This window comes from Bacteroides sp. K03 (assembly GCF_019734355.1).
Classification (GTDB): domain Bacteria; phylum Bacteroidota; class Bacteroidia; order Bacteroidales; family Bacteroidaceae; genus Bacteroides; species Bacteroides nordii.
Genome location: NZ_JAASHC010000016.1, coordinates 1 through 115,343, shown reverse-complemented (window position 1 = coordinate 115,343; position 115,343 = coordinate 1). Strand labels below are relative to the sequence as shown.

Below are 115,343 nucleotides of genomic sequence, written 5' to 3'. Positions count from 1 at the left end.
GGCTAATCCGAAGCAGAATTTCAACTCTGGTATCAGCTTAAAAAAAGGAAGATATAAGTCACAGCCAAGGCCGACTTCGATATAACAATCAAAAGGCTTCACCAACAGCGGACGGGCATTTTTTACACTCAAATCAAAGGTAGGACTAAGGCCAAGCATCGCATAAGGACGATAGTTATTGAAGCGTTCGGCGCTGAATTTCATATCAATAGGGAATGCAAGGTAAGCCGATTTTACATTTTGAGAAACCGTTTCACCACTTGTCTGCTCACGGAATACCACTCTCTTATCACCAAAATGAAGCGTGGGAATCAGGCGGAGCGCCATGTATTTATTCAAATATAATTCTCCTAACACACCGACCGAAAATCCCGGAGAGTATTCGGGTACATCAGCAAACCAGACCTGCCCGTCCTCGGTGACATAACCATTGTTTACAAACTTAAGATCCTGCATATGGATACCTGCCAGAAAACCATAATGCCAGATCCGCTGGTCAATATACGGGCGGTTCTGTACCTTACGCTTTTGGGCAGAGGCACCTGCCACCAACAGCGAAACTATGAGAAGTAACACGATTCGTTTCACAATAATAAAAACGATTTTATAGTTAAATTATTGTTTCGCTTATTTAGAAGCGGTACAAATTAAAGGATTTTAATCAAGATTGAGATCAACTAATGAATAAAACGTGTATTTTTGCCCAATAAATTAGTACTAATAATTTAAATTTTAAAGAAAATGGCTTACGTAATTAGTGACGATTGTATTGCTTGCGGAACTTGTATTGACGAGTGTCCGGTAGAAGCTATCTCTGAAGGCGATATCTACTCTATTAACCCGGATGTATGTACAGACTGTGGCACTTGTGCTGATGTTTGTCCTTCTGAAGCAATTCACCCGGCTGAATAATACAATCAGACAAAAGAACTGTGAAAGCTGCTTTTCCATTTCAGGGAAGCAGCTTTTTTTATTGATACGCACATCCGCAGAAGAAAAAAAATCACCAGCTAAGTGTTTTCCTCCCATCCGTTGTTTTATCTATATAAAAAACCTTTTATTACCTAATAACATCAATATCATGAGAAAATTACTACTACTCTCATTACTCTTTTCTTCTTCTATTTCTGTCTGTGCCCAACGGGCAGACAATTACAAGCCCGATAATAAAAATGTGGTTTTCACTGAGACAAATCTTCCTATCGTGTTTATCAATACACAAGGACAAATAATTGATCGGGACAACCGGATTACTGCCAAAATGAAAATAATAGATAACGGTGAAGGTGAACTGAATTACATGGATACCATTGCCCACCCCAACCAGAAAGCAGACTATACCGGGTATATAGATTTAAAATATCGTGGCAACTCTTCTTTTACCAACTCCGATAAGAAACCGTATGCCATCCGCGCATTAGACAAACCATTGGAAGATGGTGGCAAAAAGCAAAAAGTATCTATGCTTGGCATGGGCAAAGACAATGACTGGGCACTATTGGCGCCATATGCAGACAAAAGTATGATCAGAGACGTATTCGCCTTCACGTTAGCAAGACCTTTCTTTGAATATGTACCTACCGGAAAATACTGTGAAATGATCATGGACGGTACTTATTACGGAGTGTTTATTTTATCTGAAAGAGTAAGGAAAGGTAAATTTCGTTTAGATCTGCCGGATCCGGGTGATAGTGATGATGCTCTGACAGGAGGCTACCACATGGAAGTAGACAGGGATGACGAACCGGTTTATTACTCTAAGCATACTCCGGTCAATTCAAAAGGAACTCCTATTTATGGAAAGAAAATCTCTTTCCAATATAAAAACATGGATCAGGATGAGTTTAGTAAAGCACAATTAAACTATATCCATGGATACATTGACGCTTTTGAAAACAGTCTGGCTGCCACCGATTATAAGAATCCGGAAACCGGATACAGAAAATATATCGACGTCACATCTTTTATAGATTATATGTTGTCAACAGAATTTTGCCACAACGTAGATGGTTATCGCCTGAGTACTAACCTATATAAATACAGAGACAGCAAAGACCCTAAATTCAAAACATCTTTATGGGATATGAATTTAGGGTTTGGTAATGCAGACTATAGTGAAGGCTGGAGATCGGATACATGGGCATACAACTTCAATGATGTATCACCGGGTGACAATCAGTTAGTCCCGTTCTGGTGGTATAAGTTACTCAAAGACGATTCTTTTATGAAAGAGGTAAAAGAACGCTGGGAGCTGTATCGTGAAACGAGCTATTCCGACGAACACATCGAACAAACCATTGATTCATTGACTGCATTATTAAATGCCAAAGGAGCACAAGGACGTAATTCACAAGCCTGGCCAAGATGGGGAAGATACGTATGGCCCAACAAGTACGTAGCAAAATCTTATGATGATGAAATATCTTATCTGAAAAGCTGGATAAACGAACGGCTGATTTTCATGGACAGAGCTTTTCTTGGAAAAGAACCCGAAACGCCGGAATATACTCAGCTGGTCGTTAGTTCAGGATTCAATGAAGATGTTATAGCAGAAGCACTTCCTGCCGTCAGTTATTCTACAACCTCTCTCGATAATCAAGGCTGGATTTATTATTCTTCGGCAGTTCAGGAACAAGGATCATTGCCTGCTGACGGTACTATTATTTCCAATACCGGTGTCAAATACCAGCTTGCTGCATATGACAAGAAAAATGCCGCCGTATTAAAAGAAGAGGCTGCAATAACCCTGCATTTTGAGGGTACTCCACAAACTGAAGCTCTGCATCTCCTATCAACCTGTACAGACGGTAGTTCCTTAATAGACGTAACCGTATATTATACAGATGCTACTCATTCCAATACCCAGACTGTTTCGGTAGGTGACTGGTTCAGTGATGATCCCACAGGCAAGGCAGTATACAATCTGGACAGGATTGCCCTGACCGGTGACAAGCTGGACGGACGCCGCAAATTCTGTATGTTTGAACAGAAAATAGCTACTAACAAAAATAAAGTAATAGCATCTCTGAAAATCGAAAATGCAGGAAACGGGCATCCAAGTATATTTGCCGTCACAAAAGAAGGAAAAGAGTCAGGTGGAACTGTGGGAATCGGCAATACCGTTTGCAGCAATACAGCAAGTGTATACCCCAACCCTATTACCAACGGTGAGGCATTAACCATTGAAACAATCTCAGGTTCATCTATCCGATTGACTACAATGCAAGGAGCTACCCTAATACAGTTAAAAGCAACAGATAATGTTATAAAATTGCCAGTCAATAACCTTTCTCAAGGTATATATCTATTAACCATCACCAATAATGCAGGTAAACAGATCTTCAAAATAATAATGAAATAAAGTCAGCCCCTCCTGAGTGATAAAATAAAAACAACCTGTATCAATCCAGAACCCAATGTTCTGTACCGATACAGGTTACTCTATCTTTTGTACTTATCAACCGAATGATAAACATCCGGAATCACCTATTATTTCAGTTTTGCCAATGCTTCCTTAATACGACGAATAGATTCAACAATATTTTCGTCACTTGTAGCATAGCTCATACGAATACACTCAGGAGCACCAAAAGAAGCACCACCTACGCAAGCTACATGAGCAACTTCCAATAAGTACATAGCCAGGTCGTCAGAATCAGCAATAGTACGTTCGCCATCTGATTTACCAAAAAAGTAGTCACATTTCGGGAACAAGTAGAAAGCACCTTCAGGAACATTCACTTCAAAGCCCGGAACTTCCTTCGCTAACTTCACAATAAGGTCGCGACGACGTTCGAATGCTTTACGCATCTCTTCTACCGGAGCCTGAGAACCTGTATAAGCAGCTTCAGCAGCTTTCTGAGATACAGAACAAGGTCCTGACGTATATTGTCCCTGCAGTTTATTGCAAGCTTTCACAAGCCATTCCGGTCCGGCTATAAAACCGATTCTCCATCCTGTCATTGCATAAGCTTTTGATACACCATTTACGATTACGGTACGTTCCTTCATTTCAGGGAACTGAGCAATACTCTGATGTTTGCCAATATAATTGATATGTTCGTAGATTTCGTCAGCAATAACAATTACCTGCGGATGTTTAGCCAATACAGCAGCCAATCCGGCAAGTTCTTCCTTGCTATAAACCGAACCTGTAGGGTTAGACGGTGAGCAAAGAATCAAAGCTTTGGTCTTCGGAGTAATAGCCGCTTCAAGCTGTGCAGGAGTAATCTTGAAATCCTGCTCTATACCGGCAGTAACGATAACCGGAGTACCTTCAGCCAACTTCACCATCTCAGGATAGCTAACCCAATAAGGAGCAGGTACAATCACCTCATCACCCGGATTTACCAATACGAGAACTGCATTACACACAGATTGTTTTGCACCATTAGCACAAGATATCTGAGCGGCTGTATATTCCAGACCATTCTCTTTCTTCAACTTCTCTACAATAGCGTTACGCAATGCCGGATAACCCGGAACAGGAGAATAACGTGAGAAATTATCATCTACAGCTTTCTTTGCAGCTTCTTTGATATGATCGGGAGTATTGAAATCGGGTTCTCCCACACTCAGATTAATTACATCAACGCCTTGTGCTTTGAGTTCGTTACTCTTCTGCGACATAGCAAGTGTTGCCGACGGCGACAAGCTGTTCAAACGGTCTGATAACTGATTCATTTTGTATCTATTTTATTATTGTTGATTGAAAATCGCTGCAAAATAAGCTAAAATATTTGATATATGAAAGCAAATCCCCATTTTACTTGTTAAAATGCAGCGTATGCCCCATACGTTCTTTCTTTGTTTTCAGATATCGTTCATTGTAAGGATTAGGAACTGTTTCAATAGGTACATTTTCTACAATTTCAAGCCCATACGCTTCAAGCCCCACACGCTTAATGGGATTATTGGTCATCAGACGCATTTTATGAACACCCAGTTCACGCAAAATATGCGCACCCACACCATAATCACGTTCATCGGGATCAAAGCCAAGATGGATATTAGCGTCTACCGTATCATACCCTTCTTCCTGAAGTTTGTAAGCTTCCATCTTATGCATCAATCCAATGCCTCTCCCTTCCTGATTCATATAAACAACCACTCCTTTGCCGGCAGCATCAATCATCTCCAGAGCTTTATGCAACTGTTCTCCACAGTCACAGCGACAAGAGCCAAAAATATCTCCTGTCATACAAGATGAATGCACGCGTACAAGAATAGGTTCATCTTCACTCCAGGTGCCTTTAAAGATGGCAACGTGTTCCATTCCGTTTGATTTCTGTCGGAAAGGAATCAGGCGGAAATTTCCATATTGAGTAGGCATATTAACTTCTACCCCTTTCTCCACAAGCGATTCCATGTGCACACGATAAGCTATCAGATCCTTAATAGATATGATTTTGAGTCCGAATCGTTTAGCCACTTCCATCAACTGCGGCAAGCGTGCCATAGTGCCGTCTTCATTGATAATCTCAATCAGAGCAGCAGCAGGATAAAGCCCTGCCAACTTAGCAAGATCCACACTTGCTTCCGTATGTCCGGCACGGCGAAGCACACCACGCGAACGGGCACGCAACGGATTGACATGTCCCGGACGACCAAGATCGGTAGGCTTGGTATTAGGATCGGCCAACGCACGAATCGTAGCAGCACGATCATGCATAGACACTCCCGTAGTACAACCCGGCAACAAATCAACAGTTACAGTGAAAGGAGTCTCATAAATAGAAGTATTAGCAGCCACCTGCATATCCAACTCCAGTTCTGCACAACGCTCTTCTGTTATAGGTGCACATAACACACCACGTCCGTGTGTCATCATGAAATTCACTTTCTCCGGAGTTATCTTTTCAGCTGCGATGATAAAATCACCCTCATTTTCACGATCCTCATCGTCTACTACGATTACGAAATTACCTTCTTTAAAGTCGGCAATAGCCTCATCAATCGTATTCAATCTTATTTCTTCCATACTATATCATGCTATAAATTATTATTCTCATTAATTATAAACTGAACACTTTCATTGTTCTTTATAATCCGTTCTATATCCCGGGCAAGGCGTATACGGAAAATCCAGATACGGAAATAGAAAAACAATCCTATCGGAACAATGATTCCTGCCAACAGATTCAACCAGTAAACATGAAACGGACGTACGTGCGCCGTTACAGGTATCACCGGATAGTTATTCAAAGCGGTCAGCAAAGTGAAGGACTTAGAATTTGATAATTCTTCAACTAACGTTTCAAGGTGTTCATTGATAACTTTTATATCATCATCGTCACCAGTAGTCATCCAAAGCTTAAAATAATTAGGTGCCTTTTTCAACTGACGTTTACTTATATAGGTACGACACTCTGCCGTAAGAGCTGTCAACTCAGATGAAATCCGCGTATAATCCGGGTCGTGAATGATCACCTCCTTCTTGAATAAGTGCCGTACGCTACGAATTCCCACAATACGCTTGAACCACGCAACGTAAGCATCGCCATTCAGCACAACAGAGTCATTATTGGATTTGTAGGTAAGAAAAGCCCCAAGCGGAGCCAAAATAGAGGAACTGAGCCACATCCCCATCCATACAACCCACTTCCCGTCACGTGCCATCTTGAACCCGCTATTATCTATCACATAATAAATAATAAACACCAATACGGATACAATGACAGGCATACCCAGTCCACCTTTACGAATGATACCTCCAAGTGGTGCACCGATGAAAAAGAACAGCAGGCAAGAGAGAGAAATTGTGATCTTCTTATGCCATTCGGTCCTGTGTCTGCGTATCTGGTAATCATTCCCATCCATCGTATAGGTCTTAAAGCTGTAATCTCCCTGCAAGCTTTCAGCACGGCTTGTAGCCGAAGAAAGGATTTTCTGCTTCTGCATCAAAGTAGCAGCTTCAAAGAGGCTGTCCACATTGTATAAGCTCATATTAGCCCTTTCTATTTTAAGTGTATCCTCTTTGGAAAGTCCTGTCGGCCGACTGTAAACGCCCCCGATAGCTTCCTTATAATACTGCCGCCCGATGCTGTCGCCCACATATTTCATGGAGTCAATAGAAGCCTGCAATGTCTGCATACTTTTGGTGGTCGCCTGATTGCTCATGATACTTGCGTCGGCCATATTAAAATCCGAGTCAAATTCAATAATCGTATGTTTTTCCCGGAAAGATTCACGCCGGTAAGGTACATTTTGTGCCTTTACATTCTGACTCTTCAGATTTTCAAACAGTTCTCCACTATAAAGATGCAGGTGCAGATGTTGCTTGTCGGCAGTCATTTCCATACGTCCCGAATCTGCATAAATGATATGTGCATTCTCTGCGCCATCTTTAAAATTATAGATCAACACATCATACAACATACCGGTTTTGCGATCCTTCTTACCTACTTTAAGGTTATAATCGGGAATTTCCGAATAGAAGACACCCTCCGGAATATCCAGTTCCGGTGACTTCTGTTTCATCGAAATCAACAACGTCCCCAGCTTTCCCTGGGCAATAGGACCAATAACATTCTGAAAATAAAAGGAGATAGCGCAAATAATACAGACAAGTATAATGAGAGGACGCATAATCTTAAGCAAAGAAATGCCCGCCGCTTTCATGGCGAGCAATTCATAACGTTCTCCAAAATTTCCGAAAGTAATAAGTGATGCCAATAGTACGGCCAATGGAAGTGACAAAGGCACCAGAGTCAATGCCGAATAAAAGAAGAACTGAGCCATCACGCTCATCTCCAACCCTTTTCCGACAAGCTCATCCACATATCTCCACAGAAACTGCATCATGAAGATGAAGAGACAAATGAAGAATGTGCCGACAAAGAGTAGCAAAAAACTCTTTACAATAAATATATCTAATCTTTTTATGCGTAGCATCTTACTATTCGTTTCGTACGATTGAGATGCAAAATTAGCACAAAAAAAGGAGTGCAGAAAGTTTTTAGTTGAAAGTTAACTAAAAACCACAAGTTCTTCTCAATTTATTTACCTGAGACTCCCACAGTTCCTTCATATCATCTACCTCATCAGGTTCGGCAAAATCAACGATCTCCAACACAAAATCTCCTGTGAGTTCATTATAATTCATCTTTATTTCAAAATAATCCCGCTCGTTTTCGTCGTCCAACCAGCGGAAACGTATAAAAGAATAAGCACGTATAGCTATAATTTCAGCGTCTCGTTGTTCTGTTTTTCCCCAATGAAACTCCACGATTTTATCATTTGACACAACTTTGTCCGCAAACCAGTCCTCCAGACCGGTCGGTGTGCTGATTGCCGACCAAAGAATATTTTTAGAGGTCGCATTCAAAAGATATTCTAAACGAATTTTCTCTCTTTTCATAGTTACATTTACTTAATTTGTGTGTGCCAAGATAAATACTTTTTTCTAATTACACAGTATAAATCAAACACTTTATTTCTTTATGCTTTCATTTCTCAGTCCCAATGTACCAATTTATCGCAGATTACATATGGGTTTCTAATAGAAAAAACAGAAAAAAACGACAAATGTTTTGGAGTTTTAAAAAAAGTATCTATCTTTGCACCCGCAATCGAGAAACGATGGCGGGATAGCTCAGCTGGTTAGAGCGCATGATTCATAATCATGAGGTCCCCGGTTCAATCCCGGGTCCCGCTACTACAGAAAATAGCGTTTGGGAGGCTTCCACTCTTGGGCGCTTTTTTATTTCACTACATTCCTCTTCTTTTTTTTCATTATTAATCCACAGAGTTATTAACAAGGTTATCAACAGGTGTACTATAAAGTTATCAACAGGGTAACGAATTTATATACAACAAATTAACTTCACGCCACATACTGCCCGTAATTATTAACTCACAATATATAAACAACCAACTTCAGATAACACCGACACACAAACGAAACATATTTGTTACCGCATCTTCAATATCCAGCAAAGAAAATGAAATATGATCCCCCTACTTTTGCGGCATATTATTAACGCATACTAACAAATATGAAACGACTCGTTAAATTAGTCTCATTGATTCTCTTATTTTTAAACATGAGCAGCAATACTTTCGCCGAAGAGAAAGTAAATGTAGTCAAGCAAGGAACAATCCGCGGACGAATCATCGATGCTTCCAAACAAACACTCCCCGGAGCATCTATCTATATTGAAAACTTACGCACGGGAGTAACAAGTGACGTCAATGGATATTACACATTTTCCAATCTGAATCCAGGCACCTACACCATAAAAATCAGTTACGTCGGCTACTCACCGGTAGAGATGAAAATTACGATTCCTGCCGGAAGGACTTTGGAAAAAGATGTTGTACTCAACGAAGGATTAGAGCTACAAGAGGTAGTAGTAGGAGGCGCTTTTCAAGGGCAACGCCGGGCTATTAACTCACAAAAAAACAGCCTGGGTATCACCAACGTTGTTTCTGCCGATCAGGTGGGGAAATTCCCCGACTCAAACATCGGAGACGCACTTAAACGTATCTCAGGTATTAATGTACAATATGATCAGGGCGAAGCTCGTTTCGGACAAGTTCGCGGAACCTCTGCTGATTTAAGCTCGGTCACGATCAATGGTAATCGTATTCCTTCCGCCGAAGGCGATACACGTAATGTACAGTTAGACCTTATCCCGGCGGATATGATACAAACCATTGAAGTAAATAAAGTAGTAACCCCGGATATGGATGGAGATGCCATTGGCGGATCGATCAACCTGGTTACCAAGAACTCTCCTTACAAACGTACAATCACTGCTACTGCCGGAAGCGGATATAACCGGATCAGTGAAAAAGCCCAACTCAACCTGGGCTTCACCTATGGTGATCGTTTTTTCAATGATAAACTGGGCGTCATGCTTTCTGCTTCCTATCAAAATGCTCCCTCAGGATCTGATGATGTAGAATTTGTTTGGGATACAGATTCAAAAGGAACAATCTGCCTGACTGATTACCAGATTCGCCAATACTACGTAACCCGTGAGCGCCAAAGTTACTCAGCAGCATTGGACTGGGATATAAACGCAAATCATAAGTTATTCTTCAAAGGAATATTCAACAATCGCAATGACTGGGAAAACCGGTATCGCCTTACTCTGAAAGATTTGAACAAAGATGTTAATAAGAAGAAAGAAGGCGCAGTTGCCGACAACAAGGCCTCTGTACGCCTACAGACAAAGGCTGGAAGTCCAAACAACCGTAATGCCCGCCTCGAGCGTCAGCGTACGATGGATTTCACTCTCGGTGGCGAACATCTTTTCGGCAAGTTATCCATGGACTGGAATGCCTCTTATGCCCGTGCCTCAGAAGAGCGTCCCAACGAACGCTACCTGGGATATGAACTAAAGAAACAGAATTTCGACATAGACCTGAGCGATATAAGAAGACCCTATGCTTCAGCACAAGCCGGATCGACGCTTATACTTAATAATGATTTCTCCCTGCAAGAACTTACAGAGCAGCAGGAAGATATTGTAGAGAAAGATCTTAAGTTTTCAATGAATTTCAAACTACCATTAGTGAAAGGATTCTATAGTAATCAGTTGCGATTCGGAGCCAAAGTAGTAGACAAGAGTAAAGACAAAGATCTGGAGTTTTATGATTATGAGCCAGTGGACGAAAAGGCTTTTAATTCAAATAGTTTTTCCAATACCAGCGAACAAAACAGAAATGGATATATGCCCGGAGAAAAATACAAAGCAGGGACATTTATCAGCAAAGAATATGTGGGAGGGCTCGACCTGAACAACAACAGCCTGTTTAATAAGACAGAAAATCTGGAAGAGTTGGCAGGCGAATACAAAGCACGTGAAACAGTTACTGCCGGCTACCTTCGTTTCGACCAGAACTTCGGTAAGAAACTTAGTGCAATGGTAGGTTTGCGTCTGGAAAATACCCATTTGAAATACAACGGACGCAAACTGACACTGAACGACGATGGCGATCCGGAATCATTGACTGTTACCCCGGATGTAAAAGACAGCTACCTGAACGTTTTACCTTCCGTCTTATTGAAGTACAACGTCAATGAAGATTTCAAGATTCGCGGTTCATTCACTGAAACACTTTCACGCCCTAAATACTCAGCATTGATACCGAATGTAAATATCAACAACAAAGACAACGAATTGACACTTGGTAACCCGGAATTAAAACCGACCACTTCGTTCAACTTCGATCTGAGTGCAGATTATTATTTCAAAAGTGTAGGACTTGTCAGTATTGGTATATATTACAAAGACATCAATGACTTCATCGTAACCCAGACAGTCAGAGGATATGAATATGAAGGCAATTCTTATGATAAATTCATGCAACCCCGCAATGCAGGAGATGCCAATTTATTGGGTGTAGAAGTAGGCTACCAACGGGATTTCGGTTTCATCGCTCCCGCCTTAAAGTGTGTTGGATTCTACGGAACCTATACCTATACACATAGCAAGGTGAACAACTTCAACTTCACCGGACGTGAAAACGAAAAAGACCTGAAACTGCCCGGATCACCGGAACATACAGCCAATGCGTCTCTCTACTTTGAAAAAGGAGGACTCAACGTACGCTTATCTTACAATTTCGCATCCGATTTTATTGATGAAATGGGTGAAAGCGCTTTCTACGACCGTTATTATGATAAAGTAAACTACATGGATGTAAACGCCAGTTATACTTTTGGTAAAAAACTGAGAACAACTTTTTATGCCGAGGCTAACAATCTGCTAAACCAACCTCTGCGTTATTACCAGGGAATATCAGAACGCACCATGCAATCAGAACATTATGGTGTAAAGGTAAATGCAGGAGTCAAAATCAATTTCTAAATCCCTATAAAAAGACGCAAAGCAAGTATCTATTAATAATCAATAAGAAACAATTTATAAAATGAAAACAAAAAGCCTTCTCGTTCTTCTGTTTATCACAATCTGTACAATAGGATATGCACAAAAGAGCGACTATTCCATCTTCGATAAAAAATTCAATTTCTATATTGCCAACGATCTGGGACGAAACGGATATTATGACCAAAAGCCAATTGCCGAACTAATGGGAACGATGGCAGAAGAAATCGGTCCTGAGTTCGTTGTTGCCACCGGAGATATTCACCATTTCGAAGGTGTACGCAGCGTCAATGACCCTCTATGGATGACAAATTACGAATTAATCTACTCGCATCCGGAGTTAATGATCGACTGGTTTCCTGTATTGGGAAATCATGAATATCGCGGTAATACCCAAGCCGTACTTGACTATAGTAATATAAGCCGCCGCTGGTCCATGCCTGCCCGCTACTACACCAAGGTATTCAATGAAGAAGGTACAACCGTCCGCGTCGTTTGGTTGGATACTGCCCCCATCATTAATAAATACCGCAATGAAAAAGAGACTTATCCGGATGCCTGCAAGCAAAACAGAGAAAAACAGCTCGCCTGGGTAGACTCAGTACTGACCGCAACCAAAGAAGACTGGGTAGTTGTAGTAGGACACCATCCTATCTACGCCGAAACTCCCAAAGATGCCAGTGAACGAGACGACCTGCAGAAATACCTGGATCCCATCCTGAGAAAACATCATGTAGATATGTATATCTGCGGACACATTCATAACTTCCAGCATATCCGCGTATCAGGAAGCGATATTGACTACGTTGTCAATTCAGCCGGCTCACTGGCACGTAAAGTAAAACCGATCGAAGGAACACTGTTCTGTAGCCCGGAACCTGGTTTTTCTGTCTGTTCTATTGATAAAAAAGAATTCAACCTGCGTATGATCGATAAAAAGGGGAACGTACTTCATACAATAACCCGAAAGAAATAAATTCTACTCTTATAAAAACACACAACTCAAGGGTACTCCATTCGTGATGAAAGGAGTACTCTTTTTATTTAAACTCAATTATAGGAAATTCAAAAATAACCGTTATCTTTGCACCCCCAAAACAAGAGAATCCTTCTTTTTTCTCCCTACCCCCATTCTTTATCCACAAAGTTATGAACAATGTTATCAACAGGGGGATACTAAAGTTATCAACAAGTTAATATACTTATTATCAGAGAATTTACATCTTGATACACCGTTTATCATAATTATATATTCACAGACTTACAAACATATTCACATCACTGCCCCTTCAGATACTTGATAGTCTTAAAAGGAATACCCTCTTTATTGCATAGCTGAAGTATATAAATCTCTTGATTAAGTTCTTTCAAATCATCCCAATTGGTTATTTGCATCATATATTTTCCTTCTTTCGTATATATGTTTATAACAGAAGCATTTACAAAATCGCTATGTATTGTTTGTACCCCTGTTATATCACTCTCCAAGGTTATAATAACCTCATCTTCGCCATACTCATTGTAAACATGAAGCCAAACCCATGCACAATCAAATGTATTAATACCACTTCGGCGCACATGGGCAACAAGGGGTTCTTCAATCGTTTGTATTTCCAAGAAAGGTGAATATTCCTCTCTAACTCCAACTTCCAAAAAATCAGAACCAACATAGCGAACCGTAAAATCAATGCTGTATGCAGTATTCGTTTCATTTACCGTTTTTATGATTTCACTATAAGATATAATGTGAGGTTTCAAATCCAACATTATATTATATGAAGCTACTGACTCTTCCCCATCAATGAAACAACTAAATACAATCTTCCCACTAATGCAATGATCTGTATCTATATCATAGAGATCTTTACTCTCAACTATAGGGATTGTAAATATATCATTTTGGGATGTAGCAATGATGGTCTCTCCACCACTTTTCAAAGACAAAGTATAAGTCCACTGCGGCTCACTAATAGAATGATTCGTGTTATTCTCAATGCTAAAGTTATAACTTTCATAAGCAGAAGCAAATCCATCCTCTTCAATTCTTCCACATACAATCTTTAAACCCGATTGTTCTTGAATCTCTCTTCCAACAAGCGATATCTCTGAAAACCGGCTATTAATCGGCAAAGATTCTGTATCGTTCTTTTGTGCAAAGAGAGTACAACTAAGACTAATTAACAGCAACATGATAATTCGTGTTTTCATACACTATTTCCTCTTTTAAAAATTTAGTACTGGAAAAAAACGGTCGATTCCCCCACATCCATTCACTTTTTGTCATCATCTTCCATGTATCACAAAAGTAGTAGTTTTTTCTCATTCTTTCACCTTTTTAGCTCAAAACGTATAGCTGTATGTACTATTCTTTCTAAAATGACATCTGCAAACATTTAATACATTGATTGAAAACATTTATAATTAAAGAGTCACTGAAAAGAATATTCTTCTTCCAATGACTCTCCGTTCATATAAATCCTCCCTCAAGAACTTTATAAGAACTTATTTTATGAATTTCGTATTATAGGATTTACCATCTTCGTCTGCAACCTGCAAGCCGTAAACACCTTTACCTAATGAGTTAATATCAATATTATTATCAAGAACTTTACCTTCTTGTACTATCATCGAGGAATTCAAATCCAGGACTTTATAATCTGTTATCAACTTATTGATATTTCTCTTACGGCTATTTCTCAATTCTAAAGATATAACATTTTTATCTACGCGTGAGCTTAAAGTATACGTTGCCGGCACTAATGGGGACACAAGCAATTGTTCACTAATAGTTTCTCCATTCTTGTTCATCGCACGCAATCTAAAAGTTGTACTATACTCTTTATCAACTGATGCTATGAAATAGCCAGCTCTTATATCCTCAACATAGAAAGTAAATGGCACTGGAGATCCTTCTTCCAACTGTTCTACCAAGATACTTTCAGTCCCTTCCACATTCTTAAATGCAATTTTCACATCAGCATAATATTCATAATCCGAAGCTCTGGTTTGTGGCATTACTTTAGAGAATGCCAACTGAGGCTTCTGAGGAAGATAGTCTAAGAGGAAATAACGAGCAAACGTATATATGCCGGGAGGTGTGGGAAGAGATTGGTCATAATAATAGTCTTCGTCCAGATGAGCTAACTTACAACGCAAATATCCATCACTTGACCGAATATAATCTAATGCTTTTACAGGATCTATTTCGGAAGTAGAAAACTTTATTTCAGGAAGCATCACATTTGCTGTTTTCACGATGTCCCATGTTCCATCTTTACGCAAGATAGAAATACTCCATCCCAGCAATGTATATGGGAAACTCATATTTAGTTCAGGGTAGGTCATAAATTGGCGTACATAGTCATAGACTTCGTCACTAGATGATCGCTTCATCTCATTTAGATAGTTATAGGAAACTGTTGAATTTACACTTCTATTTTTCGAGCTTTTATTAAAAGACAACTCTTTTCCGTATGCTTTTACTTTATCTGTAGAAGTAGAGGTTGCATTGCCCTGTCCACCACCTCCGCCTCCAACAGCAATATCAGTATACCAACCCATAGCTTTCAGAAAAGGTCTAAACCATTTACCAATATTACGTATAGAAGTTCCTCGCGGTAAATCCGGTTGCATCAATCGTGTTTCAGTATTTGCTTCATCAGCTTTGAAAAAAGACAAAGAACGTCCATTCTCAAATATAGAGGGAGAATACAAGCCATATGAGTCTCCGTAAGAATATTCGATGATTGCATTACCTGAAGTAGCGCGATTATATGCACTTATCGGATTATATTCTTGTGAAAAGATATCAAAATCTGGCGACAATACTTTTTCATCATATAAAAGAAGGGTTTGTTTTTTAAAATCAAGAATTTTATTTGTATTATCACCATGAGGACCAAAATAAAAACCGAATGTTTTACAAATTTCACGTAATACAATCGTTACAAAATCATATTTATCTTCTTCTACAGAGTCTAAAGAATAAGAAAAAATATCATTATCACTAAAAGTTATTATTCCATCAGGTTCATCAAAATAATCCAATGAAATTTTAATTCCATCAAGCCCATTATCTCTAAATCTATACTTTATTGTAGGTTTTACAACTCGTTCAAGAAGAGCAGCACCACCTGGAGACATATTACAAGTATCAGTACGAAGAGCCGTTTTAGCTATCACATTATTTCCTCTCAATTTACCAAATTTAGCCATTATTTTAAGCGGCAATACAGTAGGCATTTGCTCCTCTAAAAGCCGACAAGCGTATTCAAAAGCACTTTTTCTTTCCAAGTTTTGTTCCCATTCTTCACCTTCATACTGAACTTGAATAACCGTTCCACCTACAACTTCACGTACTATTGGTTTAGGAAAAGTTTCCTTACGAAAAAAATCAGCACCAAAGCTAATTGACTCAATCTCATCTTCTTGTGCATAAGAAAGGGTTGCTAATCCAAACACAAAAAATAATAGTAATAGTCTGTTCATAATCCATGTTTTTTATAATTAATACATCATCTTTTTTTTACCATTTTGAATGTTAACCTCTTTTTAGAGTAACTATCTTTATATGAAACAAAATAAATACCTTCCACCAGATTTGAAACATCAATATTCCTCATTGGCATCCCAACATATTTTACAAGTCGTCCTTTAGAATCATAGATAGATACAGGGAAGATAGCATCCATACCCTCTTGTACGTATAATATATCCTTTGCTGGATTTGGATAAAATGGTACATTCTCCATTTTAATAGTCGGAATGGATGTAGCTACTTTGGAATTCCACAAAGTATCTTTGCATTCAACCATTCCACTATAGTTAACTGCCCAAAATCTAAAACAGCGATCTCCATCATAAAACTCCAGAAGCCCCACTCCCTTCTCAGCGTCAATATTAGGCTCAAAATAAGAGGACAACATATTCCCCGTAAAAGAAGCATCTTGCTCAACTATATATACATACTTAGTTCTACAGGAATTAATCTGTATTGTTATATACCCATCTTCATAAATATTCCATTGTTCATCATAATCACTCCAAGTAATATCCAGTACTTTTATTTTAGGTACAGAAGGAAGCACATTTATATAAAAGATCTTATCAAGTTGTATCTTTCGTCCCTGATATTCCCCCTCAAAAGTTATTTTCCCTTGAAAATAAACAGAGCTATCATTCTCTACAGTATATCTTTTATATTCAGGTCCAGAATATTCATATGCCGACGAATCTATAATAATTCCATAATCTATAGAAGTAGCGTTCTTTATAATTACATAATTTCCTTGCTGTGCTTCAACACCAAAGCTCCATTTACAAACATCAGGAACTATATTCTCCCCGAACTTATCCACTACATGAAAAGCACAACTATCATCAAGTAATAAAGCACCGTATTTATCCAAAGATACATTATCCAACTTTACCACTGTACCTGAAAGGGCATAATCAGTTTGGGCATAGATATTAAGAGAACAAACAAAAGCCAACGTTAAAACAGAAAGTATTCTCATCGATATATCTTTTTAGTTACTACCTCTCCATCTGCATATGTAATCATCATGATATATATCCCTTTCGATAAATGATTAACATCCTCATAGTCTTTTGTTTGAAGAATAATTCTCCCTTGTATATCTCGTACTTCCATATATACAATATTTGAGTTAGCTATAGGATCTCTTATCTGAGTAGAATTATTCATTAAATTCAATTGACTTGGAATTTCAACAGTATAATATGCTTTTCCTATTTTATTACTTATCCTCAAATCAACCCAAGACGTTCCTATCATATAAATGTATTCAAAACGAAGATGGACGATATACGGAATATAAAAAAAATGAGTATCAACTATATCACTATACTCTTCAGATTTTTCCACATAAAGATAATCTGCTCCAGTATAGATAACTGTTAAATCAAGATTATAAAACTTTGATCCAGGAATTGGAGTTATAGCATCCACTTTCACCGATATAAAAGTTGGTTTAGTAGCAAGGTAAACATAAAACACTTTAAACATTTTCGTCCCATTAACTGTAGCACTCAAACTTATCCTACCTTTAATATCACCATTAATATTTCTATAATATTTTGTTAAATCATCGACTTTATCTATACTAAATTCTGAAGATTTTCCTACTTTAATAGAATCAAACATCATCTCATTATTCAGCAATTCATACTTCCACGAATAATCTGTAATATTTCCGGAAGTTGTTTCTGCATGAAAGCCATAACTTTGAAAAGCAGAAGCCATTCCTGTAGCATCTATATTTGCTGCTATAATTTTCAGACTATTTTCCGGTTCTCTCCAACCAATCGTTTTAAGAACTTCTAATGTCTTTTCATCTATTTGTTGATTTTTATCTCCGATTCGCACATCATATGACATCAAATCACCTTCCGTATCAAAATAGCTCAAATAATTATAGCCTTGAAACTCAGGTGAAGCATATAATTTTAAATTATTATTATCAGGAGTTTTATAATAGACATTATCACCTTTTACAAACGAAATAAGCTCCTGGCTCGTACGTCCATTATTGGGCATCTCATTTAAACGTACATTATTAGAATTAACAACCAAATTATCAAAGGGAGAGAAATATTTTCTCGTGGAAAAAACAATTCCTTTTGTAGAGTTATTAACAACAGAAGATCCAAATCCCAACGACATAGCAATAGCGCGCAACATTGCCGTTGTCAGATTTTTCTTATTCGTAACTTCTCCACTAAAACTATAATCCCAATCTACATCATCATTGATTTGAATTATGGCATCTTCCTCTCCAGTCCGTTTTCCATCAATTAAGAAATTTATAAAATAACTTTGAGGATATGCCTCATTGGTCCCCGACAATAAAGTGTATTTTACCTGAGCAGCAAAATCAGCAGCTTCCACTCCCATCCTTTCTCTCTCAAACCTTAGAATTATCTTTTTAGGAATATATAGTTTCTCCTCCCACAGTTGTGCGGCAGCCCTTATGCAACATTGCATTTCCTCACTCATTCCACCTCCGAACTGCACTTCAATAACTCCTCCAAAATCACTACTCAAGCGTTCTGTACGTAATAAACAAGGTTTTATTGTCTGCGCACTTACAGGAGAAGTATCCAGACGTCCTTCAAATACAAGAATTGTATCTTGTTGAGCCATCACTAAGCCTATGCCTTGCAGAGTCAAAAGGCTGACTAAAATCAATAAATATCTTTTCATCGCGTCAAGTATTAGCAGAAATCATTTTTTATTGTAATCAAAATAGGAGCTATTTATTTTACTTCAAACACACCGTAAATATATCCTCCATACGAATTTGTTAGTTCTAACAAATAGACTCCAGGAGAGTAATCCTCAACAGAAATGCTATATTTCTCAGGATTATTAATCAGAAGAGAATAAGAATATACAACCTGATTAGTTTTGGAAATAGTTATCGAGACATCACCTGCAAATTCCTGAAACTCGAGAGAAATAATAGAATTTTCGAGAGATGCTGTTATAGGTATAAAAGGAATGGAACGATGACCTTTATCTTCACTATCATCACCTTTCCAATGACCAGTAAAAGAAATTTGCCCCCATGGCGAAATAAAATCATCGCCATTCTCATGTGCAACAACTGTGCAACTAAGACAAACTAACAATAGTAGGACAATCCGTGCTTTCATTTTCTGTTGTTTTTATGTTTCTGTTACACAAAAGTAGAGCATTGAGTTCAATGAACAAAAAATAAGGCATGGACTAAAATTTAGTACATATATATCTACAAATCAACAAAATAAAAATCAAACAACTTAAAATAAGTGGACTATTTGAGTTTATCACTCTGACATTTGTGCAAAAAATCTTCTACAGATTCATCTTTTGCTAACTCTAAACGCTCCTTTAAGCGCATCTTAGCTTTAAATATTGTATGATTATCTTTACTATCAAAGAGAATCTTCAATTCTTTTGTAGTAAATCCTAAAAACAGAAATGTTAAAAGTTTAATATCATGCTTTGTTAATTGAGTACATTCACTCTTCAACTTGATTAGAGAGTTGCTATAAAGACAATTCACTAAATCAAATATTTTATCCCACTCTTCAGGAGTTAGTTTTTCTACAAGTACCTCCCCATTCTTTAGCATCTTGATCAATGTACTGACATCAATTTTACTACGCAATTTCTCATTTTCTGTGATCAATACTTTCATTTTTCGGGACAACTCTTCTACCTTACACTGTACACTTGTTTCATTCTTCTGTTGTTTATACGCTCCGATTTCATTCTGATAAGAGGCTATTTGCTTATTATTTTTTTCAATAACCTTTCTGGTTTGTATAACTTCTAATTTTGCACGCCCATATCTCGCATAGAAAAAATATACTATCCCAGAAAACAAAATCACAACAATCAGATAAAGAATATGTAAGCCCCTCTTCTCTAATTTGCCCTGCAACAATTCTGTTTCAAATTCTTCCTTTTGGTATTTAACCTGAAGCTGTACCAATGCTTCTCGTTTTCTATCATTTTCAGCTATATATAATAAGGAGTCCGATCGTCCTTTCAAAATGAGAGCTTGCTCATAATCATGATCAGCTTTAGCCAATTTTGCCAAGCATTCATAAGCTTCAGAACTGGTGAATAGATTATCACTATCCAAACAAAGTTTCAAGTACTTCTCTGCATCTTGTTTTCGCCCCATCATCTGATACAAACGTCCTAATGACATATAATGAAGCACAAACATATCTTTATCAGGCTCTTCATCGAGAATCCTCAGAAAAACCTTTTCAGCCTTTAAATATTGCTTTTCAAAACAATACATCTTTCCCAATATCTTGGAACCATTGATTTTTAACCGGACAGGATTATTCGTAAGTAATTGTAAACTTGTCATAACACACTGGTAGACACTATCCATCTCTTGCTTTAAGAAAAAAGAAGTTCCCATTGTCTGATAGGCGTAGGCCACGCCCAATGTGTCTTTCGCCTGATAATAATAGGAAATGGCTTGGTGGCAGCAGTGAATAGCTTCATCATAAAGTGATTGATCGCGATAAAAAAACGACATATCTGCAAGCATCAACCCCATTATCTTATACTCTTTCGTATCCTTCAAAACTCGCCGGGCTTCCCAATAGACTTTCATTGCCCGCGTTGTCTCTCGCTTTCCATGAAGCACACGCCCGTAATAATATAAAGCCTTACCATATTTACTTTTATCATTCTTCTTCCTGAAATAATCGATAGCAAAAGTAATAGAAGAGTCAGCAGACATATCCATATAATTCTTATCGCATGCCTGAGTCAGTAACAACACATAATCTGCACGTTCCTGACCTGACAACTTATCGGGACAAGATATTTTCCTTAATAGATTTAATGCACTATCAGGATATGCTTCCATACACTGCTCCGCTTGCCGAAGAGTTACTATGACCTCTTCTGGTGTAGAGGAACAAGCAACGAAAACTGCAATGAGAAAAGAAAAAAAGAAAATGCGATTATATTTCATATTTCATTCACAAAAAGGATTAAAAGTGAAGGTCTTACGGACAGATCTTCTTCGTTACTACTTTTCCATCTGAATAGGTAACCGTCATGATATAGACTCCTCTCAATAGATGATTAACAGCCTCATAATTTTCTGTTTGAAGGAGAAGCCTTCCTTGTATATCCCTTACTTCAACTTGTGAAATGCTTGATTCTGCTGTGACCTCTATGATCGGATCGGGATTCATCTGGCTTGGAATTTCTACCGTATAATATGCTTTTCCTATTTTATTTTTTAATTCTATCTCAACCCAAGCCATTCCTATCATATAAACACCTTCAAAATGCAATTTAGTAAGATAAGGTTCATAGACATAAGCACTTTCTCCAAGACTACTATTTTCCTCTGTTTTAAAAGCATAAAGAAAATCAGTACCTGTATATATTAGCGCTATATCAAGATTATAAAATCTTTTTTGGGGAATTGGAGTTATAGCTACTTTTACCGATACAAAAGTAGGTTCGGTAGCAAAATACACATAGAATGTTTCAGACTTCTTTTTCCCATCGGCAGTAGTAGCAGTCAAACTGATCTTACCCTTAATATCTGCATTAATATTCTTATTATACTTCGTTACATCATCTATCTCATCTATACTGAAATCAGAAGAATCTCCTGTTTTGATAGTGACAAAATTCATTTCGTTATCCAACAGTTCATACTTCCATGAATAATTCGCTATACTGCCTAAAGTGGTTTCGGCATGAAAATTATAGCTTTGAGAAGAAGAAGCAATACCCGTATCATCAATACCTTCTGCTATTATCCTTAAATTACTTTCAGGTTCCTCCCAGCCAATTGTTCTGAGAACTCCCAATACTATCTCATCTATTTGCTGAATTTTATCTCCTGTCCTGGTATTGTATGACATCAAGTCACCATCAAAATATAGATAATTCAAGTAATTATAACCTTGGAACCTGCGAGAAGTATACAACCTGAAGCTTTCATTAGCAGACGTTTTACAATAAACACGCTCTTCCGACACAAATGAAGAAAGTTCCTGGCTTGCAGCTCCATTATTCGGCATTTCATTCAGACGGACATTATTGGAGTCAACAATCAGATTATCAAAAGGAGAGAAACATCCCTCTATAGAGAAAATAATGCCATGTGACACATCATTTACAACCGATGAACCAAAGCCTAACGAGATGGCAATGGCACGTAACATGGCTGTTGTGAAATTCTTCTTATCCACAACCTTTCCGTTAAAACTATACTCCCAATCCGCGTCTTCATTAATCAGGATAATAGCATCCTCGTCATATACACGTTCGTCATCAGTTAAGAAATTCTGGTAGTAACTATTGGGATATGTTGTTTTCGCATCGGGGAATGAAGTATATCTCACCTGAGCCTGAAAATCGGCAGCTTCTGTTCCCAACTTTTTTTTCTCAAACTTCAAAACTACATTTTCAGGAATATATAACTTTTCTTCCCAAAGTAGTGCGGCGGCCTTTATACAATGCTGCATTTCATCATCTATTCCGGCTCCACATATTACTTTAATCACTCCTCCAAAATCACTACTCAAACGTTCTATTCGAGGCAAACAAGGTTTCATGATTTGCGATCCCCATGGAGTAGTATTCATATGTCCTTCGAATACTAAAATTGTATCTTGCTGAGCCATAGTTAAACCTATGCTCTGTAGTGTCAACAAACCAACCAAAACTAACAAACATTTTTTCATAGTTTTAAATATTAGAAGAAACAAACAATATTCAATACCAGAACAATAAATGTCCTCATCGACAAATCTTCCTCGTTACTACTTTTCCATCCGAATAGGTAATCGTTACGATATACATTCCTCTCGATAGACGATTAATATTCTCATAATTTTCAGTGTGAAGAACAAGCCTTCCTTGCATATCCCTTACTTCAACCTGTGAAATACTTGATTCCATTGTTACTTCTTCTATGGAATCAGGTTTCATCTGATTGGGAATTTCAACTGTATAAGACGTTGTTCCCACATTGTTCTTTAATTCTAAAACGACCCAGACTCTTCCACCCTTGTAAATATTTTCAAAGTGAAGATGAACGATGTACGGTTCTTGATAAGAACGCGATCTAATTACAATGCTGAACTCTTCATAGAGTTCTGCATAAAGAGATTCAGCACCACGAAATTCGGCTGTTAGGTCAAGATTATAAAAATTTGATCCGGGAATTGGAGTGATGGCATCTACAGTCACGGAGATAAAGACTGGTTTATCTGTCTCTTCCAAAGCAGTTGACCGAAATTCCTCTAATGTATTTAAATCACCTTTCATGTCACGGGACATCACAAAGCTTGTGCCCTGCAGTGTCAACAAACAAACCAAAATCAATAAATATTTTTTCATAGCTTTAAATATTAGTAAATAAGGAAACTCTATCACAACGATAACAGAAGCAGTTTGCTTCACTCCCAGACATCAATCATAAGTATATCCTCCTAATATTCCTATGATACAGAATAGCATAACATGAAAGTTACAACATAAGGCAATCCTATAATTATGCCTCACTCGTAACTAAGTAAGATATCAAACTTTACAAAAGTAATAAAAATTAAAGGGAACGAGTCTTTTATCTTTGAATAATATGTAATTTTTTAAGTCAGAACAAACAGAATAGTATAAGTTTCAAAGAGTTTCAAGCCGTTGAGAAAAAATTCTCAATGCATTGAAACTATTTTCTCAATACATTGAAACAAACTGTATCATGCTTTCAACCGAATAACAAACCGGCTACCTTTGCCCAACTCGCTCTCTACAGTCAACGTGCCGCCATGTGCTTCTACGAAATCTTTAGAGATGGAGAGTCCCAGGCCACTGCCTTGCACTTTAGTGCCGGGTACACGAAAATAGCGGTCAAAAATGCTCTGATGATAACGAGGATCGATACCTTTACCAAAATCCTGTACATAAAGCTCTATCTGGTCACCTTCTTGCTGAGCACCAATAACCACACGTCCGTTCTCTCTTGAATAACGGATGGCATTACTTAGCAGATTGGTAAGTACCCAGGCTATTTTTTCACTATCTACAAACAATTTGCCGATCTTCTCTTCCGGGTATTCCACTTCAATCTGTATATTGAACTTATCGGCCTGAACCTGATTGGCCTTGATAGCATATTCAATCAACTCAATGGGCTTCGTGATCTTAGGCATCATCTGGAGTTTCCCGGCTTCTACCTGAGTCATATTCAGTAGTTCGCCGGTAATCTCCAACAGGCGCTGGCTACTGTCTTTAATGCTCTTAGACAGCTGTTCCTGCTCTTCATTCAACGTACCCACACGTTTATCTTCCAGTAGTTGAAGGCTCATCATGATAGCAGAAATAGGAGTCTTCAACTCATGGGAAATGGTAGAGATAAATGTGGTTTTAGCTGAATCCAGCTCTTTAAATTCGGTGATATTCTTCAGAAGGATAACATCTCCCAACTTATGAGGTTCGTCTTTATCGGCATTGGTATTGTTGATAGGAATATAGGCAGCCTTGAAATAGCTCTCTTTATTATCTGCATAAATTTTCAATGGTTCTTTCTTATCGCCGGGGCTAACGAGTTCGCGAATCAAGCGACGGAGAAGGTCATTCTTCAAAGAAAGCTCTTCGGCAGATTGGCGGATCACGTTTTCTCTTTTCAAATTGAGCACATTCAGTGCCTCGTTGTTGATGAAAAGAATTTCACGCTCGGTATTCAATCCGATAATAGGCTCATTGATACTATTGACAATGGCTTCCAGAAACTTTTTGGCTGAAAGGATATCGGCAAGCGTACTGGCCCGATACTCGGTGAGACGTTCTGCCATACGATTAAAACTGTCAGCAACTTCCCTGAATTCTTCACTGCTTTTCATATCAAGGCGCTTTTCGTAGTTATGATTGGCAATTTCAAGAATACCTTGTTTAAGCTCAAGAATAGGTCTACTAATGGAACGCGGTAACCAAAAAAGCAGAACCAGACCTGTGAGTACACAAATACCTCCTGTAACAGAGATCCATAATAAAGCCCGTTCGAGGGCAGGCAGTGCAGCAGGACTGTCGGGGTCCGTAGCAGTCAGTAGCTGTAGGTTGACAACAGATAGAGTTACCAATAAAATAATCATTCCGGCCAGTATCCCGATTCCGAAAAGCAATTTCGTTTTTATATTCATGATTTAAAGAAGTTTTTTAGTTTGTGAGTTCGTGAGTTCTTTAGTTTACTTACAAACTCATTCCACTGCAAGTATAATCAAATCTACGTTTGCTTGTGCCAGATTTGCCAAAAACTTTTTATAGGCGAACACTGCACAAAGGGCATTCGAGACACGTAAGCGGGGGCTTCCCATACAGATAGTTGTTATCTGCCTCTCACGACACGTCCGGACAATGCTTCCAAGTACATCCTTCGACTGTACCTGAACAACTTCTCCCCCCAACTCAGCTACCAATTTAAAATGATTTAATAAATGACGTTGGCTGGCAAGATCTATCCGGTCCATACTCTCACGGGGCGTCTGCACATAAAGGGCAACAAAGGTGGTATTGTAACGGGTGGCCAGACGGGCTGCTTTACGGATAATACGCCGGGGCGTCTTTTCATGGCTGCTAATACAAGCCATAAACTTTTCATGCCGGACACCCATACTCATTACAACTTCGTTCTCTACTTTTTTTTCTACACGCAACGCTACCTCTTTCAGAGCGAGTTCGCGTAACTGAAGGATATTCTCCGTTTTAAAGAAGTTATTCAAAGCTACCTGAATTTTATCCGGACGATATATCTTTCCGGCTTTCAAACGGGTTATCAGTTCCTCGGCGGTAAGGTCGATATTCACCACTTCATCTGCCTCTTGTAACACACTATCGGGAACACGTTCTTTTATTTCGATGCCGCAAATGTCCTGCACTTCTTCGTTTACACTCTCGATATGCTGAATGTTGATGGCAGAGATTACATTAATGCCCTCATCAAGCAGTGTCAGTACATCCTGCCAACGTTTCTCGTTCAAACTACCTTCAACATTGGTATGTGCCAACTCATCTACAATCACGATTTCCGGGTGGATACGGATGATGGTTTCAAGGTCCATCTCTTCCAGTTCTTTCCCTTTATAAAAAATCTTCCGCCGCGGAATCAGCGGCAAGCCCTCTATGAGTGCCTCTGTCCCGGCACGCCCATGTGTTTCGATGTATCCTATCTGCACATCTACCCCGTTATCGAGTAAATCATGTGCTTCCTGAAGCATACGATAGCTCTTACCTACACCGGCAATCATCCCGATATAGACTTTAAATTTTCCCCGGCGTGACTTCTTTATCAGATCCAGGAAATGCTGTACACTCTCTTCTCTATCCATACTTCTATATATCTATTTTTCAACCCCATAAAGCTGTGTCAAAAGTCTAAAAAAGCTATCAAGCTGCAATTCAATAACGCGGATTAACGCAAATTATCGCAGATTTAATTTAATCTTTGCGTTAATTTGCGTTTTAATAATAACGAGTTTTACTTTTTACACATCCTCAAGATACTAATTAGTTATGCCAGAGTTTAGTTAGGGTTTTAAAGTAATGCCGAAAACCAAATGGGCATCTTCCATACGTGGATTCCAGATGGCTTGTGCAAAAACCAGCAGGGAAAACCGATCACTAAACCGGATGGCAGTTGTTCCTTTCAAAGCAATATTGGTCACTGCAAAACCATTGCAATTGTACTGAGGAGCAGTGTAGGGAACAATGCCACACGTTACATTCAGATCTACTGTCTTCACACTGAACGGATAGTTGAGTTCCATATAAGAGGAATAATTCTGTTTCATTTCTCCCCGGTCATTCTCCTTTTTATCCTGTCCGGCAAACATCGTGTACCAGGCAATTGAAAGCGGAAACTTTTCAACCGGCAGCGTATAAGCCAATCCTGCTTCAAAGTGATGTGCTGTTTCATGGCTTTTGAATTTAAAATAATTACCCGTCCCTTGCCCGGGCCACCAAAGGTCTGCCACTGAAAGGGTCAGTCCTGTACTTCCAAAAGCATAAGCAGCGGTCAGGTCTATTTCTTTATTCGCTTTTCCTTCTGAGGCCTGACAACCATCGAAATCGGTTGATCCCCAGGCCGTCAATGAAAAGCCACCGATAGTAAAGCCTAAGGTTGGCTGGATACTGGCTCCGGTCTGATACATTCCACGCCATACATATGAACTGACTAAGTCGCCCTGTACGGTAAATTCCTGTGCCTGTGTGTTGGTGGTTGCCATTAAGCAACCAACTACAGCTACCAATGAACCTAAAAATACTTTCTTACTAAAAACCTTCATATACTACAATGTTTATTTTGCTTTTTCCAAAGCAATGTTCAGTTTCAATACATTCACTTTCTCTGTTCCAAAAAGTCCTAATAAGGGCTTTTCTATCGTTTTGTCGACAATCTCTTTTACCTGTTCCTCATGCATCCCACGTGCCTGTGCCACTCTTTTCACCTGTACATAAGCACAAGTAGGGGTGATATCCGGATCGAGTCCCGATCCACTGGCAGTTACCATCTCGGCAGGAACCTCACTACGGTTCAAGTAGGGATGATGAACGAGGAAGGTGTCAATGCGGGCTTCCAGTTCAGCCAGATATTCGGGATTCGTAGGCCCTTTGTTACTACCGGAAGAACTCGTAGCGTCATAGCCATCTCCGGCACAGGAAGGACGACCCCAGAAATAAATATCTTTTGTGAAATTCTGCCCCACATTGGCAGCACCTACCACCTTACCATCCAATGTTGCCACTTCGGCATTTCCTTTATTCGGTCCTGCCACCTGTGCAAAAAGCCATAGAATAAGGACATAAAACACTGCAAAGAATACGCAGAACGCAAGCGTTATTTTAAATGATTTCAATAAAGTTTTCATCGTCATATTATTTAAAAGAATAAACTTACTACCAAATCGATCAACTTAATCCCGATGAAAGGTACAATTACCCCTCCCAATCCGTATATCAGCAGATTACGGCGAAGCAGTGCACTGGCACCTATCGGTTTGTACTGTACTCCCTTCAAAGCAAGTGGAATCAGGATCGGAATAATGATAGCATTGAAAATTACAGCCGACAGAATAGCACTCTCCGGACTATGCAAGCCCATGATATTGAGCGCTGCCAACTCGGGGATAGCCACCATAAACAAAGCAGGTACAATTGCAAAGTATTTGGCTACGTCGTTGGCTATCGAGAATGTGGTCAGTGTACCGCGTGTCATCAGTAGCTGTTTACCGATCTCCACAATCTCAATCAGCTTGGTAGGATCATTGTCAAGGTCTACCATATTACCGGCTTCTTTGGCCGCCTGTGTACCACTATTCATTGCTACGCCCACATTGGCTTGTGCCAGTGCAGGAGCATCATTCGTTCCGTCGCCCATCATCGCCACCAGTTTGCCGGCTTCCTGTTCTCTCCGGATGTATTCCATTTTATCCTCCGGTTTGGCTTCGGCTATGAAATCGTCTACTCCCGCCTTTTCTGCAATATATTTGGCAGTCAGCGGATTATCTCCGGTCACCATAACGGTTTTCACTCCCATCTTACGCAGGCGTTCAAAACGCTCCTGAATGCCCGGTTTGATGATGTCCTGCAACTCTATCACCCCGGTAACCTGCTGATTGACGCATACCACCAGCGGTGTACCCCCATTGCCGGAAATAGCTGCAATAGTCTCTTCCACTTCCTTCGGAAAGGTGTTCCCGGCCTTTTCTGCAATCCGGCGGATAGCGTCAAATGCCCCCTTGCGAATCTGGGTACCATCGGACAGATCAACGCCCGAACATTTCGTTTCGGCAGTAAACTTAATCATGCGCGCGCCGGTTGTGTTCAGGTTCCGCATTCGCATCCCCAACTCACGTCCCAACTCTACAATCGATTTACCTTCGGGAGTTTCATCGGACAGAGAGGCCAGCAGGCAGGCTTCTACAAAACTACGTTCGTCTACTCCCGGTGCCGTATGGAATTTGGTCGCTTTACGATTACCAATGGTTATCGTACCTGTTTTATCCAATAGCAGCGTATCAATGTCTCCGGCTGTCTCAACGGCTTTACCGGATTTAGTAATCACGTTGGCACGCAACGCACGGTCCATACCGGCAATGCCAATGGCGGAAAGTAATCCTCCGATAGTAGTCGGAATGAGGCAGACAAACAGTGAAAGAATGGCAGCAATAGAAATGGTTGTACCCGGATGATCAATGTTAGTATAATCGGCAAAAGGAATCAGTGTGATACAAACAATCACGAATACCAGCGTAAAACCTGCCAGCAAGATAGTCAGGGCAATTTCATTCGGTGTTTTCTTTCGGCTGGCACCTTCTACGAGGGCAATCATCTTATCAAGAAAACTCTCACCCGGTTGCTGAGTCACCAATACTTTAATGTTATCCGAGAGTACCTTCGTTCCGCCCGTCACCGAGCTTTTGTCTCCTCCGGCTTCTCTGATAACGGGTGCTGACTCTCCCGTTATAGCACTCTCGTCGATGGAAGCTAATCCTTCAATTATCTCACCGTCGGCAGGAATCGTATCTCCGGCTTCACAAACAAAGATATCTCCTTTCTTTAGCTTTGAACTGCTCACGGTCTGAAGTTTATCACCTGTCATCAATTTTGCAGGAGTCTCTTCGCGCGTCTTACGCAAACTATCTGCCTGTGCTTTGCCCCGTGCTTCGGCAATGGCCTCGGCAAAATTGGCAAACAGCAAAGTGGCAAACAGAATAACGAATACCAGCAGATTGTATCCGAATGAACCGTAATGATCTCTGTTTAGGGAGAGGATGGTAACCACCAGCATAATAACCGTTACTATCTCCACTGTAAACATAATCGGATTCATCATCATCGTTCGTGGATTCAACTTCACGAATGATTGCTTTAAACTCTCTATGACTTGCTCCTTTTGAAATAAAGAAGCCGATTTATTCTTTTTCATACTCTTTACTTATAGACTAAAATGTTCAGCAATCGTACTCAAGGCGTGTACCGGGAAGAATGACAAAGCAGCGACGATAAAAATAACTGCAAACGTCATGACGCCGAAAGTTGCTGTATCTGTTTTCAATGTGCCGGCGCTCTCGGGGATAAACTTCTTCTGAGCCAGCAAACCTGCAATAGCTACTTGCCCGATGATAGGGATGAAGCGACTGAGAATAAGTACAATACCGCAGGAATAGTTCCAGAAATAAGTATTATCACCCAAGCCTTCAAAACCGGAACCGTTGTTGGCAGCCGAAGAGGTAAACTCATAAAGCTGTTCGCTCAGTCCATGGAAACTGGGGTTATTGAGCCAGCCTCCTTCACTCGCCACAAAATCCGGATGATGTGCATATAGATAGCTGGACAGAGCTGTACCAACAAGAATCACAAACGGATGGAGTAGTGCCACAATGGTAGCTATTTTCATTTCACGGGCCTCTACCTTCTTTCCCAGAAATTCCGGTGTACGTCCCACCATTAATCCGCTGATAAATACGGCTATTATGATAAAGGTGTAATAGTTCATCCATCCCACACCAACACCACCAAACCAAGTGTTTATCTGCATGTTCAGCATCTCGATCAACCCACTAAGCGGCATAGTAGAGTCGTGCATGCTATTTACCGATCCGTTGGAAGTCACCGTAGTTGTCACGCTCCACAGAGCACCGGAGGCTGAGCCGATACGTACTTCTTTTCCTTCCATAGCTCCACCGGACTGGGCAATTCCCATTTCGTCGATACGCGGATTACCACCCATTTCCTGGCTTACGTTGATAAAGACTCCTACCAGATAGGCTGCCAACATAACTCCAAATATGCTATATGCCAGTTTCTTACGTTTAATGTAGAATCCGAAGGCAAAGACCATTGCCATAGGAATAATCAGGATAGACCAGCATTCTACCACATTGCTCAGGAAAGTAGGATTCTCCAGGGGATGTGAAGAGTTGACTCCAAAATACCCTCCCCCATTCGTACCCAGTTGTTTGATCGGTACGATAGCTGCCGTAGGCCCTTGCGAAACCATTTGCTCCTGTCCTTCCAGCGTGGTTACTTTCATCTTACCGTCAAATCCCATCGGCGTACCCTGTAAGATAAGGATAAAGCCCACAATCAATGAAAGCGGCAACAGGATACGTGTACAACTCACTACCAACAGTTGCCAGAAATTACCAATTGTTTTCGTGGTTTTAGCAGCCATCGCCTTCATCATACCCGCCATAGCAGCCATACCGGTTGCAGCAGTTATAAACTGGAAGAGCATAATTACGAACAACTGCGTAAAGTAAGTCAGCCCGCTTTCGCCGCTATAGTGCTGCAAGTTGCAGTTGACCATAAAACTAATACAGGTATTGAATGCCTGATCGGGTGTTTGCGGCCCGTTCCCATCGGGATTTAAAGGAAGCCACCCCTGAGAAATCAAAAGCACCATTCCCCAAAAGAACCAGAATGCATTCAGAATCAATAATGATTTGAGGAATTGTTTCCAGTTCATCTCTTCCTGCGGACGGATGCCGCATACTTTATAAATTATTCTCTCAACAGGAGCCATGAAGTCCGACCAGGTCTTCTCTCCTTTATAAACCTTAGCGATGTACTTTCCTAACGGATAGGCAAGTACCACCATCAGGATCACCTGTAAAACTACACCTAAAATTTCTGTATTCATTGCTTCATTAAAATTTTTCCGGTTTGATGAGTACGTACATCAGATAACCGAAGATTGCGATACCTATCACAAATAGTATTGTATACATAAATCTAATTCTCCCTTTCTTTAAATCTTCTCAAACCAATCCACACATTTCCAAAAGAGCCAGAAGCAGGCAAAGCCGCTCAAGAGGCAGAAAATAAATGATACTGTAATTCCCATGTTTTTACCTTGTTTTAATTGTTACTAATTATTTTTACCTGATTTACTGTGTGCCAATTGCGTGCCAAAAGCGGAAAGAAAGTAATAAAACAATAAGTATCAACAGATTACATCACAAAGCATTTAAAAGAAGAAACAGCGCTACCCTTCCATTTTGAAAAGGATTGCACTGTTTTGAAAGAATGGAAAGCGTTGTTCCATTAAAGGGTTCGTCAGGGATGTCGTAAACAAACCTATCGAAGCTCATAGAGGAGCGTTGTTTTACATGTACATGTAAAGCTGTACGACATGTGCATGTCGTGCTGCTCCACATGTGCATGTCGTGCTGCGATACATGTACATGTAAAACAACGTTCTCCGGTGAGAAAAACAACACTCCTCTACGAGATAAGGAAAATATCCCGGTGAGTAAACACACGAAGGAAGGTGAGAGTAATATGCCATGCCAACGCAGTCCTATTGGCACATTAGCATATTGCCACACTATTATAGTTTATATTCCTCGATTTTACGATACAACGTGGTAAGTCCTATTTTAAGCAGACGCGCCGCTTCTGTTTTGTTCCCTTTGGTATACTCCAACACACGGGCAATATGCCTGCGCTCCATGGCAGATAATTCAAAACTCCCCGGTACAGCCTCGTCAGACTGCTCATAATGACAATTCTGTATTTCCAGCGGAAGGTCGCATACCTCCAGGCACTCTCCATCACATACAATGAGGCTACGCTCTATCACGTTACGCAGTTCGCGTATATTTCCCTTCCACATTTGCTGGCAGAGTGCTGCAAGATATGCCGGAGACATCCCGGTCACCGGATGGGAGAGCTTTTCGGAGAAACTACGCACAAAAGCCTCAGCAAGAATCCTGATATCTCCCGCTCTTTCGCGAAGGGATGGCAAGTGTACCTGGAAAACCGAAAGACGATAGAATAAATCTTCCCGAAAACGTCCGGCAGCAATTTCCTCCGGTAAATTCCGGTTAGTGGCAGCAATGATCCGGACATTCACCCGGGTGGGTTTCGTATCACCAATCTTTATATATTCGCCGGTTTCGAGAATACGGAGTAACTTGGCCTGTAATTCAAAAGCCATCTCCCCCATTTCATCCAAAAAAATAGTTCCGTTGTTTGCCTCTTCAAAAAGCCCCTTCTTATCTTTCAATGCCCCGGTGAATGATCCGGCCCTATGACCAAACATTTCACTTTCCAGCAAGTCTTTGCTGAACGAAGAACAATTGACGGCCACGAAGTTCTGCTTGCCCCGCTTACTGTTATAATGTATAGCTTGTGCAAAAACTTCTTTGCCTGTTCCTGTTTCTCCGGTCAACAATACCGGCACATCAGTCACAGAAACCTTCCGGGCCAACTGTACAGCCTCTTTCAACGGTTTCGATTCACCCAGAATAGACTCGAAGGAGTACATCTGTCCCACCTTCTTTTCCAGTTTTTCAAGGCGAACATTCATGCGTGCTTTCTCCACAGCCCTGCTGATAAGAGGGATAATCTTATTGTTATCATCTCCTTTGGTGATATAATCAAATGCCCCATTTTTGATGGCCTGTACGCCATCCGGGATATTTCCATGAGCAGTCAACAGGATTACCTCCGTATTGGGAGCCGCCTTTTTAATAGCTACTACCAAGTCCACACCATTCCCATCGGGAAGAAATACATCACACAAAGCTACATCGGGGGAGTGAAGTTCCAGTTGCTTTAAAGCCGATTTGCAGTCTCCGGCCTGGCACACTTCATAACCTTCTAATTCCATCATTCGTGCCAACAGGCTACGAATCTGGGTTTCATCATCGATAATAAGAATCTTACTCATGATTTCATAAGAACGGTAAAAACAGGGTGCGCAAATATACAGCTTTTCAACAGACTGCCAAAGATTTTGGTATGCCATTTGATTTTTTATATGTGAGAAGCAGAGTGGAGAAAGGCTTACAAATAGCTCCGAAGCACTTGTAAAGGCATTTGGAGGATATAACTCCCGAAACCGGAACCTTCCGCTCCCCTTTCATTTTGATAAAAACGAACTGAAATGAAATGGTACTTCCCAAACGTATAACTAATAATACAATCACTTAAAAACAAAAACAATGAAAGTCTGTAAATTTGGTGGAACCTCTATCGGTTCTGTAGAAAGAATGAAAAATGTGGCCAACCTGATCAGTGATAATGACCCTAAGATCGTTGTACTATCGGCAACCGCCGGTACAACCAATCATCTGGAAGAGATAGCTTCCCACCTATTCAACCGCGAAATAGACGAAGCACACGACGAAATAACCAGACTTGAATTCAAGTTTATAGATTTCGCCAACGAACTGTTGGAGGATGATTGCATCAAGCAGGAAGCCATAGATTATATCCTGGACCGATTCCGCAGACTCTGGAAGTCTATCCGGGATACATTCACCTCTGCCGACGAGAAAGAAATTGTAGCACAAGGCGAACTTATCAGCACTGCACTGATGAGTTTCTACCTCAAAGAGCAGAAGCGGCACAATGTACTCCTTTCTGCCTTCGACTTTATGCGTACGGGACCTGAAGGAGAACCCGATCTTGAATATATCAGCCAGCATTTGCAAGAGGCACTACAGCATAATAAGGGTATTTCACTCTTCATCACCCAGGGATTTATCTGCAAGAATGCTTATAATGAGACGGATAACCTGAAACGAGGTGGCAGTGACTATACCGCTTCGCTTATCGGGGCAGCTATCAACGCCGAAGAAATTCAGATATGGACAGACATTGACGGCATGCACAACAACGACCCGCGCATCATAAAAAACACCACGCCTGTGAAGAAACTGAGTTTTGAAGAAGCAGAACGCCTGGCTTATTTCGGAGCAAAAATACTCCATCCTTTTTGTATCGCTCCGGCCCGGGAGAAGAATATACCGGTACGTCTTCTCAACGCCATGGAGCCACAGGCAGAAGGCACGCTTATATCAAAAGCACAAGACGATAATATCATTAAAGCCATTGCCGCCAAAGACTCTGTTTTTCATATCAAATTCGAATCAAACAACCTGCTGCGCCCATACCTGTTCATCAGCAAAGTATTCAGTACTTTTGCCAAATACAGAACTCCGCTCTGCCTGCTCACTTCCTCCAATACCGCTATTTCCATCGCCACCGACACCAATGAGGCTCTCACGCACATCATTCGTGAACTGTCAGCGTATGCCACAGCGTACCTGGAAGATCACATGTCGATTGTTTCTGTCGTAGGTAATATGAAATGGCAGTTCACCGGGTTTGAAGCACGAATCATGGAAGCCCTGAAAGATATTCCATTGCGTATGATTTCATACGGCAGTACCAACAACGATGTATCTGTAGTAGTGAAAGCCGTTGATAAACAGAAAGCCCTACAAGCCCTCAATGATGCATTATTCGCTCCCGGATACGCAAAATAGACTTTTTTTCCAACCATCGGTGAACTTTATCTATTTCTTTTGCGTTATTATTTCCAAAGGAAACTATTTACAAGAAAAAGAAATATGAAGATTATCATCATCGGAGGTGTAGCAGGAGGAGCAACCACTGCCGCCCGAATCAGAAGAATGGACGAGACAGCAGAGATTATTCTCCTTGAAAAAGGAAAGTACATATCCTATGCCAACTGTGGGCTACCCTATTATATAGGAGGGGTAATCGCTGAACGGGAGAAACTCTTTGTGCAAACCCCGGAGGCTTTTTCCGTACGTTTTCGTGTAGACGTACGTACAGAGAACGAGGTCATTTTCATTGACCGGAAAAGAAAGACCGTAACCGTGCGCCTCAGTAGTGAAGATACGTACGAAGAGAGTTACGACAAGCTATTAATCTCTACCGGAGCTACTCCCGTTAAACCTCCATTGCCGGGCATTGACTCTGAGGGAATTTTCACGTTGCGTAATGTGAAAGATACGGACCGGATAAAAGAGTACGCCAACCAGCACGCTCCCCGGAGAGCCGTAGTAATCGGTGCCGGATTCATCGGACTGGAAATGGCAGAAAACCTGCATGCACTGGGAGCCAAAGTATCTATTGTAGAAATGGCCAACCAGGTGATGACTCCCATAGACTTCTCTATGGCATCGCTCGTACATCAACATCTGATGGATAAAGGGGTAAACTTGTATCTGGAACAGGCAGTAGCCTCTTTTGAGAAGGCAGGCAGAGAGATAAAGGTTGTTTTCAAAGACGGACAGTCCATACCCGCAGATATTGTGATACTCTCCATCGGAGTACGCCCGGAAACAACGCTGGCACGTGCTGCCGGACTAACTATCGGAGAAGCCGGAGGTATCTCGGTCAATGACTACCTGCAAACTTCGGACGAATCGATTTATGCGATCGGAGATGCCATTGAATATCGCCACCCGATAACCGGGAAACCCTGGTTGAACTATCTCGCCGGCCCTGCCAACAGACAGGGACGCATTGTTGCTGACAATATATTAGGAGCCAAAATCAGTTATGAGGGTGCTATCGGCACTTCTATCGCCAAAGTTTTCGATCTGACCGTAGCCACTACCGGCTTACCGGGCAAACGGTTGAGGCAAGCTGAAATAGCTTATGCTTCCTCTACTACCCACTCGTCTTCGCATGCAAGTTATTATCCGGACGCTACGCAGATGAGTATCAAGATTACATTCGATAAGGAAACAGGAAAACTATACGGTGCACAGATTGTGGGTTATGACGGGGTGGACAAACGCATCGATGAATTTGCCTTGGTCATCAAGCATCAAGGCACCATCTACGACCTGATGAAACTGGAACAGGCCTATGCTCCTCCTTTCTCATCCGCCAAAGATCCGGTAGCCATTGCCGGTTATGTGGCAGAAGATATCCTGACAGGAACCGTAAAACCGGTTTACTGGCGCGACTTGCGTGACATTCGCCTGGAACATGAGTTTCTGCTGGATGTACGCACACCAGATGAATTCTCTTTAGGTTCATTGCCGGGAGCCATCAACATCCCACTGGACGAGATACGCGACCGCATAGATGAAATACCCAAAGATAAGCCGGTCTATGTGTTCTGCGCTGTAGGGCTGAGAGGTTATCTCGCCTATCGCATACTCGTTCAGCACGGATACGATAAAGTCCGCAATCTGTCCGGCGGATTGAAAATATACAAAGCGGCCACTGCCCCGATCATCAGGAATGAGGGGGGGGATACTCCTGCCAGTAGGAAAGAGAGTGCGACACCCGTGTCCATTCAGGAAGAACCTGCCGTTCCTCCACGCACCGTTCAGGTAGACGCCTGTGGTATGCAATGCCCCGGCCCTATTCTGAAAATGAAAAAGACAATGGATACGCTTGTACCGGGTGAACGTGTACAAATAACCTCCACTGATCCCGGCTTTGCCCGTGATGCAGCCGCCTGGTGTAACTCCACCGGAAACAAGCTGATATCCAAAGAGAGTGCTGCCGGAAAATCAATCATCGTTATCGAGAAAGAAGAGCCCAAAGCTTGTAGCATGGTGACATCCTGTGAAGGTAAAGGAAAAACATTTATCATGTTCAGTGACGATCTTGATAAGGCATTAGCTACCTTTGTACTGGCGAACGGTGCGGCAGCAACCGGACAGAAGGTAACTATATTCTTCACTTTCTGGGGACTGAACGTTATCAAGCGTCTCAGCAAACCTAAAGTAGAAAAAGATATCTTCGGAAAGATGTTTGGCATGATGCTGCCTTCGAGTTCCCTGAAGCTGAAATTGTCTAAAATGAGCATGGGTGGCATAGGTGGCAAAATGATGCGCTACATTATGCACAGCAAAGGGATCGACTCGCTGGAATCTCTTCGTCGTCAGGCATTGGAAAATGGTGTGGAGTTTATTGCCTGCCAGATGTCAATGGATGTAATGGGCGTGAAGAAAGAAGAATTGCTGGATGAAGTTACAATTGGCGGCGTAGCCACCTACATGGAGCGTGCAGACAATGCTAACATCAACTTGTTTATATAAGTAAGAACATAAGAGTATGAAAACAATATGCATGATGCGCGATCTTTATAAAGCCTTAGCGGAATTTGAAGCGCAATTTGAGAAAGAATATGACCTGTCACTCAATGAAGCGATGATACTATGTGCCTTGCAGGAGGCAAAGGAAGAAATGACTTCTACTGCCCTCTCTGCCCGTACAGGTATGGCTGCTTCACATACATCCAAAGTTATCAGAGCAGTGGAAGAGAAGGGATTGATAAAAAGAGCCTTAGGAAAGACAGACAAAAGGCAAATGTATTTCAGCCTGACCCCGGAAGGGAAAGAACGGCTGAAAGAACTCAACCTTGAAAAGGTAGAGGTGCCGGAGAGGCTGAAGGTAGTGATTAGTGAGTAGTGATTAGTGATTAGTAGGCTGCGCTATCGTTCTGCATAGTCAACTGTCAATTGTCAACTGTCAATTGTCAACTAAATAAGCGCAGCTTACTACTCACTAAACCGCTAATCACTACTCACTAATCCACTCCTCTATCTGCGCTATCGCCCGAACCCTCATCGCTTCGGGTAATGTACTGATACGTGCCAGGTGGCTTCCGCCGGGCTGCACAAATACATGGATATTCTTTTTCCCTTTCAGCCAGGTGACACCGGCTGCCGTCCATGGGTCATTCTGACCATAGATAAATATCATCTTCGGATCATTCTGTTTCAAGAACTTCACAATCTTCCGTCCCAGACGCTTATCAAATTTCATGTCTCCCAATTCCTCCGGAAGCATCAACCGGTGCAGGTAGTTCTTACTGCTTTTGATAGAAAGATATTTCTCAAACGGCTTTATATCATAGCCATAATAGCCCAACTCACGTGCAGCCTGCACAAAGAAGGATACGTTAGGACTGTCCTTTGTGAAATAAGAAGGTTCACTGATCTCCAGAAAATGCCGGAACACTTCATCGTCCGTATCCGTTACGGAAGGAATAGTACTCACTTCTGTCCCCCACTGCCACAACGCAAAGGAATATTCGAGCACACAATAATCATAAATCTCCTCCAACGGTGCACGAAAAACGTATTCCTTTTCAGCACAATACTTCTCAAAACGAGGCAGCAACGTACTTTTACGCTTCAACACTTCCAACTGGAAGTCTTCTATCACCTTTCTCTCTTCTGCCGTAGATACCTGCCGTAAAAACGGTTCATGCCTTCCGTCTTCCACCCCATAACAAAGCGGAGCGACATAGGGTACCGAAACGTCTACATCATCGGGGAAGAATGCACGATACAACAACGATGTCTGCCCTCCTTTGCTGATACCGGTACTTATCCACTTCCCTGGATACAACGTTTTAAAAGCGGTAGTCACTGCATGCAAATCTTCTGCAGAGTTCTCAGCAGTCAGATATTTCCAGTCCCGGGGTTGCGGGGTAGACTCCAGAAAATAGCGGTGTTCCACAAATATCATATTGGCATTGAACAGCCGTGATAACTCCTCACGATACCCCGGACGCAACGCATAAGCAGCACCATACCCTTCGGTAACAATCACCGTTGGACGATCAAACCCGACATGTGCCACAATGACACGTTGATCGAACGAACCTTTTTCGGGACGACGATGATCCAGTGGTTGTGAGAAATACGCGACATATTTTTCAACAAATTCAGTAGTTTCCAATGGCTTCACACTATCCACGGAAGTTATGTTTTCTACTTTTCTTTGTAACTCTGTCTGTGCCGATAAATGGGTGGACAGGACAAAAAGTAAGAAAGCCAAAAGTGCTGCGTAGCAGCGGGGTAACGGTCTCATATGTATTCAGTTTTTAATTTCGTACAAAGATAGCCTCTCTAACAAAAAAGTCGGCCTATACTTTAACATTTTAACATTCACCTTTGCGAACCTTTTATAAAAGAAGTTGTTGTTTCTATCAAAAGCCTAAGGTACCAGGGCAGGATTTTTTTATTTAACCTAAACATTATAAAAGATATGAAGAGATTAATTCCTATTTTATTAGCGGTCTTTGCATTCGCTGCTTGCGAAAAAGACCCTGACATGGACAAATTGGACAATGATTATTTGGTGTATACCAACTACGACAAGAAGGCTAACTTCAAAGAGTTCACCACTTACTATTTGCCGGACAAAATTCTTGTAATCAGCGACAAAGAAGAACCAGAATATCTGGAAGGTGAAGCTGCACAAGAAATTCTTGCTGCTTATAAAAGCAATATGGATAACAGAGGCTACACGATGGCTGCTTCTAAAGAAAATGCTGACCTGGGTGTACAGGTAAGTTATATTAAGAGTACCTATTTCTTCACCGATTACGGACAACCAGAATGGTGGTGGGGATATCCAGGATACTGGGGCTCAGGCTACTGGGGTAACTGGGGTGGCGGATGGTATTATCCGTATGCTATAAACTATAGCTACAGTACCAACTCGTTCATTTCTGAGATTGTAAACCTGAATGCACCGGAAGGACCGAAAGAAAAGATTCCTGTTCTGTGGACAAGTTACATGACCGGACTGGTATATTCCAGCAGTATGAACAAGGCACTTGCCGTAAAAGGTGTTAACCAGGCATTTGCACAATCACCCTATCTTACTAACAAATAATAAATAATCAGAACCGTTATGAAGACAATAAAATATATTTCATTGAGAGTGCTGGCTATAGCAGCTTTGGCTCTCGTCTTTGCCATGCCGGCAAAGGCACAATTATCAGATAATGGATACGCTAATATCGACTGGCAGTTCAATGTGCCATTGAGCAATGGATTTGCCGATGATGCCAGCGGTTGGGGTATGAACTTTGAAGGTGGTTATTTTGTAACTCCCAATTTAGGTCTCGGACTCTTCCTCAACTATCATAGCAACCATGAATATGTAGGTCGCGAAACTTTCCCGGTAAACGGCGGTAGTATGACCAGCGATCAGCAACATACTATTTTCCAGATGCCTTTTGGTGCTGCTGCACGTTATCAGTTCAACCGTGGCGGAGCATGGCAACCTTACGTTGGTGTGAAACTGGGTACTGAATATGCAAAAGTACGTTCTAATTATAATGTCTTTGAATCCAGAGATGAAAACTGGGGATTCTACGTTTCACCGGAAGTCGGATTAAACGTTTACCCATGGGCTTACGGTCCGGGCTTACACCTTGCACTGTATTATAGTTACGGAACAAACAAAGCTGATAAGGTATTGACTTATAGCGTTGACAAACTGAACAACTTCGGTTTTCGCGTCGGTCTTTCCTTCTAAAATAGTGATTAGTGATTAATGATTAGTGATTAGTGGCATGCGCTGTGAGTGCGCAGCCTGCTAATCACTTATCATTAATCACTAATCATTAATCACTAATCATTTATCACTAATCACTTATCATTTTTTTAACGCCTCATACATCGCTTCCTGTATTTGTCCACGTATGTCCAATTGCATCAGCTTACGGTTTGTGGCATCAGGATACGTACGATTACTGAGAAAGACATATACTAAATCATTTTCCGGATCCACCCAGGCACATGTTCCTGTAAATCCGGTATGACCATAAACAGAGGCGGGAGCCGATTCAGAACAAGGACTCTTGTCGGGTGATTTTGCATCCGGCTTGTCAAACCCTAATCCACGGCGGCTGATTTTGGATACTTCCGTAGTAAACAACTGACACGTCTCGTTACTCAGATAACGGCGTCCGTTCAACTCTCCTCCATTCAACAGCATCTGATAGATAGAAGCTACTTCACGGGCATTTGAAAACAATCCTGCATTTCCGGAAACGCCTCCCTGGAAAGCTGCTGACTCATCGTGTACAAATCCTTGTAACACACATTTACGAAGGAATTTATCATTGGCAGAAGGCACAATCTGAGCTTTCGGGATACGCCGTAAAGGAAGATATAAAGTACGCTCCAATCCCATCGGTTCGTAAAATTCACGTGCCAGGTATTCATCCATCGGCATACCAGCCAACTGTTCAGCCAGGAAACGAAGAAGAATAAACCCAACATCACTGTAACGGTACTGCTTAGCCCCCAAAGGAGCTTCAATAATCTTCTCTTGTAGCACTTTTATAAACGACTTATTGAGCCAAAGGCTATCGCATATCTGCAAAGTGTAATTGGCATTCCGGGTTCGGGACAGTGTCTCCGGCTTGAAATGAAAGTTCGGATTGGCCCAGGTGGTAGCTCCCAGTCGTAACGGATGCAACGCATCTTTACGGGCGGAGAACAGACGGCCTTTATAACTCTCCTTATCAATAGCCCCCGGATAGAGTACAATTCCGGCAGGCAGTCCGGACTGATGTAACAACAGTTCACGAATGGTCATATCTTTCTTATTCGTACGTTGCAACCACGGCAGGTAGTCAGATAATTTATCAGAAAGGTTAAAACGTCCTTTATCGTACAATTTCATTAAAGCCAGCAACGTTCCGGTCGTTTTAGAAAGAGAAGCCAGATCATACAGATCTGTAGGCCGCACCAGCGTACTTCCTTTGCCTGCATGGGTTCCAAAAGCGTGGTCGTACATTGTCTTTCCATCTTTCAGAATCACAATCTGACATCCGGGATAAGCTCCTTCTTGGATACCCCGTTTAGCGATGGAATCAATACGCCTCAAGGCAATGGAAGACATTCCATACTCTTCCGGATTGAAATGCGTCGGCGTATGCGGAGTAATTGTAACTCCGGCACCGGTTGGAAACAGCCCTCCCAGACTGGCGGAAAGTCGTCCATCGGCAGAAGCACGGGCGAAGAGTACATCAGCAACCTGTTGCTGTACATCGTGACCAGCAGAATGTGCCAACACTACGGACTGGGCGGCTGACACGGCACGATGTATCTGTAACATCATCTTTCCGGGAGTGAAAAAGACATAGATTGCCTTGGCAGCTTGTTTATCAGCTGCCAAGGCAGCAAAAAAAGGTTGAAAAGGTGCCAACCGCTGTTCGGCAACAGCCACAATAACACGGCGGTATTTCGAGAGAGAATCTCTCAGAACCTTTCCCTGTGCCTCCGTCATCTCTTTGTGAAGACGAAAACGCACAAGGGATGTATGTTTCTCCAACTGTTTGGCAAGAACATCCGTCTCTCCCGCATCGCCTACCTCCAGCAGAGCCATAGGTGGCATTTCTTTGTCGGAATGAAGAGGAAGAATATTACCTTTGTTATTCAGCACTGTTATAGCAGCCAGGTTCAAACGCCGGATAAGGTCACGCGTCTGAGGTGTATTGATACGACTTCCTAATCCGGAAAGTTGAATGGTCGGTTTTCTCTTTAAACCAAGAATGTATTTATAAGTAAGTACCTTCCGGCATTTACGATCTATATCTTCACGGGATAGCTCACCACGATCCACAGCCTCAATGACTGCCGCAACCTCTGTTTTCAGATTTCTCGGAGCAAGTACCATATCATTACCCGCCTTCAATGCCTGCAAACTGACACTGGCATTACCGGACACCCCTCTCATGGCAAGTGCATCGGTAAAGATAAGACCTTTGAAGGCCAACTCTTCCGTCAGCAAACCGTACACCACATTGCGCGAAAGAGAAGAAGGCAACCCTCCCAAAGGCTCGATAACAGGTACTTGGAGATGCCCTACCATCATCCCGCTCAATCCGGCACGTATGGCTTCTTTGAAAGGATACAACTCCACGCTGTCCAATCGTTCGCGAGTGAAGGGCAGTACAGGCAATGCCTTATGAGAGTCGACGTCCGTATCTCCATGTCCCGGAAAGTGTTTACAAACAGAAAGCACTCCTCCTCCTTCCAGTCCGGTGGCATACGCAATCACTTTATCAGCCACACGTACGGGATCTTCACCAAAAGAACGATTGTTGATAACCGGATTTTTAGGATTGACATTCACATCGGCCACGGGAGCAAAGTTAACCTGCACTCCCAGTTCACGGCATTGACGAGCCATCTCACGACCGTATTCATAGATAAGACGATTGTCTTGTATGCACCCTAACACCATATTACGTGGGAAAAGCGGCGTACCGCGAAGGCGCATCGCAAGTCCCCATTCACCATCAAAAGTAATCATCAACGGCAAACGTGCCATTCGTTGCGCCTGATTGGTGAGGATGGCCTGTGTCTGCATCTTACCACCGGAAAACAAAAGTCCTCCTACTTTATAAGTATCCACAGCATCACGCAGTAACGCCTGGTTGTGTTTTGTATCGACCGGAGCAATGGTATAAATAAAAAGCTGACCGATCTTCTCTTTCAGACTCAGACGGTTCATCACCGAATCGACCCATTGCCGGCAACGCGCATCTTGTTCCGCTTTATAAAGCAGGAGAGGTTGTACATCGTTCTGTCCATATATTGCTTTTCCGAAACATAAAAACAGAAGAATTATCAGGTATTTTCTCATATTCATCATTGGCATCATTCATTATCGCCCGACAAACCTTTGGTATCCGGCAAAGAATCATAAATGGCTTGCTGTATGTTCTGGCGTATCTTCATATTGTTAAGTTTAGCATTCCACTGATCAGGGCAAACACGGTTACTCAGAAAAACGTAGATCAATCGTTCTTCGGGATCTACCCAGACACAAGTACCCGTAGAACCGGTATGTCCATAAACCCGAGCAGGCGTTCCGGGAGCACAACTACTGACTTTCACATCCCGGTAGTTCGGTTTATCAAAACCCAATCCGCGATGGCTGAGAACGGATGTGTATGTGGTAAACAGGCGAACGGTAGCCCCATCCAAATAACGATGTCCCTTCCACTCTCCATCATTGAGCAACATCTGATATACAGCTGCCACCTCTCCGGCTGTGGAGAATAATCCTGCATTACCGGCAATACCACCCAGGCAAGCAGCCGTTTCATCCTGCACGTAACCGCAAAGGTCTTGCCTCCGCAGGTAATCGTTGGCAGCTGTTGGCACCACTTCCGATCGATCATAGTGAGTAAGCGGTGTGAACAAGGTACGTTCCAATCCCATCGGACGATAGAATTCCTTATTCAGAAACTCATTCATAGGCTGTTTGGTTATTGCCTCAACCACTTGCTGGAGTACTACGAAACCGACATCACTATATACATAGCGTTTCTGTCCCATCTCCGAACGGGCTATTGATTGCAAAACCGTACTCTTAAATGCTTTATTCAGCCACATACCTTCGGCCATATGCAACGTATGCGTTGGCGTCTGCTTCGGAGATATTAACCCTTTCTTAAACTTAAAGTCCGAACAGGCGTAAGTATATTCTCCGATACGTGTGTGGTGCCACTCGTCTACGAATCCTTGCGTGAAAGGCCCCGTAACTGTATTCTCATCTATTGCCTCCCGATAGAAACGGATATAAGGCAACAATCCGGACTCATGTAACAAAAGATCACGAATCGTTATATTCTTTTTATTGGATGATCGCAACCAGGGTAACCAGGCAGATGCCTTGTCCGTAAGTTTCAGTTTTCCCTGATCATAAAGTTTCATCACAGCGAGTAAAGTTGCGGTGGTCTTAGTCAGTGAAGCAAGGTCAAAAAGATCAGTGGGGCGCACCGCAGTCTTATCGGTATCAGAATGACTGCCAAAGCAACGATTATAAACAGGAATACCATCTTTCATCACCACCACCTGACAACCCGGGAAAGCTCCGGCAGCTAATCCTGCATTGACAAGCGAATCAACACGATGCAACCTGTATCCTTTCATACCGCAATCTTCGGGCTGTACCACAGGCTTCATTCCCGGAACAATATCACTCCCCTCACCTATTGCAAACAGATGCCCGATACGCATAGACAACCGTCCCCCGGCAGGAGCTTTGGCAAAACAAACGTCTGCAACATATCGCTGAAGATCTTCCTCAGACGAATGCGCTAAAACAACAGTAGCGGTACGTTCCAACATCGTCCGGATTGGATACATCGCCCGGTAAGAAGTGAAAAAGACACAGGTAACAGGTACCTGTAAATCCAATGTATTCAGAAGTGGGGCACATGCAGCCAATTCTTCTTTCTCCATCGTAACAGAGATAACGACACGACGAAAACGTTTCAAATCATTAGTGATCCGGTACCACTCTTCCTCTGTCATGTCTTTTGTGATCCGAAAACATTCCACCGGCGATGTATACTGAACAAAGCGGTCGATAAAGGGTTGATCGGACTTTTCCCTACCTACACACAGAATGGCCGTAGACTGATCAGCCGGCAAAGGTATTGTACTAAAATTATTGCGTAATACGGTCACTCCCGCAAAGCGCAACTTGCTCGCAAGCGCTTGTGCTTCGACTGTATGAATGCGCCCATTCAATCCATCTGCAGAGATTCTGTTTTCTTGATCCAATCCTAACAGATACTTATAAGTTAATATCTTACGGCATTTGGCTTCCACCTCATTCACACTTAAATCTCCCCGGTCAATAGCTGCCATCACCGTCTCAAGTGCTTGTTCTATATCCCTGCCCACAAGCACCATATCATTGCCCGCCCGTAGCGCTTTGGCTGTAACATCACGCTCACCGGATACGGCTTTCATTGCCAACGCATCAGTAAACACCAATCCGCGAAAGCCTAACTCTCTTTTTAAAACATCTGTCACGACACTTCGTGACAAAGAAGCAGCAGTCAACCTGTCCGGTTCCAATTCCGGTACGCGCAGGTGCCCCACCATGATACCTCCCAATCCGGCACGAATCACCTCACGAAAAGGTAACAACTCAATGCTATCCAACCGGGCACGGTTATAGTACACGGTTGGCAATGCTTTATGAGAATCTACATCCGTATCCCCATGCCCCGGAAAATGCTTACTGACAGACAGTATACCACCACTTTCCAGACCACGGGCATAAGCTAATACCCGCTCGGCTACAGCCTTCGGATCACCTCCAAACGAGCGTATGTTAATTACCGGATTCTCTGGGTTGGTATTCACATCTGCATCCGGAGCAAAATTGACGTGGACACCTAACTCACGGAGTGCACGGGCTACCTCATGTCCATATTCTTCTATCAGTGAATTGTTTGTTATACAGCCCAATGCTGCGTTTTTAGGAAAAAGAGGTGTATCCTGCAATCGCATGGCAAGCCCCCATTCCCCATCAAAGGTTATCATTAGAGGAATCTCTGTTTCCTGCTGTGCAAGGTTAGTCAGTCTCGCCTGCCCGCCGGCTTCTCCACCGGAAAAGAGTAATCCGCCTACTTTATATTTTTTTGCCAGCCGGCGTACCAGCTTTTCGTTCTTTTTGTTCCATTCCGGACTTAACGTACAAACAAATGTCTGACCGACCATTTCTTTCAGACTCATCCCCGAAAGTATCTTGTCCACCCACTCCCGGCATGCATCGTCTTCCTGCCGGGGAAGCAAACAGGGTACTTGTTGTGCCATCAGAGGCGCTACCGCTACCAACCACACAACAAGTATACATATCATTTTCCTCATCTTTCAAATGTCAAATCTATCTTCCCCACAAAAATACCGTTTTTACCTGTATGAGATACAGGTACACTCTCTCCATCCAGATTCACAAAAAAAGCCGGTTCCTGCATGAAAGTATGTGAATGCCCACCCAGTACCACATCAATATTGCGGGTTTGATGCACCAACATTTCATCTTCTTTTATTCCCATATGCGAAAGACAGACAACGGCATCACATCCTTCTACTTCTTTCAATTTGGCAGCAATTTCATTGGCTACGGCCACAGGATCCTGAAAGGTTACTCCTTCGTATTTATCCGCCTGCACCAGTCCTTCCATTTTTGCACCAAGGCCAAATACACCTATCTTCAAACCATCACGTTCCAATATAACATATGGTTTTACAAGCCCTTCAAGCACTGTTCCTTCCACCCCATAATTGGCACATACTATCGGAAAATCTGCCATTTTGAACAAACGCGCCATATTCTCCAACCCAAAGTCGAACTCATGATTGCCAATGGTGGCAGCGTCGTACTTCATGAGATTCAACATTTCTACTTCTACTTCACCTTTAAAAAGATTGTAATAAGGGGTACCCTGCGAAAAGTCTCCACAGTCGAACACCAATACATTCGGATTGTCTTTACGAAACTGGTCAAGCATGGTGGCACGACGTACAAATCCACCCATTCCGGCATATTTATCGGCTGCATGTATATCTATCGGCTCTATGCGACTGTGGGTATCACTGGTTTGCAACAAAGTGAGTATTTTAGTCTGTTGCGCAAATCCCGGAAGAAGCACACACAGGAAAAACAATATAGTGACTGATATCTGATATCTTTTCATCTTCTCATAATTTGGTAGTTCGTTATTCATAATTATTTCACCGTAATTCTTCCTTCCATACGTGAAGTGATCTTTTTACCGGCTTTAGTCTGCTGCTCTACATAGTCCATAAACAGCCCGCGTAGAGTAGCACCGGGAGGACAGTCTCTTTTTTCAGCCTTTGCCAACGGTCCCATTCCGTCATTCCCATCTGCCAGATAGTCAATAGTAGCTACCGTATACAGTTTATTATCATCGATTGGCTTACCACCAATAGTACCATCAAGTAATTTACCGTCTTTAGTGATTTCAAGACGTACTCCACTTACTCCTTCACCTTTACAGGCCGCTATGGCCGCAAACAATTCTTTCAATACGCTTCCCTTTAGCGTCACTACACACAAAGAATTCTCAAAAGGCAATATCTCATAAATATTTCCACAGGTTATCTCTCCTTCAGAAAGAATATTCCGCAAACCACCCATATTCATCAGACCCATATCGGCAGGTTTACCCAAAACTTGGGTAGCAGCCCCTTTCAGCACATCTGCTACCAGATTGGACAGCAAACTTTCCGGTCCTCCCTTTTCCATTGTCATTTCGCTTGTACCTACTACACGATACATCATGCTGTCTACCGATGCCTTGTAAGGGGCTAACAGCGCCACAGCCTCTGCATCAGGATGGGTATCCCAGACCGAATCAATTGTAATCATACTTCCTTCGGTATTCACCAGTTTATAAGGTGACTGACATGAAGAAAGCATCAGGAGTACCATCAGAGCCACTCCGGAAAAGAGCTTTGCATAAGTTTGTTTCATATCTTGTTTTTTTAATCGTGCTACAAATATAGATAAAAATGTTGGTAGTGTGCTAAATAATTCGTTACTTTGCACCGCTTTCGCGCAATCGCTGTCAGGAGAGAGTTGCCTGATATGTTGCGTTGTAACGATAAAACAATTTAATAACAAGAACAATGGATTTCATTAAAATTGCAGAAGAAGCATTTGCTACCGGTAAACAACACCCAAGCTTCAAAGCAGGTGACACAGTAACTGTAGCATATCGTATTATCGAAGGTAACAAAGAACGTGTACAGTTGTACCGTGGTGTTGTTATCAAAATCTCTGGTCACGGAGACAAGAAACGTTTTACAGTACGTAAAATGTCAGGAACTGTAGGTGTAGAAAGAATTTTCCCGATTGAATCACCGGCTATTGATAGCATCGAAGTGAACAAGGTAGGTAAAGTTCGTCGCGCTAAATTGTACTACCTGCGTGCACTTACTGGTAAAAAAGCAAGAATCAAAGAAAAAAGAGTTAACGGTTAATTCCGAGACCCTTCGATTCGAGATAAAAAAGAGAGAATTCCACAAGGAATTTTCTCTTTTTTATTATGTCCATTTCCCACCTGCCATAAAACTACAATCCATACTTTTTAAGCTTTTTTTGGGCTAATCCTATCACTCATCTGTTATTTTCACTACATTTGCCCACTATTAAGATTTTACCCTGAATATGAATAAAAACTCAGAGCTGGCCGCCTTCAACAAATTATTTTCCGACTACAAAGAGCGATTCGTTCGCTTTGCATATACGTACGTGCGGGATCAGGCTGTCGCTGAGGACTTTGTTATCGATTCTCTTATTTATTACTGGGAAAACCGCCACCGATTGGACGAAAACACGAATGTACCGGCTTATGTACTAACCACAATCAAACACAAGTGCCTGAATTACCTGCAACATATCCGCCTGCACGAAGAGGTGGCCGAAAACATGGTAAATCATGCACAATGGGAACTACAAACCCGTATCGCTACATTGCAAGCCTGCGAACCTTATGAGCTTTTCACAGCAGAGGCTGAGGAAATAGTGAACCGCACCCTTGAAAGCCTACCCGAACGTACCCGCCAAATTTTTATCATGAGCCGAATGCAGAATATGACCTATCAAGAGATAGCCAGTCAACTTGACATTACAGCCAAAGGAGTCGAGTTTCACATTGCTAAAGCACTAAAAGAATTGCGTATCAGTTTGAAAGACTACATGCCAGTCTTTATCTATCTGTTTTTATAGAAAACAAATTGCTGATAAAATCAGCATCCTCGGAAACACCATTCAAAACGTATGTACATTAGGGATTTATAAAGAAATTCTTCTGCCCCTGTGCTGTCAAATCGGCTATATTCTATATAGCATGAATGGGTAGACGCTCTTTTCTTTCTCTTGTACTTCAATGTTATTAAAAGTTAAATAGGTGAGAGTTGCACTATGCATCCCTCTCACTTAGCTGCTGTATTATCGTAACGGCTCATAATGCCTTTAAACAAAAAAAGAATATGAATAAAGAACTATTATATACTTTCTTTCAAGGAAAAACCACGCTGAATGAAGAGGTGCGTATACGAGAGTGGATGGAATCTTCTCCGGAAAACTATCGCACTTTCTTAGAAGAGAGAAAACTATTTGATGCCATGATACTGCTTGCTGACGAAAAACGTCTGTTGTCCAAACGTAACCAGTTTAAGCTGTTAGTAAGCACATGGGGCAAAGAAATAGGCAAGATCGCTGCCGTGGCTATTATCACCCTTGTAATGACGCTTACCAGCCAATACATATTCAACAATGAAGATATGATGCCCCTGCAAAAACTCAGTGTACCGGCAGGACAGCGCATCAATATAGAATTAGCAGACGGTACGGTGGTATGGCTGAATTCACGAACCAGCATTCAATATCCCGCAGTATTCAACGGGAAAGAACGTAAAGTAAGTATTAACGGAGAAGCCTACTTCGAAGTAGCACACAACAGGAAGCAACCTTTTATTGTAGAAACTCCCAAAGGGCAGGTTGAAGTAACCGGAACAAAGTTTTATGTAGAAGCTTATTCTGATAACAATGATTTTGTGACTTCACTGATAGAAGGTTCCGTCAATGTTACTAAAGACGATAAATTGATCACACTACGCCCTTCTCAGATGGCCTATCTCCAGGATGGAAATCTCCGGATAAAAGAGATAGAGGATTATAATGTATACAGGTGGCGCGAAGGATTGATGTGTTTCAAAGACAAGACCTTTGCCGAGATTATGGAGAAATTTGAAAGACACTATGGAGTAACAATCAAGATAGAAAATAAAGAAGTACTTAATTACCGTTGCAGCGGTAAATTCCGCTATTCCGATGGTATTTCATATGCTCTGCGGGTTTTGCAAAAAGACGTAAAGTTCAAATTCCACAGAGATGAGAACAGCGATATTATTCACATAAAATAAAAAGGAGAACCAGCCTATGATGTAGAAATTGCCTAATCCCCCAAAAGGAGGATACCGACAGGTCCTTCACCACACTGCCGGAATCCCTTTGAATCAACACAGTAGAAACCATATTAAATCAATGCAAAGATATGAATAAAAAGTCTATAATGGATTTTTTATCTTTTGATGAAAAACAAATTAACCATCTTCTTAAGATTATGAAAGTAGCACTTCTATTAATCTGGATTTCCATATTTTCACTCAATGCCAAAGAAGGGTATTCACAAAGCGCCCGGATTTCGTATTCAGCACGAAATACCCCTATTGAAAATATATTGAATGAGATAGAGAAACAAACAGAGTATTTATTTATTATAAACTCGCACGTTGACATTGATAAGAAAGTGTCAATTAACGCCAAAGAAATTCCTGTTTCTAAAGTTCTGGATGATTTATTTAAGGGTACAAACATCCATTACCTAATGGAGGGTTCACACATCATTCTTTCCAACAAAGTAGGAGAAACCAAAACAGACGGAATCAATCAGAATGATAAAAGAGTAACCATTTCCGGTAAAGTAACCGACAGTACAGGGGAGCCTCTAATTGGTGTCAACATCACTCTCAAAGGAACGAATGAGGGAGTAATCAGTGACATCGACGGTAACTATTCTATCCGTATTCCGGAACTTTCCGGAGAACTGACCTTCTCGTATATCGGGTATAAGGCAATGACTGTCGCTATCCGGAAGAATATGATTAACGTCACTTTAGCCGAAGACACAGAAGTTCTGGATGAAGTAGTCGTTACCGCACTTGGTATCGAAAAGAAAGCATCCTCACTTACTTATGCCACTCAAAAAGTAAACGGAGATGAGTTGACACGTGCCAAAGATGCCAACTTCATCAATGCTTTGCAGGGAAAAACAGCTGGTCTGGTAATCACACCGAACTCTACCGGTGCCGGTGGCTCTTCAAAGTTGCTTCTTCGTGGTAATACATCTATCTTAGGAAACAACCAACCGTTGATCATCCTGGATGGAGTACCTATGGCAGACCGTAGTACGGCACAGATTGAGGATGCTTTGTTGTCCGGTGGCAATAGTACAGACGGAGGGGATGGTTTGTCAAACATCAATCCGGATGATATCGCTGATATTAACATCCTGAAAGGTGCGAACGCAGCTGCATTATACGGTTCAAAAGCTGCTAATGGCGTTCTTATCATTACAACTAAAAAAGGTCAGGAAGGACGTACTTCAGTGGATGTATCAAGCAGTATGCTATTTGAAACCCCGCTGGTAACTCCTAAGTTTCAAAACACATACGGTGCAAATGCTGAATTTTATGATGATACCAGTCTGAACCCAAATGAAGCAATCAACAAGCGCCGTTTGAATATGTATTCATGGGGAGATCGTATCGGTCGTATGTCACAAACGGCTTTAAACGAAATACCCTATGCACGTAATAGTGCTGTAGATAATATTAGTTCATTCCTTCAGACCGGTACTAACTTCAATAATTCTATTTCCGTATCTTCCGGAGCAAAGAATTCAACTTCTTACTTCTCTTATGGTAATACAACCTCGAAAGGAATGATACCTCAGAATAAGTTTGAACGACACAATATCACATTACGCCAAACTGTAAACCTGTTGGACAATCATGTCGAGGTCAGTTTTTCAGGAAGCTATATACACCAGACCTCTAAAAACCGTCCGGGTTCAGGTATATATGCCAATCCCTTATATGACCTGTATCTGATGCCTCGTAATGCAGATATCTCTTACTTCAAAGATCACTCTGAAACATACGGTCAATTGTACTACGTCAGAGAAATAAACGGAAAGTACCCCAAAGCCAACGCCGAAGGTCCTATACAACAATGGCCCTGGCTCGATAATGAGAACCGGAATTCGCCTTACTGGTATGCCAACCGCCTGCAAAAGGAGAATGTTCGTGAACGTGCATTTGCTACAATCGGACTAAAAGTAAACATCATTGATGGCCTGACCGCATTAGCCCGTTGCAAGATAGACAGAACCAAAGATACAAACGAAACAAAAACCTATCAAGGTACCAACGCCAAAAACGTGTATAACTCCATACACGAATATAACAAAGCAACCAGTGACCAGATCTTTGCAGACTTCCTGGTTAGCTACAATAAGAAAGTAGGCGATTTTGATCTATCAGCCAATGTAGGAGGAAGTACACTGAAAGAAGATTTCACTTCATTCGGATTCAATTACTGGATGGCAGATTCAACGAGTACACCCAATGTCTTCGATCCGAGCAATATTATCACAACCAAGCATGACGGAGCCAATGTACCGACCAGCAAATCGAAAGACCAGAATTGGGAAAATGCAGTGTATGCGACAGCATCAATCGGCTATAAAGACATGGCATTCATTGATGCTTCTGTCCGCACTGACTGGGCACGTGTATATACTCAGTTCTCAGCCTTAGGAACTCCCAACCACTATACTTACTACAGTGTGGGTGGTAATGCATTACTGAATTCCATATTCGGTATACAAAGTGATGTACTCAACTATTCTAAAGTGCGTATATCCTACAGTGAAGTAGGAAACTCAATACCCAATTTGAGTTATGGAGGTATGTCTAAAAACTGGGGTTCGCAAATCACGGAAGCCTCCGGTTACCGAACCTTCTATAACCCATTGCCGGAAACTATGCGTTCTACAGAACTCGGAGTAGAAGCCCGCTTTTTAAACAACACCATTGACTTTGATCTTACGTTTTACAATACGATCATGTTAAATCAGTGGTTGCCTAAATCAGCGGCTACAGGAGGACAAATACCTCTGAACTCCGGTAAAATCAGAAACCGCGGATTTGAAACGACCTTAGCTTATAATTTTTCGAGACTTAACGGAAAGTTCATCTGGCGTACAGCATTCAATTATTCATTCAATAAGAATGTGATTCTTAAAACTTACGGAGAGAACTTAGATAAGGTGATGGAAACTACTCCTGTATATACCGGAGGGTTGAAGATCCGCTATGAAGTAGGTAAACCATACGGTGAATTGTACGGAAGGACATTTGCCTACGGATCAGATGGGAAAATAAAAACAGATGTCAACGGTGCCCCCATGATCAGCTCTAAGTATGACTGCTATTTAGGAAATGCCAACTCCCCGCATCATCTGGGTTGGAGTAACTCACTCAATTACAGAAACTTCTCCTTCTATTTCCTGATTGACGGAAAAATAGGTGGTACGGTTATCTCTTATACGGAAGCAAGGTTGGACGCATACGGACTCTCGGAAAGAAGCGGAAAAGCACGTGACGCAGGTGTCACTTATCTGTCCAAATCCTCAGTAGGAGGGCAGCTTGTTATGAAGCCTGTTCAGGGAGTTGTCATGCCCGACGGACAAATAGCACCAGCCAAAGGTTACTACCAGGCTATCGGTCTTGGTGAACCGGCTTTAAGTGAATATGCTTACTCGGCTACCAACTTCCGTTTACGGGAAGTTTCATTCGGTTACACCTTCCGTAAATTGTTTAAGTTACCTATCGACTTAAGTGCTTCTCTGGTAGCACGAAATCTGTTCTTCTTATACAAAGATGCTCCGGTTGACCCCGATGTATCCGTATCCACAGCCAATAGTTACGGTGGTATTGAAGCATTCTCATTACCTACTACCCGCAGTTACGGCCTAAACTTAAAATTATCATTCTAACCACCTCTTCAAATTATTAGAGATATGATGAAAAACAAGAAATCTATATTATTCTCTTTCCTCTTAACGATGACATTAACAGCATGTTATGACTCATTGTTAGACTATGACGGAAATGCCTCAATCATCAACAGAGAAGACGGTACTTCTTCGAGTACAGGAATCTTAGCCAATGCAGAGCTTGCTTCCGAATTTCTCCGGACAGCACAGATGAGGGTTCTTGACTCACGAGAGCACAAATATCAGTATCAACGTAGCTTTATCAGTGATGACTATGCTGGTTATATGTCTGTTCCTCATAGTTTTGACGGACGCTTGAAATCGTCTCTGTCTTTCTATGCGGATTTTGCCAGTGGTCCTACCGCAAATATGCAATGGGTAGCCCAGCAGGTTGTACCGGTAATGCGTTCTTCCGATACCCTTAAAATAGCTCCTTTAGGTGCATTTGCATCTATACTATTTTCTGATGAAGCGGTTCAGTATACCAATGTACACGGACCGATGCCACTGAAAGATTACAAAGAACTGAAAGAAGACCATCCGCTGACTTACGAAAAACAAAGCGAAGTATACTCTCAGATATTCCGTGATCTGATTAAAGCCGATTCCATACTGGAAGTTTATCAGGAAGCCCCTACCAACAATATTGACGCTCTTATCGAGAAAACGGATATGGTGACCGAACAAACCTCTGCCAGTGCTATTGTCAAAATGTGGCGGAAATATGCTAATTCCCTCATTCTGCGTATGGCCATGACTACTGTTAATGTGGAAGGATATACCTGTATGGTCAACGGAGTCCCCAAAACGGCCCGCCAACTGGGAGAAGAAGCTGTTCAGCGTGGAGTTCTGGAAGCTGGTGATAAAACGATCGGATTGATTTGCGGAAGCGGAACAGATGTTGGATATCATCCTTTGTACAAGATAGCTAATAGCTGGGTAGACTCTCGCCTCAACGCAAGTTACCACAATATCTTAGTACGAACCCAGCACCCTATTCTCGAATTCTGGTTTGCAAAGAATGGCGGAGATATAAAAAATCAAGAGCAAAAAACATTGAAAAAAGAAACTGAATATGTCAGTATTCGTTCAGGAATCACATTGGATGTAGCCGGTGTAACCTCACAAAACTATCAATACTACTCCAAATTCAACCTGAATTTTGCAGGCGAGAAACTGGCATTATTCAAAACGGAAGAAGCGCTCTTCCTACGTGCAGAAGGTGCTCTGCGAGGTTGGAGTATGGGAGGTTCGGCACAATCATTCTATGAAGCCGGAATCAAAGAATTCTTCGACAAACACTCCATGTCGGGCAAATATGACGAATATATGGCCTGGAGAGGCATGGGAGATCAGACGGTCTCTTCTACCCTGAAAAACGAAGCTATTTATCGTGACTGGTATGATGCAGACAATAATCTGCCATTATGGTCAGGGTACTATCAGCTCAACAATGCATGGTACTTCCCTGCTAACGCTGACAACAATCCCTATTACCATAATCCGGATGAGGACAAAGAACAGGCATTACAGAAAATCATTACCCAAAAATGGATCACACTGTTTCCGATGTCATTGGTTGCCTGGACCGACTATCGCCGCACCGGATATCCGTTACTCATCCCTGCCTGTCCTTATGCTTACGGATACTCTGACGGCTCATTGGAAGAACCACGTTTTAACTGGATAACAGGAGAAATCTTAACCGAAGGAGTTACTGTCCGGAGGATACCTTACAATTCCAGTGATTCGGAAATTGTAGAAGAAGTAGAACTCACCGCAAAAGAAGCGCTCAACTCTGAGACAACCGGCATCAGTATGGACGATTGGCAGGGAACACGCCTGTGGTGGGATGTAGCAAACAGAAAAAAATTACAATAAATCTTTATTAATTCACTAAATCCTAATAGTTATGATGAAATTCAGAAACCTATTTGCATCGATTGGCCTATTGGCATCCATCGGTACGATGGCTCAGAGTATTCCAACACACGACATGTACGTGGACTTCGGAATAACAGACAAGAACAAGATGATTGAAGCTCTTGACAAATGGACACCCGGCAGTTCTTTCAGTGACGATCCGGCATATATGGATGATAATTTCTTTATCTCACGTGTTCCCTTGAAAGAACGTTTCTGGAACAATGAAACAAAAGCTAATAAAGATCTTACAGATGCAAATAACAAAAATCTTTGCTGGTGGGCTCCTATCGGTGAAATGACCAAAAAGTGGGGGCCACTTCCCCGTTACAATTTTGAAGCAGACAACTTCAATATGTGGCAATACATCAACATCCATGGTAACTGGTCTAACTCCTGGTTCCGTGTACCGGGTGCATTCAATGACGTAGCTCACAAAAATGGTGTGAAAACAGGATGCCTCTATTTCATAGACTGGGCTGCTTCGGTAACCGAAAGCAGTGAGGCCGGAAAGTTCCTCGGACAACTTTGCGCCAAAGACGGAAGCGGTAACTTTAAATATGCCCGCAAACTGATCCAGTTCCTGAAATATTATGGTATAGATGGTATCGGCATCAACCCCGAAGGATATTGGTCTTCTACACTGAACGAAAACTTCTCTTCTTTCCTGGCAGAGTGTCATAAAGTAGCGAGAGAAGAAAACTGGCCGTTCCACGTAGACTGGTACGCTTTCGTTTCCAATTCCGGTGGTCTTTCAGATAACGGATGTAGCCTTGGAATCGGTGAAAACGATAAATGGTTCCAGAAAAACGGAGAACCTGTTACAGATGTATTCTTCCTGAACTATAACTGGGGAGAAAACCAACTGATAAAATCAGCAGAAGCAGCCAAAACATTGGGCCGTAGTACTTTCGATGTATATGCAGGTTTCGACCAGCAAGGACGTGGTTACGGTTTAAGATGGTCGGCATTGATGAGACAACCTGTTTCAGTAGTAATATGGGGAGCACACGACCGTAGCCAGTTGTATGCCAGCTCTACAGAAGGAGGTACTTCCGACTTAGCCATTCAGAAAGAGTATCAGACCAAACAGGAACTGCTGTTTACCGGTGGTACACGTAATGTTCTGAATACCCCGCCTGTAACTGATGCACAAGTAACAGCCAACTTAAGCCAATTAAAAAACTGGCACGGATATTCTAAAGCTGTTATTGAAGAGAGTGCGCTGACAGAAACTCCTTTCTTTACACGTTTCAACTTAGGTAACGGTATGTTCTTCAAGAAAGACGGAGTAACTACCTTCGATCATAAATGGTACAACATCGGTATACAAGACATGCTGCCAACCTGGCGCTGGTGGATTGACAATGGTGACGGCCAGACAGTTCCTGCCGATGCTATTCAGTGTGATTTCACTTTTGACGATGCATGGTTCGCAGGTTCCTGCCTGAAAATACATGGTGCTACTGCACATTCTGATATCCGTTTGTTCCGTACAAAATTCAATGTAGTATCCGGAGAGGATAAATTCTCCCTAACATTCAAAGTCAACAGCGGAACTGATCCTAAAATGAAATTGATGGTATCCAAAGAAGGCCATGCCAATACGTTTGCTTATTATACTATTCCGGCAGAAGGTATCGCACAAGGCGAATGGACAACCATCACTGTCAACGCATCCGAATTAGGTTTACAAGCCAATGATGTTATCGGATGTATCGGATTATCTGTAGCCGGTACTGATAGCAATTATGAAACACTGTTGGGTGAACTCTCATTCGTTCCTTCAGACTTTAACAAAACACCGGTACGTCCGACTATCGCCGCAACGAAAGTAATGAAACGCGTATATAACCGTGCAGATTTCAAAATTACATTTAACTCTGCATTCACCGGTGACAGAAAACCAGAATATGAAGGATGCCCGATCTACAATGAAGAAGTAAACACTTCTTATTTCGAGATTTACGTGAAACAAAAAGATGTTACTCCATTCGTAGTGACTACTACCACTTCATGGGCTGCCTATGTTGTAGATGCTCCACTTAAAAACACAACAGATCCGACTTTCCAGGTTGGTGTACGTGCGATCGGTCTGGATGGTAAAAAGGCTTCGCCAATTGTATGGAGTGATGCTCTTGAAAGTGATCTTGCAATTATTGAAACCATCAATATCGACAAGGATATCATCAAACCGGGAGAAGAATTTACCATCGGGTTTGAAGATCCGAACCATGCCGTATCCAAATTCCAGATATACAACTCACTGACAGGTGAGGAAGTAAGAGGAAATGAAGCTGCTTCTTTGTCATTCACCACATCACTACCCGAAGAAGGTACCTATGATGTTAAAGTAACCAGCGAAGGTAAAGAGAACATGACACGCGGCCTACTCCTCGTTTCTAAAGAAGAAACAGGACGTTTGCCGGAAGTTACCAATATCCTTGCCGACAATACTGAGCCTAAGGCCGATGCTCCGGTGAAACTCACGGCAGAGATCAACGAAGGTGTAACCTACAACGGTGCCGACTGTAATGTATCACAGGCACTTTATATGAAAGAACCTTACCAGTTGACCGTAAACAGTGGTGTACTCAGCAATTATCAAACTACCTCATTCGGTTTATGGTTTAAGGTTGAGAAGTTTGAACACGCCTCTTTAGGAACTCTTTTGATGACCAAAGTGAACAGAAACTATGCGGGCACATGGACAGAAAAAGTATGGGGTGAAATGTGGACAGCAATCCGTCCATTGGACTACAGCAAATATGCAAATGCAGAAAACGAACTGTCTGTATCAGTAGACGCTCCTCCCGCAGGTACTTCCAACTATGAACACAATGCTGAAGTAGATGGTATTACAACCGGATATTCACTGACTCCGGGAGTTTGGTATCATGTTTGTGTAGTAAAGAATGGTAAAAATGTGAAAATGTATCTGAATGGCAAAAAAGTGCTGGATGTAACATCCAGAGGTGCTGGTCCGAAAGACTGGAAAGGTGCTAACTTCTATGTAGGTGGTAACATGACCAACCTCGCCAGTTTCACCGGATGGGTAGACGAAGTACAGATATGGGACAAAGCTCTTACTGACGCCGAAGTGCAACAGTCAATGAAAGGATACAGAATTGCTCCGACCGGTTTGCAAGGCTACTTTACTTTCGAAGAGACTCAGACCGATGATGATGGCAATACTTATTTCCCCAATAAAGGAAAGAACTCTACATTGGTTAAAGGTGCTTATATGACAATCAGTTCAACTGCCAATGATAAGACTACAGATACTCCGCAGAATCAGTTATCTACCGCATTGGGGGTTCCGTCAATCACTGGTGTAAGAAAAGTTTCTTTTGAATCGGCCAAATGGATTTTAGAAGGTGCATCTTTCACTCAGGACAGCAATACATCCGCTACAGCTTCTTATACCAAAGAAGGTAAATACCCGGTTAGCCTGACTCTGACCAACTCTTGGGGAACTACCACTAAAACGATCAACGACTATATCGTAGTAAAAGGTGGTGTAGGTATCGAGAACCAGATAGTAGAAGATCTGAGCATTTATCCGAATCCGTTCATGGAATACGCCAATCTCCTGTTCGCACAGGAAGGTAAGTATGACGTAAGAGTATGCGACACTCAAGGTAAACTGATTACAGCCAAACAATATCATGCTGATAACAACGAAGTTTGCCAATTAAGTTTCGATGCTCCGAAGGGTGTATACTATGTGATAATTTCAAGAGACGGTAAATGTGTCCGCTCATTCAAAGTAATAAAAGAATAATACCACATATGTAACAGAAGGAATGTCTCCCTTCGTAGAGGCATTCCTTCCTTTCATTTTTTGAATCTGAAAATAACGAATATGAAACATCTTACATTAAGATTACTGTTCTACTTCTCACTCCCGTTATTATGGGGCTGTAGTAATGACGACAACAGTCTTGCGGGACCGTCCGCTAACGGTAGTCTGATAGAATTTAACCCTACGGAAAACTACAAAGGTAGTTATGAGGTTCCTATTCAGGAATCCGGAGCCTTGCTGTTTATCAAAGTAGACGGTGTGCAGCAAAGTGACGAATTCATTGTACGCAAAGCCGAAAATAACGAAGATTTGTATTTGGACTGGGGATATAAATATGCAGGAATTATCGGAGACGAATTAGGATATTACCAACGCACCTACCGTTCAGACACCATTATGGTGGGGCTCGGATTCAAGGATAACTGGTCAGTAGGAGAATACGATCTGCTACTGGTACGTGGTGATATTTATCAGAAACTGGACCGATTTAAATTCTGCATACTCAAAGATATCACAGTTGACCTGACTCAGAAAGAAGGGGGAGTTATCGGAGTGGCAGCAGACGGCTGGCTCGATATTTCTACTTACGGTTCTGTTGATTCTTTGGAGTTTGTCAACAAATCTACCGGTGAGATCATAGAAAGCATATCCTCTACATATCAGGCTGATGAAGCAAAAGAGTATCTGCCAGTTAAGTTCTCGTATGAGAAATACCCGACGGGAGAATACGAAATGTGGATTAAACGTTGGGATTATGGCTTCCGCCAGAAGATATGTGAATTTGATCTCTTCCAATACGCTTTTGTTAACTCCGATCCGATTGTGAAAGCAGAAGATGGAAATTACTACATACAATTCTACGTTTCCGATTTTGACGAAACACGGGATACGTATGCCATAGTAGATACTCCCGATCAATCTTATTATTATGATGACGGTAACCTATCTAAGGCAAACTGGGATCCGGAAACTCTGATTTACCGACTTAAACTCGATGATGCCAACTGGTTTGGTCGTAAAAAAGACGGCATTTCATTTACAATGCAGTTAACCATAAAAGGACTGGATATTACCGTGACCGGTCATAACAAACTACAGTTAAGCGAATAATACTTTAATTACAGACGCAAGGACACAGTATTTGCAGAGAAGACTCCCCCACACTTCTGCAAAATGTGATGTCCTTGCTTTTTTTTGCACTTCCCACTAGGGGAACTTCCGGTTCATCTGCTTTAAAGGTATAGGGGACGAAAACGTCTCTGGTTTGTATAATCTATAAATTTAAAAGTATGATGAAAAACAATCGCATTCAATCCTCCATCCGGGATCCGGCAATTCTTTCCGTCTCAACGCGAAGTACACCATCCGGCAGTTTCGCAAACCATTCAACAGAATAAAAAAATCAAATACATATTATTACTATGAATAAAAATACTCTTTTCACATTATTAGTTCTCTTACTAACTTCATTTATCAGCATAAATGCAAGTGAGAATAAAGCAATAGATATCCCGGCTGCTGTATGGCAGAGTAATAAATTAACTGCATATCGTCTTGAAGTTCTCGATAACTTGCTTGGCGAACGTGGTGTCACCGATGAGCGCATAGGTAAATCTTTTACCATAGCAGCATGGGTCAATCTCAGAGCACTACCTGCAGGAGGAATGTCTTATATCATGGGACATGGTGCCCAAGGACACTTCAACCAGAATGGAAGCTTGGTACTCATGGTCAACAAAGACGGAGACTTCTACGTGAAAGGTAATAAAAAGGAATATTCATTAACCGAAAAAGTGAATACTGGTGAATGGGTTTACCTCACTATTGCCTACGATTATGACAACAATAGTATCACAGCCTACAAAAACGGAGAAATACTTGGAGCCACCGTTGAACTGGGAGAAAGTAAACTGGAAATATTCGCAGATGATCCATGTATCTTTTATGTAGGTGGAAGCCTGTACGATGGTTTTTGTGATGAATTTCAGTTCTATAACAAAGCACTGACACTAGAAGAAGTCACCCAGGCCATGATTGATGCCTCTACCGTAAACAGCATCACCGCACTCTACAATCTGAATGAGGAAGTAGACGGCACTACCGGAGCATTTGCCAATCAGATAGAGGGAGACAAAGCGAATATCAACGCAGTATACAATAAAATATCCGGTACAACAAAATGGCAAGGAGAGGGAGAATTCCCATATACTACCAGTACTCCCACATCTCCTACTCTGGTAGACGGACGTGCTTTCGCCGTAACTCTGGAGCAACCTGCTACCGGCGGTTCTTTCGAGATCCGGAAAGACGGAGCGGCCATTACTTCCGGCGATAAATTTGAGAATGGCACTGTACTGAGCATTGTAGCAACTCCCGATGCTGGTTATCAGGTAAGTTCTATCCTGGTGAACGGTATGGCTATCGAAGTCACAGAGTTTACTGTATCAGTAACAACAAACGTTACTATTGAATTCACCGAAGCGGAAGTTGAATATTGTACTCCTACTTTCTCAAAAGGGCGCGAAGTGGGACACATCACATCGGCAACTACTACCGGAGCTGTCGCCAATCTGAATTACACAGACACAGGTACCGGAAATTATGATAACTACAACAAAATCGTAGACCGCTCTATGGCAGTCAGAACCGGACAAACGATTGAAGTAACTGTGCAGGCACAAAACGGCCGCTGGGGAGTTGAACGTATTTTCGTTGACTTGAATGGAGACGGCCAGTTCGGTGTCGACGAAATGATTATCAAATACGGAGATACAAGCAACAGTAATAATAATCTGAATAATGTTGTTGCAAGTTTCACTATACCGGAAGATTTCTCTGCAAAGAAAACATTGATGCGTGTACTCTTCACCGACGGTGATACTCAAGGTGGAGACAATGCATGTGGTACATATGTAGACGGTGGATTCTACGACTTTGAGATGCGCATAGTAGATGCAGCCTACGCAGTTACTTATGCCAATGCAACCCCGGATCTGGGTGCAATCAATGTAAAAGCAGGAGAAAACGCTATCAGTAGCGGTGACGAAATAGAAGCAGGCACCGAACTGACAATTGAAGTGGCTCCTAACGAAAATGTAAAGATTGCTTCTTTCACTATCAACGACGAAAACCGGTTGAGTGATTTGAAAAACAATACACTAAAGATTACTGCTACCAATTCTATTGATATCAAAGTATCATTCAAGAGCACGCAGTATACATTCAACATGGTAAATGTTACTCCGAACTCAGGTTCAGTAGCTGCCAAAAATTATGATACCCAGGCAGAAATTGCTGATGGAGATAAAATCAATGAAGGAGACTATATCACTATCACTCTCACTCCCAACAAAGGAGAGAAAGTGATTGGTCTGAAAAACAATGAAGAGGCTGTCGACCTGAATAATGAAGTAGATGATTATGGCAACTATATGGAGTATTCATTCGAGGCGAAAGGGGATGTCAGCATCGAAGCTACATTCAGCAAACTGGTAGGAATCACATCTGCCAATGCCGACCTCACTGCTTACTATGACGCAGCAAGCCAAACATTGAATATCGGAGACAATGCAACAGCCATTATTTATGATCTGGCAGGGAATGCAGTTATGAACGTTAGCGAAAAACAAAAGAAGCTGGCTGGTCTGAATAGCGGATGCTACATTGTTAAAGTAGAAGCATCCAATATAACAAAAGCATTTAAGGTAATAAAGAGGTAAATAGGTTTAAACCGGGAGTTCCCGGAGTTCAATTGAAGTAGAGAATGTATATTAACACTGTACATTTTCTACTTCTTTTTTTTAATGGCTAAACGATATATGTCAATATCCAATAAACTGTGTTATATTGATATGCCTCCCGTATCAATAGTATTTGTAATCATTCATAAATAAACCACCACTATATCTAACTCGCATTTCGTTAACATCGTTAATACGTTTTTTTAACGTTTAAAATTCACTTTACCAAAGTGTACAATTAAGCAGCACAAGAATGTACAAATTAGCAGGACAAAAGTGTACAATTAACACTCACTATAATGTACACTTTTGTCAGCCTTTAAATTCGAAAGCTTTATTCATTATCAACCAGTCAATTACATTAAAAGCAAAGACTCACATTTTATCTTTTGTTTCCTTTTATAAAAGTCTTGTTATTACTTTTTCGACAACTATATATTGACCTAATAAATCATTGGGATGTCTGTTCCTTTCTGATTTCCTAAAAAATAACGGAGGGGAACAAAACCTAATTATCTCTCGGTTCATTCTATATTCCACAGGAGTTTTCCGAATAAATCCATGTGCAGAAACCAGAAGCCCCGAATGAACAACTGGTTCATCCGGGGCTTCATTACCTTTATAAATAATTAATGGGACACGCTTATTACATATCTTTCAGTTCCCAAGCCAATGCACTGGCACCCAATACAGCAGCATCAGAATCTTTCAGTTCGGAAACCAACAATTTGGTTTTTCCTTTATAGATATTAAGCAGGTTATCTTCCATGGCTTTGTGGATCGGCTTCATAATGTAATCACCCGATTTTGCCAGACCACCAAACAATACAATCGCTTCCGGACTGGAGAACGCTATGAAATCTGCCAGTGCTTCACCAAGCAAAGTACCCGTGAATTCAAAAATTTCCTGTGCCAGTTTATCACCTTGCACTGCTGCATCATATACATCCTTAGAAGTAATGTTTTCAGCAGAAATATTACGCAAAAGGCTTGCATCTGTACGGGCAGCCAACAATTCACGTGCTGTACGAGCCACACCTGTAGCCGAACAGTAAGTCTCCAGACAGCCTTTACGACCACAACCGCACATACGTCCTGTACCACGACGAACAATCACATGGCCCAGTTCACCGGCAAAGCCGTCATGACCATAAACCATCTGTCCGTTGATTACGATACCGCTACCTACACCTGTTCCCAACGTAATCATGATAAAATCTTTCATACCACGGGCAGCACCATATGTCATTTCACCTACAGCTGCTGCATTCGCATCATTGGTTAATGCAGTAGGAATGCCAAGACGTTCTTCAAACATTGCAGCCAGAGGGATAATGCCCTTCCACGGCAAGTTTGGAGCAAACTCAATTGTTCCGCTATAATAATTTCCATTAGGAGCACCGATACCGATACCTTTTATTTTTTCAACCCCGCCCTGTGAGATGATAAGTGGAAGAAGGTTTTTGCACACTTCGTCTACATACTCTTCTACTGTAGAATAGGCCTGAGTTTTCACCGAGCCACTTGCTATAATAGTTCCACGTGCGTCTACAATACCAAAGACAGAGTTTGTTCCGCCTATGTCAATACCCACTACATAGGGCTTTTCCATGTTTGAATTCATGATAGTTCGTTTAAAAGGGTTAGCTTATTAAATATTTATTGCACACAAATTACGTAAAGAAGATTGATTCGGCAAAATGTTTTTGAAAAAAAGTTCACTCTGTTTGCAACTTTTCGTATCTTACGTGCGTCTAATAGATGAAATTATAAGAAAATAAAAACTAAACAAAGGAAATTGTGATATACCTTAAAGACATTAACAAGACCTACTACAACGGAGCACCTCTCCATGTACTCAAAGGTATCAACCTCGATATCAAACGGGGTGAGTTTGTATCCATCATGGGGGCATCGGGCTCTGGAAAATCCACCTTACTAAATATACTGGGCATTTTGGACAATTATGATACCGGCGAATATTACCTGAACAATGTATTGATAAAGAACCTCAGCGAAACGAAAGCTGCAGAATACAGAAACCGGATGATCGGGTTTATTTTCCAATCTTTCAATCTGATTTCTTTTAAAAATGCAGTGGAAAATGTAGCCCTCCCGTTATTCTACCAGGGAGTGGGACGTAAAAAACGGAACGCTTTAGCACTGGAATATCTCGACAAACTGGGACTGAAAGACTGGGCACATCACATGCCAAACGAAATGAGCGGTGGGCAAAAACAACGTGTGGCAATAGCACGGGCACTGATCACCCAGCCACAGATAATCCTTGCCGATGAACCCACCGGAGCATTGGATAGTAAGACTTCCGTTGAAGTGATGCAAATCCTGAAAGACCTTCACAAAACAGGAATGACTATCGTAGTAGTGACCCACGAAAGCGGTGTGGCCAACCAGACCGACAAAATAATCCATATCAAAGACGGAATTATCGAAAAGATTGAGGAGAATCTAGACCACGATGCATCGCCTTTCGGACAACACGGAATAATGAAGTAAAGATATTTACGATTGGACGATTGACAATTTACGATTGAAAAATCTTTGTAAATCATAAAGCCAAGGGACAGTCGTAAATACAAAAGTAATTTCAATCGTCTAATTGTAAATCGTTAAATCGTAAATAAAATCATGTTTGACATTTGGCAAGAAATATACGGTACCATCAAGCGGAATAAACTTCGTACCTTCCTCACCGGATTTGCTGTGGCATGGGGAATTTTTATGCTTATCGTGCTGTTAGGAGCAGGCAACGGATTAATACATGCCTTTGAGCAATCGTCTTCGGAAAGGGCGCTGAATTCCATAAAAATATATCCGGGGTGGACAACCAAATCATACGAAGGACTGAAAGAGGGACGAAATATCCGGCTGGACAACAAAGACCTGGATGTGACAAAACAACAATTTCAGGAAAACGTAATCAGCGTCGGTGCAACTCTGTATCAGAGTAGTGCCAACCTCAGCTTTGGCAAAGAGTATGTCAATCTGAGTCTTACAGGTGTATTTCCCAACTTCCCGGAAGTGGAAACTGTAAAACTGTCCGAAGGAAGGTTTATCAACGAAATGGATATACAACAACGCAGAAAAGTTGTTGTTCTTAACGTCAAGACAGCCGATATACTCTTCGGGAAAACCCATACAAACCCCATCGGGCAAAATGTGAAGACCGGAGGTATCGTCTATCAGGTGATAGGACTATACAAAGATCAGGGAGACAATAGCTCAAGCGATGCCTATATCCCTTTTACTACCCTTCAGATTATTTATAATAAAGGTGATAAACTAAACAACATTGTGTTTACCACCAAAAATCTGAAATCAATAGAAGACAACGAAGCCTTTGAAACACAATACCGTAAAGTGCTAGGAGCAAATCACCGCTTTGATCCCACAGATAACAGTGCTATCTGGATATGGAATCGGTTTACCAATTATCTGCGGAACATGGGTGCAATGAATATGCTTCGGATTGCCATCTGGGTAATAGGTATCTTTACGCTGCTAAGTGGCATTGTGGGGGTATCAAACATTATGCTGATTACCGTAAAAGAACGTACCCACGAATTCGGCATCCGCAAGGCCTTAGGAGCCAAACCGGGATCTATCTTATGGCTTATCATCGTAGAGAGTATCGCTATAACAACTTTCTTCGGATACATAGGTATGGTAGCGGGCATTGCCGTAACAGAATGGATGAACAGTGCTTTCGGAAACCAGCAAATGGACAACGGCATGTGGTCGGAGACAGTATTCTCTAACCCGACAGTGGACCTGAGCATTGCCATACAAGCAACTCTGACGCTGGTAGTTGCAGGAACACTGGCAGGATTTTTTCCCGCACGCAAAGCGGTTAGTATCAGCCCGATTGAGGCACTGAGAGCGGATTAATAATATTTACGACTGGACGATTTACAATTTACGATTAAAGGTTCTTCGTAACTTAACGGAAATTCGAGATAAACAAATGAGGTATGAGAGAAACAGAATATTCTTTTGTCGTTTAGCTCATACCAAATAATATAGCACTTAGTAAATAATAAAGATGCGAATAGACATGGACACGTGTGAGGAAATCCTCATCACGATAACAAGAAACAAAACCCGAAGCCTGCTTACGGCATTCGGTGTATTCTGGGGTATTTTCATGCTTGTGGCACTCATTGGTGGCGGACAGGGTATGCAAAATGCAATGCAAGTACAATTTGAGGGGTTTGCTACCAACTCGGGATTTGCCTGGCCCCAACGTACAGGTGAGGCTTACAAAGGATTTAGTAAAGGCCGTTGGTGGAGTATGAACATCGATGATATTGAACGGATACGTGAAAATGTAGAAGGCATCGAGCTTATTACTCCTTCCATTGCCCGCTGGGGGGCTAAATCCGTGCACGAGGACAAAAAGTTCGACTGTATCGTAAAAGGTCTGCACCCCGAATATGAAAATATCGAAGCACAGGATATCGCACTCGGACGATTTATAAACGATGTGGATATCCGTGAGGCACGCAAAGTGTGCGTCATCGGAAAGCGTGTATACGAAAGCCTGTTCACCCCGGGAACTGACCCGCTGGGGAAATACATACGTGTAGACGGAATTTACTACCGTGTCATCGGCATGTCGGCAGCAGAAGGAAATATCAATATTCAAGGACAGTCGTCAGAATCGGTTATACTACCCTTCACCACCATGCAACGGGCCTATAATCTGGGACGTAACATAGAGCTGGCCTGCTTTACAGTGAAACCCGGACTGAAAGTGACCGATATACAACCGGAAGTAGAACGTATCATTAAAGAAGCACACTTCATATCGCCGGACGACAAACAAGCAATCATGGTACTGAACACAGAAGCCATGTTTTCAATGATGGACAACTTGTTCACGGGAATACGCATTCTTATCTGGATGGTGGGACTGGGTACACTGCTGGCAGGAGCAATCGGGGTATCGAATATTATGATGGTGACTGTCCGCGAACGTACAACCGAAATTGGAATTCGCCGTGCCATTGGTGCACGCCCCAAAGATATTCTCCAGCAGATTCTCTCCGAAAGTATGGTACTGACCACCGTAGCCGGAATGATGGGAATTTCATTTGCCGTGCTGGTACTTCAGGTTATGGATCTGACGATTACCAGTGACAGCGGAAGGTCTTTCGGCTTTCAGGTGACATTCGGCTTAGCCGTAGGTACTTGCCTGCTACTCATCACACTGGGCATGCTGGCAGGACTGGCACCTGCTTATCGGGCAATGGCTATAAAACCGATAGAGGCTATCAGGGACGAATAACAGATACGTGCCCCAAAAGAAAAGTGAAAAACAAGAATAAAATAAAAATCAAAAATAAAACTAAAATGAAAAAGTTTCTGAAAATTACATTGCTGGTACTCCTGGCAGCCGGTATTATAGGGACATTTGTATTCCTGTGGATGAAATCAAGACCAAAAGTTGTTGTATACGAAACCGTAACAGCAGAGGTGGCCGACCTTCAAAAAACAACCGTAGCTACGGGAAAAGTAGAACCACGCGATGAAATTCTTATCAAACCCCAGATCTCCGGTATCATTGACGAAGTATACAAAGAAGCCGGACAAAATATCCGCAAAGGAGAGGTGATTGCCAAAGTAAAGGTTATTCCGGAACTGGGACAGGTAAACTCCGCCGAAAGCCGTGTGCGTCTGGCGGAAATAAATGAGAAACAAGCACAAACAGACTTCAACCGCATAGAGAAACTATTCAAAGACAAGCTGATCAGCCGTGAAGACTTTGAGAAAAGCGAAGTAGCACTGAAACAGAGTCGCGAAGAAGTGCAGACAGCCAAAGATGCTCTCGAAATCATCAAGGAGGGTATCACTAAAAATAGTGCTTCACTTTCCAGCACACTGATTCGCTCTACAATAGACGGACTGATTCTGGATGTTCCGGTAAAGGCCGGTAACTCAGTTATCATGAGTAATACCTTCAACGACGGAACGACTATTGCTACAGTGGCCAACATGAATGACCTCATCTTCAAAGGCAAGATAGACGAAACGGAAGTAGGCCGTATCCACGAAGGTATGCCTGTAAAACTGACTATCGGTGCATTGCAAAACCTGACGTTCGATGCTACACTGGAATACATTTCACCCAAAGGTGTGGAAGAAAACGGAGCCAATCAGTTTGAGATAAAAGCAGCGGTAGTCGTTCCGGATAGTGTACAGATCCGTTCGGGCTACTCGGCCAACGCAGAGATTGTGCTTCAACGTGCCCAGCAGGCATTGGCGGTGCCCGAAAGCGTGATTGAATTCAGTGGTGACTCTACATTTGTATATATAATGACAGATTCCGTACCAGAACAGAAATTCCAGCGCAAACCGGTTATAGCCGGCATGAGTGATGGTATCAAGATTGAAATTAAAAGTGGTGTAACAGCCAAAGACAAAATCCGTGGAGCGGAAAAGAAAGATAAGAAGTAAAATCAATAACAGGAAATTATGAAAAAAGGACTTATTATATTCTCTCTTGCCACACTCTATGCCACCAGTCAGGCTCAAGAAGGGTGGACGCTACGCCAATGTATCGACTATGCCATCGAGCACAATATAGAAATTCAGCAAACAGCTAATGCTGCCGAACAAAGTGCTATAGAGGCAAATACGGCAAAGTGGGCAAGGTTACCGAATTTGAGTGGCTCGGCAGGTCAGAGCTGGAGCTGGGGACGTTCGGCTTCACCGGTAGACAATACGTATAGTGACATCAATAGTGGTAGTACACAATTCGGTCTTAGTACCAATGTCCCACTATTTACCGGACTGCAACTACCCAATCAGTATGCCCTTAGCAAACTGAATTTCAAAGCTGCTATTGAAGATCTGAATAAGGCAAAAGAGGATGTTGCTATTAATGTGACCTCTTCTTATCTACAGGTTTTATTTAATATGGAACTCAATAAAGTAGCAGCCAGCCAGGTTGAACTCAGTAAAGAACAATGCAAACGTATTACCCGCCTGGCCGAAGTAGGAAAAGCGTCGGCAGCTGAAGTAGCTGAAGCTAAAGCACGGGTAGCACAAGATGAAATGAGTTTAGTACAAGCTGAAAACAATTACCAATTGGCTTTACTGAATTTGAGCCAATTGCTGGAACTGTCTACTCCCAAAGGATTTTCACTCGCACAACCAGATACTCTTGTAGATTTCGCCCCGCTGACCCCACCGGATGATATATATACAGAAGCATTGAGTAATAAACCGGGTATCCGGGCTGCACAACTCCGCTTGGAAGGTAGTGAAAAGAGTATACGCATCGCACAAAGTAACTACTACCCACAACTTTCTTTCGGAGCGAATTTGGGAACGAATTTCTATACACTAAACGGATCTGCCGAGCACAGTTTCGGATCTCAGTTGAAAAACAATCTGAATAAAGGCATCGGATTCAATCTGAGTATACCACTGTTTAACCGCTTGGCTACCCGTAACCGCGTTCGCAGTGCCCGACTACAGCAAACCAATCTCGCCCTGAAACTTGATAACACTAAAAAGGTGCTTTACAAAGAGATTCAACAGGCATGGTACAACGCTATAGCTGCCGAAAGCAAATTCAACAGTAGTACAGCGGCCGTCGCAGCCAACGAAGAGTCTTTCCGCCTGATGAGCGAAAAGTTCGATAACGGGAAAGCTACTTTCGTTGAATACAACGAAGCCAAACAGAATCTGACAAAATCGCTGTCGGACAAGATACAGGCAAAATATGATTATCTGTTCCGTACCAAGATTCTCGACTTCTACAAAGGAAAGGCTATTGAGTAACCAATAATATCAGTATCTTTGCTTCATAAACAAAAAAGCTGTCTATGAAGCAAAGGTTACTCCTATTACTGATTTTCCTGCCGACCGCTCTGCTTGGTCAACAAAAGATTATCTTCCCTGATGATTTTAATACAGGCCTGAATGGAAAGGATGTAACCATTACCAATCCGCTCATTATCACGGATACCCGGCAATTAAGTTCTAATGGTATATTGGTTTTAGCCGCCGAACGCATACAGTCTGCCACAGAAGAACATGAACCGGGGGAAGAAATGTATGCTCAATGGCAAAAAGAGTTCCCTAAGCGCATACTATCCCTTAAAGTAGATAAAACAGCTTTTTACCGTACCGGACAACAAACCACCAACCTCACGGGAACAGTATCTGTCAATAACGGCACTTATACAATCATCCCCAAAATGGCTCCTTCCTTCGTAGGTAATGAGCGTACCACTCACCCCCGGAAAGTAACAGCACCACACAACCTGAAAATCGCCAGCTTCAACCTGAACTTCTACATTGCTAATTCGTCATTGTGGAATCCGGACTACGGTGCAGCCAACCTGAATGAGTTCACACGCCAGCGTACTAAAATACTTGCAGCTCTCAAAGCAATAAATGCAGACATATACGCACTCTGCGAAGTTGGTGAAGGACAAACGGCCGTGCAGGATATTGTGAAAGGATTGAATGACATAGCCGGAACAAACCGGTATGCTTATACAGACAATGGGGATACGAAAGAAAGTACGTATACTAAGAATGTATTTGTTTACAACACGGATAAGGTAGAACCTTATAAAGAAGTCCTCACCATTGGTTCATACCTCAAACTCCGTCATGTAGCACAGGCCTTCAATCTGAAAGAAAACCAGGAAAGGCTGATTATCTCATTGAATCATTTTAAGTCGAAATCGTCTGGTAGCGGCACCGATGCCGATCAATATGACGGACAGGGGAAATCAAATAATCAACGGAAAGCAGAAGCCTACACATTGGTCAACGAACTGAATGCACTAACCAATTATTACGAAGACCCGGATATACTGATACTGGGAGATCTGAATGCATACTCCAAAGAAGACCCGATACGGATACTTACAAATACTTCTTTAGTGAACTTGCTGGAGCATTTCTCTCCGCAGGATTATAGCTATGCCTACAATGGAGCTATCGGCTATCTGGATCACTCCATAGCCTCTGCCAGCATGAGCAAGCAGGTAGTAGATGCAGCGCCCTGGCATATCAATGCAGATGAACAAAGTAAATTTGGTTACAAAAATGCCATAAACTATTCGCCGGATCCCTATCGCTGTTCTGACCATGACCCTATCATTACCACTTTAATGCTGGACCGTGCTACGGGCATTTATACTCCGGGGAACGGATATAAAAACAGAATTCAGATATCTGGCAACCCACATGACGGATATTTCACTCTGCAAAGCGAACGTATAGACAAAGTAGAAATACTTAGCATCAGCGGACAAGTGCTTTTCACAAATACACCTGCCGTAGCAGGTAATTATTTCATTCTACCAACCGGCGGACTCATGGGTGGTTTTTATATCATTCGTGTTTACTGCAATAATTATTGCATTACAGATAAAATTGTACTTCCATAAAAGAAAGTATACACTGAAAAACGAAGCTCCGCGTTACTTTCTTGGTAACGCGGAGCTTCGTTTTTATTTTTATTACAAATATTTTTAATAAGCAAATGCTATCAGATTTGAATTATAGTCAACTCTGTTTACCACATTCATAGTCCAGTCACTCTCCGATTTATTCCACTTATAGTTCATATAGGCAACCGGCATGTTTTGTTCATTCAACTCATAAACCGTCTTCTCTACTGAATCAATATATGCTTTGCGACTCTCATTCCAACGTGCATATTCCATTGTGATTTCATTATTGGTGTACAAATAAGTAATCTTAAAATACGGAGTCCATTTATCATGACTGCCATCCCATTTAAATGCCTCTTTTGCAGTCATTCTATTCTGATCATCATAAGAAAAATCATATTTCATATGACGATAAAGCGAACCATCCATACGATAGATAACCTTCGACGTAACTAAGTCACCCTCTTTTACTTCATTCGTTACAAAGTTCGTATCCTGTGCTTTTAACTCTGCATTTACAACACCTGTAATTGTCATCACTACTAAAACAATCATTCTGAAAAATACTGTAGTCTTCATAATCGTATATTTTTTATTAGTTAAATTTTTTCCTATTTATATATTAGACGTATTGACTTATTCAAAGGTTGCATCACTTTCTATTTTTTTTCGTTTTTTATTTGATGACGGCCTTCGTAATATATAAATGCAAGAGGTGTGCCAGAATAATAAAACACTGATAACCAACAACATAAAGTAAATCCTTAGTGTACGAAAATGAACACATGTACGTTTATATGCGGACAGTGTACTATTTTTAATTATCTTTGCCTATTGTTTTATGGAACAACAAAAAGAATATAGAAGTATCGTAAAAGCTACAGCCCTCTTCGGAGGCGTACAGGCTTTTCAGGTTCTGCTTACTTTGGTACGTACCAAAGTGGTGGCATTGCTTCTTGGTGTAGACGGTGTAGGCCTGTTAGGAATGTTCAACAATGCCATAAGCATGGTACAAAGTATAACGGGGTTAGGTATCAATCAGGGAGGTGTCAAAAGCCTCTCCTCTGCCGAAGATCCCCGTAAAGCTGCACAAATAGCAACTCTAATCCGGCAAATGAGCTTATATGCCGGCTTACTCGGTGCAGTGGTGGTGCTTGCACTTTCTCCCTGGCTATCACAATGGAGTTTCGGAACGCGAGACTTCACAGGAGCATATATGTGGCTCGCCTGTACCATCTTATTTGACACGCTGACCAAAGGAGAACTCGCCATATTTCAAGGATTCCGACGCCTCCGTATTCTGGCACAAGCCAATCTACTGGGTGCATCTGCAGGACTTCTTATTTCACTACCTATTTATTATATATGGAGAACGGATGGCGTTGTGGTTGCTATTATACTCTCTTCCATTTGTGGTTACTTTGCTACACTGCTGTTCCGCGACAAACAAAAGGTGCCACCTTTATCTGTTCGTCAGGAAGGTAAAAGTATCATCACAATCGGAGCCATGCTTACCATCAGCGGTTTTGCCAGTACATTGGTCAGCTATCTATTCAATATCTACCTTAGAAGTCACGGTGGATTGGAAGATGTGGGTATCTACCAGTCCGGGTTCGGACTGATAGACAAATACATCGGGCTTATCTTTGTGGCAATGAGTACCGACTACTACCCCCGACTGGCAGCTGTTCATAATCAAAACACGAAACTCAGTTCCATAATGAATCAGCAGACCATAGTATCACTGCTGATACTGTGTCCGGTTATCACAATCTTTCTGCCAACAGCACCTCTGATTGTCCGCCTGCTACTGACCAAATCGTTCCTACCGGTCATTCCTTTTCTGTCATGGGCCATATTAGGTATGATTTTTAAAGTGGTTTCTACCAGTATGGGATATATACTTATCGTTAAAGGAGCACACCGGTTATTTCTTGGTACCGAATTATTTTCATGGAGCACTATACTAATAACCAATATCATAGGATATACTTTATGGGGAATTGAAGGAATAGGCATTGCTTTTTTATTCAGTTATGTCTGCTATCTGGCAATAGTGGGAATTACCTGCAGAAAAATCTTCAAGATTGTATTTAACCGGGAAGTATTATACCTATTTCTCTTTACCAGTACATTAGCTATAGCCAGTTTTATTTCTGTACGCTATCTGGTACCTGTCAGTCCTTGGTACGGCTATGCAATATGTATGTTATTAATCACATTCTCCTTATGGATTGCCATAAAAAGACTATGGCAGCATATTAAATAAATTACTATTTTTGCATAATGAAGCCATTACTAAGTATAATCATTCCTTTTTATGGAACGGCAAATAAAAAAATGCTGGAACGTTGTATTACTTCCATCCGCAATCAGGGTATGGAAACAGAGGACTACGAAATACTCATTGAGGATGATAATGGCAAAGGATTGGGTGGAGCGCGTAATATTGGTATTGGTAAAGCCCGGGGAGAATATCTGTTATTTATAGATGCGGATGACTATCTATTTCCGGGAATGCTGGCACAATGTATAGTTCTGCTAACACAACATCCGGATATGATATCCTTTGGTTTTCAACAAGTTTCACACCCCAATGAAACAGTTAGAAGTAAAGAAGAAGCCACATCTAAAACCTATCCGACAGGAGCTGCATTCATGAATGAACATAATTTCATGGGTACAGCCTGGAGGCATCTTTTTCTAAGAGAATGGCTTCTCAAACATCGGCTTGTATTCCCTGAAAATGCCTATCACGAAGACGAAGCATTCGTGGCCAAAGCCTATTTCCATGCCGGAACTACTATCATAACAAACTTGACAGTATATGCCTATTATCAGTGCCCCCATTCTATTTTGCACAAGCAGGATGTAACCAACCGTACTCAACGGATACAGAATTTCCGGCAAATACTGACAGATCTGAAAAACTATCTGAAAGAGACAGCTGCAGAAGCTTCTTCACAGCAACAACGGGCGCTACAAAGGAGAATTCATTTCCTCACGATTGACTATATATTACAATTAATACACAACCATTATCCACTTTTGGGATATCCTGCGGCTCTAAAAGAATTAAAAAAACATCAGTTTCTTCCATTACCAAATGAAAAATACTCATGGAAATACTCTGTAGCCCGAATACCTCTCAATCTTTTTGCACTGTTATGAAAATACTACTTCTTGGTGAATTCAGCAATATCCATTGGACCTTAGCAGAAGGACTCCGCACATTAGGACATGAAGTGTGTGTTGTCTCAGACGGTAACCACTGGAAAAATTATAAACGGGATATCTCTCTGTTGCGCCCAACAAATGGTAAAATAGATGGAGTCAAATATCTGGCAAAGGTTTTATTATTGCTTCCTAAATTAAAGGGATATGATATCGTACAAATCGTTAATCCCTGTTTTCTGCATCTGAAACCGGAAAAGAGCCTGCCCATCTATCGTTTTTTACGGAAACATAATAAGAAGATATTCTTAGGTGCCTTTGGTACAGACCATTACTACGTAAAAACCTGCATGGAAACGAATGTCTTTAAATATTCTGATTTCAAATCTCAGGACAAATTCAGAGACACGCCTGTCAACCGTAAAATAATAAAAGAATGCCTGTACGGCGGAACAGCACGTGCCAACAAAGAAATAGCTCAAACCTGCAATGGCATCATAGCCTGCCTATGGGAGTATTATGTATCTTACACTTCATACTTCCCGGATAAATTAACGTTCATCCCACTCCCGATTGACTATTCTGACATTGTTAGCCGGGTACGGCCCGAACCCGAAAAAGTGAACTTTTTTATCGGTATTCAATCTGCACGAAGTGATATCAAAGGAACAGATATTATGTATCCCGTTCTCAAGGAAGTACAACAAAGATATCCGGACCGATGCTATATTACAGAAGCTATCGATACTCCCTATGATACCTATCAACGGTTAATGGATGACGCCGACGTACAATTAGATCAGTTATATTCATATACTCCTTCTATGAACTCTTTGTTAGCTATGGCAAAAGGGATTATCGTAGTGGGAGGTGGAGAAGAAGAAAATTATGAAATAATAAACGAGAAAGAACTACGTCCTATTATTAACGTATATCCTTCCGAAGAAGATATTTTCCGGAAACTGGAATTCATCGTGCAACATAAAGAACAGATTCCAATACTATCAGCACAAAGCATTGAATACGTAAGAAAGCATCATGACTATGTAAAAGTGGCACAACAGTATGCAGACTTTTGGGAAACACATTAATCCCCAGAATACGAACAGATTTATTCAAACTTATTGATTGCCGCAATCACATAGGCCACTTCTTCAACCGTCATCAGGGGAGACATGGGCAAGCTCAATTCTTCACGATGTATTTGCTCCGTCACCGGCAATGAAAGAGCAGCATATTCAGTCAAGGCCTCTTGTTTGTGCGGAGGAATCGGATAATGTATCTGTGTTTGTATTCCTTCCTCCGCAAGGAAAGTCTGCAACCTGTCACGGCAAGATGAAAAGATAGGGAAAATATGAAATACATGCTGCTGCCAGTCATCGACTCGTGGCAAGGTTAATTGCGTATTCTGAATATGCGTCATGTATTGAGAGGCAATCAGGCGACGACGTTCATTGTCAGCATCGAGACGCGACAGTTTCAGACGCAATACGGCGGCCTGAAGTTCATCCAGGCGACTGTTTATACCTTTATAAAGGTGGACATACTTTGCAGAAGAGCCATAATTGGCGATAGAACGGACCATCGCAGCAAGCGACTCATCATTGGTAGTCACTGCACCACCATCTCCCAGTGCACCCAGGTTCTTCGCCGGATAGAAACTGAATCCGGCTGCATCTCCAAGGCTACCGGTACGTTTCCCATTATAAATGGCACCATGAGCTTGTGCCGCATCCTCCACAACTTTGAGATTATGACGTCTTGCTATATCTTTAATGGGCTGCATATCAGCACATCTTCCGTATAGATGCACAGGAAGTATAGCTTTGGTTCGGGAGCTAATCAGGGATTCTATTTTTTCGGGAGCTATATTACATGACAACAAAGAAGGTTCACAGAAAACCGGCTTCATTCCGGCACGGATCACCGCTAATATAGAGGCAATGTAAGTATTGGCAGGAACAATCACCTCATCACCGGGCTGCATTTCTCCCAACTCGCAGTAAGCCATAAAGATAAGAGTCAATGCATCCAATCCGTTACCTACACCTACACAGCAGGTTGTACCACAATAATCAGCAAAAGCCTCTTCAAAAAGATGGTTTTCTTCTCCCTGTAAATACCAACCGGAACGAACCACACGAAGCATAACATCCGACATCTCCGGTTCGAAAGAATCGCTAATACGCTGTAAATCGAAATATTTAATCATCATCCACAGAGTCTAAACAAAGTTCATATGTATCATACATGACCGCACGTCCACCAAATCCTTCTTTCTGGAATATTAATCCCTCATTCAGATAACGTCCTCCATCTTCTACAGAAACTCCAAAATCAAAATAACGTTTCTCTGTATAAATTTGGTTTATCAGGCAGTCAAACAAAAGATCAAGTGCTCCCATATCCCGCCCTCTATCAGTAGAAGCAATATACTGGACATGAGCTACTTCACCAGAGATATACATCACACATCCTCCTACCGTTTCGTTTTTATCGAGTACCCGATAAAGTTTTATTTCTTCCGGGAACAGACGATTAAGGCGTACAATCTCCTCTAACGAATGTACCGGTAATCGATCATGACGTTGTTGCAGATTATGCTCCAGAACAGGCCAGAAAGCACTAAAAGCGTCATCCTGGCAAATGCTTAATCCACTCATATGTGCAAGCTTCAGTTTTCGACGCCGAAGTGTGCTGAAAGGACAGCCTCCACCAGGCATTACAACCGAAGAGATCTTCCGCTCTGTCAGTCGGGCATTCAAGCGAAACAGGGCATACAAATCCTCTTCAGCAGGATATTTATGATATATAAAAGGAATAGTACGATAAACAATCCGCTTTATTCCGGAGGTTTCTTTCAGGTAACGGCACAAAAGATAAAATGCCTCCAGTACTACACTCACACTTGCCTGATAAGCAAGAACGAACCCGCCATATGTCAAGCCGCCATGCGTACAGTAAGTATCACCCTCCATATTTCCCGGTAATAAAGCGAGCAATCGCCCTCCTTTATAAAACAGCAGAGAATAATCGGTGAAACGATCGGCATGATAATCCATATAATCACGCATAAACAAAAACGTACCATTTCTGGAGGCAGCCACAAAACTATCCCAAACTATCTTTTGGTCCGATGTATAACGGACAACGCTCAACTGTAAGTCTCGGATAGCAAGTGTCATTTCTTTATATATTCCAGGAATTCGTCGTATGAATTAATATAATTATCAAGGCAGTAGGGATGAGAAGCCAGAACAAGAACAACAGCATCCGGTGAAAAATTACTCATAACCTTCCACATTCCCGGCGGAATTAACAAGCCTTCGGAAGGAGAAGACAGATGATAGTGTTTACGTCCCGTTATATCTTCTGTCCAGATATCAAAACTACCGCTGACAGCCACAAGATATTCGGACAGCTCCGTATTGGCATGTTGTCCACGTTCCTGTCCTTCGGGTACATTATGTATCCAGAACACACGTTCAACAGGAAAAGGTATATCCTGTCCTACCTCAAGAAGGGTCAGACTCCCCCGTTTATCTGTAAATGTCTTTAAACGTTCCATAACTATATAGAATAACGATATTTAGCGGATATTATTATAAGTGGTACTTCAAATTTAATTCATACTATGCCAGTGTTTTATTGAAACGCAAATGATCGCAGATTTTCGCTGATTAGATGGCTTGCTACACTTAAGGGACAATATTCTTTGCGTAAATTTACGATAATCTGCGTTTCAATGATACGATCATTTAATTAGGATACAGTACTTACGAATAATAGTTTATAGTTAACTTTGCAGCCAGAAAATCAAGCTCTAACAAGAAGGGAGAAAGTTTATGCAAAGGTATCAACAAATTGCATTAAAATCAACAGTAGTCATCGGATGTATTATCATCATTGGCCTGACAGGGTTGTATCTGAGCCGTAACAAGATTATAAGACACTTGGTTGAGCAACGCCTCCAACAGGTAGAACAGGCATATGAATTGCAAATTCAATATGAAGATATACACCTGAACGGTTTTAATGAAATAGTGTTAAATGATTTTTCTATTGTTCCCAAAGGTCAGGATACCCTTCTCCATTTACAATCAGCAAATATTCGGCTCCGGTTTCAGACCATGATTACTAAAAAGATCGAGATAAATGATATAAAGGTAGATGGTCTATATATACATTTCATCAAAAAGGACTCCACAGCAAATTATGATTGGCTTTTTATGCAAAGACACCCGAAAGTACAACAGTTGAAGCATGCCAAAAAGGAAGATTACGCACAAAAAGCCAACAGGCTTCTAAATCTGATTTTCGGCTTTCTGCCGGCCAATGGTGAATTAAACCGAGTTTGTGTTACAGAGCAAAAGGATAACAATTTCGTCACAATCACTTTCCCCTCACTTCAAATCAATAATAACCATTTCCATTCTGTGATAAAAGTACGTGAAGATACTCTTATCCAGTATTGGATTACTCATGGGGAACTCAACCACCATACACGTACACTACAAATTGAAATGTATCCAAAAGAAGGACAAGCAATTTCACTTCCATCTATTTCCCGACGATTTGATGCAAAGGCTGGCTTTGACACTTTATCTTGCAGCTTAACACAAAGCAATGATAATCGGGTGCTCTCACTCAGTGGCCGGGCAAAAGTCAGCGGGCTGACTGTTTATCATAAAGCGCTCTCACCAGAAATCATCAACTTAAACCAGGGACAGTTATCTTATCAAATCAATATTTCCGGACAAGCCATAGAGTTGGATAGTATGACTACCGTCACATTCAACAAATTAGATTTCCACCCATACGTACGGATAGAAAAACAAGAAGAAAATTGGCATTTCACATCTTCAGTAAACAAAACCTGGTTTCCTGCTGATGATTTATTCAGCTCACTTCCCAAAGGATTATTCAGTAACCTCAAGGGCATCAAAACAAGTGGTAACCTTGCCTATCGCTTTCTCTTGGATATAAATTTCGCTTCACCGGATAGTCTGAAATTTGAGTCAGAACTGAAAGAGAAAGATTTTCGTATATTGGAATATGGAGCTACCAATTTAAGAAAGATGTCCGATGAATTCGAGTATACAGCTTACGAAAATGGTCTGCCGGTACGTACATTTCCTGTCGGCCCCTCTTGGGAACATTTCACCCCATTAAACGAAATATCGCCTCTATTGCAGATGTCAGTTTTACAAAGTGAGGACGGGGCTTTTTACTATCATCGCGGTTTTTTGCCTGATGCGATGCGCGAAGCACTGATACACGATTTAAAAGTAAAACGTTTTGCACGGGGAGGTAGTACAATAAGTATGCAATTGGTCAAGAACGTATTTCTTACCAGAAATAAAAACTTTGCTCGAAAATTGGAAGAAGCCCTTATCGTGTGGTTAATAGAAACACAAAGGCTGACATCCAAAGAACGAATATATGAGGTTTATTTAAACATAGTTGAATGGGGGCCAATGGTATATGGTATACATGAAGCTGCCGCTTTTTACTTTAGTAAACGTCCGTCACAACTGACGACAGAGGAAAGTATTTTTCTGGCTTCCATTATTCCGAAGCCAAAACATTTTCGCAACTCTTTCACTACAGATATGAAACTAAAAGAGAACCTGGAGGAGTATTACCGACTTATCGCCGGACGATTAGCAAAGAAAGGTTTAATAAGTGAATCTGAAGCTGCAGGAATCCAACCGGACATTCAATTGACGGGTCCCGCCAAAGATATAATAAAAGCCTACTCTTCAGAAAAAGAAGAAGAGGAAAATGAGACGGACGACAGCTATGAATAAACAGCTAAAAACAGTTATGCACTTCCCAAACAAATCATAAAACTCCTCTTTCCCTTATTTATATAGAAAAAGAGGAGTTTTTTAATTATCTATTTCCGGAATTACCAATCGTCCCTTTATAATCCCTGATTGATAAGAACTTCCCAATAATTTATCTTCTTGAACTACTTCCCCGTTCAGAAGAGCTGGAAGAAGAACTTCTGCTACTTGAAGATGAACTGGAGGAAGAAGAACTACGTCCGGACTGTCCACTGGAAACCGAACTACGACGACTATTACTTGGGGAAGTCGTTTCCCGGTTAGCTGAAGAGCTACTTCTGCGGCTACTGTTTCCGGAGTTTGTACTACTGTGGCTTGTACTGCTATTTACCCTGCTACTGCTGCCTGAAGTATTATTATCTCTTCTACTACCTGATGTACTTTCACGATTTGAAGATGAAGAACTACTACTGGGCCGCGTAGTAGGCCGAGAGGTAGAACTTGGCTTCGTTTCAGAATTTCCCGGACGGGTTGACGTCCCCGGAGTAGTACTTGGACGAGTTGTACCGGTACTCGGACGGGTAGTTGTACCGGTGCTCGGACGGGTAGTTGTACCAGTGCTTGGACGGGTAGTCGTGCCAGTGCTCGGACGGGTAGTCGTGCCAGTGCTCGGACGGGTAGTTGTACCAGTGCTTGGACGGGTAGTTGTACCAGTACTTGGACGAGTTCCGGGTCTGGAAGAAGGCCTTGTACTTGTATTCGGACGAATATTCACCGATCCGAAGTCCGAACGACGATTAGTATGGTACACCCGATCATTTCTCACACTATAGTTTCCTCGATAATAACTATGGTTATAGCGCCCACGATAATAACTTACATTATGAAAATGTGTCCGGTAATGTCCTCCGGAATAACTACGATAATGAGGTGGTTTTGGGAAGTAGAAGTGGTTATGGTTCGTATATGTGATATACACACGGAAGTTCCACCCACCTGTATTAGCATATATCGGACGATAAAAATAATCGAGTCCCAGGAACCTACGATACTGTGAGTCACTCAACACCCAACGCAAATCGTCATTACGCACATCCAGATAATTGTAATAATCATCCAGTGCCCATTCGTATCCGCGTATTACATCGTCCATCAAATAGCGAATGGAATAGATAAAATCAAAATTGATTTCATAGACATCATTATACTGTTGCGTATTCAGGTTTAGTTCATACGCCATCTTATCAGTCAGGAAGCGCGTCTCTTTGCGTACCCTGCTATTACTCATAGCCGCCATACTCATACTGCTCATGGCAGTTATCCCGATGGCAAATAATAGTATAATCAATCGTTTCATAATCGGTATATTATTTTATATTATTACTTTGGTGATATCTTTTTATAAAGTCATTTACTTCTTTCTTATCCGAACTAAATGTCAGTTTGTCCAGTGCCCGGAAGAAGTTTGCTTTATCAGCAATTCTCGGATATATCTTTATAAGGAATGGTTTTCTTTCGCTATCAAACCTGCAAAATTCCAACAAGCGGATACACTGATCGGTAGTAAAATAAGAACTCATTAAAGCATTGTCGAATAAAGCATTGCGGTCGGATTCAAAAGGTTGATTTCTCAATGAATTTATAAACTGTTCAAAGGAATCATCGCTCATTACCGGCTCCCATGGATTAAAATCGTCCGGTCTATGTCCAGGTCGGTCAGGCCTGTGCCCCGGATAATTTTCACCTGCAATAACAATCTCTTTCACGCTCATACTTGAACAATAAACACGTTCATCCAGCAATAAGTTTTCTCTGTTAAACTGTTCTCCTCGACGGGCAGCATACACCTGTACACGGTAACTGCCTCCATCCAGGTTGGCAACAAAGCAACTGAATGTAGGTTTACATACCTGCCGTCCATCAATAAACACAACCACTTGTTCCCGAGGACTTTCGATAGAAATGCCATTCAGAGAAAAAGCTTTTACTGAAACCACTGCCAGCAGAAAACAAAAACCAAGTATCAATTTACGTATCATATCTTTTCTATTTTATTTTTATCTGTCCGGGTATGGCAATCACTCTCTTTCTCCAAGTAAGATTTCATTTCCGTCACCCTCCCGTCTACAAAATATACCTTAACTACAGACCAACCGGAAAACACGAACACCCGAAACTCCCACTCCTCCCCTTTGTCATTAAAAGTCCTGTAAGAAGGTGAGCCAAGTACATCTGTTACCTGTTCCAGCGTCATCCCTTTACGAATACTCAGTAACTGTTCGTTTGTAAAGCCTGCTTGAGAAGAGATGCAGCTGCCAAGCAATATCATCATCAACAAGATGCCAAAAGTATGTATCTTTTTCATAATCTGTATTGTTTAAGTGAAACTTTTCTCTTGAAAACATATATTTTAATGTATATGTGGTACCGGCACCGGATGTGTGTACACTTCCCGGACAAATGTATTCATGCCTGATACCCTTCCTTCATCAAACGTAATCACGGTTATTTTAGTTTCTCCCCCAATAACAGACAGACTGTGATACTCCCATTCTTCCATTCCTCTGTCAAAACGACGGTAATCCGGTGTGCCGAAAATCTTTGAGATCTCCTGCCTGCTCATTCCTTCCTGTACTTTCATGATCTTGTTCATAGAACCGCAACCAGCACTTATCACCAGAAGCAACAACATCAATAAAACATGTATCTTTTTCATACCCTATACATTTAAGTAATTCAACTTTTGTGTTTTCTTATACCACAAAAATAGGGTGAGAAAACTCCCCACCCTAATGATTATCTATATTCGTGTATAGGGATTCCCCTATCATGGTTAGGATTATACCAACCGGATTCCATCTTCCTCCAAAACGATCAGGCGTTTCTTGTATAAGTCGCCAACAGCTTTTTTGAAAGTCTTCTTACTCACTTCAAAGGTTTCGTAGATATCTTCTGCAGGGCTTTTATCCGTCAACAAAATCCTACCTCCTTTATCCTTTATATATTGGAACAATGCTTGTGAGAAATCATCTACTTTCCCGAACCCTGGTTTCTGAAGTATCAGATCTATTTTCCCATCCTCGCGAACCTGTTTCACATAAGCCTTCAGTTCCATTCCTGTTTTCAAAGGCTGAAATATTTCGCTGTCATAAAGTAAACCACCAAACTTATTCTCAATAATAGCTTTAAACCCAAGATCTGTTTTTTGCCAGATAAGAATATTAACTTCTTCTCCCGGCTGATACTCTGCTTTCTCTTTGGAAAGATAACGATCTACTTTTGCGGAAGCTACAATGCGATAACTTTCATCATCGAGATGAGCATGGATAATATATTTATTACCGACCTGCATTTTCATCTTCTGTTCACTGAAAGGCACAAACAAGTCTTTCATCAATCCCCAATTGAGAAATGCGCCAAACTGATTAATCCATGCCACTTCCAGACAAGCAAACTCCCCCACCTGCACCAATGGAGTCAATGTGGTAGCAATCAGTCTTTCTTCATTATCGAGATAGAGAAATACATTCAATACATCTCCTATTTGACAATTTTCGGGTACATAACGAGTAGGCAGCAAAATTTCACCTTCCTCGCCTCCGTCAAGATACATTCCGAAATCGACCTCTTTTACAACCTCAAGCTGGTTGAATTTTCCTAATTCAATGCGCATAATATTCCAGTAGTTAAAATTTATTGGTTAATAGTTAGAATCTATACAACATATTTTCGTAGTCAGAGTCAGATTAAAGGATTTCAAGCTGTCAGTAACTAAATTCCAACTATTATTTTTCGCAAAGATAGTTTATTTAAACGATATCCCTTTCTTCGATATAACTTTTCATTATCAGCCAGAACTTTTTTCAATGAACATTCTGGCGATTAAGTCGTTATATTTGTAGCGTGAACATAAAAACCGCCTATTCATTTATAAAAAATATAAGATTATGGAATTCTTAACCAACGAGAAATTAACGATTGTAGGAGCTGCCGGAATGATTGGCTCAAATATGGCCCAAACTGCCATGATGATGAAACTTACCCCTAACATCTGCCTGTATGACCCGTATGCACCCGCACTGGAAGGTGTAGCCGAAGAGTTATATCACTGTGGATTTGAAAATGTCAACCTCACCTATACTTCTGACATCAAGGAAGCACTGACGGGAGCAGCTTACGTCGTTTCATCCGGTGGTGCTGCCCGTAAAGCAGGTATGACACGTGAAGATCTTTTAAAGGGAAATGCAGAGATTGCCGCCCAATTTGGTAAAGATATCCGCCAATACTGCCCTAACGTGAAACATGTGGTAGTAGTGTTCAATCCGGCAGATATTACAGGATTGATCACGTTGCTTTATTCCGGTCTGAAACCCTCACAGGTATCTACACTTGCAGCATTGGATAGCACCCGTCTACAAAACGAATTGGTAAAGTTCTTCAAAATACCTGCTTCCAAGATACAAAATTGTCGTACCTACGGTGGGCATGGCGAACAAATGGCAGTATTTGCATCCACTACTACCGTAGATGGTGATACATTGACCAACTGGATTGGTACTACCCACCTGCCCCAAACAGAATGGGAGGCTATCAAACAACGTGTTATTCAGGGTGGTAAGCACATCATCGACCTGCGAGGACGTTCTTCTTTCCAAAGCCCGGCCTATCTTTCTATTGAAATGATCGCTGCAGCTATGGGAGGACAACCTTTCCGCTGGCCAGCCGGCACGTATGTATCCGACGGAAAATTCAACCATATCATGATGGCAATGGAAACGTCTATCACGAAAGATGGTGTCAGCTATAAAGAAGTACAGGGTACTCCTACCGAACAGCAAGAACTGGAAAACAGTTATAAACATCTGTGCAAACTGCGTGATGAGGTCATTGAAATGGGGATTATCCCGGCAATAAAAGATTGGCACAGCCTGAACCCTAATATCAAGTAGGCTTATTTTCTCAAAAGGATTGAATGTCTCTTTTTTACAATCAGAAGAAAAAGCAAAGAAGTATTTTTGCACGTTCTGCATTTATAAAATATCTTTGCTCACAGTATGGAAACATTCAGCCTCATTAAGCCTTGTGCCGCACTAACTCCGTTTATCAAGTATTACTGGATATTACGGATTGATATCTCCGCACCCGTCACGGAACGAACCATTCCTGTCGGGTGCGTTCATTTAACTTTCCATCGGGGTAAACAACTGTTTTCGTCTACCACCCGGCAACTACAGCCACAGGCTTTCATCTGCGGACAATCTAATACTTACGTCGATGTGGTCTCTACCGGAAATATTGATATGATCACTGTTGTATTTCAGCCTTATACACCGAAACTCTTTTTCCGGTTACCTGTCAGAGAAACATATGGAATGAATGTTTCAATAGAAGATATCGGAGACATCGCATTGGCAGACCTGGCTAAACGAGTCGCAGAGACACCGGATGATACACAATGTATAGAACTAATAGAGTACTTTCTGCTCCAACGCTTCTATTCTTCCGCTGAATATAACATAAAGAGAATAGGGGCTACCATACAAGAAATAAACCAGTGTCCCCAACCTGCCATTCATAGTCTGGCCCAGACAGCCTGCCTCAGCGATAAGCAGTTTAACAGGGTCTTCCATGAATATGTAGGCACTACACCCAAAGAGTTTATCCGTATTGTCCGTTTACAACGGGCTTTGTACACATTGCAAACACAGCCGGACATCAATTTTGCCCAACTGGCCTATGAATGCGGATATTATGACCAATCCCATCTTATTAAAGAATTTAAAGCTTTTTCCGGTTATACGCCGGGAGAGTATCTGGCACTTTGTGCACCTTACTCCGATTACTTCTCTACACTCTAAAAGATAGAATGTCCTTTTTTTCCTATCATACGCCGACTGCCGTTCCTACTTTTGCAGTGTCTTTGCAAAGCAAATTAATTAATCATTAAAAAACAGAAGACTATGAGTAAGTTGATTTCATTTTTTGAGATTCCGGCAAGCGACTTCAACCGGGCGGTAAAGTTCTACGAGACAATCTTTGGCATCAAGATGCCGGTAGCAGAGTGTGAAACAGAAAAGATGGCATTCTTTGTTGAAGAAGGTGAAGAACAGAGTGTGGGAGCGATCTCTTATGCAGAAGGATTCAATCCCTCGGAACACGGGGTTCTGATTCACTTCAATTGTGAAAATATAGAGCTTATGACAACAGCAATCACACGTAACGGTGGGAAAATAATCATCCCAAAGACAAAAATCGAAGCCGAAGGACGAGGCTGGTTCGCCGTTTTTGCCGATTGTGAAGGAAATCGCATCGGATTGTATGCCGGAAAATAAGTTTTTTACTATCTTTGCCATATCATCAATTTAAGAAATATCAGTTTGTCTAACTCATGAAATGGCAAATTTGCAGATAGCTACGCTTCGGATGAAATAATAGAGAGTTATTTATTCATTCCGTGGGGATGACTTTTCAGTCATCCTCCTAACGTGTTATTTGCAATTAAATCATGAATTTTACTTATAAACAAATTTGGCTCATCAACTTTCCTGTGATGATGAGCTTACTGATGGAACAACTCATCAATCTTACCGACACTATTTTCCTGGGCCATGTGGGCGAAGTCGAATTGGGTGCCTCGGCACTGGCAGGAATGTATTACATCGCAATCTATATGCTCGGCTTCGGCTTCAGCCTGGGACTGCAAGTGATGATTGCACGAAGGAACGGAGAAGGGAATCTCCAGAAAACAGGGGAAACATTCTGGCAAGGAATGTTCTTTCTGATTACACTGTCGATACTGACATTCACATTCTCCAAACTCTTTTCCCCGGTACTGCTACGGACAGTGATTTCGTCAGACCAGATTTATCTGGCCGTTATCCAATACATAAGTTGGCGGGATTATAGTTTTTTATCCGTATTTCCCATACTGGCATACAGGGCATTTTATGTAGGGATTACAAAAACAAGAGTGTTGACGGTTAACTCCATTCTGTTAGTGACAACGAATACACTGCTCAACTATCTGCTCATCTTCGGCGTAGGTGGATTCCCGCGTCTTGGAATAGCAGGAGCTGCTATAGCCTCATCGGTAGCCGAAGCGGTAGCACTGATCTATCTGGTGACATATACACACTTTAAGGTAGATAAAAAGAAATATGGCTGGAGATGTTCGTTCAATTTCCCGTTACTCAGACAGTTGTTTCAGATTTCAAGCTGGACAATGATCCGGTCATTCTTCTGTATTGCTCCGTGGTTTCTGTTTTTCATAGCCATTGAGCATTTAGGAGAAAGGCAACTCGCAGCAGGAAATGTAGTAAGGAGTGTCTCAGTAATCCTGTTCGTTATTGTCAACTCATTCGCCACAACCGGGATCTCACTGGTCAGCAATCTGATCGGAGCAGGACAAACGGAAAGTGTAATGCCGGTATGCTGGAAAACGGTAAAGCTGAGTTATGCGGTAGGAACTCCGTTTATACTCGTAGCAATACTGATGTCCAATCAGATTTTAGGGATTTATACAAACAGTAAAGAGGTAGTTGAAACAGCCATCCCACCATTCCTGCTGATGTTATCTACCTATTTTCTTGCCACGCCAGCCTATACATATTGCAATGCAATCATTGGAACCGGAAAGACAAAAACAGCCTTTATTTTCCAAATGATAACAATTACCATTTATCTCGGATATCTGTATGGATTAGCTTCCAGTGAGTTACCATTAGTGATCTACTGGACGGCGGAACAATTGTATGTACTATTACTATTAGGATTGGCCTTGAATTATTTGAAAAAAGGAAGCTGGAAACGATAAGTGTTTCAAAGCAAGTATCCAAGAACATTGCCTCTACATGGCAGAGGCAATGTCTCTATATAATAAAGACATTATCCCATACAATAAAGGCATAGTCTGCGTGCAGGTTATATATCTACTGCATGCAGGTTACGCCTATCCTGAATATACTCTATTACTACTTATTTACCGGCGTAGCCATAGGTGTACTTTTATCTTTACTTTCAGCCACCTCTACCAGATAAACTCCAACACAGATAAAGAGAATTGCAAAAGTCTGAGTCCAGCTAAAACGATCTTGTCCCAGAATCAAAGAAGCAATAGTAGCCACAATCAATATCAAATAACCATAAATGGCAACCACCGTTGTTTTCAGATATTTCAAGCCGATAGGCAACAGCATGTAACTGATTGTGGTAGGGAATATTAGTACAAACATCAATACGGCAAACGGTAACCAATGGAAAGGTAACGAAAATACAGGAGCATCGAACCCTGTAATCATTGATACAATAAGACCGGATACTGCCGAACCGCTAAAAGTATACTTCAACATTGTAATAGGACCTACAGCAGAAAGAATGCGCTTACTCATCACCAGATAAATGGCATAAACCACAGAACTGAACAGACACAACATATTACCGACAAAAGCATCCGAAGCAAGATCATCACTCCGTTGTGTAAGGATACAAACCAATGCACCGACAAGAGCAATGGATATGCCCACTATTTTCGAACCGGTTGCCTTCTCGTGATAAAAGAAAATCATAATGAGAAACACCCAGATAGGCTGAAGACTCGTGAAAATGGAACTCGACACAGGAGTCGTTTTACTAAGACCAATCAGATAAAGAAACATAAAGCCATAGAGCCCTAATGCTCCCAATAAGAATAATAACCATTTATCCTTACGGGAGGTCTTTTCTTCGGGTGGAGCAAACCAGCCAATAATCCAGAAAGCGACTGCAGCAAAGGTACAGCGGATCGTAGCTCCGGTAAGCGGACTCATCCACAAAGGAAGTAGATATTTAAGGGCATTCATATTTAACCCACTGAATACTTTTGATATAGCCATGTACAGATTGGCTTCCAGTTTCTTATTCTTCATACTTATTGTTTTAGGTGCTTGTGCTTCCCGCACGGGGAGGCTCGGCAAGCGATGTTAGTTATTATATCGTTTTACGCTAAATGTTGTCTGGCATTACTATCTATCTCTTTCTCCGGTATCGATAAAGCTATATCTTGTAGAGTAACGTAGGAAGCCTCGGTATGTAACGTTGTTTTAGATGTACATGTAAAACAGTACGACATGTGCATGTGGGACAGTACGACATGTGCATCTCATGCAGCTTTACATGTACATGTAAAACAAAACTGTGCACCGGGAAAAGGAACGCTCCTTTCTGAGAAAAACAAAGTACAACACCGGGCAAAGGGGTCGATGCCGTTTAGGGGTACTTCCGCTACCGAAAAGATATGCCCATAATCTTCGTTACGAATCAGTTCACCACAGAGGACACAGAGGGCACAGAGATATTATTTTCTCTGATGAGACGCGGATGAACGCAGATTAAAAAACTGTAGTTCTTTATTTTATCGTTATTTCCCTTTGCGAGAATCTGCGTTCATCTGCGTTTCAATGAAGATTTAAAACTCTGCGTCCTCTGTGTACTCTGTGGTAAAATACCATACGGTTTTAAGCTATTTCAAACCATCATCAAACAGGAATGTATTCCGCTTACGATAGGCCCATATTAGTGCTACAATCGTTATAACAAGATTAAATACAAACGCAAACTGCTGAGATTTAATATGGAATACTGTTGACTGAAAGAAATCTATAATAAACGGACAAAGCAAAATTGCCAGATAATTCATCATCATCACAAAAGCCAGTGCCAGCGTTGCTTTCTTCGGAATAGCAGTATGAGTGGTTTTATCATATATAACAGGTTGTATCACCCCATATCCTAACCCTACAAGAATACATCCCGGAGCTATCACCCACTCTTTGGGTGACAACCAGATAAGTGCCAATCCAACGGCGATGCACAATAAACTGTAAAACTTCGTCTTCTCACGAAAAAGTCCCACTATCTGATTCAAAAAGAAACCCGGAGCCATAATAGCCAGAAAGAACAGCGAAATCATAATACCGGAATTACCACTTGAAAAATGATATTCCTCCATCAGGAAAGGAAGATTAAAAGTAACAATAAGCGCCAGATAAGTAGCAAGCCCATAGAACAGCATCACCTGCAAAAGATATTTCACATTTATACCCCGCTTATATTTTGCTACTTCAGGATCAACCGCCGTATCGGCCTCCTTCTCTTCCGTATTAGTTATTGAAGCAGCCCCTTCCTCACTAATCATACTACGCTTGAGATAAACGGACAGCACCAACGAAGCCAATGGGAGCAGGTATACCACAAATGGCAAATGCCAGTTCACCTCTGCCAGATAACCGGTGACAGCTGTAGCTATCACTAACGTAAAATTCGTAATAGCAGAACTAAATCCGAACTGCTTCACCCGATAAGGACCTGTGAAATATTTAGAAATAAGCCCCGTGCTAAGGGGGATAATCATTCCCGAGCCTACCCCAAGCATGGCACTGATAGCAATAAGTTGCCACATTTCACTGGCAAGCAGATAAAGAATACCACTCAGGGCAAAAATAGCAAGCCCCACTTGCAGCAAACGAATAAAATTAACTCGCTCCGTCAGTTTTCCCGCCAGAATAATAAAAGGAATGATCAGCAGAGAAGGCAAAGATGAAAGCATCTGAACATCAAGCTCCGTGGAATGAGGAAAGATGACAGACAATTTTCCAAGGATAGGGCTAACGGCCAAGCCAGGTAGAGCATTCAGAGCAGATATAGACCAAATGCCGATAAGGGTGATAAGGGGAATGGTGCCCCGTCCTGTTTGTATTCTCATATTCTCTTTAATATTTGGGGTTTAGATTTGACAACAACAACGCATCCCCCCAGAAAGTTCAGTGCTTCCCGCACGGGGAGGTTTCGGCAGGCGGTGCTTCCCGCACGGGGAGGTTCGCCAGGCGATGATAGCCTTGAAACGCAGATTGCTACAAAGGAAAACAAAAATAAGAGAAAGAATAACCGGATTTTAATCTGCGATAATTGGCGTTAATCTGTGTTTCATCAGAGATTTAAAACTCCGTGTTCTCAGTGTCCTCTGTGGTGAATTTACCTCATTATTCATTCTTTATACAGTTAGAGTATCGCCTGCCGAAACCTCCCCGTGCGGGAAGCACGAAGCACAATAAACGCAAAATAATGTAAAATGGCTAAACTTTAAAAATCCCATACTGTTGTTGTGGAAAATTCGACGGGGAAACTCCCCATCGCCTAAACCTAACTAAAAACAATCGTAAAATGGAAGATTTAAATTTCAGAAAAGGTGATGCCAAGACAGATGTATTTGGTTCAAACAGAATGTTGCAACCCTCTCCGGTAGAGAAAATCCCCGACGGCCCCACAACTCCTGAGATTGCCTATCAGATGGTGAAAGATGAGACATTTGCACAGACTCAACCCCGGTTGAACCTGGCTACTTTCGTCACCACTTATATGGATGAGTATGCCACTAAGCTGATGAACGAAGCAATCAACATCAACTATATTGATGAAACAGAATATCCGCGTATCGCTGTCATGAACGGAAAATGTATCAACATCATGGCCAACTTGTGGAATACTCCTGAAAAAGAGGACTGGAAAACAGGTGCGTTAGCTATCGGTTCTTCCGAAGCTTGTATGCTTGGTGGTGTTGCCGCATGGTTGCGTTGGCGCAAAAAACGTCAGGCACAAGGTAAACCGGTAGACAAACCAAACTTCGTTATCTCAACCGGATTCCAGGTAGTATGGGAAAAATTCGCCCAACTGTGGCAGATTGAAATGCGTGAAGTACCTTTGACACTGGAAAAAACAACCCTCGATCCGGAAGAAGCACTGAAGATGTGCGACGAGAACACCATTTGTATCGTTCCTATCCAAGGCGTTACATGGACAGGACTGAATGACGACGTAGAAGCTCTTGACAAAGCACTCGATGCTTACAATGCCAAGACCGGATATGACATTCCTATCCACGTAGATGCCGCCAGTGGTGGTTTTATCCTTCCATTCCTGTATCCCGAAGTAAAATGGGACTTCCGTTTGAAATGGGTACTTTCTATCAGTACTTCCGGTCATAAATTCGGTCTGGTTTATCCGGGTCTTGGTTGGGTTTGCTGGAAAGGCAAAGAATATCTCCCCGAAGAAATGTCTTTCAGTGTAAACTACTTAGGTGCAAACATCACACAGGTAGGTTTGAACTTCTCCCGTCCTGCTGCTCAGATTTTAGGACAGTACTATCAATTTATCCGTCTGGGATTCCAGGGATACAAAGAAGTGCAATACAACTCACTGACCATTGCTAAATACCTCCATAGTGAAATAGCCAAGATGATGCCATTCGTAAACTACTCAGAAGATGTAGTGAACCCACTGTTTATCTGGTACATGAAACCGGAATATGCAAAGGATGCTAAGTGGACACTATATGATTTGCAGGACAAGCTGGCTCAGAGTGGCTGGATGGTTCCGGCATACACATTGCCTACTAAGTTAGAGAATTACGTCGTTATGCGTATCGTTGTCCGTCAGGGATTCAGCCGAGACATGGCCGATATGTTATTGGGCGATATCAAAAATGCAATTACCGAACTGGAGAAACTGGAATATCCTACTACTACCCGCATTGCTCAAGACAAGAACCTGCCCGTAGCAACAAAGGTATTCAACCATACCGGTAAACCACAAAGTAAATAAAGACATTTACGATTAGACGATTGACGATGTACGATTGAAAAATCTCCGGAAATCACAATGAGAGTAATTTCAATCGTAAATCGTAAATCATCTAATCGTAAATTCTTCAATTGTCTAATCGTAAATCATAAAGCTTTTTATTTTATGAATAAGATTTCTATATCCCAAATAAAAGAAGTGGTACAGCAAGCCTACGAACAGGTGAAAGGAAATACAGACGGGAAGAATGCCGATTATATACCTTATCTGGCTAATATCGACAAAAACCTGTTCGGTATTAGCATCTGCCTGCTGAATGGCCAAAAGATTACCGTCGGTGATTACAATTACCGTTTCGGTATCGAATCAGTATCCAAAGTTCACACTGCCATTCTGATTCTTCGTCAATATGGAGCTCAGAAAGTGTTGGACATGATTGGTGCTGATGCAACCGGACTACCATTCAACTCTATCATCGCCATCCTTCTGGAAAACGATCATCCTTCTACTCCATTGGTAAACGCCGGAGCAATCTCCGCCTGCTCCATGGTGCAACCGGTAGGTGATGCTACTCAGAAGTGGAATGCAATTGTGGAGAATATAACAGACCTTTGTGGTTCGGCTCCTCAATTAATTGACGAGTTATACAAGTCCGAATCTGCAACGAACTTCAACAACCGCTCTATTGCATGGTTATTGAAGAATTACAATCGCATCTATGATGATCCCGAAATGTCACTCGACCTGTATACACGCCAGTGTTCACTAGGAGTTACAGCAGAAATGCTGTCTGTTGCTGCCGGTACGGTGGCCAACAGCGGTGTGAATCCTGTGACTAAAAAACAAGTACTCGATGCCAGTCTGGCTCCGAAAATTACCTCTATGATTGCTTCCGTAGGTTTCTACGAACATACGGGCGACTGGATGTATACTTCCGGTATTCCAGCAAAGACCGGTGTAGGCGGTGGCGTCATGGGTGTATTCCCAGGCGTAATGGGTATTTCCGCATTTGCTCCTCCTCTTGATGGTTCGGGCAACTCCGTAAAGGCACAATTAGCTATCAAATATATAATGAATAAGCTGGGGTTGAATGTGTTCAACGGCGAGCAAGTTACTGTAGTTGAATAAAAGTTCTGTCCTTTTTTTGTAGGGGTTACTGCCTGTATAGGCAGTAGCCCCTTTTCTTTGAAGGAAATAATCTTCAAGATTCAGCTGTATTATCAGATCCAACGGATTGTGGTGCGGTTACTACTTTTCCATTATCTTCCATCTGCTGATAATACTCTTCTTTCTCCTTATTCTTTTTCTGGATGAGACTTGTGACGTATACAGTGAATATAGGAAACATCATCATACCCAATGCCGCCAGTAATACGGAGAGTACCCGTCCGGTAGCCGTTACCGCTATAATGTTGGACCCAACTGTAGTTACATCCATAAATGCCCACCAGAGCGCATCACCATAACCCGTTACCAGTGGGTTTACTTTATGCTCCATCACAAAAAAAGCCAGGCTGGCAAAATAAACCGTAGCCAGCAACATCGTCAGATAGGAGACAAAAAGGCTGGATGCTTTATTGTAAGTCAGCCATCCCACAACAATCGCCATTGCATATCCGCCACGTACCAAAGGAATAAAACGAAGCATATAAGTAATTTCAGGTGAGAAGGTCCACCCCATATAAGCTATAATATTCTGATAAGGAATAGCTACCAGCAAGAAGAGGAAATGGGTACTAAAATAGCGCAATTTATCTTTGGCAAGAAAGAGTTCGAGAATGAAATCGAACAGAAACAAGATACATATCCACAACTGCACCTTCATATACAGTGATTGGGTATAAAAAGGGATACCTTTGAACGTATCCACAGAGATACTGATGACTAGAAAAAGAGATAATAATAGTATAATGACATGCAAAATGCCATATATTCCCCTTCTTCGCAACGCAAAATCGGAAAGTGCTGTCTTCATATAAATGCTATTTTTTTAGGTGATTATACATCTTTATTATACAAGTATAGGAAACAACACAAGTACAAGCTTTGTTTACTGGCCCGTGTATGTTAATTAACCAAGTTTGACAGTCTCCTCCGAAAACATCTCTCCCTGAATGTTGTTATAAAACAGACTTAAAAATATTTTTCACTTATAAAACCTTAACTTATGGCAAATATTAAACAAGTAGCAAAACTGGGGGTATTCACCCTGGCTATTATGAATGTAACGGCAGTCGTCTCCCTGCGTGGACTTCCTGCTGAGGCCGTATATGGTATGAGCTCGGCCTTTTACTATCTTTTCGCAGCCATCGTTTTTTTAATCCCGACTTCACTCGTTGCAGCCGAACTGGCTGCCATGTTTCAGGATAAACAAGGTGGTGTATTCCGCTGGGTAGGCGAGGCCTACGGCAAAAAATTCGGTTTCCTGGCCATTTGGGTACAATGGATTGAAAGTACAATCTGGTATCCTACCGTTTTGACATTCGGTGCCGTTTCCATCGCTTTCATCGGAATGAACGATACCCACGACATGTCACTGGCAAGCAACAAATACTACACACTGGCCGTTGTGCTTATCATCTACTGGCTTGCTACCTTCATCTCCCTCAAAGGTATGGGATGGGTAGGTAAAGTTGCCAAAGTCGGCGGTATGGTTGGAACCATCATCCCGGCAGCCCTATTGATTATTCTGGGCATTGTTTATCTGGCAACCGGAGGAGTATCCAACCTCGATTTCCATAGTAGTTTCTTCCCCGACTTTACTAAATTTGATAACGTAGTGCTCGCAGCAAGTATCTTCCTCTTTTATGCCGGTATGGAAATGGGCGGTATCCACGTAAAAGATGTAGAAAACCCCTCTAAGAATTATCCGAAAGCCGTATTTATCGGTGCATTGATTACAGTACTGATTTTCGTGTTAGGAACTTTTGCACTGGGTGTTATCATACCGGCCAAAGATATCAGCCTGACACAAAGCTTACTGGTAGGTTTCGATAATTACTTCAGATATATCCATGCTTCCTGGTTGTCACCGATCATCGCTATTGCATTGGCATTCGGTGTACTTGCAGGTGTACTGACCTGGGTTGCAGGTCCGTCAAAAGGTATCTTTGCCGTAGGTAAGGCCGGCTATATGCCTCCTTTCTTCCAGAAAACCAATAAGATGGGTGTACAGAAAAACATCCTGTTCGTACAAGGTATCGCTGTTACAGTACTGAGCCTTCTCTTCGTTGTTATGCCTTCTGTACAAAGTTTCTATCAGATTCTGTCTCAGTTGACAGTTATACTTTATCTGGTCATGTATCTGCTTATGTTCTCTGGCGCTATCTATCTGCGTTACAATATGAAGAAAGCCAACCGTCCGTTCCGTATCGGTAAGAAAGGAAATGGCCTGATGTGGTTTGTGGGTGGCCTCGGTTTCTGTGGTTCATTGCTCGCATTTATATTGAGCTTTATCCCACCCAGCCAGATTTCTACAGGTAGCAATACCGTATGGTTCACCGTTCTTATTGTAGGTGCAATCGTCGTAGTTATAGCTCCGTTCATTATCTACGCTTCAAAGAAACCGTCATGGGTTGACCCGAATACCAGCTTCGAACCTTTCCACTGGGAAGAACAGGCTAAACCGGAAGTAGCAACAGCTACGGCAACAACAACCGCCGCCACTGCAACTACCGCAACAGCTAAACCTGCTCCGGCATCCGGTACAGCAACACCGACTTCCGGCACTGCTGCAAATGACGAAAGTACTCCTAAAACTTAAAAGGATATTTGTATAATGAATGAGGGATATACCGGGAATTATTTCCGGTATATCCCTCATTCATTTATCTATAAACAGGAAAGCTGTCTTCTGTTACCGGGATACGATACGAAGAACTTAGCCTACCTAGTGCCTGTATCCTCTGAAAGTAGGAAAAGAAGCAAGCGTTATCAGATTCAAGATTCTGAAGTTAGTGGCAAAACAAACCAGAAAGTAGATCCTTCACCCTGCTGTGACCGGACTCCTATTTTACCACCTAATTTCTCTACTACAGTTTGTGAAAGCGTCAATCCCAATCCGGTTCCCGGGACCTCCCGATCCAGCTTGGTAAAACGGCTGAATATCTTACTCTGTTCTTCAGAAGAAATTCCAATTCCGGAATCCCGTACGTAGCAATACAGTTCTTTTCCATCTCTCACCCGACAACCAAAACAAATCTCTCCCTTTTGGGTAAACTTCATTGCATTCGTCAACAGATTCATAAATACCTGCATAATACGCTGCCGCTCTGAATATATGGTCAGTTCTGCCAGATCAGCCTCACACACCAACATAACTTCGGGCTTCTCTACCAGCCGGATATTAAATAAAGCATATAATTCTCTTAACAGATCATTAGCATTAAATTCCGAATAATGAAAATCAAAACTCCCGGCTTCAATCTGCGAAAGATCAAGAATATCGGAAATCAACTGCAACAAACGGTCACTATTCTGATTAATGATATCAGTATACATATTCTTTTCTTCCTCACTTGATGCTGTAGCCAGTAAACTGGAAAAGCCTACAATAGCATTCATCGGCGTACGGATCTCATGGCTCATATTGGCAATAAATGCGTTCTTTAACTTATCACATGAGCGCGAATTTTCCTGTTCGAGCTGCAACAACCGCTGTGTATTCCTGAGTTCACTGATATCATAAACAGTCAATAACATCAGTTCTTCATCATTTGTATTCAAATAATTTCCTGATACATGTACGTCACATGGAATAATCTGCTTATTATTCTGACTCACTATCTGCATAGATGCCTCAAAGCGATCAAAATTCTCCCTTTTATAAAAAGCTCTGCCAATAGCAACCCGCACTCCACAAACCTTACAACATGCATGGGTACCACATTCCCCCGATTCTACTGCATTCTTACAGTGAAGCAAATCTCCCACCCGCTTTATACTTTTATCTTCTTCGATACCATTCAGCGAGTAATAGTTTGTCTTCTGTACAACAAAATCCTTACCTATCAGTAAAAGATAAGCGTTCACATTCCGGAAAATCAAATCTTCTTTCTGCCGTTCTCTACTGTTTTCTCTCTCTCTCCGACAGACTTTTTTCTGTCCTTGCTGATATTTGACTGTAATAAAGATACCATAAACTAAAAAAAATCCGGCAGTAATATAAGGTATTAGCATGTTATGTTTGCAATGTCTGTTTATTATAATCTTGTCTTATTTGAGCGTAAAAATATAAAATATCTCAATCCTTTTTTATTTTGCAGGATATTTATTTGCAGTACCCTAAAACAAAATAGTCAGAAATGTAAAAAACCTGCATTTTTTTCTTGAAGTTATTGCAGTATTAAAAAATATACCTATCTTTGCACCCGCAAACAAGAAAGGTGCCATAGCTCAGTTGGTAGAGCAAAGGACTGAAAATCCTTGTGTCCCCGGTTCGATTCCTGGTGGCACCACTTTTAGTAAGCAGCGGAATGTAGCGCAGTTGGTAGCGCACTACGTTCGGGACGTAGGGGTCGGGCGTTCGAGTCGCCTCATTCCGACTAATTAGTAGATAAGCCACTCTTTATGAGTGGCTTATCTGTTTTTAGGAAAAATTATCAGAAGTACATTGGGATGGCTATCAAAAGCAGTTAGCTTCGCTTCACAAAACAAAACATCCGAACATGCATATGTGCATATCCGGATGTCCGTACTAAACTAACAATCAACTTTAAAATGCTTTGCGATAGAGTGCTTCAATATCTTCTACAGAAGTAGGACGTGGATTCCCCCCCGTACATACATCATTAAAAGCCGCTACGGCTAAAGCCGGGATATCTTCTTCTTTCACATTGATTTCATGCAATTTCTGAGGAATATTAATACTAAGAGAAAGGGCTTTTACAGCTTCAATAGCAGCCTTTACACCCTCTGCTTCGGTCATACCTTCCGTATCTACCCCCATCGCTTCTGCAATCCGGATATATTTTGGTGCTGCCGGAGATTCAGCGTTATATTCCATTACATAAGGTAAAAGCAAAGCGTTGGCTACACCATGCGGAGTGTCATAAAAAGCGCCTAACGGATGAGCCATAGAGTGAACAATGCCCAGACCTACATTAGAAAATCCCATACCGGCAATATATTGTGCCTGCGACATAGCCTCACGGGCGGCAGTATCTTTTCCGTTATCTACGGCAGCTTTCAGATTCTGAGCAATCATTTCAATAGCTTTCAGCTCAAACATATCACTCATTGCCCAAGCCCCCGGAGTAATATAACTTTCAATAGCATGAGTCAATGCATCCATTCCGGTAGCAGCTGTCAACCCCTTCGGCATAGAGTACATCAATTCCGGGTCAACAATGGCAACAGCGGGAATGTCATTAGGATCAACACATACCATCTTCTTTTTGGCTTCTTCATCGATAATCACATAATTAATGGTTACCTCAGCAGCCGTTCCGGCAGTGGTAGGCAATGCAAAGGTAGGCACAGCCTTGTGTTTTGTGTCGGCAACACCTTCCAGAGATTTTACATCGGCAAACTCCGGATTATTCACCACAATACCAATACCTTTAGCAGTATCAATAGAAGAGCCACCACCCAGAGCTACAATAAAGTCGGCTCCGGAAGCTTTATAAGCCTTCACACCATTCTGCACATTGGCAATAGTCGGGTTTGCTTTAACGTCACTGTAGAGTTCATAAGGAATGTTGTTAGCTTCAAACACTTTGATAACCTCAGCAGCCACACCAAATTTAATAAGATCTTTGTCTGTGACAAAGAAAGCTTTTCTGAATCCACGACGGGCAGCCTCTACAGCGATCACACTGCGGCAGCCGGCTCCGAAATAGGATGTTTCATTTAATACAATACGGTTCATAATTTCATTTTATTTTTGTAAGGTGATTCCCATTATTCCGATGACAACATCGTTTGACAACGTCTCCAGCGTCAGGCTCTTTAACTCTTTATGCGGATCGAGCAACATATCAAGTAGTACTCCGGCACCTCCGTCGATAGGCCGGCCGTAAACTCCTGTAATATTCAAGTCCTTTTCAAAATTATTACTAACCAGTCCCGATTTGAAATGCAAACGATACGGACGAGGCGTTTGAAGACAAAAAGCAATCCCGTCTACATAGAAGTCCTGTTCGATAGGACACCAGTTGTCCGGATTTATAAGCTCCAACACTTCTGAAGTGCCATCTGCATAATGTACACGAATAACACCATTGGCAATGTGGCACTGCATATGATTGGTACTTCCTGCCAATAGCAAATAGGCGTGGGATGCTTTTCCGGTGAGCGGTATAGTCAGACTATCAGGATAATTGTCCCATAAAGAGGTAAAGGCGATATTCTTTCCTTCGGCAGGCGTACGAAAAGGAACCCCCAAACTGGTAGATAACAATCCGTCACGAACCTGCGCCCGCATACCTGAGTCATCAATATCAGCAGTCAGTGTAGGATGGCACCACTCACCTATCCCCTGTTTGGGAAGTTGTAAGGTAGTATAAGGAGAACGTGGCGAAAGATATTCATTCCGATATATATCTGTAACCGATGCATTGAATACCATCTCCATGTTAACCGGTTCACAAACCCCAGTCTTCACCCGGGTAAATGAAGGTACAACCGATACATCCTCTTGCTTTATATTCACATCAACAGGTTGCCACCATTGCATTTGCCCTTGTTGTACATGTACAAAGAATGTATGATGTCCTGACCGGCCAGATACTTTTCCTTTCAATACACTCTTATCAATAGAAGACGTTGTAAATACTCCCTGCGGATCATACAGTTTATCAAAAACAACTCCTTTCAAAGCAGGTAAAGCCAAGTCCTGGTTGGGAAGCAGTTCTGACCTACCTTCGAAAATAGAACAAAGGGTATCTCCTCCCCAAACAATCTCAATGACTGCATTCCGAACAGTTGCAGGAGTCGTCACAGCTATCACCGGATGTCCGGAAGCTGCTTCTATAAACTCCCATTTAACAGATAGTCCGTTTACCTTTACGGATTCTATATTCTCCCAAGGGGCATTCACCTGTAAAGTTACCGCCAACGGAGTTGCAAAATGTTGCTCAATCTTATAAATATCCTTCGTCCCCTTACGCCGGAAGCTGTAAGCAATATCCGGAGTAGAGAGAGCTGCCTTCTCCCAATCCATAGGAAAACCGGGACGGATCAAAATCCGCCCATTCATTGCATCAGGCAAGATGCCAAACAAGCCTTGAATCAGCAAGCGGGAAGCAACTCCAATCGGATCACCGAAATCGCGGTAACACTCTCCACGTGCAGCATCATAAAAGCTGATCTGTCCGAAATTGCCGGGACTATCTCCCAAATACATACCATCAAGTACGGAACTCTTCATCAGTTTATATCCCGCTTCGGCACGGCCCGCCTGAAAATAAGCCAATGCAGTATGCATTACCTCAGCAAAAGCCACATTGTTAATGCTCCATGAATAAGGTAACCAATTTGTGGTTGAAACCGTTGCATACCCTTCGTCGTTCAATCCTTCGCCACAAACCGGTATATGAGGGATTTCCGTATCTACATAACGTGTCGCCTGGTAAGCCTGAAAAGGATCTGCCACCTCACTGTCGAGTGCATGATAGATGGTCCATACCCCCGCAGACTGATGCAAACGGCGATGTCCCATGAAATCCTGATATTCGGCCCAATGACCTTTATCAGATAACCAGAGGCGATCATTGAGGGCTTTCAGTATTTTCTCTGCTTCGGCACGGTAAGGTGCAGGATTCTCTCCTATCTTCTCTGCGATAAGGGCAGCCAGTTTATTAGCCCTGTAATTGTAGGCTGATGAATGAGTGACAGCACCACTATTATAGTACAGCGCATCGCTGGCCCAAATACAGGCATATGCATCATAAAGCCCGTCATTATCGGGATCGTAATTCAGTTTTTCCCACGCCAGATGACGAACAAGTACCGGCCACATCTGGCGGGCGTATGCAACATCTCCTGTCCAGTTAAAGTGCCAGAGGAGTTCATCAATATAGCAAAGATTCATGTCATAGTGATGCATCTGATCGTTCTTGCGGGGATTGCGACAAATATATCCATTACTATATTGAGGAGTTCCCCAACGCTTTTCAGACCGTGCCAGATTCAGTACAGAATCCTGAGCCGGATGAGGGATCGTATTCGGGACTTCAGTTACCTGACTGGCAGCATACGCATCGAAGTGCGTCCGGGCACGATCATGCCAGCCAAGCACGTCTCCGGTATAAGCAGCACGCCAGCCACTAAGTGGCATACGCCATCCCACGGCACCGTGCAGCCATACTTCACCATCCCAGATACCATCGGCAGCTACGGCAAGCGCTCCTCCCAATGTATTAAGATAGGCATCTGGTGTTTCCACATGAATACGGGAAGCCAGTGTAGCACGTGCCTGTTCGGCGACATCATACAAGCGATTGCCCTCTTTCTTATCCAGTAGTTGCAGAGAAAAGTCTTCAAATAATAAATAACTCGTACCATTCTTCAAACGGATATCATGACACTGCATCTGTTGAGGATCGGCAGGTGCCTCAAAGCTATCTGCCGGATCGGCTCCCATGTCCCCATTACGGTTCAACCGCCGTGCTTTTATCTCAGAAATAAGGACGGTGAGCACAGCTCCGGAAGGAAACCCGGAAGGTTCTATCTTCCAGATAGCTCCATCAGCCTCCGGCAGAGCCAGTGCAGCAATACGAAGTTCTCCTTTCCCCCAATTCGGATCTGTAAGATGATACGTCCGGCGTCCAGGGGTGTAACGTGCCTCACAATAAGCCACAGAATCCAGCATCACTGAGTAATCAGCAGGTATAGAAAGTCTGAAACGGATGTTTTTACTATTTCGCTTATCATAGGTAGCAAACACAGGACGGTCACTTGTTTCCAAACGAAAAGCAGAAGAGCTACCATAGAGTGCACGAGTATAACGATTCTTACCGTTCACACAAACAAAATCGTCCCCTTCGGGACGGTACTGCAGGCTGCGGGCAGCCCCACGCTTATGATCATTATAAGAAGTTGATTCAATAAAGTCGCCTATTCGTTTCACCGTCCCCTGTGCCTTAACACAACCAGACGACAAACCGAAAAAAGCTAACAGCATAAAAGATAAGTATCGAAGCATGAAAGTAGTGATTAGTGAGTAGTGATGAGTGATTAGTGAGTAGTGATGAGTGATGAGTGATAAGTGAGTAGCGATTGGTGAGTAGTGATAAGTGGTTAGTAGGCTGCGCTGTCATCCCGCACGGCACTAATCACTTATCACTACTCACTAATCACTATTTCTACGGCATTGGCTTCAGCCCTTCCCAACGTACATTCCACGTTCCATCCTTCGGGAAGCCCGGATTCTCTGTCTGGCAACCATCCCAACCGGCACACATCATGGCCACTGCGGTTAACAAACCACCATTTCCCGGCAGGTAAACCCGCAAACGGCCATCCTGATAATTGTGTCCATTCACCAAGTACGTATTGGTACGTTTATCCATCAGTAAAGCACCCACTGCTTTTTCCGGTTCACCCAGACGGGCTGCATTCATAGCCGTCATAGGATAGTCCCATCCCCAGGTCTTACCCCAGTTCCAGTTGTCCCATATCCAGTGCAGAGTATTTTTCATATAGTCGTCGCGAATCAGCTTATTCATCGGCAAAATACCCACAGCACCCAGTACCGCCATGTGGTCGGAAGTAAAACGAATATCTTTGTAAGTATCAGTTGCTGTTTCGGCAGCCAAATACAACTTATCTTCATTATAGGCTAATGGAGAAAGTTTATCAATCATTTCATCCCACTCCAGATTACGTTTTTCGCCGGCACGTTCACGCCATTTCTGCGCTGTCTCCATAGCAAAATGCCAATATGATAACTCAAAAGGAGGATTTACTGTTTCGGCAGCCCGAAGTGTTTCTTGTGCCGGAATGGCTCCTTTCAATACAAAACGGCCTTCCAATTCATCATATGTAGCAAAGGAATACATAAACTGAGCAGTCTCCTGTACGAGTCGGTTGTATTTCTTTATCACTTCATCCGACGGATTATTACGATACAATAATTCGGCCAGATAAATAAAGTGCGGTTGTTGCCAAATCAGGAAACTACCTACTTTAGACGGTGCTTCTGTCCCACTCGGATCGGTCATCTTCATCCAGCGTACTCCATCGAAACCTTGTCTGCGAGCTATTTCACGTGCAACAGGTTCTACTGTTTCATACCAACCCAATGTACGATCAAGCAATTCTGCACGGTTCCACAATGCAAACTGAGCCTGATGCCACCAGATCATTTCGAGATGAAACTTACCAAACCAGGAGTTGTAAGTCAGTCCGGTCTCTTGTGGAGGAGTTGTTCCGGCACATTGGATAGCAAGAAGATATTGACTCAATACCACACGGCGTTCCAATTCCTTGGCACGGGTATCCGTACAGGCAGAAAAGTCGACTGCCGCACCATTTTTCCAGAAAGCAGTCCAATATTCAGCAGCCTTCTGTTCGGTTTGTACTGCAGTTGCAGTCTCCGTAGAGGCTCCTTCCGGTGTGAAGGCACAAGTAAAAGCCAATGTATCTTCTTCGGGAGTAAGCACAAAGTAATTTTTATCCTTTTCGCCAAAGAGAGCTTTACCTTCCCAGCGAATCGTAACATAATAAGTGGTAGCATCCAACGTGCGCTTCAGTACAACCTGTTGCCCGTCCTGGCTAACAATAATGGTAGAATGTCTCTCATTGGCATCCCACTTACAGGCATCATCACAATGTCCGCCTGTCGGATACGGAAAACGGAAGTTCACAGCCGGATGTGCAGCAGAACGAACAATGGCTGCCAGCATATCTGCTTCGGGATGACAAGCCGTTTGTACTTCAACGGGAGTCCCATTTAACTTAAAGTTACTATTGATAGTTCCTTTCCAAAGATCAAGTGTCTGTTTCACATCTGTAATCTGCGAAAGTGAGGAAGAGTCGCGTCCAAAATCAAAACCTACCATCCCTAAATGAAGACGATGTGGATTCACACGAAACCAGTTGGCTGCTTCTTTCTGACGTCCAGCTTCATTGAACTGTACGGAATAAGGTTCCATGCGGCCACGGCCAAAATCATAATCTTTCAGTGTTTCTTCATGTTTATAACCTTCCGGGTTGGTAAACTCATGCCAACCCCATTGGCTTTGTGTACCTAAAGGCACGCCTTTTGTATAGAGTTCCGGATATGTTTGCAAGCCGGTAGCATCTACAGTATATGCAAATTCACCGTTTCCAACTGATAGGGAAGCAAGAGAATCAAAAGCTGTTACCTGGGGAGAATTGCGATTAACAAGTGCCTCACGGTCAATGGGCGTTTGCTTCTTCGAACCGCAGCTTACCAATGTCAATGCAAGCAAAGAATAAAACAGTTTTTTCATGGTATTTAATATAGTTGATAAAAATTCAGGATGTTGATGAGTACAAAGATAGAGGTTTCTATAGGATTTTTCTCTGCACAGATTGGCAGAAAGACTAAGAGATTTGCTTTACTGATCATCCAAAGACACCTATAAAGAATCTATCGGAGAAAAAAATCCTCTGCCACCGAAATAGTTTGGCGACAGAGGATCTGATTTATTGTGAATTTAAATCACAAAAGAAAGAATTGATTATTTATATCCGGGATGTTGTGTCAGATTCGGATTGTCAACCAGTGGGTGACCGGCAGACTTAGCTGCAAAAGGCAACAATTCTGAACAGTTTTCCTTATAGCCATAGTAAAGACCGTCACTACCGTCAGCAGCTTCAATCCAGTCGGGATATTTACCGCCGTTTTCTGCGGATCCTGTAGGTTTCTGATAAATGATCTTACCAATTTGCAGTGCATTGAAACCTTTGCCAAAGCCTACAGCCTTACGGGCATTACCATTGAATGTACTGGTATAGGCTTCGAACATATTAACCGGGTACCATTTATCGCCTGCATTAACAGCAATACCATGTGCACGAACTATTTCAGCCAGTTTAGTCTGGAAAGCATCATATTCAGCTTTATTTGTAGGTACAGCTTTTGCTACTGCAATTTCGTTATCATCGGTCAAATCAATATAATCAATTGCCAGGAAAGTATCACCATAAGTCTGTGCATCTTTATGGAACTTATACAAACGATATACCGATACATCAGCATATTTATTCTTACGATCTGAAAGGTCTTTCATCGCTTGCTTTGTTGCTGCCAATTCTTTGGCGATGCGGCCCATACGGATCAAATCTGTACGAAGTGAAAGTTCTCCGCCAAATTCCCATTTACGTTCCTGAGCCAAAGCATCCTCGAATTCCTGCGGATCAGTAGGTATCGGCAGTGACCCTACACCGGCACGATCGCGAATCTCTTTTAAAGCATCTTTGGCAGGCTGAGTCGGAGCACCATTCAGATAGTTCTGAGTTTCAGCATACATCAGCAATACATCAGAATAACGTATAATAGGGATATTTACATTACGTTTGTTTGCATCAGATTCCGGTGCCACACACCAGGGGATACGGAATTTACCCGACATGATACAAGAGTAAGTAGTACCTACATCCACCCAGGTATCATTACTTGCACCACCTTCCAGAAAATAAATACTGTAAGAAGTACAGGTCACATCCCGGCGGGCATCGCCTTCTTCAAAAGACAAATAGTAAGTAGGCAAAATGAATTGCATCGCTTTACGCGAACCATACGTACCACCTCTGGTACCCGGATGTGCATACAAACCAAACTTTGAATTCGTCGTTGCCCCATACTGTGCCAAACTCCAAAGAATCTCTTTATTCAGACTGGTGAATTTTCGCTGACAGTAATTATACCATAAATTCTGAAAGCCACTCATTCCACCTTCTGCCTGAACCAGTGAGTTCTGTCCATGCTCTATGATATCGTTACAAGCTTTGTCGGCTATCTGATAAAGTTCACGCACACGAGCTTCATCACTACGACGGGAAACTTTCAATGTAGCCGGATCATTCGTTTCAAGATTCCAACGCAATGAATAACCTCCGGCATAAAGAGCCACACGTGCCAACAGTGCCAAAGTGCTCTGTTTGGTTAAACGTTCGGTAGTAGCAAAACCACTTTCTTCGAACCAGGGCATATAATTTGCAGCAGTCTGCAAGTCTGATACGATACGATCATAAATGATATCACGAGACGTACGTTTAGGATAGAAGGTCGATTCGTCATCCGGATCCATATCTTCCAGAGGTTGCCAGTTTGCGGGAACATCACCATAAATGCTAATCAGATTAAGATAGGCAAAAGCACGCAGTGCAAGAGCTTCCCCCAACAGGGAGTTACGCTTGGTAGTCTCCGGCATCATGTTCAGATTCTTGATGGCAATATTAGTTGCCTCAATAGCACCGTACTCTTCATTGTAAAGCGTAGTTACGGTATAAGGAGAGGTTGAATCATAAAACCAGTTACAAATATTGTATTTTCCGTTGTTAGTAGTACCGTCCTCACTGGAGTGAGTTACAGTTTCACCTGCCATCAACTGATAGACCATCTCTGTAGGAATAATACCACGATAACAACCTGTCACGAATAATTCGGCAGCTTCCTCATTCTTAAATACAGTTTCAGAATCGGCTGATGTATAAGAAGGCATTTCGAGCCAGTCCGCACATGACGTCATTCCCATGGAAAGTGCCACTACAGACAAAATGACTAATTTCTTTTTTGTATTGAATAATCTCTTTTTCATAATGCGTAAGTTTAGAATGTTAAGTTAAGACCAATGACATAACTTCTTGAACGTGGATAAGTAGAACTATCATATCCCGGTGTACAAACAACCTGATCATTAGCTGCAGAAACCTCTGGGTCATAACCGGAGTAACCGGTAATCGTTGCCAGATTATTGGCTGTGAAATAAAGACGCGCGTTAGAAATCATAAACTTCTTCAGCCATACCTTGGGCAATGTATAGCCCAGTGTCACTTGTGCAATACGCAAGTAAGAACCATCTTCCACATAGTAAGAAGAAGGATAAGTGATATAACCGGAATTTGTTTTACCTAAATTCCATGTTGCAGAAGCCTCATTCGGATTCAGTTCTTTGTAACGCTCTAAAGTAGTGGCCTGTTTACCTGTCTGCGGATCGATCATGCGATAGTAGTGATCGCCAAATTCAGTAGGTACATTCTGGAAAGCAGCATAAGGGCTCATACTGTGTTTAGTAGCATTGTAAACATCATTACCAATAGAGAATTTCATGAAAACACTCAAGTCAAATCCACGATAACTAAAGGTATTATTGAATCCTCCGATACAGTCAGGGGTACCATTACCAATCTTAGTCTCCTTTTTAGTGAACTGAGGGTTACCGTCTTTATCCACATCATTCGCAGCAAACTTGATATCACCCGGTTGCGGTGTTCCCTTTTCAGGTCTGACAACACCATCTTTCAGCGCCAATTTACCGTCTGTACCCTGAACAAAATCATCTGTCGTATAAACACCATCATAAATATAGCCATACATATCACCTAAACTATCACCTACTTTTGCATAATAGTTCACCATACCCGAACGGTTACTGCCTACAGAGAAGGTTTTGCTCTCGATTCCATTTTCCAAAGAAAGAACCTTTGAGCGGTTGAAAGCCAGGTTCAAATCACTGGTCCAACGGAAATCTTTGGTCTGTATATTCACTGTATTGATTGAAACCTCCCAACCGCGGTTACGTATCTTACCAATGTTTTGGAATTGATTCTTATAACCGGTTGAAGAAGGGATCACACTCTTCAATAACAGGTTGTCTACTTGGTTGTTATACCATTCAGCAGTAATATTCAAGCGACTATTGAAGAAGGATAAGTCCAGACCAATATTAGTAGAACGCATAGTCTCCCATTTCAATTTCTTATTTCCCAGAGTTTCATCTACAATATAAACAGGAGACCCCACTATATTATTCATCGGATAATCAGACTCTTTGAAAGAGGTAACATACATATAGTCACTGATATTACAGTTACCTGTCGTACCATAACCTACACGCAACTTAAAGCTATTGACAACATCTGCCACTTTATTATCTTTCCAGAAACTTTCTTCTGAAATACGCCATGCTCCGGAAACCGAAGGGAATATTCCCCATTTGTTACCTTTTGCAAATCTGGAAGAACCGTCACCACGGACCGTACCTGTCAACAGATAACGCTCATCAAAGGAGTAATTTACACGTGCAAAAGCAGAAACAACGCCATTACGCGAGTGGCTTACCGATTTTGATTTTACGGTAGCATTATCAATCTTATCCAACCCAAAGATATTAGGATAAGGGAACTTGGTAAGTTCCATTTCATTTCCTTCAGATTCAGAATAAGTTACTTCATGTCCCAACAATACATTTACTTTATGTTTTTTAGCAAATGTCTGGCTGTAGTTCAAGGTGTTGGTGATTTGCCATTTATAAGATTCTTTGTTTTCAATACTACCATTCATACCTGTATTCTGATCCATCAGATATGAAGTAGAGTTTTCATCAGCAAAAGAAGTCGATTTAGAATTTGTCCAGGTATAACTACCGGCTGTACGCCAGGTAAAGTATTTCAGAATATCTATTTCAAGACCTGCATTAACGGTATAAATACGAGAACGTTTGTTAGAAGTGGAAGCCTCATTTTGTACAAGCGGATTGGCTGTATCGAAACTGGCATCTAAAGCAGAAAAGTCCGGATAAGTCTGTGTATGCAGTAATTCATCCTGAGTAAAGAGTGTACCACCAATAATCGGTTGAAGCAACACATTCTTCATACCAGAATAAGCGCCACCGCCATCAACTGAGTTATTGGAAAACATAGTATTTACATCCACACGTACACCTTTATAAAGCTCTGAATTTACTTTAGCGCGAAAAGAGCTTTTCTTCATACCGTGATTGGCCAGCAAACCATCCTGCCCGTTGAAGTTGTAACTCAACATTACCTGAGTTTTTTCTGTACCGGCGGTAACATTTACATTGTGAGATTGAGTTAGAGCAGAACCACCGAAAACTTCATCTTGCCAATCAAGCGTAGAAGCTCCGGCATAACGGTCACTGATACGACTATAAGCACCTGTATAAAAATCAGGAGCATCTACACCTAAACTATTATCGAAAACATTACTGTAGTTAGCCAATCCACCCTGAAGTGCAGCCAACTCATACTGATATTTTGTAAACTGTTCAGCATTAGACATCATATCCAGTTTTTTGGAAAGTTTGTCAAATGAGAAGTAAGTATTATATGTTACCTGTGTCTTACCTTTTTTACCCGATTTTGTTGTAATCAAAATAATACCATTAGAGCCACGCGCACCATAGATTGCTGTAGAAGAAGCATCTTTCAAAATGTCGATATTCTCAATATCATTGACGTCAATGTTTGTAAGAGCATCTTCCATCTCAAAACCATCAACAATATAGAGTGGTTTGGTACTCTGTGTAATGGATGTTCCGCCACGTACTGTAATTTCAACTTTTGCACCTGGTGCACCACCTGCAGTAACAATATTAACACCGGCTGCCTTACCCTGCAGAGCTTGTGCTGCAGTCATTGCAGGTACAGCTGCCAAATCTCCTGCTGAAACAGAAGAGGTAGCTCCCGTAAGATCTCTACGTTTTACTTTCGCATAACCGATAGCCACTACTTCGTCCAGCATCACACTGGATTCTTTTAATGTAATGTCAAAATGAGTTTTACTACCGATTAATACAGTCTGATTGTCATAGCCTACAAATGAAACAACCAACTCCTTGGCAGAAGCAGGTACCGAGAGTTTAAAATTACCATCAATATCGGTAATCGTACCGACAGAATTGTTGCCTTTCACAGTCACAGAAGCACCAATCACCACGTCCATCGCATCGCGAACCGTACCGGTAATTGTCTTGTTCTGAGCAAAAATGCTTAGAGGGTAGCTTATTAACAGAAGCATCAATAAGCAGAAGTTTTTGCGTAAGATTCTCATAGATTATTAATATATAATTTGATAATAAATAAATTCAAGTTTAACAAAGCATGCTCCGTTATCGAACACAGGTTTTGTGTCTGCAAATATAAGGGGTCTCATAATCTACAGATATGCAACTTTTGACAGAAACACTCTCATTTTTGATTTTCTTTAAGAAAAGATGCGCTTTTTAAGCCATAAAACAGCAGAAAAAGAGACAGTTAATAATCATTCTGATTTTCAACTGTCCTTTTTGATTTAATCGATTTCCTCTTCTGAAATATCCGTTTCGCGTCCAAAAGAGCGATATTCTAATGGAGTAAAACCTGTACGTTTTTTGAATAGTGAGAAGAAATGCTCAGTAGATTTATAGTCGAGCATAAAAGAAATTTCTTTAACTGATTGGGAGGTTCCCACCAGCAGTTGTTTTGCTTTGCGTAATTTCAATTCCTGGAAGTATTTTGCCGGGGCATAGCCCGTATAGTCTTTAAACACCTTACGGAACCATGAATAGCTAATATTCAGTTTCATAGCCAGTTCTTCCGGATCAATATCCTTAAAGACATTTTCATTCATAATAATTTTAGCTTGTTCAATCTTCTGGTCTACATCCCCTACCTCAAAAATCTTATTCTTCGAAATAGAAAGGATCATCCCAAGCATATGCATTACAATACCCGAAAGATACTGTTGAGCTGAAATCTTATCCTGCTCTGCAATCTCCAATGCACGGGAGAAGAGCGAAACCAACTCTTCATTTAATCCAACTTCAAGAACTTGATTGTCTTTAGATAGAAACCCCTCCCCAAACAAGTTATTAACTACCGGGCCTTCAAAACCAATATAATATTCATTCCAGCCGGTTTGCTGATAAGGGTGATACGTATGCCATTGTCCCGGGAAAAGCACCATCAAACGTCCTTTACAAACCTGCTTTTCGGGGGTTGTTTCCGAAGTAAATAAGCCTCGTCCTTTTGTTATATATACTATTTGATATTCGCGCAGAATACGACCTTTGCTGGTATTAAAAAAATAACCGGAAGGATGATTTTTCAATGGATAAGGGGAGTCCGGCAAAATAGACTGAAAGCCAACAGTATTGACCCACAAACCAAACTTGCGATCCATATCATTTACTATCAGATACTTGAATTCAACTCCTAAATCGTTATAATTCTTAGTCATACGTACCCTATCATAATATATAAATAGTAAGAAACAACAGACAAAGATAAAAATAATCTTCTAAAAACACTACTATTTAATTCAGAAATGAAAAAAATTGAATCCATTGATGTGAGCTGGTTACAAAACGATCAATAAAATATAGCTTTATTATCTATTTTTCATTAACACAATTAACACTATTCTTTAACTATAGATTTTACACATGCAAAAGTGTACACTTTTGTATACATAAAGTGGTTCTTCTTCAATTTAGTTGAACCGTGTTTGATAAGTCACTTTTGCAAAGTAGGCTCTATGGGATTCAAAATCAT

Annotated in this window: 79 protein-coding genes, 3 tRNA genes and 2 pseudogenes (1 of these 84 running past the window's edge); 38 read left to right on the top strand and 46 right to left on the bottom strand. The window is 41.7% G+C overall.

Annotation, left to right across the window (positions count from 1 at the left end; genetic code table 11):
- On the bottom strand, positions 1 to 588 hold the 5' portion of the coding sequence (locus HCG69_RS12755; protein ID WP_007483866.1) for a porin family protein. 114 nt of this gene lie to the left of the window's left edge; only the first 588 of its 702 coding nucleotides appear in the window; the start codon lies at positions 586 to 588; its stop codon lies beyond the left edge, outside the window.
- Positions 589 to 741: 153 nt separating this feature from the next.
- On the opposite strand from HCG69_RS12755, the gene HCG69_RS12750 reads away from it, so the two are divergent.
- The gene (locus tag HCG69_RS12750; protein WP_002559159.1) at positions 742 to 912 is read left to right on the top strand and encodes a DUF362 domain-containing protein; all 171 of its coding nucleotides are present in this window, start codon (positions 742 to 744) and stop codon (positions 910 to 912) included.
- Positions 913 to 1,081: 169 nt separating this feature from the next.
- A complete protein-coding gene (locus tag HCG69_RS12745; protein ID WP_221650336.1) occupies positions 1,082 to 3,361 on the top strand; it encodes a CotH kinase family protein in 2,280 nt (759 codons plus the stop codon).
- A gap of 128 nt (positions 3,362 to 3,489) precedes the next feature.
- Here HCG69_RS12745 and HCG69_RS12740 read toward each other — a convergent pair whose 3' ends face one another.
- The 4 genes from HCG69_RS12740 to HCG69_RS12725 form a co-directional block, all read right to left on the bottom strand.
- Complete coding sequence (locus HCG69_RS12740; protein ID WP_221650335.1) at positions 3,490 to 4,683, bottom strand: pyridoxal phosphate-dependent aminotransferase; 1,194 nt, start codon at positions 4,681 to 4,683, stop codon at positions 3,490 to 3,492.
- Between the two features lie 82 nt (positions 4,684 to 4,765).
- Positions 4,766 to 5,980 (bottom strand): bifunctional 3,4-dihydroxy-2-butanone-4-phosphate synthase/GTP cyclohydrolase II, encoded by a 1,215-nt coding sequence (locus tag HCG69_RS12735; RefSeq protein ID WP_221650334.1) that lies wholly within the window; start codon positions 5,978 to 5,980, stop codon positions 4,766 to 4,768.
- 11 nt (positions 5,981 to 5,991) lie between these two features.
- A complete protein-coding gene (locus HCG69_RS12730; RefSeq protein WP_221650333.1) occupies positions 5,992 to 7,893 on the bottom strand; it encodes an LptF/LptG family permease in 1,902 nt (633 codons plus the stop codon).
- Positions 7,894 to 7,972: 79 nt separating this feature from the next.
- Positions 7,973 to 8,359, bottom strand: a complete 387-nt coding sequence (locus HCG69_RS12725) for an START-like domain-containing protein (RefSeq protein ID WP_002559154.1) — start codon at positions 8,357 to 8,359, stop codon at positions 7,973 to 7,975.
- Positions 8,360 to 8,582: 223 nt separating this feature from the next.
- Here HCG69_RS12725 and HCG69_RS12720 point away from each other — a divergent pair.
- From HCG69_RS12720 to HCG69_RS12710, 3 genes are all read left to right on the top strand, one after another.
- Positions 8,583 to 8,656: transfer RNA gene (locus tag HCG69_RS12720), tRNA-Met, on the top strand.
- 340 nt (positions 8,657 to 8,996) lie between these two features.
- Entirely contained in the window at positions 8,997 to 11,819 is a 2,823-nt protein-coding gene (locus HCG69_RS12715) for a TonB-dependent receptor (RefSeq protein ID WP_221650332.1), read from the top strand.
- 61 nt (positions 11,820 to 11,880) lie between these two features.
- Complete coding sequence (locus tag HCG69_RS12710) at positions 11,881 to 12,813, top strand: metallophosphoesterase (RefSeq protein WP_221650331.1); 933 nt, start codon at positions 11,881 to 11,883, stop codon at positions 12,811 to 12,813.
- A gap of 302 nt (positions 12,814 to 13,115) precedes the next feature.
- On the opposite strand, the gene HCG69_RS12705 is transcribed toward HCG69_RS12710, so the two are convergent.
- The 16 genes from HCG69_RS12705 to HCG69_RS12630 all read right to left on the bottom strand — a co-directional run bounded on the left by HCG69_RS12705 (position 13,116) and on the right by HCG69_RS12630 (position 34,072).
- On the bottom strand, positions 13,116 to 14,045 hold the full coding sequence (locus HCG69_RS12705; RefSeq protein ID WP_221650330.1) for a hypothetical protein: 930 nt from the start codon (positions 14,043 to 14,045) through the stop codon (positions 13,116 to 13,118).
- A gap of 294 nt (positions 14,046 to 14,339) precedes the next feature.
- Positions 14,340 to 16,325, bottom strand: coding sequence for a hypothetical protein (locus HCG69_RS12700; protein WP_221650329.1), 1,986 nt, complete (start codon positions 16,323 to 16,325; stop codon positions 14,340 to 14,342).
- A 26-nt stretch (positions 16,326 to 16,351) separates the two neighbouring features.
- Entirely contained in the window at positions 16,352 to 17,353 is a 1,002-nt protein-coding gene (locus tag HCG69_RS12695; RefSeq protein ID WP_221650328.1) for a T9SS type A sorting domain-containing protein, read from the bottom strand.
- Positions 17,350 to 19,062 (bottom strand): T9SS type A sorting domain-containing protein, encoded by a 1,713-nt coding sequence (locus HCG69_RS12690; RefSeq protein ID WP_221650327.1) that lies wholly within the window; start codon positions 19,060 to 19,062, stop codon positions 17,350 to 17,352. The genes HCG69_RS12695 and HCG69_RS12690 overlap by 4 nt, the downstream gene beginning before the upstream one ends.
- Before the next feature lie 53 nt (positions 19,063 to 19,115).
- Entirely contained in the window at positions 19,116 to 19,514 is a 399-nt protein-coding gene (locus HCG69_RS12685; RefSeq protein WP_221650326.1) for a DUF3244 domain-containing protein, read from the bottom strand.
- Between the two features lie 140 nt (positions 19,515 to 19,654).
- Positions 19,655 to 21,238: a lipopolysaccharide assembly protein LapB gene (locus tag HCG69_RS12680; RefSeq protein WP_255585908.1), complete on the bottom strand. Its 1,584-nt coding sequence runs from the start codon at positions 21,236 to 21,238 to the stop codon at positions 19,655 to 19,657.
- A gap of 142 nt (positions 21,239 to 21,380) precedes the next feature.
- The gene (locus tag HCG69_RS12675) at positions 21,381 to 23,081 is read right to left on the bottom strand and encodes a T9SS type A sorting domain-containing protein (protein WP_221650324.1); all 1,701 of its coding nucleotides are present in this window, start codon (positions 23,079 to 23,081) and stop codon (positions 21,381 to 21,383) included.
- 55 nt (positions 23,082 to 23,136) lie between these two features.
- Entirely contained in the window at positions 23,137 to 23,739 is a 603-nt protein-coding gene (locus tag HCG69_RS12670) for a T9SS type A sorting domain-containing protein (RefSeq protein ID WP_221650323.1), read from the bottom strand.
- A gap of 359 nt (positions 23,740 to 24,098) precedes the next feature.
- Positions 24,099 to 25,538, bottom strand: a complete 1,440-nt coding sequence (locus HCG69_RS12665; protein ID WP_025866810.1) for an ATP-binding protein — start codon at positions 25,536 to 25,538, stop codon at positions 24,099 to 24,101.
- A 57-nt stretch (positions 25,539 to 25,595) separates the two neighbouring features.
- Positions 25,596 to 26,723: a sensor protein KdpD gene (locus HCG69_RS12660; protein WP_025866809.1), complete on the bottom strand. Its 1,128-nt coding sequence runs from the start codon at positions 26,721 to 26,723 to the stop codon at positions 25,596 to 25,598.
- A gap of 198 nt (positions 26,724 to 26,921) precedes the next feature.
- Positions 26,922 to 27,680 (bottom strand): TorF family putative porin, encoded by a 759-nt coding sequence (locus HCG69_RS12655; protein ID WP_221650322.1) that lies wholly within the window; start codon positions 27,678 to 27,680, stop codon positions 26,922 to 26,924.
- 12 nt (positions 27,681 to 27,692) lie between these two features.
- A complete protein-coding gene (locus HCG69_RS12650; RefSeq protein ID WP_025866807.1) occupies positions 27,693 to 28,262 on the bottom strand; it encodes a K(+)-transporting ATPase subunit C in 570 nt (189 codons plus the stop codon).
- A gap of 11 nt (positions 28,263 to 28,273) precedes the next feature.
- Complete coding sequence (gene kdpB, locus HCG69_RS12645; protein WP_221650321.1) at positions 28,274 to 30,322, bottom strand: potassium-transporting ATPase subunit KdpB; 2,049 nt, start codon at positions 30,320 to 30,322, stop codon at positions 28,274 to 28,276.
- A gap of 9 nt (positions 30,323 to 30,331) precedes the next feature.
- Positions 30,332 to 32,038, bottom strand: coding sequence for a potassium-transporting ATPase subunit KdpA (kdpA, locus tag HCG69_RS12640; protein ID WP_221650320.1), 1,707 nt, complete (start codon positions 32,036 to 32,038; stop codon positions 30,332 to 30,334).
- Positions 32,039 to 32,045: 7 nt separating this feature from the next.
- A complete protein-coding gene (kdpF, locus tag HCG69_RS20870; RefSeq protein ID WP_081504715.1) occupies positions 32,046 to 32,126 on the bottom strand; it encodes a K(+)-transporting ATPase subunit F in 81 nt (26 codons plus the stop codon).
- Positions 32,127 to 32,728: 602 nt separating this feature from the next.
- A complete protein-coding gene (locus HCG69_RS12630) occupies positions 32,729 to 34,072 on the bottom strand; it encodes a sigma-54 dependent transcriptional regulator (RefSeq protein WP_221650343.1) in 1,344 nt (447 codons plus the stop codon).
- A 274-nt stretch (positions 34,073 to 34,346) separates the two neighbouring features.
- Here HCG69_RS12630 and HCG69_RS12625 point away from each other — a divergent pair, with 274 nt between their 5' ends.
- The 4 genes and pseudogenes from HCG69_RS12625 to HCG69_RS12615 all read left to right on the top strand — a co-directional run bounded on the left by HCG69_RS12625 (position 34,347) and on the right by HCG69_RS12615 (position 38,592).
- Positions 34,347 to 35,675 (top strand): aspartate kinase, encoded by a 1,329-nt coding sequence (locus tag HCG69_RS12625; RefSeq protein WP_221650319.1) that lies wholly within the window; start codon positions 34,347 to 34,349, stop codon positions 35,673 to 35,675.
- Positions 35,676 to 35,759: 84 nt separating this feature from the next.
- A pseudogene (locus tag HCG69_RS12620) lies at positions 35,760 to 37,418 on the top strand (FAD-dependent oxidoreductase); the annotation flags it as partial.
- 78 nt (positions 37,419 to 37,496) lie between these two features.
- Positions 37,497 to 38,219: pseudogene (locus HCG69_RS20865) on the top strand (DsrE/DsrF/DrsH-like family protein); the annotation flags it as partial.
- A gap of 16 nt (positions 38,220 to 38,235) precedes the next feature.
- Positions 38,236 to 38,592 (top strand): MarR family winged helix-turn-helix transcriptional regulator, encoded by a 357-nt coding sequence (locus tag HCG69_RS12615; RefSeq protein WP_195350919.1) that lies wholly within the window; start codon positions 38,236 to 38,238, stop codon positions 38,590 to 38,592.
- 111 nt (positions 38,593 to 38,703) lie between these two features.
- Here the strand turns inward: HCG69_RS12615 and HCG69_RS12610 are convergent, their stop codons facing one another.
- Entirely contained in the window at positions 38,704 to 40,002 is a 1,299-nt protein-coding gene (locus HCG69_RS12610) for a S28 family serine protease (RefSeq protein WP_195350916.1), read from the bottom strand.
- 177 nt (positions 40,003 to 40,179) lie between these two features.
- On the opposite strand from HCG69_RS12610, the gene HCG69_RS12605 reads away from it, so the two are divergent.
- Complete coding sequence (locus tag HCG69_RS12605; RefSeq protein ID WP_221650317.1) at positions 40,180 to 40,812, top strand: DUF4136 domain-containing protein; 633 nt, start codon at positions 40,180 to 40,182, stop codon at positions 40,810 to 40,812.
- A gap of 18 nt (positions 40,813 to 40,830) precedes the next feature.
- A complete protein-coding gene (locus HCG69_RS12600) occupies positions 40,831 to 41,460 on the top strand; it encodes a porin family protein (RefSeq protein WP_002559122.1) in 630 nt (209 codons plus the stop codon).
- A 120-nt stretch (positions 41,461 to 41,580) separates the two neighbouring features.
- On the opposite strand, the gene HCG69_RS12595 is transcribed toward HCG69_RS12600, so the two are convergent.
- The 4 genes from HCG69_RS12595 to HCG69_RS12580 are packed head-to-tail and all read right to left on the bottom strand — an operon-like array spanning position 41,581 to position 49,242.
- The gene (locus HCG69_RS12595; RefSeq protein WP_370634148.1) at positions 41,581 to 44,583 is read right to left on the bottom strand and encodes a glycoside hydrolase family 3 N-terminal domain-containing protein; all 3,003 of its coding nucleotides are present in this window, start codon (positions 44,581 to 44,583) and stop codon (positions 41,581 to 41,583) included.
- 14 nt (positions 44,584 to 44,597) lie between these two features.
- A complete protein-coding gene (locus HCG69_RS12590) occupies positions 44,598 to 47,612 on the bottom strand; it encodes a glycoside hydrolase family 3 N-terminal domain-containing protein (RefSeq protein WP_195349817.1) in 3,015 nt (1,004 codons plus the stop codon).
- Complete coding sequence (locus HCG69_RS12585) at positions 47,609 to 48,442, bottom strand: bifunctional UDP-sugar hydrolase/5'-nucleotidase (RefSeq protein WP_195349819.1); 834 nt, start codon at positions 48,440 to 48,442, stop codon at positions 47,609 to 47,611. The genes HCG69_RS12590 and HCG69_RS12585 overlap by 4 nt, the downstream gene beginning before the upstream one ends.
- A 32-nt stretch (positions 48,443 to 48,474) precedes the next feature.
- Positions 48,475 to 49,242 carry a 5'-nucleotidase C-terminal domain-containing protein gene (locus HCG69_RS12580; protein ID WP_221650316.1) on the bottom strand — a complete coding sequence of 256 codons (768 nt, stop codon included), beginning with the start codon at positions 49,240 to 49,242 and terminating at the stop codon, positions 48,475 to 48,477.
- Positions 49,243 to 49,397: 155 nt separating this feature from the next.
- On the opposite strand from HCG69_RS12580, the gene rplS reads away from it, so the two are divergent.
- The 8 genes from rplS (at position 49,398) to HCG69_RS12540 (ending at position 64,843) form a co-directional block, all read left to right on the top strand.
- Positions 49,398 to 49,751, top strand: a complete 354-nt coding sequence (gene rplS / locus HCG69_RS12575; RefSeq protein WP_195348863.1) for a 50S ribosomal protein L19 — start codon at positions 49,398 to 49,400, stop codon at positions 49,749 to 49,751.
- 187 nt (positions 49,752 to 49,938) lie between these two features.
- Positions 49,939 to 50,499: an RNA polymerase sigma-70 factor gene (locus HCG69_RS12570; RefSeq protein WP_195348862.1), complete on the top strand. Its 561-nt coding sequence runs from the start codon at positions 49,939 to 49,941 to the stop codon at positions 50,497 to 50,499.
- 263 nt (positions 50,500 to 50,762) lie between these two features.
- Positions 50,763 to 51,698, top strand: coding sequence for a FecR family protein (locus tag HCG69_RS12565; protein WP_221650315.1), 936 nt, complete (start codon positions 50,763 to 50,765; stop codon positions 51,696 to 51,698).
- A gap of 200 nt (positions 51,699 to 51,898) precedes the next feature.
- Complete coding sequence (locus tag HCG69_RS12560) at positions 51,899 to 55,396, top strand: SusC/RagA family TonB-linked outer membrane protein (protein ID WP_255585907.1); 3,498 nt, start codon at positions 51,899 to 51,901, stop codon at positions 55,394 to 55,396.
- A 24-nt stretch (positions 55,397 to 55,420) separates the two neighbouring features.
- Positions 55,421 to 57,277 (top strand): SusD/RagB family nutrient-binding outer membrane lipoprotein, encoded by a 1,857-nt coding sequence (locus HCG69_RS12555; RefSeq protein ID WP_221650313.1) that lies wholly within the window; start codon positions 55,421 to 55,423, stop codon positions 57,275 to 57,277.
- 31 nt (positions 57,278 to 57,308) lie between these two features.
- Positions 57,309 to 61,103 (top strand): LamG-like jellyroll fold domain-containing protein, encoded by a 3,795-nt coding sequence (locus HCG69_RS12550; protein ID WP_255585906.1) that lies wholly within the window; start codon positions 57,309 to 57,311, stop codon positions 61,101 to 61,103.
- Between the two features lie 81 nt (positions 61,104 to 61,184).
- The gene (locus HCG69_RS12545; protein WP_221650312.1) at positions 61,185 to 62,234 is read left to right on the top strand and encodes a hypothetical protein; all 1,050 of its coding nucleotides are present in this window, start codon (positions 61,185 to 61,187) and stop codon (positions 62,232 to 62,234) included.
- Between the two features lie 311 nt (positions 62,235 to 62,545).
- The gene (locus tag HCG69_RS12540) at positions 62,546 to 64,843 is read left to right on the top strand and encodes a LamG-like jellyroll fold domain-containing protein (RefSeq protein ID WP_221650311.1); all 2,298 of its coding nucleotides are present in this window, start codon (positions 62,546 to 62,548) and stop codon (positions 64,841 to 64,843) included.
- A gap of 667 nt (positions 64,844 to 65,510) precedes the next feature.
- Here the strand turns inward: HCG69_RS12540 and HCG69_RS12535 are convergent.
- Positions 65,511 to 66,488: an ROK family protein gene (locus tag HCG69_RS12535; RefSeq protein ID WP_002559109.1), complete on the bottom strand. Its 978-nt coding sequence runs from the start codon at positions 66,486 to 66,488 to the stop codon at positions 65,511 to 65,513.
- 176 nt (positions 66,489 to 66,664) lie between these two features.
- Here HCG69_RS12535 and HCG69_RS12530 point away from each other — a divergent pair, with 176 nt between their 5' ends.
- From HCG69_RS12530 to HCG69_RS12505, 6 genes are all read left to right on the top strand, one after another.
- Positions 66,665 to 67,381 carry an ABC transporter ATP-binding protein gene (locus tag HCG69_RS12530; RefSeq protein ID WP_221650310.1) on the top strand — a complete coding sequence of 239 codons (717 nt, stop codon included), beginning with the start codon at positions 66,665 to 66,667 and terminating at the stop codon, positions 67,379 to 67,381.
- Between the two features lie 132 nt (positions 67,382 to 67,513).
- A complete protein-coding gene (locus HCG69_RS12525) occupies positions 67,514 to 68,773 on the top strand; it encodes an ABC transporter permease (RefSeq protein WP_221650309.1) in 1,260 nt (419 codons plus the stop codon).
- A 154-nt stretch (positions 68,774 to 68,927) separates the two neighbouring features.
- Positions 68,928 to 70,172: an ABC transporter permease gene (locus HCG69_RS12520; protein ID WP_221650308.1), complete on the top strand. Its 1,245-nt coding sequence runs from the start codon at positions 68,928 to 68,930 to the stop codon at positions 70,170 to 70,172.
- 65 nt (positions 70,173 to 70,237) lie between these two features.
- Positions 70,238 to 71,341 carry an efflux RND transporter periplasmic adaptor subunit gene (locus HCG69_RS12515; RefSeq protein ID WP_221650307.1) on the top strand — a complete coding sequence of 368 codons (1,104 nt, stop codon included), beginning with the start codon at positions 70,238 to 70,240 and terminating at the stop codon, positions 71,339 to 71,341.
- Positions 71,342 to 71,359: 18 nt separating this feature from the next.
- Positions 71,360 to 72,673 carry a TolC family protein gene (locus tag HCG69_RS12510; RefSeq protein ID WP_221650306.1) on the top strand — a complete coding sequence of 438 codons (1,314 nt, stop codon included), beginning with the start codon at positions 71,360 to 71,362 and terminating at the stop codon, positions 72,671 to 72,673.
- Between the two features lie 44 nt (positions 72,674 to 72,717).
- The gene (locus HCG69_RS12505; protein ID WP_255585905.1) at positions 72,718 to 74,298 is read left to right on the top strand and encodes an ExeM/NucH family extracellular endonuclease; all 1,581 of its coding nucleotides are present in this window, start codon (positions 72,718 to 72,720) and stop codon (positions 74,296 to 74,298) included.
- A gap of 84 nt (positions 74,299 to 74,382) precedes the next feature.
- Here the strand turns inward: HCG69_RS12505 and HCG69_RS12500 are convergent, their stop codons facing one another.
- Positions 74,383 to 74,883, bottom strand: a complete 501-nt coding sequence (locus HCG69_RS12500) for a DUF3836 domain-containing protein (RefSeq protein ID WP_221650305.1) — start codon at positions 74,881 to 74,883, stop codon at positions 74,383 to 74,385.
- A gap of 262 nt (positions 74,884 to 75,145) precedes the next feature.
- On the opposite strand from HCG69_RS12500, the gene HCG69_RS12495 reads away from it, so the two are divergent.
- The 3 genes from HCG69_RS12495 to HCG69_RS12485 are packed head-to-tail and all read left to right on the top strand — an operon-like array spanning position 75,146 to position 78,569.
- Positions 75,146 to 76,573 carry an O-antigen translocase gene (locus tag HCG69_RS12495; RefSeq protein WP_221650304.1) on the top strand — a complete coding sequence of 476 codons (1,428 nt, stop codon included), beginning with the start codon at positions 75,146 to 75,148 and terminating at the stop codon, positions 76,571 to 76,573.
- A gap of 17 nt (positions 76,574 to 76,590) precedes the next feature.
- Entirely contained in the window at positions 76,591 to 77,475 is an 885-nt protein-coding gene (locus HCG69_RS12490) for a glycosyltransferase family 2 protein (protein ID WP_221650303.1), read from the top strand.
- Entirely contained in the window at positions 77,472 to 78,569 is a 1,098-nt protein-coding gene (locus HCG69_RS12485; protein ID WP_221650302.1) for a glycosyltransferase, read from the top strand. The genes HCG69_RS12490 and HCG69_RS12485 overlap by 4 nt, the downstream gene beginning before the upstream one ends.
- Positions 78,570 to 78,589: 20 nt before the next feature.
- Here HCG69_RS12485 and HCG69_RS12480 read toward each other — a convergent pair whose 3' ends face one another.
- From HCG69_RS12480 to HCG69_RS12470, 3 genes are read right to left on the bottom strand one after another with little or no spacing between them, the layout of a single operon-like run.
- Positions 78,590 to 79,690, bottom strand: a complete 1,101-nt coding sequence (locus HCG69_RS12480; protein ID WP_221650339.1) for a DegT/DnrJ/EryC1/StrS aminotransferase family protein — start codon at positions 79,688 to 79,690, stop codon at positions 78,590 to 78,592.
- Complete coding sequence (locus HCG69_RS12475; protein WP_221650301.1) at positions 79,683 to 80,663, bottom strand: GNAT family N-acetyltransferase; 981 nt, start codon at positions 80,661 to 80,663, stop codon at positions 79,683 to 79,685. The genes HCG69_RS12480 and HCG69_RS12475 overlap by 8 nt, the downstream gene beginning before the upstream one ends.
- The gene (locus tag HCG69_RS12470; protein WP_002559095.1) at positions 80,660 to 81,046 is read right to left on the bottom strand and encodes an FdtA/QdtA family cupin domain-containing protein; all 387 of its coding nucleotides are present in this window, start codon (positions 81,044 to 81,046) and stop codon (positions 80,660 to 80,662) included. The genes HCG69_RS12475 and HCG69_RS12470 overlap by 4 nt, the downstream gene beginning before the upstream one ends.
- Positions 81,047 to 81,323: 277 nt before the next feature.
- Here HCG69_RS12470 and HCG69_RS12465 point away from each other — a divergent pair, with 277 nt between their 5' ends.
- A complete protein-coding gene (locus HCG69_RS12465) occupies positions 81,324 to 83,288 on the top strand; it encodes a biosynthetic peptidoglycan transglycosylase (protein ID WP_221650300.1) in 1,965 nt (654 codons plus the stop codon).
- Positions 83,289 to 83,439: 151 nt separating this feature from the next.
- Here HCG69_RS12465 and HCG69_RS12460 read toward each other — a convergent pair whose 3' ends face one another.
- The 5 genes from HCG69_RS12460 to HCG69_RS12440 form a co-directional block, all read right to left on the bottom strand.
- A complete protein-coding gene (locus HCG69_RS12460) occupies positions 83,440 to 84,624 on the bottom strand; it encodes a hypothetical protein (RefSeq protein WP_221650299.1) in 1,185 nt (394 codons plus the stop codon).
- A 10-nt stretch (positions 84,625 to 84,634) separates the two neighbouring features.
- Complete coding sequence (locus HCG69_RS12455) at positions 84,635 to 85,306, bottom strand: DUF4476 domain-containing protein (protein WP_221650298.1); 672 nt, start codon at positions 85,304 to 85,306, stop codon at positions 84,635 to 84,637.
- Positions 85,303 to 85,632, bottom strand: a complete 330-nt coding sequence (gene bamE / locus HCG69_RS12450; protein WP_221650297.1) for an outer membrane protein assembly factor BamE — start codon at positions 85,630 to 85,632, stop codon at positions 85,303 to 85,305. Before bamE (HCG69_RS12450) ends, HCG69_RS12455 begins: the two co-directional genes overlap by 4 nt.
- Positions 85,633 to 85,677: 45 nt before the next feature.
- Positions 85,678 to 85,983 (bottom strand): outer membrane protein assembly factor BamE, encoded by a 306-nt coding sequence (bamE, locus tag HCG69_RS12445; RefSeq protein ID WP_221650296.1) that lies wholly within the window; start codon positions 85,981 to 85,983, stop codon positions 85,678 to 85,680.
- Positions 85,984 to 86,106: 123 nt separating this feature from the next.
- Entirely contained in the window at positions 86,107 to 86,940 is an 834-nt protein-coding gene (locus HCG69_RS12440; protein ID WP_221650295.1) for a S1 RNA-binding domain-containing protein, read from the bottom strand.
- 274 nt (positions 86,941 to 87,214) lie between these two features.
- On the opposite strand from HCG69_RS12440, the gene HCG69_RS12435 reads away from it, so the two are divergent.
- From HCG69_RS12435 to HCG69_RS12420, 4 genes are all read left to right on the top strand, one after another.
- On the top strand, positions 87,215 to 88,216 hold the full coding sequence (locus HCG69_RS12435; RefSeq protein WP_221650294.1) for a malate dehydrogenase: 1,002 nt from the start codon (positions 87,215 to 87,217) through the stop codon (positions 88,214 to 88,216).
- Between the two features lie 105 nt (positions 88,217 to 88,321).
- A complete protein-coding gene (locus HCG69_RS12430; protein ID WP_221650293.1) occupies positions 88,322 to 89,125 on the top strand; it encodes a helix-turn-helix domain-containing protein in 804 nt (267 codons plus the stop codon).
- A gap of 102 nt (positions 89,126 to 89,227) precedes the next feature.
- Positions 89,228 to 89,599 (top strand): VOC family protein, encoded by a 372-nt coding sequence (locus HCG69_RS12425; protein ID WP_025866783.1) that lies wholly within the window; start codon positions 89,228 to 89,230, stop codon positions 89,597 to 89,599.
- Positions 89,600 to 89,772: 173 nt separating this feature from the next.
- Positions 89,773 to 91,080 (top strand): MATE family efflux transporter, encoded by a 1,308-nt coding sequence (locus HCG69_RS12420; RefSeq protein ID WP_221650292.1) that lies wholly within the window; start codon positions 89,773 to 89,775, stop codon positions 91,078 to 91,080.
- Positions 91,081 to 91,237: 157 nt separating this feature from the next.
- On the opposite strand, the gene HCG69_RS12415 is transcribed toward HCG69_RS12420, so the two are convergent.
- The gene (locus tag HCG69_RS12415; protein ID WP_221650291.1) at positions 91,238 to 92,170 is read right to left on the bottom strand and encodes a DMT family transporter; all 933 of its coding nucleotides are present in this window, start codon (positions 92,168 to 92,170) and stop codon (positions 91,238 to 91,240) included.
- Positions 92,171 to 92,763: 593 nt separating this feature from the next.
- A complete protein-coding gene (locus HCG69_RS12410) occupies positions 92,764 to 94,005 on the bottom strand; it encodes an MFS transporter (RefSeq protein WP_221650290.1) in 1,242 nt (413 codons plus the stop codon).
- A gap of 458 nt (positions 94,006 to 94,463) precedes the next feature.
- Between HCG69_RS12410 and HCG69_RS12405 the strand changes: the two genes are divergently transcribed.
- Both HCG69_RS12405 and glsA read left to right on the top strand, forming a co-directional pair.
- Entirely contained in the window at positions 94,464 to 95,900 is a 1,437-nt protein-coding gene (locus tag HCG69_RS12405; protein ID WP_221650289.1) for a glutamate decarboxylase, read from the top strand.
- Positions 95,901 to 96,044: 144 nt separating this feature from the next.
- Positions 96,045 to 97,007, top strand: coding sequence for a glutaminase A (gene glsA, locus HCG69_RS12400; protein WP_221650288.1), 963 nt, complete (start codon positions 96,045 to 96,047; stop codon positions 97,005 to 97,007).
- Positions 97,008 to 97,080: 73 nt separating this feature from the next.
- Here glsA and HCG69_RS12395 read toward each other — a convergent pair whose 3' ends face one another.
- A complete protein-coding gene (locus HCG69_RS12395; protein ID WP_221650287.1) occupies positions 97,081 to 97,854 on the bottom strand; it encodes a potassium channel family protein in 774 nt (257 codons plus the stop codon).
- A 192-nt stretch (positions 97,855 to 98,046) separates the two neighbouring features.
- Here HCG69_RS12395 and gadC point away from each other — a divergent pair, with 192 nt between their 5' ends.
- Entirely contained in the window at positions 98,047 to 99,642 is a 1,596-nt protein-coding gene (gene gadC, locus HCG69_RS12390) for a putative glutamine/gamma-aminobutyrate antiporter GadC (protein ID WP_221650286.1), read from the top strand.
- A 176-nt stretch (positions 99,643 to 99,818) separates the two neighbouring features.
- Here the strand turns inward: gadC and HCG69_RS12385 are convergent, their stop codons facing one another.
- Positions 99,819 to 101,057: a HAMP domain-containing sensor histidine kinase gene (locus tag HCG69_RS12385; protein ID WP_221650285.1), complete on the bottom strand. Its 1,239-nt coding sequence runs from the start codon at positions 101,055 to 101,057 to the stop codon at positions 99,819 to 99,821.
- Positions 101,058 to 101,262: 205 nt separating this feature from the next.
- Between HCG69_RS12385 and HCG69_RS12380 the strand changes: the two genes are divergently transcribed.
- Together HCG69_RS12380 and HCG69_RS12375 are read left to right on the top strand one after the other, a co-directional pair.
- Positions 101,263 to 101,335, top strand: a tRNA-Phe gene (locus HCG69_RS12380).
- Between the two features lie 14 nt (positions 101,336 to 101,349).
- Positions 101,350 to 101,422 (top strand) — tRNA-Pro (locus tag HCG69_RS12375).
- A 170-nt stretch (positions 101,423 to 101,592) separates the two neighbouring features.
- Here HCG69_RS12375 and fucO read toward each other — a convergent pair.
- The 6 genes from fucO to HCG69_RS12345 all read right to left on the bottom strand — a co-directional run bounded on the left by fucO (position 101,593) and on the right by HCG69_RS12345 (position 115,029).
- Entirely contained in the window at positions 101,593 to 102,747 is a 1,155-nt protein-coding gene (gene fucO, locus HCG69_RS12370) for a lactaldehyde reductase (RefSeq protein ID WP_221650284.1), read from the bottom strand.
- A 9-nt stretch (positions 102,748 to 102,756) separates the two neighbouring features.
- Positions 102,757 to 106,023 (bottom strand): DUF4450 domain-containing protein, encoded by a 3,267-nt coding sequence (locus tag HCG69_RS12365; RefSeq protein ID WP_221650283.1) that lies wholly within the window; start codon positions 106,021 to 106,023, stop codon positions 102,757 to 102,759.
- Positions 106,024 to 106,183: 160 nt separating this feature from the next.
- Positions 106,184 to 108,295: a hypothetical protein gene (locus HCG69_RS12360; RefSeq protein ID WP_221650282.1), complete on the bottom strand. Its 2,112-nt coding sequence runs from the start codon at positions 108,293 to 108,295 to the stop codon at positions 106,184 to 106,186.
- Between the two features lie 231 nt (positions 108,296 to 108,526).
- Positions 108,527 to 110,608 carry a RagB/SusD family nutrient uptake outer membrane protein gene (locus HCG69_RS12355; protein WP_221650281.1) on the bottom strand — a complete coding sequence of 694 codons (2,082 nt, stop codon included), beginning with the start codon at positions 110,606 to 110,608 and terminating at the stop codon, positions 108,527 to 108,529.
- Between the two features lie 11 nt (positions 110,609 to 110,619).
- Positions 110,620 to 113,862, bottom strand: a complete 3,243-nt coding sequence (locus HCG69_RS12350) for a TonB-dependent receptor (RefSeq protein WP_221650280.1) — start codon at positions 113,860 to 113,862, stop codon at positions 110,620 to 110,622.
- Positions 113,863 to 114,102: 240 nt separating this feature from the next.
- Positions 114,103 to 115,029, bottom strand: a complete 927-nt coding sequence (locus HCG69_RS12345) for an AraC family transcriptional regulator (RefSeq protein ID WP_221650279.1) — start codon at positions 115,027 to 115,029, stop codon at positions 114,103 to 114,105.
- Between the last annotated feature and the right edge of the window lie 314 nt (positions 115,030 to 115,343).

Excerpts from the sequence above, each read along its gene's own strand:
- HCG69_RS12465 (WP_221650300.1), top strand. The coding sequence starts at position 81,324 with ATGCAAAGGTATCAACAAATTGCATTAAAATCAACAGTAGTCATCGGA.
- rplS (WP_195348863.1), top strand. The coding sequence starts at position 49,398 with ATGGATTTCATTAAAATTGCAGAAGAAGCATTTGCTACCGGTAAACAA.
- HCG69_RS12745 (WP_221650336.1), top strand. The coding sequence starts at position 1,082 with ATGAGAAAATTACTACTACTCTCATTACTCTTTTCTTCTTCTATTTCT.
- HCG69_RS12545 (WP_221650312.1), top strand. The coding sequence starts at position 61,185 with ATGAAACATCTTACATTAAGATTACTGTTCTACTTCTCACTCCCGTTA.
- HCG69_RS12615 (WP_195350919.1), top strand. The coding sequence starts at position 38,236 with ATGAAAACAATATGCATGATGCGCGATCTTTATAAAGCCTTAGCGGAA.
- HCG69_RS12440 (WP_221650295.1), bottom strand. The coding sequence starts at position 86,940 with ATGCGCATTGAATTAGGAAAATTCAACCAGCTTGAGGTTGTAAAAGAG.
- HCG69_RS12415 (WP_221650291.1), bottom strand. The coding sequence starts at position 92,170 with ATGAAGAATAAGAAACTGGAAGCCAATCTGTACATGGCTATATCAAAA.
- HCG69_RS12410 (WP_221650290.1), bottom strand. The coding sequence starts at position 94,005 with ATGAGAATACAAACAGGACGGGGCACCATTCCCCTTATCACCCTTATC.
- HCG69_RS12405 (WP_221650289.1), top strand. The coding sequence starts at position 94,464 with ATGGAAGATTTAAATTTCAGAAAAGGTGATGCCAAGACAGATGTATTT.
- HCG69_RS12355 (WP_221650281.1), bottom strand. The coding sequence starts at position 110,608 with ATGAAAAAGAGATTATTCAATACAAAAAAGAAATTAGTCATTTTGTCT.
- HCG69_RS12725 (WP_002559154.1), bottom strand. The coding sequence starts at position 8,359 with ATGAAAAGAGAGAAAATTCGTTTAGAATATCTTTTGAATGCGACCTCT.
- HCG69_RS12540 (WP_221650311.1), top strand. The coding sequence starts at position 62,546 with ATGAATAAAAATACTCTTTTCACATTATTAGTTCTCTTACTAACTTCA.
- HCG69_RS12565 (WP_221650315.1), top strand. The coding sequence starts at position 50,763 with ATGAATAAAGAACTATTATATACTTTCTTTCAAGGAAAAACCACGCTG.
- kdpF (WP_081504715.1), bottom strand. The coding sequence starts at position 32,126 with ATGTATACAATACTATTTGTGATAGGTATCGCAATCTTCGGTTATCTG.
- HCG69_RS12630 (WP_221650343.1), bottom strand. The coding sequence starts at position 34,072 with ATGAGTAAGATTCTTATTATCGATGATGAAACCCAGATTCGTAGCCTG.
- glsA (WP_221650288.1), top strand. The coding sequence starts at position 96,045 with ATGAATAAGATTTCTATATCCCAAATAAAAGAAGTGGTACAGCAAGCC.
- HCG69_RS12675 (WP_221650324.1), bottom strand. The coding sequence starts at position 23,081 with ATGAAAAAATGTTTGTTAGTTTTGGTTGGTTTGTTGACACTACAGAGC.
- HCG69_RS12490 (WP_221650303.1), top strand. The coding sequence starts at position 76,591 with ATGAAGCCATTACTAAGTATAATCATTCCTTTTTATGGAACGGCAAAT.
- HCG69_RS12535 (WP_002559109.1), bottom strand. The coding sequence starts at position 66,488 with ATGAATTCAAACATGGAAAAGCCCTATGTAGTGGGTATTGACATAGGC.
- fucO (WP_221650284.1), bottom strand. The coding sequence starts at position 102,747 with ATGAACCGTATTGTATTAAATGAAACATCCTATTTCGGAGCCGGCTGC.
- HCG69_RS12345 (WP_221650279.1), bottom strand. The coding sequence starts at position 115,029 with ATGACTAAGAATTATAACGATTTAGGAGTTGAATTCAAGTATCTGATA.
- HCG69_RS12480 (WP_221650339.1), bottom strand. The coding sequence starts at position 79,690 with ATGATTAAATATTTCGATTTACAGCGTATTAGCGATTCTTTCGAACCG.
- HCG69_RS12655 (WP_221650322.1), bottom strand. The coding sequence starts at position 27,680 with ATGAAGGTTTTTAGTAAGAAAGTATTTTTAGGTTCATTGGTAGCTGTA.
- HCG69_RS12680 (WP_255585908.1), bottom strand. The coding sequence starts at position 21,238 with ATGGAAGCATATCCTGATAGTGCATTAAATCTATTAAGGAAAATATCT.
- HCG69_RS12515 (WP_221650307.1), top strand. The coding sequence starts at position 70,238 with ATGAAAAAGTTTCTGAAAATTACATTGCTGGTACTCCTGGCAGCCGGT.
- bamE (WP_221650297.1), bottom strand. The coding sequence starts at position 85,632 with ATGAAAAAGATACATACTTTTGGCATCTTGTTGATGATGATATTGCTT.
- HCG69_RS12690 (WP_221650327.1), bottom strand. The coding sequence starts at position 19,062 with ATGAAAAGATATTTATTGATTTTAGTCAGCCTTTTGACTCTGCAAGGC.
- HCG69_RS12580 (WP_221650316.1), bottom strand. The coding sequence starts at position 49,242 with ATGAAACAAACTTATGCAAAGCTCTTTTCCGGAGTGGCTCTGATGGTA.
- bamE (WP_221650296.1), bottom strand. The coding sequence starts at position 85,983 with ATGAAAAAGATACATGTTTTATTGATGTTGTTGCTTCTGGTGATAAGT.
- HCG69_RS12525 (WP_221650309.1), top strand. The coding sequence starts at position 67,514 with ATGTTTGACATTTGGCAAGAAATATACGGTACCATCAAGCGGAATAAA.
- HCG69_RS12460 (WP_221650299.1), bottom strand. The coding sequence starts at position 84,624 with ATGAAACGATTGATTATACTATTATTTGCCATCGGGATAACTGCCATG.
- HCG69_RS12600 (WP_002559122.1), top strand. The coding sequence starts at position 40,831 with ATGAAGACAATAAAATATATTTCATTGAGAGTGCTGGCTATAGCAGCT.
- HCG69_RS12455 (WP_221650298.1), bottom strand. The coding sequence starts at position 85,306 with ATGATACGTAAATTGATACTTGGTTTTTGTTTTCTGCTGGCAGTGGTT.
- HCG69_RS12505 (WP_255585905.1), top strand. The coding sequence starts at position 72,718 with ATGAAGCAAAGGTTACTCCTATTACTGATTTTCCTGCCGACCGCTCTG.
- HCG69_RS12660 (WP_025866809.1), bottom strand. The coding sequence starts at position 26,723 with ATGGATAGAGAAGAGAGTGTACAGCATTTCCTGGATCTGATAAAGAAG.
- HCG69_RS12715 (WP_221650332.1), top strand. The coding sequence starts at position 8,997 with ATGAAACGACTCGTTAAATTAGTCTCATTGATTCTCTTATTTTTAAAC.
- HCG69_RS12605 (WP_221650317.1), top strand. The coding sequence starts at position 40,180 with ATGAAGAGATTAATTCCTATTTTATTAGCGGTCTTTGCATTCGCTGCT.
- HCG69_RS12495 (WP_221650304.1), top strand. The coding sequence starts at position 75,146 with ATGGAACAACAAAAAGAATATAGAAGTATCGTAAAAGCTACAGCCCTC.
- HCG69_RS12385 (WP_221650285.1), bottom strand. The coding sequence starts at position 101,057 with ATGCTAATACCTTATATTACTGCCGGATTTTTTTTAGTTTATGGTATC.
- HCG69_RS12555 (WP_221650313.1), top strand. The coding sequence starts at position 55,421 with ATGATGAAAAACAAGAAATCTATATTATTCTCTTTCCTCTTAACGATG.
- HCG69_RS12650 (WP_025866807.1), bottom strand. The coding sequence starts at position 28,262 with ATGAAAACTTTATTGAAATCATTTAAAATAACGCTTGCGTTCTGCGTA.
- HCG69_RS12435 (WP_221650294.1), top strand. The coding sequence starts at position 87,215 with ATGGAATTCTTAACCAACGAGAAATTAACGATTGTAGGAGCTGCCGGA.
- HCG69_RS12735 (WP_221650334.1), bottom strand. The coding sequence starts at position 5,980 with ATGGAAGAAATAAGATTGAATACGATTGATGAGGCTATTGCCGACTTT.
- HCG69_RS12610 (WP_195350916.1), bottom strand. The coding sequence starts at position 40,002 with ATGAGACCGTTACCCCGCTGCTACGCAGCACTTTTGGCTTTCTTACTT.
- HCG69_RS12685 (WP_221650326.1), bottom strand. The coding sequence starts at position 19,514 with ATGAAAGCACGGATTGTCCTACTATTGTTAGTTTGTCTTAGTTGCACA.
- HCG69_RS12470 (WP_002559095.1), bottom strand. The coding sequence starts at position 81,046 with ATGGAACGTTTAAAGACATTTACAGATAAACGGGGGAGTCTGACCCTT.
- HCG69_RS12750 (WP_002559159.1), top strand. The coding sequence starts at position 742 with ATGGCTTACGTAATTAGTGACGATTGTATTGCTTGCGGAACTTGTATT.
- HCG69_RS12395 (WP_221650287.1), bottom strand. The coding sequence starts at position 97,854 with ATGAAGACAGCACTTTCCGATTTTGCGTTGCGAAGAAGGGGAATATAT.
- HCG69_RS12570 (WP_195348862.1), top strand. The coding sequence starts at position 49,939 with ATGAATAAAAACTCAGAGCTGGCCGCCTTCAACAAATTATTTTCCGAC.
- gadC (WP_221650286.1), top strand. The coding sequence starts at position 98,047 with ATGGCAAATATTAAACAAGTAGCAAAACTGGGGGTATTCACCCTGGCT.
- HCG69_RS12500 (WP_221650305.1), bottom strand. The coding sequence starts at position 74,883 with ATGAAGACTACAGTATTTTTCAGAATGATTGTTTTAGTAGTGATGACA.
- HCG69_RS12730 (WP_221650333.1), bottom strand. The coding sequence starts at position 7,893 with ATGCTACGCATAAAAAGATTAGATATATTTATTGTAAAGAGTTTTTTG.
- HCG69_RS12585 (WP_195349819.1), bottom strand. The coding sequence starts at position 48,442 with ATGAAAAGATATCAGATATCAGTCACTATATTGTTTTTCCTGTGTGTG.
- HCG69_RS12695 (WP_221650328.1), bottom strand. The coding sequence starts at position 17,353 with ATGAGAATACTTTCTGTTTTAACGTTGGCTTTTGTTTGTTCTCTTAAT.
- HCG69_RS12485 (WP_221650302.1), top strand. The coding sequence starts at position 77,472 with ATGAAAATACTACTTCTTGGTGAATTCAGCAATATCCATTGGACCTTA.
- HCG69_RS12420 (WP_221650292.1), top strand. The coding sequence starts at position 89,773 with ATGAATTTTACTTATAAACAAATTTGGCTCATCAACTTTCCTGTGATG.
- HCG69_RS12560 (WP_255585907.1), top strand. The coding sequence starts at position 51,899 with ATGAAAGTAGCACTTCTATTAATCTGGATTTCCATATTTTCACTCAAT.
- HCG69_RS12625 (WP_221650319.1), top strand. The coding sequence starts at position 34,347 with ATGAAAGTCTGTAAATTTGGTGGAACCTCTATCGGTTCTGTAGAAAGA.
- HCG69_RS12430 (WP_221650293.1), top strand. The coding sequence starts at position 88,322 with ATGGAAACATTCAGCCTCATTAAGCCTTGTGCCGCACTAACTCCGTTT.
- HCG69_RS12740 (WP_221650335.1), bottom strand. The coding sequence starts at position 4,683 with ATGAATCAGTTATCAGACCGTTTGAACAGCTTGTCGCCGTCGGCAACA.
- HCG69_RS12425 (WP_025866783.1), top strand. The coding sequence starts at position 89,228 with ATGAGTAAGTTGATTTCATTTTTTGAGATTCCGGCAAGCGACTTCAAC.
- HCG69_RS12475 (WP_221650301.1), bottom strand. The coding sequence starts at position 80,663 with ATGACACTTGCTATCCGAGACTTACAGTTGAGCGTTGTCCGTTATACA.
- HCG69_RS12510 (WP_221650306.1), top strand. The coding sequence starts at position 71,360 with ATGAAAAAAGGACTTATTATATTCTCTCTTGCCACACTCTATGCCACC.
- kdpB (WP_221650321.1), bottom strand. The coding sequence starts at position 30,322 with ATGAAAAAGAATAAATCGGCTTCTTTATTTCAAAAGGAGCAAGTCATA.
- kdpA (WP_221650320.1), bottom strand. The coding sequence starts at position 32,038 with ATGAATACAGAAATTTTAGGTGTAGTTTTACAGGTGATCCTGATGGTG.
- HCG69_RS12365 (WP_221650283.1), bottom strand. The coding sequence starts at position 106,023 with ATGCTTCGATACTTATCTTTTATGCTGTTAGCTTTTTTCGGTTTGTCG.
- HCG69_RS12350 (WP_221650280.1), bottom strand. The coding sequence starts at position 113,862 with ATGAGAATCTTACGCAAAAACTTCTGCTTATTGATGCTTCTGTTAATA.
- HCG69_RS12550 (WP_255585906.1), top strand. The coding sequence starts at position 57,309 with ATGATGAAATTCAGAAACCTATTTGCATCGATTGGCCTATTGGCATCC.
- HCG69_RS12700 (WP_221650329.1), bottom strand. The coding sequence starts at position 16,325 with ATGAACAGACTATTACTATTATTTTTTGTGTTTGGATTAGCAACCCTT.
- HCG69_RS12710 (WP_221650331.1), top strand. The coding sequence starts at position 11,881 with ATGAAAACAAAAAGCCTTCTCGTTCTTCTGTTTATCACAATCTGTACA.
- HCG69_RS12665 (WP_025866810.1), bottom strand. The coding sequence starts at position 25,538 with ATGAATATAAAAACGAAATTGCTTTTCGGAATCGGGATACTGGCCGGA.
- HCG69_RS12590 (WP_195349817.1), bottom strand. The coding sequence starts at position 47,612 with ATGAGGAAAATGATATGTATACTTGTTGTGTGGTTGGTAGCGGTAGCG.
- HCG69_RS12705 (WP_221650330.1), bottom strand. The coding sequence starts at position 14,045 with ATGAAAACACGAATTATCATGTTGCTGTTAATTAGTCTTAGTTGTACT.
- HCG69_RS12595 (WP_370634148.1), bottom strand. The coding sequence starts at position 44,583 with ATGAGAAAATACCTGATAATTCTTCTGTTTTTATGTTTCGGAAAAGCA.
- HCG69_RS12670 (WP_221650323.1), bottom strand. The coding sequence starts at position 23,739 with ATGAAAAAATATTTATTGATTTTGGTTTGTTTGTTGACACTGCAGGGC.
- HCG69_RS12360 (WP_221650282.1), bottom strand. The coding sequence starts at position 108,295 with ATGAAAAAACTGTTTTATTCTTTGCTTGCATTGACATTGGTAAGCTGC.
- HCG69_RS12520 (WP_221650308.1), top strand. The coding sequence starts at position 68,928 with ATGCGAATAGACATGGACACGTGTGAGGAAATCCTCATCACGATAACA.